The organism is Anaerolineales bacterium (assembly GCA_030583885.1).
GTDB lineage: Bacteria > Chloroflexota > Anaerolineae > Anaerolineales > Villigracilaceae > Villigracilis.
The window spans coordinates 1,032,009-1,147,351 of sequence record CP129480.1 but is presented as its reverse complement, the minus strand read 5'-3'; the positions used below and the strand labels follow the sequence as shown (position 1 = coordinate 1,147,351).

General features: G+C 53.9%; 106 protein-coding genes, 1 tRNA gene and 1 riboswitch (2 of these 108 cut by a window edge). Of the genes, 69 read left to right on the top strand and 38 right to left on the bottom strand.

The window, feature by feature from the left end; translation table 11 throughout:
- Both QY332_05745 and QY332_05740 read right to left on the bottom strand, forming a co-directional pair.
- Nucleotides 1-3,436: the 5' end (the start) of a glucoamylase family protein gene (locus QY332_05745; protein ID WKZ37432.1), read on the bottom strand. 5,108 nt of this gene lie to the left of the window's left edge; only the first 3,436 of its 8,544 coding nucleotides appear in the window; its start codon is at nt 3,434-3,436; its stop codon lies off the left edge, out of view.
- A 2-nt stretch (nt 3,437-3,438) separates the two neighbouring features.
- Nucleotides 3,439-4,410, bottom strand: coding sequence for a universal stress protein (locus QY332_05740; GenBank protein ID WKZ37431.1), 972 nt, complete (start codon nt 4,408-4,410; stop codon nt 3,439-3,441).
- Between the two features lie 310 nt (nt 4,411-4,720).
- Between QY332_05740 and QY332_05735 the strand changes: the two genes are divergently transcribed.
- The gene (locus QY332_05735; protein ID WKZ37430.1) at nt 4,721-5,251 is read left to right on the top strand and encodes a hypothetical protein; all 531 of its coding nucleotides are present in this window, start codon (nt 4,721-4,723) and stop codon (nt 5,249-5,251) included.
- A 156-nt stretch (nt 5,252-5,407) separates the two neighbouring features.
- On the opposite strand, the gene arsB is transcribed toward QY332_05735, so the two are convergent.
- From arsB to QY332_05690, 9 genes are all read right to left on the bottom strand, one after another.
- Nucleotides 5,408-6,532 (bottom strand): ACR3 family arsenite efflux transporter, encoded by a 1,125-nt coding sequence (gene arsB / locus QY332_05730; protein WKZ37429.1) that lies wholly within the window; start codon nt 6,530-6,532, stop codon nt 5,408-5,410.
- Between the two features lie 41 nt (nt 6,533-6,573).
- On the bottom strand, nt 6,574-6,978 hold the full coding sequence (locus QY332_05725) for an arsenate reductase ArsC (GenBank protein WKZ37428.1): 405 nt from the start codon (nt 6,976-6,978) through the stop codon (nt 6,574-6,576).
- Nucleotides 6,975-7,406, bottom strand: coding sequence for a metalloregulator ArsR/SmtB family transcription factor (locus tag QY332_05720; GenBank protein WKZ37427.1), 432 nt, complete (start codon nt 7,404-7,406; stop codon nt 6,975-6,977). Before QY332_05720 ends, QY332_05725 begins: the two co-directional genes overlap by 4 nt.
- A 171-nt stretch (nt 7,407-7,577) precedes the next feature.
- Nucleotides 7,578-7,724, bottom strand: a complete 147-nt coding sequence (locus QY332_05715) for a hypothetical protein (protein WKZ37426.1) — start codon at nt 7,722-7,724, stop codon at nt 7,578-7,580.
- Nucleotides 7,725-7,734: 10 nt separating this feature from the next.
- Nucleotides 7,735-8,271 (bottom strand): (Fe-S)-binding protein, encoded by a 537-nt coding sequence (locus QY332_05710; protein ID WKZ37425.1) that lies wholly within the window; start codon nt 8,269-8,271, stop codon nt 7,735-7,737.
- A 69-nt stretch (nt 8,272-8,340) separates the two neighbouring features.
- Nucleotides 8,341-9,597 carry an SPASM domain-containing protein gene (locus QY332_05705; GenBank protein ID WKZ37424.1) on the bottom strand — a complete coding sequence of 419 codons (1,257 nt, stop codon included), beginning with the start codon at nt 9,595-9,597 and terminating at the stop codon, nt 8,341-8,343.
- A gap of 71 nt (nt 9,598-9,668) precedes the next feature.
- Complete coding sequence (locus QY332_05700) at nt 9,669-9,920, bottom strand: thioredoxin family protein (protein ID WKZ37423.1); 252 nt, start codon at nt 9,918-9,920, stop codon at nt 9,669-9,671.
- A 12-nt stretch (nt 9,921-9,932) separates the two neighbouring features.
- Entirely contained in the window at nt 9,933-11,387 is a 1,455-nt protein-coding gene (locus QY332_05695; protein ID WKZ37422.1) for a permease, read from the bottom strand.
- Nucleotides 11,384-11,788: a metalloregulator ArsR/SmtB family transcription factor gene (locus QY332_05690; GenBank protein WKZ37421.1), complete on the bottom strand. Its 405-nt coding sequence runs from the start codon at nt 11,786-11,788 to the stop codon at nt 11,384-11,386. The genes QY332_05695 and QY332_05690 overlap by 4 nt, the downstream gene beginning before the upstream one ends.
- Nucleotides 11,789-12,006: 218 nt before the next feature.
- Between QY332_05690 and QY332_05685 the strand changes: the two genes are divergently transcribed.
- From QY332_05685 to QY332_05670, 4 genes are all read left to right on the top strand, one after another.
- On the top strand, nt 12,007-12,594 hold the full coding sequence (locus tag QY332_05685) for a 4Fe-4S dicluster domain-containing protein (GenBank protein ID WKZ37420.1): 588 nt from the start codon (nt 12,007-12,009) through the stop codon (nt 12,592-12,594).
- Entirely contained in the window at nt 12,591-12,752 is a 162-nt protein-coding gene (locus QY332_05680) for a histidine kinase (GenBank protein ID WKZ37419.1), read from the top strand. The genes QY332_05685 and QY332_05680 overlap by 4 nt, the downstream gene beginning before the upstream one ends.
- Nucleotides 12,749-13,072: a LuxR C-terminal-related transcriptional regulator gene (locus QY332_05675; GenBank protein ID WKZ37418.1), complete on the top strand. Its 324-nt coding sequence runs from the start codon at nt 12,749-12,751 to the stop codon at nt 13,070-13,072. Before QY332_05680 ends, QY332_05675 begins: the two co-directional genes overlap by 4 nt.
- A 63-nt stretch (nt 13,073-13,135) precedes the next feature.
- The gene (locus QY332_05670; GenBank protein WKZ37417.1) at nt 13,136-14,311 is read left to right on the top strand and encodes a transposase; all 1,176 of its coding nucleotides are present in this window, start codon (nt 13,136-13,138) and stop codon (nt 14,309-14,311) included.
- A gap of 131 nt (nt 14,312-14,442) precedes the next feature.
- Here QY332_05670 and QY332_05665 read toward each other — a convergent pair whose 3' ends face one another.
- Nucleotides 14,443-15,081: a response regulator transcription factor gene (locus QY332_05665; GenBank protein WKZ37416.1), complete on the bottom strand. Its 639-nt coding sequence runs from the start codon at nt 15,079-15,081 to the stop codon at nt 14,443-14,445.
- Nucleotides 15,082-15,093: 12 nt separating this feature from the next.
- The gene (locus QY332_05660; protein WKZ37415.1) at nt 15,094-16,323 is read right to left on the bottom strand and encodes a sensor histidine kinase; all 1,230 of its coding nucleotides are present in this window, start codon (nt 16,321-16,323) and stop codon (nt 15,094-15,096) included.
- 238 nt (nt 16,324-16,561) lie between these two features.
- On the opposite strand from QY332_05660, the gene QY332_05655 reads away from it, so the two are divergent.
- The 3 genes from QY332_05655 to QY332_05645 all read left to right on the top strand — a co-directional run bounded on the left by QY332_05655 (nt 16,562) and on the right by QY332_05645 (nt 20,118).
- Nucleotides 16,562-17,500, top strand: coding sequence for an ABC transporter ATP-binding protein (locus QY332_05655; GenBank protein WKZ37414.1), 939 nt, complete (start codon nt 16,562-16,564; stop codon nt 17,498-17,500).
- Between the two features lie 40 nt (nt 17,501-17,540).
- On the top strand, nt 17,541-18,809 hold the full coding sequence (locus tag QY332_05650) for an ABC transporter permease (protein ID WKZ37413.1): 1,269 nt from the start codon (nt 17,541-17,543) through the stop codon (nt 18,807-18,809).
- A 94-nt stretch (nt 18,810-18,903) separates the two neighbouring features.
- Complete coding sequence (locus QY332_05645) at nt 18,904-20,118, top strand: ABC transporter permease (protein ID WKZ37412.1); 1,215 nt, start codon at nt 18,904-18,906, stop codon at nt 20,116-20,118.
- 71 nt (nt 20,119-20,189) lie between these two features.
- On the opposite strand, the gene QY332_05640 is transcribed toward QY332_05645, so the two are convergent.
- The 6 genes from QY332_05640 to QY332_05615 all read right to left on the bottom strand — a co-directional run bounded on the left by QY332_05640 (nt 20,190) and on the right by QY332_05615 (nt 24,269).
- Complete coding sequence (locus tag QY332_05640; protein WKZ37411.1) at nt 20,190-21,008, bottom strand: hypothetical protein; 819 nt, start codon at nt 21,006-21,008, stop codon at nt 20,190-20,192.
- A gap of 13 nt (nt 21,009-21,021) precedes the next feature.
- Nucleotides 21,022-21,477, bottom strand: a complete 456-nt coding sequence (locus QY332_05635; GenBank protein ID WKZ37410.1) for a hypothetical protein — start codon at nt 21,475-21,477, stop codon at nt 21,022-21,024.
- 163 nt (nt 21,478-21,640) lie between these two features.
- On the bottom strand, nt 21,641-22,033 hold the full coding sequence (locus tag QY332_05630; GenBank protein ID WKZ37409.1) for a hypothetical protein: 393 nt from the start codon (nt 22,031-22,033) through the stop codon (nt 21,641-21,643).
- A gap of 97 nt (nt 22,034-22,130) precedes the next feature.
- Nucleotides 22,131-23,096 (bottom strand): DUF2807 domain-containing protein, encoded by a 966-nt coding sequence (locus tag QY332_05625; GenBank protein ID WKZ37408.1) that lies wholly within the window; start codon nt 23,094-23,096, stop codon nt 22,131-22,133.
- 14 nt (nt 23,097-23,110) lie between these two features.
- Nucleotides 23,111-23,674, bottom strand: coding sequence for a hypothetical protein (locus QY332_05620; protein ID WKZ37407.1), 564 nt, complete (start codon nt 23,672-23,674; stop codon nt 23,111-23,113).
- 19 nt (nt 23,675-23,693) lie between these two features.
- Nucleotides 23,694-24,269 (bottom strand): response regulator transcription factor, encoded by a 576-nt coding sequence (locus QY332_05615; protein WKZ37406.1) that lies wholly within the window; start codon nt 24,267-24,269, stop codon nt 23,694-23,696.
- A gap of 787 nt (nt 24,270-25,056) precedes the next feature.
- On the opposite strand from QY332_05615, the gene QY332_05610 reads away from it, so the two are divergent.
- The 12 genes from QY332_05610 (at nt 25,057) to QY332_05555 (ending at nt 42,466) form a co-directional block, all read left to right on the top strand.
- Nucleotides 25,057-26,079, top strand: a complete 1,023-nt coding sequence (locus tag QY332_05610) for a LacI family DNA-binding transcriptional regulator (GenBank protein WKZ37405.1) — start codon at nt 25,057-25,059, stop codon at nt 26,077-26,079.
- 211 nt (nt 26,080-26,290) lie between these two features.
- Entirely contained in the window at nt 26,291-27,733 is a 1,443-nt protein-coding gene (locus QY332_05605; protein ID WKZ37404.1) for an ABC transporter substrate-binding protein, read from the top strand.
- Nucleotides 27,734-27,833: 100 nt separating this feature from the next.
- Nucleotides 27,834-28,790, top strand: a complete 957-nt coding sequence (locus QY332_05600) for a sugar ABC transporter permease (protein WKZ37403.1) — start codon at nt 27,834-27,836, stop codon at nt 28,788-28,790.
- A gap of 4 nt (nt 28,791-28,794) precedes the next feature.
- Entirely contained in the window at nt 28,795-29,640 is an 846-nt protein-coding gene (locus QY332_05595; protein ID WKZ37402.1) for a carbohydrate ABC transporter permease, read from the top strand.
- A gap of 18 nt (nt 29,641-29,658) precedes the next feature.
- Entirely contained in the window at nt 29,659-32,142 is a 2,484-nt protein-coding gene (locus QY332_05590) for a glycosyl transferase (protein WKZ37401.1), read from the top strand.
- 10 nt (nt 32,143-32,152) lie between these two features.
- Nucleotides 32,153-33,505 carry a GH1 family beta-glucosidase gene (locus QY332_05585; GenBank protein WKZ37400.1) on the top strand — a complete coding sequence of 451 codons (1,353 nt, stop codon included), beginning with the start codon at nt 32,153-32,155 and terminating at the stop codon, nt 33,503-33,505.
- A gap of 124 nt (nt 33,506-33,629) precedes the next feature.
- Nucleotides 33,630-35,948, top strand: a complete 2,319-nt coding sequence (locus QY332_05580; GenBank protein WKZ37399.1) for a glycoside hydrolase family 3 N-terminal domain-containing protein — start codon at nt 33,630-33,632, stop codon at nt 35,946-35,948.
- Nucleotides 35,949-36,031: 83 nt separating this feature from the next.
- Nucleotides 36,032-37,198, top strand: a complete 1,167-nt coding sequence (gene xylA, locus QY332_05575; protein WKZ37398.1) for a xylose isomerase — start codon at nt 36,032-36,034, stop codon at nt 37,196-37,198.
- A gap of 84 nt (nt 37,199-37,282) precedes the next feature.
- Entirely contained in the window at nt 37,283-38,161 is an 879-nt protein-coding gene (locus QY332_05570) for a hypothetical protein (GenBank protein ID WKZ37397.1), read from the top strand.
- A gap of 3 nt (nt 38,162-38,164) precedes the next feature.
- Nucleotides 38,165-39,652, top strand: a complete 1,488-nt coding sequence (gene xylB / locus QY332_05565; protein ID WKZ37396.1) for a xylulokinase — start codon at nt 38,165-38,167, stop codon at nt 39,650-39,652.
- A gap of 251 nt (nt 39,653-39,903) precedes the next feature.
- Entirely contained in the window at nt 39,904-40,653 is a 750-nt protein-coding gene (locus QY332_05560; GenBank protein WKZ37395.1) for a response regulator transcription factor, read from the top strand.
- Between the two features lie 19 nt (nt 40,654-40,672).
- Entirely contained in the window at nt 40,673-42,466 is a 1,794-nt protein-coding gene (locus tag QY332_05555; protein ID WKZ37394.1) for a GAF domain-containing sensor histidine kinase, read from the top strand.
- Here the strand turns inward: QY332_05555 and QY332_05550 are convergent.
- The 13 genes from QY332_05550 to QY332_05490 form a co-directional block, all read right to left on the bottom strand.
- Nucleotides 42,441-42,761, bottom strand: coding sequence for an antibiotic biosynthesis monooxygenase (locus QY332_05550; GenBank protein ID WKZ37393.1), 321 nt, complete (start codon nt 42,759-42,761; stop codon nt 42,441-42,443). The two genes, QY332_05555 and QY332_05550, sit on opposite strands and share 26 nt — an antisense overlap.
- A gap of 33 nt (nt 42,762-42,794) precedes the next feature.
- Nucleotides 42,795-43,676 (bottom strand): alpha/beta hydrolase, encoded by an 882-nt coding sequence (locus QY332_05545; GenBank protein ID WKZ37392.1) that lies wholly within the window; start codon nt 43,674-43,676, stop codon nt 42,795-42,797.
- 193 nt (nt 43,677-43,869) lie between these two features.
- The gene (locus QY332_05540; protein WKZ37391.1) at nt 43,870-44,874 is read right to left on the bottom strand and encodes an NUDIX domain-containing protein; all 1,005 of its coding nucleotides are present in this window, start codon (nt 44,872-44,874) and stop codon (nt 43,870-43,872) included.
- On the bottom strand, nt 44,871-45,041 hold the full coding sequence (locus QY332_05535; GenBank protein ID WKZ37390.1) for a hypothetical protein: 171 nt from the start codon (nt 45,039-45,041) through the stop codon (nt 44,871-44,873). The genes QY332_05540 and QY332_05535 overlap by 4 nt, the downstream gene beginning before the upstream one ends.
- 145 nt (nt 45,042-45,186) lie before the next feature.
- Complete coding sequence (locus QY332_05530; GenBank protein WKZ37389.1) at nt 45,187-45,564, bottom strand: response regulator transcription factor; 378 nt, start codon at nt 45,562-45,564, stop codon at nt 45,187-45,189.
- Between the two features lie 76 nt (nt 45,565-45,640).
- Nucleotides 45,641-46,585: an acetamidase/formamidase family protein gene (locus tag QY332_05525; GenBank protein ID WKZ37388.1), complete on the bottom strand. Its 945-nt coding sequence runs from the start codon at nt 46,583-46,585 to the stop codon at nt 45,641-45,643.
- 57 nt (nt 46,586-46,642) lie between these two features.
- Entirely contained in the window at nt 46,643-46,870 is a 228-nt protein-coding gene (locus QY332_05520) for a hypothetical protein (protein ID WKZ37387.1), read from the bottom strand.
- Nucleotides 46,854-47,684 (bottom strand): M28 family metallopeptidase, encoded by an 831-nt coding sequence (locus tag QY332_05515; protein WKZ37386.1) that lies wholly within the window; start codon nt 47,682-47,684, stop codon nt 46,854-46,856. The genes QY332_05520 and QY332_05515 overlap by 17 nt, the downstream gene beginning before the upstream one ends.
- A gap of 21 nt (nt 47,685-47,705) precedes the next feature.
- On the bottom strand, nt 47,706-48,056 hold the full coding sequence (locus QY332_05510) for a hypothetical protein (protein WKZ37385.1): 351 nt from the start codon (nt 48,054-48,056) through the stop codon (nt 47,706-47,708).
- Nucleotides 48,053-48,988 (bottom strand): permease, encoded by a 936-nt coding sequence (locus QY332_05505; protein WKZ37384.1) that lies wholly within the window; start codon nt 48,986-48,988, stop codon nt 48,053-48,055. Before QY332_05505 ends, QY332_05510 begins: the two co-directional genes overlap by 4 nt.
- A 110-nt stretch (nt 48,989-49,098) precedes the next feature.
- Nucleotides 49,099-50,295 carry a serine hydrolase gene (locus tag QY332_05500; protein WKZ37383.1) on the bottom strand — a complete coding sequence of 399 codons (1,197 nt, stop codon included), beginning with the start codon at nt 50,293-50,295 and terminating at the stop codon, nt 49,099-49,101.
- Between the two features lie 16 nt (nt 50,296-50,311).
- Nucleotides 50,312-50,857: an RNA polymerase sigma factor SigZ gene (gene sigZ, locus QY332_05495; protein WKZ37382.1), complete on the bottom strand. Its 546-nt coding sequence runs from the start codon at nt 50,855-50,857 to the stop codon at nt 50,312-50,314.
- A gap of 366 nt (nt 50,858-51,223) precedes the next feature.
- On the bottom strand, nt 51,224-51,661 hold the full coding sequence (locus QY332_05490; GenBank protein WKZ37381.1) for a cytochrome c: 438 nt from the start codon (nt 51,659-51,661) through the stop codon (nt 51,224-51,226).
- Between the two features lie 343 nt (nt 51,662-52,004).
- On the opposite strand from QY332_05490, the gene QY332_05485 reads away from it, so the two are divergent.
- The 28 genes from QY332_05485 to QY332_05350 all read left to right on the top strand — a co-directional run bounded on the left by QY332_05485 (nt 52,005) and on the right by QY332_05350 (nt 82,925).
- A complete protein-coding gene (locus tag QY332_05485) occupies nt 52,005-54,062 on the top strand; it encodes a histidine kinase (GenBank protein WKZ37380.1) in 2,058 nt (685 codons plus the stop codon).
- A gap of 30 nt (nt 54,063-54,092) precedes the next feature.
- Nucleotides 54,093-55,013, top strand: coding sequence for a dimethyl sulfoxide reductase anchor subunit (locus QY332_05480; protein WKZ37379.1), 921 nt, complete (start codon nt 54,093-54,095; stop codon nt 55,011-55,013).
- 16 nt (nt 55,014-55,029) lie between these two features.
- On the top strand, nt 55,030-55,686 hold the full coding sequence (locus QY332_05475) for a response regulator transcription factor (GenBank protein ID WKZ37378.1): 657 nt from the start codon (nt 55,030-55,032) through the stop codon (nt 55,684-55,686).
- A 225-nt stretch (nt 55,687-55,911) separates the two neighbouring features.
- A complete protein-coding gene (locus tag QY332_05470) occupies nt 55,912-58,509 on the top strand; it encodes a molybdopterin-dependent oxidoreductase (GenBank protein WKZ37377.1) in 2,598 nt (865 codons plus the stop codon).
- 3 nt (nt 58,510-58,512) lie between these two features.
- Nucleotides 58,513-59,142 (top strand): dimethylsulfoxide reductase subunit B, encoded by a 630-nt coding sequence (dmsB, locus tag QY332_05465; GenBank protein ID WKZ37376.1) that lies wholly within the window; start codon nt 58,513-58,515, stop codon nt 59,140-59,142.
- A gap of 1 nt (nt 59,143) precedes the next feature.
- Nucleotides 59,144-60,055 (top strand): dimethyl sulfoxide reductase anchor subunit, encoded by a 912-nt coding sequence (locus tag QY332_05460; protein ID WKZ37375.1) that lies wholly within the window; start codon nt 59,144-59,146, stop codon nt 60,053-60,055.
- Between the two features lie 76 nt (nt 60,056-60,131).
- The gene (locus QY332_05455) at nt 60,132-63,128 is read left to right on the top strand and encodes a hypothetical protein (protein WKZ37374.1); all 2,997 of its coding nucleotides are present in this window, start codon (nt 60,132-60,134) and stop codon (nt 63,126-63,128) included.
- A complete protein-coding gene (locus tag QY332_05450; protein ID WKZ37373.1) occupies nt 63,125-63,829 on the top strand; it encodes a molecular chaperone TorD family protein in 705 nt (234 codons plus the stop codon). Before QY332_05455 ends, QY332_05450 begins: the two co-directional genes overlap by 4 nt.
- Nucleotides 63,826-64,998, top strand: a complete 1,173-nt coding sequence (locus QY332_05445; GenBank protein ID WKZ37372.1) for a 4Fe-4S dicluster domain-containing protein — start codon at nt 63,826-63,828, stop codon at nt 64,996-64,998. Before QY332_05450 ends, QY332_05445 begins: the two co-directional genes overlap by 4 nt.
- Nucleotides 64,995-66,320, top strand: a complete 1,326-nt coding sequence (locus tag QY332_05440; protein ID WKZ37371.1) for a radical SAM protein — start codon at nt 64,995-64,997, stop codon at nt 66,318-66,320. Before QY332_05445 ends, QY332_05440 begins: the two co-directional genes overlap by 4 nt.
- An 11-nt stretch (nt 66,321-66,331) precedes the next feature.
- The gene (locus QY332_05435; GenBank protein WKZ37370.1) at nt 66,332-66,505 is read left to right on the top strand and encodes a twin-arginine translocase TatA/TatE family subunit; all 174 of its coding nucleotides are present in this window, start codon (nt 66,332-66,334) and stop codon (nt 66,503-66,505) included.
- A 21-nt stretch (nt 66,506-66,526) separates the two neighbouring features.
- Nucleotides 66,527-67,309 (top strand): twin-arginine translocase subunit TatC, encoded by a 783-nt coding sequence (tatC, locus tag QY332_05430; protein WKZ37369.1) that lies wholly within the window; start codon nt 66,527-66,529, stop codon nt 67,307-67,309.
- Nucleotide 67,310: 1 nt separating this feature from the next.
- Entirely contained in the window at nt 67,311-67,526 is a 216-nt protein-coding gene (locus QY332_05425; protein ID WKZ37368.1) for a twin-arginine translocase TatA/TatE family subunit, read from the top strand.
- 106 nt (nt 67,527-67,632) lie between these two features.
- Nucleotides 67,633-67,791, top strand: a riboswitch (molybdenum cofactor riboswitch).
- Nucleotides 67,785-68,339, top strand: coding sequence for a nucleoside-triphosphatase (locus QY332_05420; GenBank protein WKZ37367.1), 555 nt, complete (start codon nt 67,785-67,787; stop codon nt 68,337-68,339). Its footprint overlaps the riboswitch before it by 7 nt.
- Complete coding sequence (locus QY332_05415) at nt 68,336-69,820, top strand: ATP-binding cassette domain-containing protein (protein ID WKZ37366.1); 1,485 nt, start codon at nt 68,336-68,338, stop codon at nt 69,818-69,820. Before QY332_05420 ends, QY332_05415 begins: the two co-directional genes overlap by 4 nt.
- Complete coding sequence (locus QY332_05410; GenBank protein ID WKZ37365.1) at nt 69,807-70,394, top strand: methyltransferase domain-containing protein; 588 nt, start codon at nt 69,807-69,809, stop codon at nt 70,392-70,394. Before QY332_05415 ends, QY332_05410 begins: the two co-directional genes overlap by 14 nt.
- 11 nt (nt 70,395-70,405) lie before the next feature.
- On the top strand, nt 70,406-71,032 hold the full coding sequence (locus QY332_05405; protein ID WKZ37364.1) for a hypothetical protein: 627 nt from the start codon (nt 70,406-70,408) through the stop codon (nt 71,030-71,032).
- Complete coding sequence (locus tag QY332_05400; protein WKZ37363.1) at nt 71,029-71,469, top strand: molybdopterin-dependent oxidoreductase; 441 nt, start codon at nt 71,029-71,031, stop codon at nt 71,467-71,469. Before QY332_05405 ends, QY332_05400 begins: the two co-directional genes overlap by 4 nt.
- A complete protein-coding gene (locus QY332_05395) occupies nt 71,469-72,206 on the top strand; it encodes an energy-coupling factor transporter transmembrane component T (protein WKZ37362.1) in 738 nt (245 codons plus the stop codon). Before QY332_05400 ends, QY332_05395 begins: the two co-directional genes overlap by 1 nt.
- Before the next feature lie 9 nt (nt 72,207-72,215).
- Entirely contained in the window at nt 72,216-72,836 is a 621-nt protein-coding gene (locus QY332_05390; protein WKZ37361.1) for an FmdE family protein, read from the top strand.
- A 249-nt stretch (nt 72,837-73,085) separates the two neighbouring features.
- A complete protein-coding gene (locus QY332_05385) occupies nt 73,086-73,709 on the top strand; it encodes a uracil-DNA glycosylase (protein WKZ37360.1) in 624 nt (207 codons plus the stop codon).
- A gap of 192 nt (nt 73,710-73,901) precedes the next feature.
- Nucleotides 73,902-74,912 carry a LacI family DNA-binding transcriptional regulator gene (locus QY332_05380; GenBank protein ID WKZ37359.1) on the top strand — a complete coding sequence of 337 codons (1,011 nt, stop codon included), beginning with the start codon at nt 73,902-73,904 and terminating at the stop codon, nt 74,910-74,912.
- A gap of 239 nt (nt 74,913-75,151) precedes the next feature.
- Complete coding sequence (locus QY332_05375; GenBank protein ID WKZ37358.1) at nt 75,152-76,441, top strand: ABC transporter substrate-binding protein; 1,290 nt, start codon at nt 75,152-75,154, stop codon at nt 76,439-76,441.
- A 74-nt stretch (nt 76,442-76,515) separates the two neighbouring features.
- Complete coding sequence (locus QY332_05370) at nt 76,516-77,478, top strand: sugar ABC transporter permease (GenBank protein ID WKZ37357.1); 963 nt, start codon at nt 76,516-76,518, stop codon at nt 77,476-77,478.
- The gene (locus QY332_05365; protein ID WKZ37356.1) at nt 77,475-78,659 is read left to right on the top strand and encodes an ABC transporter permease subunit; all 1,185 of its coding nucleotides are present in this window, start codon (nt 77,475-77,477) and stop codon (nt 78,657-78,659) included. The genes QY332_05370 and QY332_05365 overlap by 4 nt, the downstream gene beginning before the upstream one ends.
- Nucleotides 78,660-80,429, top strand: coding sequence for a trehalase family glycosidase (locus QY332_05360; protein WKZ37355.1), 1,770 nt, complete (start codon nt 78,660-78,662; stop codon nt 80,427-80,429).
- Nucleotides 80,416-82,017 carry a maltose alpha-D-glucosyltransferase gene (gene treS, locus QY332_05355; GenBank protein ID WKZ37354.1) on the top strand — a complete coding sequence of 534 codons (1,602 nt, stop codon included), beginning with the start codon at nt 80,416-80,418 and terminating at the stop codon, nt 82,015-82,017. Before QY332_05360 ends, treS begins: the two co-directional genes overlap by 14 nt.
- Entirely contained in the window at nt 82,014-82,925 is a 912-nt protein-coding gene (locus QY332_05350) for an ROK family protein (protein ID WKZ37353.1), read from the top strand. The genes treS and QY332_05350 overlap by 4 nt, the downstream gene beginning before the upstream one ends.
- 64 nt (nt 82,926-82,989) lie before the next feature.
- On the opposite strand, the gene QY332_05345 is transcribed toward QY332_05350, so the two are convergent.
- Nucleotides 82,990-86,211 (bottom strand): BTAD domain-containing putative transcriptional regulator, encoded by a 3,222-nt coding sequence (locus QY332_05345; protein ID WKZ37352.1) that lies wholly within the window; start codon nt 86,209-86,211, stop codon nt 82,990-82,992.
- A gap of 177 nt (nt 86,212-86,388) precedes the next feature.
- Between QY332_05345 and QY332_05340 the strand changes: the two genes are divergently transcribed.
- The 7 genes from QY332_05340 (at nt 86,389) to QY332_05310 (ending at nt 93,934) form a co-directional block, all read left to right on the top strand.
- Nucleotides 86,389-88,020: an ABC transporter substrate-binding protein gene (locus QY332_05340; protein ID WKZ37351.1), complete on the top strand. Its 1,632-nt coding sequence runs from the start codon at nt 86,389-86,391 to the stop codon at nt 88,018-88,020.
- Between the two features lie 85 nt (nt 88,021-88,105).
- Nucleotides 88,106-89,128, top strand: coding sequence for an ABC transporter permease (locus QY332_05335; protein ID WKZ37350.1), 1,023 nt, complete (start codon nt 88,106-88,108; stop codon nt 89,126-89,128).
- 74 nt (nt 89,129-89,202) lie between these two features.
- Nucleotides 89,203-90,093 (top strand): ABC transporter permease, encoded by an 891-nt coding sequence (locus tag QY332_05330; GenBank protein ID WKZ37349.1) that lies wholly within the window; start codon nt 89,203-89,205, stop codon nt 90,091-90,093.
- Nucleotides 90,090-91,085: an ABC transporter ATP-binding protein gene (locus tag QY332_05325; protein ID WKZ37348.1), complete on the top strand. Its 996-nt coding sequence runs from the start codon at nt 90,090-90,092 to the stop codon at nt 91,083-91,085. The genes QY332_05330 and QY332_05325 overlap by 4 nt, the downstream gene beginning before the upstream one ends.
- Nucleotides 91,086-91,176: 91 nt before the next feature.
- The gene (locus tag QY332_05320) at nt 91,177-92,166 is read left to right on the top strand and encodes an ABC transporter ATP-binding protein (GenBank protein WKZ37347.1); all 990 of its coding nucleotides are present in this window, start codon (nt 91,177-91,179) and stop codon (nt 92,164-92,166) included.
- 77 nt (nt 92,167-92,243) lie between these two features.
- A complete protein-coding gene (locus tag QY332_05315; GenBank protein WKZ37346.1) occupies nt 92,244-93,158 on the top strand; it encodes a carbon-nitrogen hydrolase family protein in 915 nt (304 codons plus the stop codon).
- 320 nt (nt 93,159-93,478) lie between these two features.
- A complete protein-coding gene (locus QY332_05310) occupies nt 93,479-93,934 on the top strand; it encodes a hypothetical protein (protein WKZ37345.1) in 456 nt (151 codons plus the stop codon).
- A 13-nt stretch (nt 93,935-93,947) separates the two neighbouring features.
- Here QY332_05310 and rfbA read toward each other — a convergent pair whose 3' ends face one another.
- Both rfbA and rfbB read right to left on the bottom strand, forming a co-directional pair.
- A complete protein-coding gene (rfbA, locus tag QY332_05305) occupies nt 93,948-94,823 on the bottom strand; it encodes a glucose-1-phosphate thymidylyltransferase RfbA (GenBank protein ID WKZ37344.1) in 876 nt (291 codons plus the stop codon).
- Nucleotides 94,824-94,838: 15 nt separating this feature from the next.
- Nucleotides 94,839-95,912 (bottom strand): dTDP-glucose 4,6-dehydratase, encoded by a 1,074-nt coding sequence (gene rfbB / locus QY332_05300; protein WKZ37343.1) that lies wholly within the window; start codon nt 95,910-95,912, stop codon nt 94,839-94,841.
- Nucleotides 95,913-96,077: 165 nt separating this feature from the next.
- Here rfbB and tpx point away from each other — a divergent pair, with 165 nt between their 5' ends.
- The 7 genes from tpx to QY332_05265 all read left to right on the top strand — a co-directional run bounded on the left by tpx (nt 96,078) and on the right by QY332_05265 (nt 104,715).
- Complete coding sequence (tpx, locus tag QY332_05295; protein ID WKZ37342.1) at nt 96,078-96,602, top strand: thiol peroxidase; 525 nt, start codon at nt 96,078-96,080, stop codon at nt 96,600-96,602.
- Nucleotides 96,603-96,898: 296 nt separating this feature from the next.
- Nucleotides 96,899-97,060 (top strand): hypothetical protein, encoded by a 162-nt coding sequence (locus QY332_05290; protein ID WKZ37341.1) that lies wholly within the window; start codon nt 96,899-96,901, stop codon nt 97,058-97,060.
- Nucleotides 97,061-97,075: 15 nt separating this feature from the next.
- Nucleotides 97,076-97,594: a hypothetical protein gene (locus tag QY332_05285; GenBank protein WKZ37340.1), complete on the top strand. Its 519-nt coding sequence runs from the start codon at nt 97,076-97,078 to the stop codon at nt 97,592-97,594.
- Between the two features lie 10 nt (nt 97,595-97,604).
- On the top strand, nt 97,605-99,332 hold the full coding sequence (locus QY332_05280) for a cbb3-type cytochrome c oxidase subunit I (protein WKZ37339.1): 1,728 nt from the start codon (nt 97,605-97,607) through the stop codon (nt 99,330-99,332).
- Nucleotides 99,333-99,395: 63 nt separating this feature from the next.
- Complete coding sequence (locus tag QY332_05275) at nt 99,396-100,061, top strand: sulfite exporter TauE/SafE family protein (protein WKZ37338.1); 666 nt, start codon at nt 99,396-99,398, stop codon at nt 100,059-100,061.
- A gap of 131 nt (nt 100,062-100,192) precedes the next feature.
- A complete protein-coding gene (locus QY332_05270; GenBank protein ID WKZ37337.1) occupies nt 100,193-102,589 on the top strand; it encodes a cation-translocating P-type ATPase in 2,397 nt (798 codons plus the stop codon).
- Nucleotides 102,590-102,660: 71 nt separating this feature from the next.
- Nucleotides 102,661-104,715: a 4Fe-4S binding protein gene (locus tag QY332_05265; protein ID WKZ37336.1), complete on the top strand. Its 2,055-nt coding sequence runs from the start codon at nt 102,661-102,663 to the stop codon at nt 104,713-104,715.
- 69 nt (nt 104,716-104,784) lie between these two features.
- Here the strand turns inward: QY332_05265 and QY332_05260 are convergent, their stop codons facing one another.
- Nucleotides 104,785-105,273, bottom strand: a complete 489-nt coding sequence (locus tag QY332_05260) for a hypothetical protein (GenBank protein WKZ37335.1) — start codon at nt 105,271-105,273, stop codon at nt 104,785-104,787.
- 90 nt (nt 105,274-105,363) lie between these two features.
- On the opposite strand from QY332_05260, the gene QY332_05255 reads away from it, so the two are divergent.
- Genes QY332_05255 through QY332_05240 form a run of 4 tightly spaced genes read left to right on the top strand, consistent with a single transcriptional unit; the run spans nt 105,364 to nt 108,845 of the window.
- Nucleotides 105,364-106,443: a hypothetical protein gene (locus tag QY332_05255; protein ID WKZ37334.1), complete on the top strand. Its 1,080-nt coding sequence runs from the start codon at nt 105,364-105,366 to the stop codon at nt 106,441-106,443.
- A gap of 12 nt (nt 106,444-106,455) precedes the next feature.
- A complete protein-coding gene (locus tag QY332_05250) occupies nt 106,456-107,802 on the top strand; it encodes an FAD-dependent oxidoreductase (GenBank protein ID WKZ37333.1) in 1,347 nt (448 codons plus the stop codon).
- Nucleotides 107,803-107,838: 36 nt separating this feature from the next.
- Nucleotides 107,839-108,531 carry an AzlC family ABC transporter permease gene (locus QY332_05245; protein WKZ37332.1) on the top strand — a complete coding sequence of 231 codons (693 nt, stop codon included), beginning with the start codon at nt 107,839-107,841 and terminating at the stop codon, nt 108,529-108,531.
- Complete coding sequence (locus QY332_05240; protein ID WKZ37331.1) at nt 108,528-108,845, top strand: AzlD domain-containing protein; 318 nt, start codon at nt 108,528-108,530, stop codon at nt 108,843-108,845. Before QY332_05245 ends, QY332_05240 begins: the two co-directional genes overlap by 4 nt.
- Here QY332_05240 and QY332_05235 read toward each other — a convergent pair.
- Nucleotides 108,842-109,747: a diguanylate cyclase gene (locus QY332_05235; protein WKZ37330.1), complete on the bottom strand. Its 906-nt coding sequence runs from the start codon at nt 109,745-109,747 to the stop codon at nt 108,842-108,844. The two genes, QY332_05240 and QY332_05235, sit on opposite strands and share 4 nt — an antisense overlap.
- A 147-nt stretch (nt 109,748-109,894) precedes the next feature.
- Between QY332_05235 and QY332_05230 the strand changes: the two genes are divergently transcribed.
- Nucleotides 109,895-109,966 (top strand) — tRNA-Met (locus tag QY332_05230).
- A 166-nt stretch (nt 109,967-110,132) separates the two neighbouring features.
- Here the strand turns inward: QY332_05230 and QY332_05225 are convergent.
- Nucleotides 110,133-111,023, bottom strand: a complete 891-nt coding sequence (locus QY332_05225) for a helix-turn-helix transcriptional regulator (protein WKZ37329.1) — start codon at nt 111,021-111,023, stop codon at nt 110,133-110,135.
- 304 nt (nt 111,024-111,327) lie between these two features.
- On the opposite strand from QY332_05225, the gene QY332_05220 reads away from it, so the two are divergent.
- Nucleotides 111,328-112,011: a SprT family zinc-dependent metalloprotease gene (locus tag QY332_05220; GenBank protein ID WKZ37328.1), complete on the top strand. Its 684-nt coding sequence runs from the start codon at nt 111,328-111,330 to the stop codon at nt 112,009-112,011.
- A 136-nt stretch (nt 112,012-112,147) separates the two neighbouring features.
- A protein-coding gene (locus QY332_05215; protein ID WKZ37327.1) for a PAS domain S-box protein crosses the window boundary here: on the top strand, nt 112,148-115,343 show its start. It continues 3,695 nt past the right edge of the window; 3,196 of the gene's 6,891 nt are visible here — the first part of the coding sequence; it begins with the start codon at nt 112,148-112,150; the stop codon falls past the right edge of the window.

Sequence of the window (115,343 nt, the reverse complement as noted above, 5' to 3'; positions counted from 1 at the left end):
TGAGATTCGGATGACTCTTGAGCAGTTCCATCAAGCGAAGCGAGACTCCTGACCAGCCTTCTCTGGAGAGCCAGGCGAGAGTCTTTGTCCACGCTGCAGGCTGGTTCTGAACGCCGCTGACACGGTCGTAGATGCTGGTCAGCTCAATTTCAAAAGATTCTATGGATGCATGTGGATTGTTCTTTTCCAGTGCCTGCAAAATTTCCGCCAGAATATCCATGATGGCCAGCAGCCCCTGCCATTGCTTATCACCCAACACCGGCTCATCTCTCAGCGCAAGACAACCCTGTTTAAGTGTCATCAAACAGGCAGCCAGATTGCCGCTATCGACTGTGGAAATATAGCGCGGCGGGAGGGCAGTCATTGTTTGTGTATCGTACCAGTTCAAGAGATGGCCGCGGTAATGTTCGAGCTTAGCCATGTTCTCAAAAGTCGAGCGTAAACGGACCTCCAATTCAAGCAGACCCATATAACCCAGATCATAGGCTGACAACGTGGATACTAAAAAGAGTCCAATATTGGTGGGTGTGGTGTAGTGTGCCACACTGCCGCGCGGCGACTCTTGAAAATGATCAGGAGGTAGCCAGTGGTCATTGGGGCCGGCGAACTGCTCAAAGAATGCCCAAGTGCGTCTCGCCAAACGGAGAACTTGTTTGCGTTGGGTCTCTGAAAGCGGCGTGGTGGTATGTTTCAGGGGCTGGCTGATCAGATAAGCGATCTGTGGTGCGATAAGCCATGCAACCAGCAAGGGCAGTGCCACCCATAACGCTGGCGGGTTAAGAATGAAAATAGCGATCCCCAACAGCATGGTGAAAACCAAGGATACTGCCATCTCGCTCAAGGTTTCGTAAAACGCGTTCGATCCAAACGCACGCGCAGCATTTGCGGCGGTTGTCCATTGCAACAGATTTTTGCGCGCGATCAGCAGGCGGGTCAATGTGGTGCGAATGGCACCCAGCATCAGCAGTGCCTCATACGGCAGAAAAAGAACGGCAAGGCCCCAGCGCGCGAGCGGGAGTTGAATGGACTTGAGGAGTTGTTTGAGCGGCAGCCGGCTGCTGATGGCATGCCGGCCATCCTGAATGGTTTGCGCAGCAATGGGCAAAGCGGAAGGCAACAGAACCAACACCGTCCAGATCAGCGACGAGCCTGCCAGGAAGAGCCAGCCTGCGGCAAAGAACGCAAGCAACGTAGGCGGCAGGAGGCTGCGCCGCAAATTGTCGAAAACTTTCCAGGCATTAATAGGGGATAGCCGGTTGAGGGCCATTCCTTTTTCGACATGCACAATGGGGGACAACCAGGGGAGTAACTGCCAGTCACCACGAATCCAGCGGCGCAAACGACGGGCAAATACCATATAGCGCCACGGGTATTCTTCATATAAGGTGATATCCGTGACCAGCGCTGCGCGTCCATAGATCCCTTCGAACAGATCATGGCTGAGCAGGGTATTCTGCCGCACCTGACCTGCCAAACTTCGCTCAAAAGCCGCAACGTCATAAATCCCTTTGCCAACATAACTGCCTTCCCCAAATAGATCCTGATAGACATCTGAAACAGCAAAGGAGTACAAGTCAAACCCGGAGTTCCCTGCAAAGATTTGTGAAAAAAGGGAGCGGTTCGCACTGGTCGGCTTGATGGCCACACGCGGCTGCAGTACGGTATAGCCTGCAACCACCGAGCGTCCGTCTGCGGAAAACTCGGCATGGTTAAGCGGATGCGCCAGCGTAGCAATCAGCCGATGGGCGCTGCCCTGCGGCAGGGACGTATCCGCATCGAGAGTAATCACATATTTGATGTCAGGCAGAATACTCGCATCTCCAACCCGAGTCGTATACGCTGTTCCACCCAGATTGAGGAGCAGGCGGTTGAAGTCCGCAAGTTTGCCGCGTTTGCGTTCCCATCCCATCCAAACCCCTTCAGACGGATTCCACTGGCGCTGACGATGAAACAAATAAAACGGCACAGCTTGTGCATATTTTTTATTCAGGTTTTCAATACCCAGACTCGCCTGAGCAAGCAGTTGCTCATCCTGCGGCATATTCTCCGCAGGAGCATCCCCGAAATCGGTCAGCAAGGCATAGGTCAGCAGCGGGTCAGGGTTGGAAAGACAATAAAGCTCCAACTCCTGCAATAGGTGATTGAGTTCGCCAACACTTTCCAATAAAGTTGGAACGACCACCATGGTACGGTTACCCGAAGCAATGCCTTCTGAAAAATCCATACGAGGCAGGCTTTGGGGTTTGATACGATGCGTCACAGTCCAATGCACGAGTGTGACTGCCGCTTCCAATGCCAATCCAAACCCAAGCAGGCCAACGACCATCAGCTGCACAGCTGAGCCGCCTGAAAGAAAGGCGTACAGTAGCAATCCTACAACGAAGAGCACAGAAAGGATGGCAATGCTCCCCAAATAAGTGACGGTGGGAAATGAGAGCAGCGTATTCCGTACACGCGCGCTTAAACCAGGCTGGTAATTGATTCTGTTTTCAAGCGTCACCCGCCCGGTCCCCAACAGATAAAAACCAACGTGCTTTTGGCGCAGCGCTGTTTTGTCCTCCGCGCCGCGAGCAAATTCAATTGCCGCACGCGCGGTCTGTTCTTCACTACAATGTGAGTGACGGGCCAGGTCTTCGATCACACTGCGATAATTGTTGCGGGTGTCAAAATCCATATTCGCATAAATCTTCGCAGGGTCATCTCGTAAAATTTGTTCCACCTGGCTGGTCTGTTCAAAGATGTCTTTCCAATCCGTGGCGGCAAGCATGCGCAGGCTGAGAAAACAGTTGGCTACGATGGTGTCGTTCGCCATTGTCGGCGAATTAAACTGGCCTGATATTTCCCCCGGCGTTGGGGGGGCTTCCATGCCGGTCAACTCGGAGGCAGCATAGACGAGTTGCTCCAGGATTCCAATCCGCAGCATGATCGGCAGCGCCCAAAGTTCACCAATGGTCAGGGGTGCGACTTGTTGATAGTCCAACACAAAAACGGCGACCTGGGTCAAGTCAAGCTGACTCTGGCTATATCCAATTAATGCGCGAGCGAGCGCGAAAACGCGTGAATGTCCTTGAAGCGCTGTCCCGTTTAACCTGGGCAATTGATCGAGGAAACTGGCAGGCAGAGCCTCTTCAATCAGCCGCAAGTTTTGTTTAATAATGTAAAAATTATCCAGCATCCATTCGCCTGCACGGGAAACCGGCAGATCCTTTGCTGGAACGGATTTGAAAAGGGTATTGGCATTGCGCAACGCCAGATCCCAACTTTTTAGATAGCCCAACAGGTCGGGTTTTTGGCGGGGGGTTGTTTCGACTATATCCCGTGCAGAAACTTGAATCACGCCGTACGTTTTTGCCAGCTGGTGCGCAAACTCCCTTCGTCGGATGTCGGTGTCTGAGTTGGTCGTTTCGGACAAAATAGCCTGCGGAGCAGTTTGCATGATTAACGCTCTGCGCGTTCGTTGGATGGCGGTTCAGGGGACGCTAGGTCCTGCCTGGCAGGCAGATCCTGTACGATCAGAAGCGGAGCTTTGCCATATAGAATGAAGTTATTCACCAGGCTGCCGTACGGCCATTGGTGATTCCCGGAATAGCCATGAGCACTCAGCACGACCATATCGATCTGTTCCTGTTCCACCAGTTGATGTAGTACAACTGCGGCATGATTGCTCGTAAGAAGATGGGTTTGAACGGAAATACCTTCCAGATATGAACGAGACTTCAACTGTTCGAGATAACGTCCGGCTTCCTTCAGGTTCCGCGCTACAATCTGGTTGGACAAATCGATGTCTTCACGTGCCGGAGGCATTTGGCGCGCCATTTCCGGTGTTTGTATCACTTGTACAAGATGGATCTGAGACGTATGAAAATTTGCCAATTGTGTGATGATGGGCAAAACATTTTCCGCCCGCTGGGAGCCATCCATTGGAACCAGAATGCGCTGGCACACTTGAGTTTCCAAAAATTCACCAGCATGGGCTCCAGATTGGTGTGCCCGAATAATGAGCAAGGATGTCTGGGCGCTCAGGATGATTTTTTGGGTAATGCTGCTAATACCCCACTGAGTCAAACCATGGCGCCCATGACTGCTCAGAATGATTAACTTCACCCCTTGATTTTTGGCGAATTCCGTAATTCCTTCCACAATCAACCCCTCCATGACGGTGGTCCGCGCTTGAATCTGTGCGCCTTGAAATCGCGTCCGAATTTTTTCGAGATAAACTGCTGCTCTTGTTTTATTGATCTGCCAGTTCACCAAATCAAACAATTGCGAGGAGGTGCCAGCCTGGTTTTTTTCCAACATGCGGAGCAGGGTCACCTCCGCACCAAAAGAACGGGCAACGGCAACCGTATGAGATAGAACACATTCTGCCAGTTGAGAACCGTCCAATGGGACGAGAATCGTATCGAACATGGGGCATCCTTTCGATGTAGTCATTCTGCCAAATCGAAGCGGCTTAAAGTTCGATACCCTTAAGCAACTTCATCATGGCCGGTATTAACAATGTAATTGGGTATGGGAGGATCATCTCGCGCATGCGAGTGGAAATAAGAAGCGCCGCGGAATGTTACTACACAAGGATTCGAAACGCACCTGGCAGAAATGAGACTTCCAACCGTAGGCGATATAGTCTACTAAAATCAGTATACTCCAGTTTGTTGTGATTAATCGAGCAGCCCCAATACTATTTGATTTAAATAACCCGAAAAACGTAGCGGATTTTTTGTTCACCTCTGCACAGGTGGTGACGAAACGATCCACAAAAAGCCTGTGGGTGTGCGGCGCTGTCGTTACCAACCATCAGAAACGCATCTCGGGACACATCCTGGATCCTATGGACATCCAGATCGAAGTTCCGAGAGTCGATTACGAAAAACTCGGTGAGGATCGGCTGGGGGAATCAAGCAAGTTCATTCGCAAGCGCGTTCAAGGAGCAAGGGATGTTCAAACACAACGATATTCGAGTATTCGAAACTCGAATATCGAGTCATCGAATATCGTATGCAACGCCGACATGCGCATCGGCGAGGTAAGGCAATTTTGCCAACTCCAGCCCGAAGGTCAGAGCCTGATGCGGGCGGTGATGAGTCAACTCAATTTGTCGGCACGAGCCTATCACCGCATCCTCAAACTGGCGCGTACGATCGCAGACTTGTCAGAGAGTGAAGAGATCCAGTCCGCGCATCTGGCGGAGGCGTTGCAGTACCGTCCGAAGTCAATGATGGGTGATAATAACTCCTCATACTCAGGATGATGGAGAAATTGATGAATGATTGTATATAGTAATAAGTTTCGCAAAAAATGTAGCGACAAAAAATATTCAAAATTCTGAGCCATCCTGCAATAAAACGGCTGGAACTAAGCAAAAATCAAAATCGGCAGAGAATGTCTCTGCCGATTTTGATTTGTCTTACTTCACCAACACCTCATCCGGCGGACACGCCTCTTGCGCCGCAGCAAGCATCTCTGGCGCGGATGAGACTTCACCCTTGAACCATTTCTTTTGCAGCCAGAACGCCACATTGACCAAGCCAATCATGACCGGCACCTCCACCAGCGGACCGATCACCGCCGCGAATGCCGCCCCCGAACGCAGCCCGAAGACTCCCACCGCCACGGCGATCGCCAGTTCGAAGTTGTTGCTGGCGGCAGTGAATGAGAGGGTAGTCGTCTTGGAATAATCCGCGCCGATGGCTTTGCCCATTGTAAAACTGACCAGGAACATGACCACAAAATAGATCAACAGCGGGATGGCGATGCGCACCACGTCCAGCGGCAGTTGCACGATCAGGTCACCCTTGAGCGAGAACATGACCACGATGGTGAACAGCAGCGCGATCAGGGTCAACGGGCTGATCTTGGGGATGAAGACCTTCGAGTACCACTCCTTGCTCTTGACTCGGATCAGGATGAAGCGCGTCAGGAAGCCAGCGATGAACGGTATCCCCAAATAAATGAACACGCTCTCCGCGATCTGCCCGATGGTGATCTGGACGACGGAGCCCGTCAGTCCAAACCAGGTCGGCAGGACGGTGATGAAGACATAGGCATACACACTGTAGAACAAGACCTGAAAGACACTGTTGAATGCCACCAGCCCGGCCGCATATTCATTATCGCCGTGTGCCAGCTCGTTCCACACAATGACCATCGCGATACAGCGTGCCAAACCGATCAGGATCAAGCCTGTAAAATATTCGGGATAATCACGCAGAAAGACAACTGCCAGCCCGAACATCAGCACGGGACCGATGATCCAGTTTTGCACCAGCGAGAGACCGAGAATTTTCCAGTTGCGGAAGACGTCGCCGAGTTCCTCGTAATGCACCTTCGCCAGCGGCGGGTACATCATCAGGATCAAGCCGATCGCAATCGGAATATTGGTCGTCCCAACAGAGACCGCCTCATTGAAATTCGCCACACCTGCGGGAAAGAGGAAACCGATTCCCACACCAATCCCCATCGCGACGAATATCCAAAGTGTCAGATAGCGGTCGAGAAAAGAAAGTTTTTTGATCGTGCTGGTTTGTGCCATGTTGCCTCCAGATACTTGTTGTGGTATTCAAACAGAGCAAGTCAATTAACAGCCTGCTCCAAAATATGCGGGATGACCTGCGCGATCTCGTCGCGAACACGTCGAAAATCTTCCATATCATCGGTCTGGGCGGGGTCAAAGAAACCATGCTGTACCCGTTTGCCAACTCCCAGCCAGACAGGGCATTCCTCCGCCGCTGAATCGCAGACGGTGACGACCAGATCGAAATCAGTTCCCTGAAATTCATCCGCCAGTTTCGAGCGACCTTCGTGTTGGATGCCGATTTCTGACAGAGTTTCCAACGCCTTGGGGTGAATGTAGCCCGCAGGCTTCGTGCCCGCGCTGACTGCCTGCCACTCGCCCCCCATCCGCGCATTGACAATCGCCTCCGCCATCTGCGAGCGGCAGGAATTTCCCGTACATAAAAATAAGACTTTACGCTTCATACGATTTCCTTTTTCGAAGTATTTTTCGATGAATTCACGCTTATGATTTGCGGACCGCAATTGGGTTGGCGCGGCTGGATGCGTTTGGGATCAAAGAACGCGCCAAAAGCGGTGTTCAATTCATCCAATGCGGCGCGGTTGACCGAGTAGTACACCCAGCGTGAATCCACCGCATCACGTTCCACATCCACCAGACTGACAGCGCGTAACTTACTTAAGTGATGCGAGATAAGGTTAGGCGGCATGTTCAGCGCGCTGCCAAGTTCACAATTGCACTGCATACCTTCCATTAACAGATTGAAGATGAGCAGGCGCTTCGGCTCGGCAAGTACCTTGAGGCGTTCTGCCAACAATTCAAGATTGACGGGGGCAGGTTTGGTTTTATTTGATAAATAGTTCAACATAAATTGAATTATATTGCCGCTCATGCCATCGGTCAATGAATGATGTCACATAACATGGATGACCTTTGTAATTGTCATAACATTGCTTCCAAGGTCGCCTTGATACAGCAGACAGGCAAACTGTTCCCATCACTTCCTGAACAAGCTTCCGCTTACTTTCAATGCGCCTGTACCAGGCGCTTCGGTCATCACCTTTCAACCGCCCTCGAGCAGGTCGTGCGCCTTGCCCTTGAAATGCTCGCGCAGGAATTCCAGAGCGCCTTTGGCGTCGCTATCCATCAGGATGCGCATCAACTCGATGATGTCCTTGTCTTCCAGAACAACAGTCAATGCTTTTTTCATATCAGCCTCCTTACCCAATCGCAGGAGCTTCGATGACGATCTCCTGCAACGCGGTCAGTTGCTCCGCGTATTGCGGTTCGGCGAGCGGCGGGCAGTCGGCAAGTTTTTTCTGCGAGACCGCCAGTTTCAACGCGAACGAGTAACAGGTCGGCTCACAGCATTGTTTGCAGTTGGTGTTCGGCAAGAGTTTATAAATCGCCATCGGCATGGGACGCTGGTGCGTGGTGGTGTCGGGAGTGATCTCGTCGCGGCGCTCCCAGGTACGGTTGACCAGTTCGATCAGCCCTTTTAGTTCATTCTCCGCACCCTCGCGGTCATCCACATTGGAGGTCGCCACTTCGTAGGCATGGAAGGCGATGTTGTGCCCACCCTTTTTCCAGGTCAGCGCCTGGGCGGCGGGATGATAGACCGCGCCGCGCAAAGTCGCGTTGAGGTACGGCAGGATTTCTGAAATGTCAACGGTCAATCGCGCCCGCGCCGCGTACCGTTCTGCTCCCGGCTCACAGGGTGGCGTGAAGACTTCGACATCATATTTTTCAATGAGCATGACTTCCTCTCATTTCTATTGCGCTCATGGACTGATTTTCCCCAACTCTCGGCTTATTCTGCAATCAAACTACGGGCAGCGGATCAACCCGCGCGCCCACAAGCATCCTCCACACGTCGGCTGGACGTTACCAAAGCAATCCTCCATATTTTCGTTTGCCATCTCGCAACTATTGCAAAACGCGCAGGGAGCAAAATCGAAATCCTGAAGTCGCTTCCTTAATGCCAGGTAATTCTCGTCTTTCCAAATCTCCAACAGATTCTTTTCGTGGATGTTTCCAGCAAAATACTCCCGTGATGTGCGTTCTCTATCGTCCAGAAACTGGGTATGTGTGTACAGCAATGGCAAACATGGACTGACCATGCCGTCCCATCGAATGGCAACGCTGCCGCGTTCCACAAACGGGCATTGATCCGTATTCTGGTTTAAGAGACTGCCTGTCAACTCCAGACGGTTCATATTCTTAAGCATATTTGCCAGCACATCCACAGTGTCAGGACGGATGTCCATAAGAGGCATATGCACCAACGGTCTGATCTCCTGTCCCACCACCATATCGAGGGAGTGCATGTATAAATTTTCATCAAGCAAGGTGTGGTCATGCGCCAGCACATTGCTGATCGAAAATTCCACCGCGCCCAGCCTGCTGCCCAGTCGAATTACTTCATTTAGATCGTGGATGTTGCGCTTCATCGCCACAAAAGCGATGCCGAGTTTTGGATGGCCCGCCCAGTTGGATGCGCCGAACGTCCGATATTTTTTCACCTGCAGGTATTTCAAATTGTCGATGATGCGCGGAAGGGCATCGCCAAGGCGTACGTCCATGTAACATTCAGGCGAAGCGCCATCCATTGAAACCCACAACATATCGAGTTTCAGTTCGATCAGCCTGTTTGCGACCCGTTCCGTCAGTGGAATGCCGTTGGTGATCAAGGAAACACGATGCCCAAGTTCCCTGGCACGCTGGATCATGTCAAGGATGTGCGGATGAGAAAGCGGCTCGCCATATCCGCAAAAAAACAACTCGGGTTTGTTCGGCAAGTCTTGAAGATTTGCCAGAATACGCCCGAAAGTTTCCCCTGCCATGTAGCCAAACTTCACATCCCACACATTGCGCATACAGGTACTGCAATTCAAATTGCATTTATTGGTCGCTTCCACATACACCCGCTTGAGCGCGTTGACAGGCGAGTGAACATAAATGCCATGTCCATTCGGCTCGACCCGCAGTTCATCGCCGGGAACAATCCCCAATTCTTCCGCCACACGGGCAGGAAGCACAACTTCATTGTTTTCGTTCACACGGGCATAGTGGAATTTCGTCATAACGGATTTGCTCCACAAAGGAAGAAGATTACGATTGCCGACACACGGAGACGAATATTTTTGTTGATTCGTTATGCAGTTTGTAATGCGTCAGCGACCCAGGTGGTCACTTCGGCGGGGGCGGGGATGCGGCCCGTGGAAACAAGTTTTTCGTTGATGACCAAGCCCGGGGTGGAGAGAACGTTGTAGGTCATGATGTCGTTGTAGTCGGTCACCTTGATGACATCCGCTTCGATGCCCAACTCCGCGACGACTTTCCGCGCGATCTGTTCGACGCGTTTGCAGTTGGCGCATCCCGAACCGAGAACTTTGATGGTAAGCATGTGAAACTCCTTTTAGTGTGCTGTTGCCAGATGATGAGCGTTGCGGCGGTTGACCAGCCATAACGCTCCTGAAAGCAGGCAGATAAAAATTAGCAAATACAGTGAGACCAGACTGATGCCCGCGCCGTCCACCCATGCGCCATAGATAAGCCCCGCCAGCGTGCTGAAGAGTGCCACCCAACCCACGTAGACCCAAGCCTTGAAGCGACCAATGATCGTGGCGGTAATGAGAATGCTTTGCAAACTAAGTTCGGGGTCGGAAATGAGATAGGCGAGCAGGGGTCCACGATGCATACCGAGTGAGAGGAACATCTGTGCAATCGGCACTTCGACCAGCGTTGGGAAGTACATGAACACGCCAAAGACCACACCGATGAAATTGCCAAGCAGGGTGTTTTGCCCCGCCAGTGATTGGATCCATTCGGGTTCGATCAACTCGCGGATGATGCCCACAGCAAAAACACCAAAGACTAAAAGCGGGAAGATCTGCTTGACGAACTTCCATGATTCCCAGAGGAATTCGCGCGTCTCGTCTTCGGTCAGTTTGGTTTTCAACAGCCAGCCTAACACAAGCGTGGAAAGCAGGACGCCGAAGAACTTGCCTGTAAAACCGAGGGTCAATCCGCTTGCGTGTGGAGTCAGGCTGAGTGCCGCGATGAGCAATGTCAAGCCGACCAGTGCTGTGGAAATCCACGTCCAGGCGTTGAAGCCGTCGAAGATGTTTTCGATGCCTCTCCACGAAGCCAGCCCGATCAGAACCAACATGCCGATGAGGAACGCTCCCTGCGCAGTAACGCCGTCTTCGCCTCTGCTGGCATCGAAGGGAATGAGACCGGCGAGATAATTCTGGAATGTGTCCATGCCGCGGATGGGCAGGGTAAGTTCGGCGTAGGTTTGCGTAAGGAAGCCAAATTGGAAGGTGCCAGCCACGAGTAAAAAGACCAACACCAGCAAAAAGATGATGCCCGCGCGGCGCATCGCGGCTTTACCCGCGAACATGGCGTCGGTTGCGGCGTCATGTTCGGCGTCTGCGCGTTGGAAGAGGAGTGCCATGATGATGCCGATCCCGATCCCGAACGCCAGCGAGAGGATGAGGCGTGCGATGGCAAGATCCATGCCGAGGATGCCGCCCGTGTACACCAGTGCCAGCACGTTGACAGCAGGTGCGACAAACAGGAAGGTGATGGCAGGTCCGAGCCCTGCGCCTTTTTTGTAGATCCCTGCAAAGAGCGGGATGACTGTGCAGGAGCAAACTGCAAGCAGGAAGCCCGCTACCGCCGAGGCGGGGTAGGAAATATATTTTGGCGTGTTGCGTCCCAAAAAGCGCGTGATCGTTTCTTTTGGAATCAATGCGGTCATTGCGCCCGCAATATAGAAAGCAGGCAGCAGGCAAAGCAGGACGTGGGCGGCGAGATAGGAAGCGAGGTTGCCAAGTCCGCTGGAGAGGAGGTCGAGCAGATTGTTCATGTGGTCTTCGGTTTCAGTGCTGTGACGGGAATTAGCACAGGTACACAATGCGGACACTCGCACGAGGGGTAGGTTTGCGTGTTGATGATCGCGTGAACGGTTTCGGAGGAGAGTCCGCTTAGAGCCGCAGAGTCAATGATCAGGTCCAGATAAGAGGCGTTTTTCAGTCGGTAGTAGACGTAGCGCCCTTCGCGGCGATCCTGCAAAATATCCGCCTTGCGTAATGCCATCAAATGCTGGGAAATATACGCCTGCCGCCAACCGAGCGCGGCTTCGAGGTGGCAGACGCAGGCTTCGCCTTTTCCAATGGCGAGCAGGATGGCAATGCGCTGCGGTGAAGCGATGGCAGTGAGCGGCATGGAGATTTTTTCGGAGATTTCGGGGATGGATGGCTTTTTCATATTCGTTATCCTGAATATATTGTAGCACTCATTCAAAATAACGAATATGACGGAAGTCATCAAATGACGGGCAGAACGTCGGTTTTTGTGTAGGGGTTTCCCCGACAATCCTGACAAAAGATGCGGAGTTTTCCCGCTGTCCCAAAAACGCCTTGAAGGGGAAAATATCAATGGCATTATCGGAAATCCATCCGAATCTTTTACGGGGAGGCTTCTCTATGGCTCTGCAACCGAAAGACGTTCTTATGCGAATGCAGGAAGATCTCCAGCGCGCCTTGCAAAAAGCGCCTGAAGACCGCCGCTGGGGCATGGTCATCGACCTGCGAACATGTGTGGGGTGTCATGCCTGCACCATCGCCTGCGTGGCGGAGAACAAACTTCCGCCGGGTGTGGTCTATCGCCCGGTCATCGAGCAGGAGCGCGGCACGTACCCGCATGTGACACGCACGTTCATCCCGCGCCCGTGCATGCAATGTGATGAACCGCCCTGTGTGCCGGTCTGTCCGGTGGATGCGACCTATGTCGACGCGGAGGGGGTGACCGTGATGGACTATGACCCCTGTATCGGCTGTCGTTACTGCCTGAACGCCTGCCCGTACAGCGCGCGTACCACCGATTTTGGCTATGCCTATGTCAACGACAAGGAAACGCCGGTCGCGGAGGGGTTGATCGTCAGGCGCGATGCGGCGGATGATTATGAACGCGCCGCCAATTACGAGTACGGCATCGCACGGGAGCATAGCGGTGGTTTTCAGTCACCCGTGGGGAACGCGAAATCCTGCGCCGCCAGCTGCTCGAAAAAGTGATCGCCACGCAGGAGGATGAACGCCGCCGCGTCGCGCGCGAACTGCATGACTCCACATCCCAGAATTTGACCTCTCTTATCGTTGGTCTGCGCGTCATGGAAACCAACTTTGCCAATTGCACGTCCATCTCCAAAGCCACGGGCTTACGCGATGCTTGAGCGAACGTGAGCAGGAAGTGCTAAAAATGGTTGCATTTGGTCACACCAGCGCAGAGATTGCAGCACAACTCAGTCTGAGCGCCAAGACTGTGGAAACCTATCGCGCTCGTGGTATGGAAAAGCTTGGATTGCGTACGCGTGCCGCACTGGTTAAGTTTGCTTTGCAGGAGGGGTTGATAAAAAGGGATTGCTCAAGCAATCAGGTCAGTGATAGGAGAGCGACACTGGTTATCATCTTTTTGGCACTTTGCACAAGAATGCCCTCAAAAATCACTCTTGAAGAAGCCCGGGTTCAACCTTCCGCCGATCTGAAACCATAATCAGTAGTTCACGAAAAGGCTTGAACGTGGTTAACTTGGCTCCGACCAAGGAAACCCATAACCATGTCCAAGCCCACAATCAAGATTACCCGAACAATTCATTCCGAGCAAGTGCTGAATGCTTTCATGACGGTGGTTCGCAAGAACCTGCCGCTGGAATTGCGAAACACCCGGATCACTGCCGAAGATATCCTGTATGTGTTGGCATACGCCAATGTGCATCGTTTGAGCATTGAATCGGCTTGTCTGGAGTTGCAGAATGCGCCTTCGGGTAATCGTCTGCGAGAAGTATTAGCCCAGTCGCTGCCAGACCGAGCCGGTTTGCAGAACCGATTGAACCGCATCTTTCATCGGCAACTCCATCCCAGTGTATGGAAGTGCAAACGCGATTTCAATGTGGCGATTGACCTGACCCTGATCCCATATCATGGTCAGCCGTATGAAGACAGAAAGGAGATCGTACGCAGTGCACCCAAGTCTGGGACAACCCATTTTCATGGTTACGCCACGGTTTCGATTGTGCGGGACCATCGGCGCTACGTTGTGGCGTTGCGCTTCATCGAACATGGCGAGGATATGGCCGACATCGTCCGCTGGCTGCTGAAACGCCTGAAAACACTCAAATTTCGCATTCGACGGGTGTTTTTGGACAAAGGTTTCTGCTCCAAGCCGGTTTTCAAGGTTCTGGACCAACACAAGGTCAGTTTCGTAACGCCCATTCCCGTGCGTGGCAAGTCGGGCGGTGTGCGGACTTTGTTTCAAGGTAAATCACGTGTCACCACCTACACCTTTAACAGCCCAAAATATGGCATATATACAGTGCAGGCGGTGGTCGTCCAGCGCTATTCCAAAGGACGCTATGGACGACACAAGAGCAAGTGGTTTGCGTACGCCGTCTCCGGATTGCCCTCTGGCATTTTGCCTGCCCAGGTGTTTGAACTTTATCGTCAACGCTTCGGCATTGAGTCGAGCTACCGACAAATGAACCAGGTGCGCGCTCGAACTTCCACCCGTAATCCTGTCATCCGCTTGCTGCTGGTTGGTTTGGCTTTTGTCTTGTTCAATCTGTACATTGCCTTGCGCCAGAATCTGGCCTCCGCGCTTAAAACACCGTTAGAATCTTTCAATCGCTTCTGGCTTTCTTTGCGCCGTGTCGCTTTCCTGCTCAGTCGTGCCATTGAACGCTTCTGGGGTGCGACTGAGGTCATTCAACATCAATCATGTTTTGTGCTTTCGTGATCTACTGATAATGTATTCCCATTCAAACCTAACCCGCCCCCAAAAAATAAATTCAGGGCGAGTTTCTTTTCGGTAAGGCTGGAGGGCTTCTGAACCTGGAACACATTGATCGCTGGTTGTAATATGCCTGCTTACCTCCCAAACAATCCTCTTTGCGCCGCAATGGCAATGGCGGCGGCGCGTGAATCAACCCCCAACTTTTCATAAATATTTGCCAGATGCGCCTTGACGGTTCGCTCGGAAATACCGAGTTGGACGGCGATCTCCTTGCTGCGTTCGCCGCGCGCGACCGCAGCAAGGACTTCCAATTCACGGTCGGTCAGGTTAACCGATTCGCTCGACACGGCTTTTGGCGCATTGGCGTGTGAAAGCACACGCGCCATGATCTCGGGCTTGAGCAATGTCTCGCCGCGCGCTGCGGCACGGATGGTATCGAACAAGGTCGAACGGTCTGTGTCTTTGAGGAGATAACCGCGTGCGCCCGCCTGCAGTCCGCGCAGCATGAGTTCGTCTTCATTAAAGGTGGTGAGAATGACGACGGCGACCTCAGGTTGTTCGAGGCGCAGTCGTTCGATGGCGGTCAAGCCGTCCATGTTGGGCATGCGCAGGTCCATCAGAACCACATCAGGCTTGAGTTTTTTGCAGAGACTCAATGCCTCATTACCGTCGGATGCTTCGCCAATTAACTCGAAATCATTTTCGGTTTCGATGATTAGGCGGAGTCCCTGGCGGATGATGAGGTGGTCGTCGGCGATGAGGAGTTTGATCATTTCGCCCTCACCCTAGCCATCTCCCACAGGGGTGCTTCGCGAAGGGGATCGTGGAACTGTAATTATCAAAAACGTGCCTTTGCCTTTTTCGCTCTGGATCTCGAAACTTCCATTCACCAAACGGATACGCTCCTTGATTCCCAGAATCCCATAGTGACCCGACGGGATGGCAGACGGGTCAAACCCTTGACCGTCATCCTGTATCGTGAGCGAGAAGCCTTTGTCTTTCATCTTGAGATTGACCTCCACGTTCCGCGCCTGAGCGTGATGCGCGATGTTGGTGAGGGATTCTGCCAGGGTGCGGATAAGAGTCTCTTTGACAGGATCAGGCAGCGGCGGGGTTTGATCCGAGTGAAAGCGGACGGGAATGCCTGTGGCATTCGTGAAACGGTCAATCTCGAGGCGCAGGGCGGCTTCCAGATCATCCAATGCGGGCTGGCGGAGATCGTCAATGGCGCAGCGTGCATCGGCGAGGGTGAGGCGGGCTTGTTCCATCGCGTTGCCGACAATGGAGCGAGCCTTGTCATTGCGGTTATGGGCAAGGTGCGCGTCGGCGGCTTCGAGTTGCAGGATGAGGCCTGCCAGCCCCTGCGACAAGGTATCGTGCAGTTCACGCGCCATGCGCTGACGTTCGTTGGCAATGCTAAGGTCTTCGACCTGCGCGGCATATTCGGCAAGCTGGCGGTTGGTGGATTCGAGTTCATCTGCAAGATTTTGCGCCTGTTCGCGCGCTTCGGCTTGACGTTTGTAGAGGATGGTGTAAACGAGGGTCAGGAACAGGATCGGAATAACACCAAGCAATGCCCAACCTGCTGTGGCAAGCCCGACCAACTGATTCAGGCTGAGCATGTTCAACGAAAGAAAGAACACGGAAGCCAGCAAGGCACGGCGGGTCAGCCCAAACATTCCGACCGATTCACCAATAAGTGCCATAAAGAGGGTGAACGGCATGGCTTCCATACCAACCAACCAGCAGATGGCAAATGCAAGCCCGCCTTGAATGAGACTGTATGCGGGGAATATCTTTGGAGTTGTGATGACCTTTTCGATCTGCCAGTGCAGGTAGATATGAATTAACACGAGTGTTGTGGTGAAAAGAAAGGGCAACGGTTGACGCAAAGATGAATTCGCCGTCAGTGCCAGAATGTACATGACGAAAACAACCAGTGTCAGGAACCAGGTAAAGAGGCGGTAATCCTGCTCGACTTTGGTGAGGGGATTGGTTCTTGCGTTAACGGGCATGCCTACATTGTAAATGAGGTTTCCCTGCCCTGCCATCGGGCGTACGGACATTGTACGAAGGTACAGTCTCCGCTTTCCCAAAGGCGCAATTGTGGAGGGGTGGGGCAGTTTGTATACTGGGTGAAAATCTGGTTACCCATCCATTTGGACGGGTAACTTCCCTGACCATTGGCAGGTGAAGCCGAACCCTAATAGTTGTAAAGTGATAAAGCGATCCATATTTGCGAGGAGAAAAAACATGTCATTTGCAATCGAAGTCAAAAATCTCAAAAAGTCATTCGGCGATCTGCAAGCCGTGCAGGATGCGTCTTTCAAAGCGGACTCGGGTGAAGTGCTGAGCCTGCTCGGACCGAACGGGGCGGGGAAGTCCACCACGATCTCGATGCTCTCAGGCTTGCTCGCGCCGACTGGCGGCGACGCGTCCATCATGGGACATTCGGTCACGCGAGAACCCGAAGCCGCGAAGAGAAGTCTCGGCGTGGTGCCACAGGATATTGCGCTTTATCCTGATCTCTCGGCACGCGAGAATCTGGTTTTTTGGGGCAAGATGTACGGCTTGCGCGGTGCGATGCTAAAACAACGCGTGGATGAAGTGCTGGAGATCATCGGGCTGGTAGACAGACAAAAAGATCACATCGACAAGTTTTCGGGCGGGATGAAGAGGCGTGTCAACATTGGCGCGGCGTTATTGCATAAGCCCGATGTCATCATCATGGATGAGCCGACGGTGGGTATTGATCCGCAGAGCCGCCGTCACATTCTCGATAACGTCAAAAAACTCAACCGGCAGGGCATGACCGTGCTGTACACCACGCACTACATGGAGGAGGCCGCTGAACTCTCAGATCACATCGCCATCATGGACAAAGGCAGGATCATTGCGTATGGCACGCATGATGAGCTGATCAAGTTGGTCGGCAGGGAAACGCGCATTGACATTACGATCAATGCCGAAGGCGCAAAGATCCTTGAGGCGTGGAGGGCAACCGAAGGCGTCTCACAAACCGACAACCTGGATGGCAAGATCACCGTGTTGGTGGATGACTCCAATCGCGTCCTGCCGCGTCTGTTCGATGCCGCGTCCAAAGCTGATGTGCGCATCACGTCCGTGGATATTCAGGAGCCGAACCTTGAGGCGGTGTTCCTGCATCTCACGGGCAGGGCGTTGAGGGATTAACGGTAGGGGTGGGAAAACCCCGCCCCTACGGAGATACGATATGAAAATTTTTGAGATTGCCCTAAAAGACCTCATCCGTTCCACGCGCAGTCTGTTCCTGATCGGGATGGCTTTTGCCGCACCATTGTTGATCACCGCGCTAATCTATTTTTCCTTTGGCAGCATCGCCAGCGGAGACTTGAGCATGCCGAATATCAGCGTCGGCGTGGTGGACATGGATGTATTGCCCGCGGATTCTCCACTGGACGCGCCGCTAGGTGAGAACATCCGCAGTATGTTCTTCGACAAGAGCGTCCAGTCGTGGATTCGTGCCAGCGATTATCCCAATGAAACGACTGCAAGGGCAGCCGTGAATGCACAGGAGATCGGCGTGGCGGTCATCATCCCTGCCACATTTACAGAAGAGTATCTCATAGGAAAAAAAGACACGGTCATCACGATCCTGCAAGACCCGACCTTGTCCATCGGCCCGACAGTGGCAAGGGATATGGTCACCTCGTTGTTGGATGGCGTAGCGGGTGGCGGGGTGGCGTTCAAGGTGCTGAACGAGCGCATCGAAGCCAACGGACAGGTGCTCGACCCTGCGACCATCCCAACCTTTTTTGAACAATATTCCAGTTGGTATGCCGATTTCCAACGTGCGATGTTCCACTCGCCTGAGACAGCCGTCCTGGTGGTCAGGTCTCCTGCGGAGAAGAACGATGCGGGGAACAACGTCCAAAGCATGATGGGGATGATCATGTCGGGGCAGTTGATCTTCTTCTCGTTCTTCACGGGTGCGTACGCGATGATGTCCATTTTGCAGGAATCCGAGGAAGGGACACTGGCACGTCTGTTCACCACGCCGACAAACCGCACGACGATATTGGCGGGGAAGTTTCTGGCGGTGTTATTTACGGTGATCGCCCAAGGCGCGGTGTTGCTGACTGCGGGGCGTTACCTCTTCAACATCCACTGGGGCGAAACGGGTTCGTTTCTACTCAGTTTCATGGGGCAGATGTTCGCCTCGGTGGGCTTGGCTGTTCTGCTTGTATCGTTCGTAAAATCCAGCAAACAGGCGGGGTTCGTCTTCGGCGGCGCATTGACCACGCTGGGCATGATCAGCGGTCTCTTCACGACCAATATCCAAATCGCCGCATTCGACCTCATGGGCAACTTCACGCCGCAGGGCTGGGTACTCAAGGCCTGGAAACTTTCGCTGGCAGGTCAGCCTGCGAGTGAGTTGGTCATACCGTTCCTCGTGTTGATGACGATGGGCATTGTGATGTTCGCCATCGGTGCCGCAATGTTCAGGAGACGCTTTACTTAGTCGGTTAGTTCGATAGTCAGTTAGTCGCATAGTCCATGAATGGATGTGGTCTTGACTAATAGACTATGAGACTATCTGACCAGGAGACTAATACATGAGAATTTTCGATCTTGCCCTCAAAGACCTTTCACAAGTGTTTCGCGACAAGCGGTCGTTGTTATTCCTCGTTGCGATGCCGATTGCCTTCACGTTCTTCATGGGCTTCGCGTATAAAAGCGGCATGGAAAATGATGCAACTCAGGACAACCGCATCCCGCTGGGATGGGTGAACAACGAATCCGATGGTTTCATATCGCAAAGACTGTTCGATATGCTCTCAAACTCCGATTCGGCCAGGCTGGTGGAACTCGCACCTGAAGAGGTGGACGAGTCGGTGCGCAAGGGCGAAGTGGCTGGAGTGTTGATCGTGCCAGTTGGGTACAGCAGGCAGGTAGCGGCGGGGGAAGACGCGCAATTGACTCTCGTCACCGACACCAATTCCACGAATGGACAATCCCTTTATCAAATCCTGCGGACCTCCGTTACGAAATTGATGAGCGCGGTGGAGATCGCACAGTTGAGCGCGGAGGCAGTCGGTAAACCGAACGACGCCTCGGAACTTAACGGGTCATTTGCTTCGGCATCCCAAGCCTGGTCTGAAGCGGACAGCGCGTCATTGGTCAAGGTGGAGGTAGCGATGGAAGGCGCGTTCCCCGGCAATTGGTACGGCGACAATCCATACAATCAGGCATCACCTGGGATTTTGGTGCAGTTTGCCATCATGGGGCTTGTGGCTTCGGGACAGATTCTGGTGCAGGAACGCAAGACGCGCACGCTTCAACGGCTAATGTCCACTACAATGCGCCCGTGGGAGATCGTCGCGGGACATACCCTGGCGATGTTCGGCATCGTGTTTGCCCAGATCACCTTGCTGGTGGTGTTCGGGCAGCTGGCCCTTGGCGTGGATTACATGCGCGCGCCGCTCGGCACGCTGCTCGTCTCCGTGGCGTTGAGTCTGTGGGTTGCGGCAATGGGATTGTTGATCGGCACGGTCGTGAAGGACGATTCGCAGGTGATTTTGTTTGCGCTCATGGCAATGTTCATCTTCTCCGCACTGGGCGGAACATGGTTCCCGCTGGAGGTCGCCAGCGGCACATTCGCCGCAATCGGCAAAGTCATGCCGTCTGCTTGGGCGATGACGGGCTATCAAAATATCCTGATGCGTGGTCTCGGCTCGGACTCGGCACGGATGCCGTCGTTGATCTTGCTGGCTTATGCGCTCGGGTTCTTTATACTGGCGGTCTGGCGGTTCAGGAAGATGAACGTGTAACTGTCCATTCGGACAGTGCCAAACTCCCCCAGCGACGGGGGAGTTTACGCTGTCCATCTGAACAGGATTTTCTACGGTCCCTTTTGCCGAATGTACTCCGACACATCCACGTTGTACTTCACTTCCTCGAGCGTGAACACCGCCCACGGAATACCCTGATCGAGCCATGTGACGGAACCGACGGCATCGAGTTGAGTCCCTTCGATCTTCTTTCCCTCAACGCTTCTCGCGATCCACAAGACCTTCTTCGCGGCGGGTCCGCTGTCACGGTAACGCATGGCTTCCATGCTGTCGAGCAGGTTCGTGTCGGGGTTGAAGCGCATGACGAAGTTCTCCTCGACCTCGCCGTACGGGACAAACATCAAGGCAGTATGGTCGTCCACCGCTTCCCATCTCACGCGCGGATCGGTCACCCAAATGGACGGGAACCACGTCGCCTCCGCCCAGACCGCGAGATTCGCGGCCTGACTGGTGGCTGGGTCATCCTCCAGCGTGCCAATGATCGGAAGCTCGAACAGGCTGTAACTGTCCACGTAACTTTCGTTGACCTTCATGAATGGGATTCCGAACCACATCGCTTCGATGTAGTGACGATAATCCTTCCCCGCGTTGTGAACGAAGATGAACCGCGCAGGGAACTTGACCCCGAACGGACTGATCACGGCCCTTCCCTTAATGACGGCTGTTTCCACGACTGGAACCTGACCGCCATAGACGGTTTTGTAGAACCGCTCCACGGGCGCGGGCAATCCCACTGGCAATGGGACGGTTTTCAACTCTGTCGCTTCCTGCGGATATGGCTCAAACGGTCTGGGCTTGACCTGTAATCCCAACCAGCCGAGCAACAGAAGGATGGCAAGAATGCAAAGGATGATGAGAATGGTTTTCATGTTTTTTCCTTTTCTAATCCACCTGCGCGAGCGCGGTGAGAAGCAATACCAGCACGCCGCAGACCGCCATCCGGTTGACGTATTTTCGGAAACGGGCAATCGCCTGCTCTGGCTCCTTCGAACTCATCATGAGACCGACGCGCAGGATGGCGTTGTACCAAAATCCCAGCGCGATCATCACAAGGATGAGGATGTGCTTGATCAACATCATGACAGCCCAAAAGTTGCCGAAGTTTCCGATACCCTGATAATTCGGGTCAACGAACGTCAGGTAAATACCAGTGACCATGAAAATGACCAATGATGCGTACATCCAGCAGCGGCTTCGCTTCGAGATTTCGCTGAGCGCGGGTCCGTTCTTCGAGAGGGCCGGCAGATAGATGACTGCCAGTAGAAGATAATGCCCGACGAAAACAATAGTCGCCAGCGCGTGAAGCCAGACAGAAAGGGCGATCAGAATCTGTGACATGTTTGCGTTCCTTTTTAGTTCCGTACTTATACCTGTTGAAGAGTTCTCAAGGCAGTGACGTTAATCACGCTCATTGTCAGGAATCTTTCATGCCCGAGTCTGGTGGCAGTGGCAAAGGCCTCCCCATGGAGGTTTTTGCTGTACGAATGGATGAGCTGGCGGGTTAACCGCGCGCCAGCAAATAATGCGCAACTGCATTTACCCCTTTGATACTTGCCAGAATTGCAATGGCAAGCAAAGCCTGCTGGTCATTTTCGATGAACGGAAGTTTCCAGCCGACGAAGACTGCCAGCGTGACGAGCAGGATGAGTCCGCCGAGGAGGTAGCCGAGGATCGAGAGCGGATGAGCCCACTCGCCCGTCGCGGCCACGCGTCCGATCCCGCCCTGCGAGCAGATCGTCATGCCAATGATGACGAGCAGGATAATGTCGGCGCGGACGTTGGAGAGCAGGGGAATTTTCTTGCCCGTCACGCCGATGAAGGTCACTGCGCCGAAGAGGATGGCAAGTCCGATAATGGTGGGTGTGATGACTGCAGGTTGTGCGATGGTTTTCATGGTTCATTCTCCTTTTTTGGACATGATAGTTTCAGCAAACCAAAAACTCCCCCGCCGACGGGGGAGTTTTCACTGTCCACTTGGATAGGATTTGGGTTCACTTGCTTCCGAGGTGTTTTACGTTGCCTGCGCCGCTGATATTTTTGGTCACATCCGCCGCACCGTAGTAATTGACCGAACCCGCACCGGAGATCAAGGCATCGAGTTTTTCGTCCACCCAGGTCGTCACGCTTCCCGCGCCGCTGAGCGTAACCGCGGCGGTCTTGCTGTGCAGGTCCCCGCCGTTGAAACTGCCGAAGCCGCTGATGATCAACCTGAGATTCTCGGCTGCACCGGAGGCGGTGGCGTTCCCCGCACCGCTCAACCCGACAGCGAGATTTTTCACGTCAATTTCGTTCAATCTCACGTTCCCGGCCCCGCTTATGGAAACATCCAAGTCGTTCGCTGTGATGCCTTCAAGGCTCAATTCGCCGGCACTGTTGAACTCTACATCCTTCAAATCCTTGACCACAATCGTAATCTTGACCATCTTCCTTGGGTTGACCCGCTTCCCACCCTCGACCTTATAGAAGATCTCAAGTGTATTGCTGCGGATTTGCGTTTTCAACCCGGGCAGGACATTGTCCTCCGCTTCGATCTTAACCGACGCCTGATCGCCCTGCGTGATAATTACCTGCGCCGGATAATCCACCTCGATGGCGGTGAACTCCCCAACGTTTCTCGTCTCGGTGATGACATTGCCGGAGCCCGGTTCGCCCGGACCGACATAAAAGCCGCCGTTGTCCATTATGGAGAGCATGGTCGGATTCGCCCATCCCAACTGCGGAGCGAAGACGATCGCCAATACTGCGCCTGTAATAATAAGCACATCCATCAGCATGGCCGCATATTTCCAGTAGACTTTCAGAATGAGTCCCAAGCCTGCCGCGATGAGCAGGTAGGGCCAGATGTGAGTCAACGCCCAGAGATTCTCGGATGGGATGTTTCCCGACCTGACAAGCAGCCAGATCACCCCTGCCGCAATGAGCAGCAACGGGCCGAATATCGAATACTTTTTTTCCATTTTTTCCACCTTTCTTAACTTGCCGGCGGAATTACATCGTCTGATGATGCATCGTTCTTCCTCCCGCCCAACAGACCGGAGCGTGTCACGATCAGGTATCCGCCCAGCAGGATGAGCAGGATTGGGAAGATCATGCCGCTAAATGAAGAGAGGATCATCTCGAAGAACGCGCCGAAGATGATGAACAGGATGATCCCGACCTTCATCACACCAGCACCCGATTTCTTTTGACCTTCATCGCCGCCATGCCAGCCCATTATATAAATGCCAACACCCACGAACATGATGATCAGCGCCCAGAAATAGGACATGGACTCCCAACGATGTGTGATGTTCTGGAACAGCAGGATCAACCCCACGCCGCTGATGATGCTGCCGGGAATGGCGAACGCCGCAGATCCCTTTCCACCTGCGAACATCGCCACGAAGAACAGCGCGCCGAAGGCGATCACAATGAAGGGCCAGAAGAATCCCCAGTCCAAACCGCGGAAGATCTGACCTGCCAGCGCCAGCAAGCCAAAGGCGATCAACAGCGCACCTCCAACCAGCGACCCGACGTTGGAACGATTCGTTTGCATTTTTATTCTCCTTTCAATATCAACTTGTTTTGAGTTTTGAGGGCTTGTTATCTTTACGCAAAAGCGGCACTAACGTTGCGAGCAATTCATCGGGCGACGCGCGCTTGTGGATGAAATCCGCGCCTGCTTCCCTTGCTGCGGCTTCATCATCCGCATCCACACTGAGCAGGATGATCTTCAAATGAGGATATGCCCGTTGGAGCAACCGGCAGGTTTCGGGTGCGGGAGAGCCGTAGAGCCGCCAATCCAGTAGAAGCAGGTCGGGCGGCACATCTGCCAATGTGCGGAGCAAAGTCTCCACATCCCCAACTTCCACGACACCGTTCGTGCCCAGTTTGCGTCTGAGAAAAAGTTTCAGCCCCTTGCGCGTTGCGGGGTCGGGGTCTGCAATGAAGATGCGAATCATATGAGCCTCACTTGTAGTGTACGACGGGCGAGGCTCATGCGTATCGGACTCTGGTGAAGTATTTACCCAGCCAAGTGGATAGTGCGCCGCCAGCCAGCCTCCCCCAACTGCGGCATATAAAGTTATACGCATGGTTGCAATAGTGATAAGTAATATTACAAAGGTGACGAGGTAATTGTTTGCGCGCATTCATCCCTCAATGGATGATACAGCCGAATTATTTTAGCACTCCATCCTTTTGGAATGCTACTATCAAGTTTCTTAAGTTTTAGGACGGATGTAATCCACTTTTAAACCACCTCTCTGCAAAGAGTGGGAATAAATTCCAAAACCATACCACAGCAGCTATCGGGATACGGGTCGAAGCGATAACATACAACGAAGCACGGAAAAATAGGTCTGATTGTGTACACCCCTGCCAGTGCGGTTGTGTTGGGAATTCGCATAAGCCCTGCACCTGCGTGCCTGCCGGTGTTACCAAATATCAAAAGCGCATTTCTGATCCCATTCTCGGCCGCATTGACATCCACATCGAAGTTTCCAGAGTCGACTACGAAAAACTCAGCGGCGATAGATTAGGAGAAACCTGCGAAACCGTTCGCGCAAGAGTGCAAGCTGCGAGCGATATTCAAAACAAACGGTTTACAAACGGACAGCAACAGATAGAATCTGCAACGCAGACAAGCGCATTGGGGAGGTCAGGCGATTTTGGCGGCTGCATCCCGAAGGTCAGAGTTTGATGCGGGCGGCGACATCGTGCTGTGCATGAGTCAACAAAGTTTGTCGGCACGCGCCTCACCGCATCCTGAAATTACCCCGCACCTGTGGGGAAATGACATGCTTGTATATATGAAATCCATGACCTTGAAAGTCCACAGACCACGACGTTATGGTATTGACAAAACTTTTTTAATATGCAATAATGTATTTATCGGTATCGTTACCGGCAACGTTTCCATTTTGTGCAGATTCTGATATGCCAGCCAAAAAACAAGCGGTTACCATCCAGGATGTTGCAAAAACAGCAAGGGTGTCTGTTTCTACGGTTTCACGCGTGTTGAACGGCAAGGTCGATGTCGCAGGGGATACCCAGAAGAAAATCCTTAAAGTCATTGACAAGCTTGGCTACACATCAAACCTGGCGGCTCGCAGCATGCGGAGCCGCCGAAATAACCTGCTTGGGTTGGTGGTGCCGGATATCGGTTTCCCTTATTCGCAGGAAGTCATGAAAGGCATCAACCGGGCGATCGCAGAATCAACCTTTGATTTGCTGGTCTACACAACGGGGGATATTCACAAAACAGGTACGATCCTACACGAACAGCATTATGTTTCTCTTCTGAACAATTCAATTACAGACGGCGTAATTATTGTGGCGTCCGCCGCCGCCGAATTCATCACGGATGCCCCCATCATTGCCGTTGACCCGCATATTGTTAATCCAAACTATCCATCAGTTCAGGGAACAAACTACCATGGCGCGGTCGAAGTGATGGAATATCTTCTGAGCCTGGGACACAGGCGCATCGGGTTTATTTGCGGACGCCCCGAGATTGGAAGTGCTGAACGACGCTTGAAGGGTTATAAAGATGCGCTGATAAACGCGGGGATTAAGATAGACGAGGAGCTGATCGCCCACGAGGGTGACTTCTCTACAAAGACCGGGCATCTGTGTGCTTTGCAATTGTTGAAGTTAAAGGACCCACCCACCGCCATATTTGCGGCGAATGACCAATCTGCAATTGGCGTATTCGAGGCGGCGGATGAGATAGGCCTTCATATTCCCGATGATCTATCTGTTGTTGGGTTCGATAATATTTCAGAAGCCAAATATTTCGATCTTACAACCGTGGATCAATTTCTTTCTGAGATGGGATACATTGCCACCCAAATGCTAATCAAGATGGTGAATAAGGAGGCGCTGGATGTACATGTGCACAAGGTCCCAACTCAACTGGTCAAGCGCGGCTCCTGCGAGGCTTTATCCAAAGCAAGATAATTTGCAAAGCTGGCGTGATAAATTATTTTTTTATCTTCGCCGGTATCGTTACCGGAACAAAGTGAAAGGAGGTGGTGTGACAGACGTAAAAACAAAATAGCAGGTCCTCCATAACCTTTGCGGGAGAAGGAAGACCTGCACCATCGTGCGGAGATGACTCCACACGCACGCAGTATAACTCATAAAAAATCAATCTTGAAGGAGAAGAACCATGCGTAAGTCAATCTATGTAGTCTTTAGCCTGTTGGTGCTGGCAAGCATGCTTTTAGCTGCCTGCGGCGGCGGGTCGGCTGAGGCTCCCGCTTCCAGTGGAGGTGATGCGCCTTCAACCACAGACGGAGGGGCAACCTCCGCTGACGGCAAGCGAGTTCTTAAGGTGTGGTCATTTACCAATGAGATCCGCACCATGGCGGTTGCCTTCGAAGGTTTGTACCCGGATGTGGAAGTGGACGTTGTCTACACCATGATCCCGATGACAGACGGTGAATACCAGACAAAACTTAAAGCAGCCATTGGCACTACAGACGCTCCCGACGTGGTCGCCTTGGAAGCCGCTTTTGTAAAAGAATGGGTTGAGGCTGATTTCCTCGCTGACCTGAACGATCTCCTGCCTTTGACTGAAGAACTGAAAACCTTCCCTGCCGTGGTGCAGGTGGGCACTCATGCAGGGATTACAAAAGCGTATTCATACCAGGCAACTCCGGGCGCCTTTTTCTATCGCCGCAGTATCGCCCAGGAATGCCTCGGCACGGACGATCCGGCTGAGGTCCAGGCAATGGTTGCCGATATAGATAAATTTGTCGACACGGCCGCCAAGATCAAGGAGTGCAATCCGGATTACTTCACCGTCGGCACATCTGCCGAGTTGTTCAATCCCTTCCTCGCCAACCGCTCCCAGCCGTGGATCGTTGATGGAGAACTGGTCATTGATCCCAACGTCGTTGAATACATCCACTTCGCCAAACTCATGCGCGAGAACGGCTACGAATCACAGGCACAGCAGTGGACCGAAGGCTGGTTTGCAGGCATGAGCGATACCTTGGCTGGCGCTGACGGCAAATCCAAGAAGGTCTTCAGTTACTTCCTGCCGACCTGGGGTCTCCCTTACGTCCTGATCCCCAACTCCGGCGACACCGGCGGTGACTGGGCGATGATCAATGGTCCTCTGGCGTATCAATGGGGCGGCACGTGGGTGGGCGCCATGAAGGACAGTCCCAATCTGGATCTGGCGAAGGAATTCATCAAGTTTGTTGCCCTCAACGAAGAGAACCTGACCAATTGGGCAACCGGCGTTTACACCAACGAATACTTGAAAGCCATTGACCCGAGTGTTCCTAATGACCAGGCACAGGCGCCCGGCGACTTTGTCTCCAGTCAGGTGGTGGTTGAAAAAATCACTTCGACGTTCGACGGTTCTGAACTGTACAACTGGCTGGGCGGTCAAAACAACTACGAAGCCTTTGGCGAAGCGGCTCCCAAAGTGAACGGCTCCCTGTTAACCGGTTCCGACGACGCCATCCAGCGCGCGCTCGAAAGCCAGCGCGACCAGTATCTGAATAATGAGATCGATGAAGCCACAATGTGGACGCAGTGGCTGGATCTGGTCCGCAGCGAGTTCCCGGATCTTGTCATCCCAGAACCGCCCGTGAAGTAACATCCAACGATGTTGTGGGGTGGTGCTGATTACAGCACCACCCCACTCTCCCTCACTTTTATTGTTTAGCTGCAAAATACCCCACTTTAAGGAGCTGACCATGAGGCTTACCAGGATAAACCGAAATTATTACGGTTATTTTTTCATCACCCCCTTTATTCTCGGCTTTCTTGCCTTTGGTTTGTATCCTGTTTACAACACTCTGGCGTTGAGCTTCACGGATTACACCTTAATGTCGAGAAGCGGCTCTTTTATTGGGCTGAGAAATTTTCAGGTCCTATTTGCCGATCAATTGTTTGTAAAGGCGATTAGGAACACCTGGCTGATATGGATGTTAAATTTCATTCCGCAAATGGGCGCGGCCTTGCTGTTATCCGCCTGGTTTACGAACATCCGTTTGAGGGTCAGGGCCGTTGGGGTGTGGAGGGCGGTCTTCTATCTGCCGAATCTCATCATCCCGGCAGTAGTGGCTGCGTTATTCAATAGTCTGTTTGCTTATTATGGGCCTGTCAATCAATTTATGGTCCGTGCCGGCTTTCTGGAGGAAGCCATGCATTTTTTGCAAAATGCAGACATCACCCGCGGAATCGTGGTCTTCATCCAATGGTGGATGTGGTTCGGACAGACCATCATTATCGTCATGGCCGGCATGACGTCCATCCCCGTACATTTATATGAAGCCGCCATGGTGGACGGCGCATCGTCGTCGCAGATGTTCAGGCGGATAACGCTTCCGCTGCTTAAGCCCATCCTGATCTACATCTTCGTCACGTCACTCGTCGGCGGCATGCAGATGTTCGATATCCCGTATCTCCTGACGGATGGCAGAGGCGCGCCAAGTAATTCCATCATGACCAACAATATCCTTATGTACATGAAATTCGCCAGCAGCAGAGGTCATATCGGCGCCGCATCGGCTGTGGGCGTGCTTACCTTCATCATGACCACAGTCTGTGCGCTGGGCATTTTCTATTTCCTGCGGGATAAGGACGAATCCGGCTTCGAAAAATCCATGCGAAAGTGGTTCTTGAGAAAAAATTGGAACGGGAAAGGATAGCCGCATGCTTAACAACTACAAACTCAGAACGAACCTGATGCGCGTACTTGTGTATGTCGTATTGACCATTCTGGTGATCATCACCATTGTCCCAATATGGCTTTTGATCGTGAACGCAACCCGTTCCACCACCGAGATCCAACAGGGGCTCAGCATTTTACCCAGTACGCACCTGATGGACAACTACCAAATATTGCTCAATCGAGGCATCAACATTCCCAGAGGCTTCTCAAACAGCCTGTACGTGGCGGTCGCATCAACTGTCATCACCGTGTACTTCTCCATGCTGACCGCCTATGGCATCGTCGTGTATGAATTCAAAGGCAAGAGGTTCTTCAGCAACTTTATCGTAGTGCTGGTCATGATCCCCATGCAGCTCACCATTATTGGCTTCTTCCAATACATGTCCAGACTCGGGCTGACGGACAACTATGCAGCCCTTATTTTGCCGCTGATCGCCAACGCGGGCGGTGTATTCTTTGGCAAACAATATCTCGAGTCAATGGTCATTCAGGACCTGATCGACGCGGCGCGCATCGACGGAGCAAGCGAACTGGGCATCTTCCACCGCATCATGATGCCGCTGGCAATGCCGGGCGCCGCCACCCTGGGCATCTTCGCGTTCGTGGCCTCATGGAACAACTTCTTTAACGCATTCATCCTGATCACCTCGCTGGACAAATACACGCTCCCGATGCTCGTCAAAACCCTGCGCGGCGATGTCTACCGCACGGAATACGGCGCCATTTATCTCGGTCTCGCCATTACCGTGGTGCCGGTCATTATTTTATATGTCCTTTTCTCGCGCTACATTATCAGCGGCATTGCCATGGGCGCTGTAAAAGAATAACGATTACATTGAGTCACCATGCATTATGGCTACTTCAACGACACCCAGCGCGAATACGTAATCACCCAGCCAGACACTCCCCTGCCCTGGATCAACTACCTTGGACCGGAAGGATATTTCGGGCTCATCTCCAACACGGCAGGCGGATATTCCTTCTATCAGGATGCCCGCCTGAGACGCCTGACTCGCTACCGATATAACAATGCGCCACTGGATTCGGGTGGGCGTTACATCTACCTGCGGGATGAAGACCCGCTTCTTTCCGGACCTGTGTACTGGTCGCCAACCTGGCAGCCGACCCGCACCCCGTTGGATTCCTACGAATGCCGCCACGGCATGGGATACACCGTCATCACATCCAAAAAGAACGGGATCGAAGCCTCCACCCGCTATTTCGTCCCATTGGGTGAGACGCTAGAGATATGGGAATTGACTCTTACCAACCAGCGCGACAAACCCGCGGAACTATCCGTCTTTTCCACAATCGAATTCAATCTCTGGGACGCGATGGATGATGCCACCAACTTCCAGCGCAATTATTCCATCGGGCAGGTCGAGATCGCGGACGATGTCATCTACCACAAGACCGAATACCGCGAACGGCGCAATCACTTTGCCTACTTCGCCTGCTCCGAACCGTTGACCGGCTTCGACACCCAGCGCGAAGCGTTCCTTGGGCCCTATCGCGGCTGGGATTCGCCCCGGGCTGTCGAAACAGGTCAAATGTCGGGGTCTGAGGCGCACGGCTGGCAGCCCATCGGGGCACAGCATGTCAAAGTCCAGTTGGAAGCGGGGGAACAGAAAAAGATCATCTTCATCCTGGGCTATCATGAAAATCCAGTAGAGGAAAAGTTCGACCCGCCGAATTCGCAGACCATCAACAAGCGCACGGTTCTGCCCGTGATACGAAAATGTCTCCAGCCCGCTGTTGTGGATGACGCGTATCAGGAATTGAAACAATACTGGGATGAACTGCTCGGCAAATTCGAAGTGGCCACGCCTGATGAACACACCAACCGCATGGTGAACATCTGGAATGCGTACCAGGTGATGATCACGTTCAACATGTCCCGTTCGGCATCGTATTTTGAATCGGGCATCGGGCGGGGAATGGGATTCCGTGATTCGAACCAGGACCTGCTTGGGTTCACGCACATGATGCCCCAGCGCGCCCGCCAGCGGATTTTGGACCTCGCCGCGACGCAACTGCCAAACGGCGGGGCGTATCATCAATACCAGCCGCTGACCAAGCGCGGCAACAACGATGTCGGCTCGAACTTCAACGATGACCCGCTATGGCTGGTACTGGCTGTAACTGCGTATCTCAAAGAGACTGGCGATTGGAGTATTCTGGATGAAGCCGTGCCGTACGACAACCAGCCCGGCTCGGAAGAACCGCTTCACGGACATTTGCAGCATTCGATTCAATATACGCTCGACAGGCTCGGTCCGCATGGACTGCCGCTCATCGGGCGCGCGGACTGGAACGACTGCCTGAACCTGAACTGCTTTTCCGATACGCCCGGTCAATCATTCCAGACGACAACCAACAAGGAAGGAAAAGTCGCTGAAAGCGTGTTCATTGCCGGCTTGTTCGTGCTGGCGGCGAAGGAAATGTCAGCATTGGCAGGAAAGTTGAAAGAGGAAAGAGGGGATTCTTTCGTATCTCATCTTTCATCCGAAGATTATGAGTGCCATGCAAAAAACATGGAAGCCGCCGTCTGGAATCACGGCTGGGATGGCGGATGGTTCCGCCGCGCGTATGATGATTTCGGGGATGTGCTCGGGTCGAAAGAAAACGAGGAAGGCAGGATCTTCATCGAGCCGCAGGGGATGTGTGTGATGGCGGGCCTGGGCGTGGAGGATGGGCGCGCGGTGCAGGCGTTGGATTCAGTTGACAAGCATCTCGCCACGCCGCATGGGATCATCCTGCAGCAGCCAGCCTTCAGCAAATATCAATTGCATTTGGGTGAGATCTCGTCCTACCCGCCCGGGTACAAGGAGAATGCGGGAATCTTCTGTCACACCAATCCGTGGGTGATGATCGCGGAGGCGATGATCGGGCGCGGGGACAGGGCGTATGAGCATTACATGCGCACCAACCCGTCGAAGCGCGAAGAGATCAGTGAATTACACAAGTGCGAGCCGTATGTCTATGCGCAAATGATCGCGGGCAGGGATGCGCCCACCCATGGTGAAGCGAAAAATTCATGGCTGACGGGAACTGCCGCATGGAACTACGTCGCCATTACGCAATGGATATTGGGAATCCGTCCGACATATGAAGGCTTGCAGGTTGCGCCGGTCATCCCGTCAACGTGGGAAGGCTTCAGTGCGGCGCGCAGTTTTCGGGGAGTCCGATACGAGATACAGGTCAAGCGAAAAGGCGCGGGGAATGATATCCAATTGGAAGTGGACGGAAAGCCCATCACGGGCAGTATCATCCCCTTCCCTGCTGAAAAAATCCAAACCGTCCAGGTGACCGCCTGGCTGGGACAATAGAGGAATCAACGTGGCAGAAAATAGATTATTTTCAAAGGATTTTATCTGGGGCGCGGCCACCGCATCCTATCAGATCGAAGGCGCGTGGAACGAAGACGGCAAGGGCGAAAGCATCTGGGACCGCTTCAGCCACACGCCCGGCAAGGTGCTGAACGGCGACACGGGCGACGTCGCCTGCGACCACTATCACCGCTGGCGCGACGACATCAAGTTAATGAAGGAACTGGGCTTGAAGGCCTATCGCTTCTCCAGCGCATGGGCACGCATTCTGCCCGATGGTCGCGGAAAAGTAAATCAGGCTGGCATTTATTTTTACAGTCAACTGGTGGACGTGCTGCTCGAAACAGGCATCACGCCTTTCGTCACGCTCTATCACTGGGACCTGCCGCAAGCCTTGCAGGATCAGGGCGGCTGGACGAAGCGCATGGTCGTGAATGCGTTCGTCGAATACACGGATGTGATGACCCGCGCCCTGGGCGACCGCGTGAAGAACTGGACGACCTTCAACGAGCCGTGGGTCAGCGCCTTCGTCGGCTACAAGGATGGGCGCCACGCCCCGGGGCATATGTCTCAGGACGAAGCCATAGCTGCCTCCCACCATCTGCTTCTCTCACACGGACAAGCCGTGCCCATCATCCGCGCCAACTGCAGGGATGCGCACGTCGGCATTACCCTCAATCTGACGCCGCAAGTGCCCGCCTCCCCCAGCGTTGCAGACAGGCAAGCCGCAATCTGGGTGGACGGCTACATCAACCGCTGGTTTCTCGATTCCTTGACGGGGCGCGGCTACCCACAGGATATGGTGAACAGTTACAACAACTCAATGGATTTCGTCGCCGAAGGCGACATGGACGTGATCTCCGTACCGATCGATTTTCTGGGCGTCAATTACTACACCCGCAACATCGCCCGCTCCGACAAGGTCAGCGAAGCGGACAACCACCCGCAGACCGTGTTCCGCGAAGGCGCGATCACCGAAATGGATTGGGAGGTCTACCCGCAAGGACTCTACAACCTGCTGGGCAGACTGCATTTCGAATATTCGTTCCCCGTCATTTACATCACCGAGAACGGCGCATCTTTCCCTGATGAGGTCGGCGCGGACGGCGAAGTCCATGATCCCTCGCGCCTGTCCTATATCAAGGAACATTTAAAGATGGTCAACGAAGCCATCCGCATTGGCGTGCCGGTGAAGGGTTATTTTGTCTGGTCGCTGTTGGATAACTTCGAATGGGGCTTCGGATATTCCAAGCGCTTCGGAGTCGTCCATGTGGATTTCGAGACGCAGAAACGCACGCTTAAATCCAGCGCGAAGTGGTATCGCAAGGCAGTCCAAGCCAATAGCGCAGATGTGGAAGTTTAATTATTTTTTTACCGCCAAGGAGCACACGCGTGCCTGCTGCATGATGCAGGCATAAGGGGCACAAGGAAGAAAAGACTTTGTGTACCTTCGTGACCCTTTGTGGTGAAGTATCCAAGAGGCATGAATGACATCGATAAAAAAACAAGTTGAGACCTTACTCTCATATATGACGCTGGACGAAAAACTCGCCCAGCTTGGTTCCTGGTGGATGTATGAATTGCAGACCGCAGGTCAATTGGATTCGTCCAAGCTGAAAAACAAACTCGGGAATGGTATCGGGCAGATCACCCGCGTGGCGGGCGCATCCACGCTCGACCCAGTTGCGGCGGCAAAGGCAGGGAACCGAATCCAGAAGTTCCTGCTCGAAGAGACGCGGCTCAAGATCCCCGCCATTTTGCACGAGGAAAGTTGTTCGGGCGCGATGATCCTGGGCGGCACTGCCTACCCACAGATGATCGGGCTTGCCAGCACCTTCCAGCCTGAACTGGCGGAAAAAATGACTGCCGAGATCCGCAGGCAATTGCTCGCCATCGGCGCGCGTCAATCGCTGGCTCCAGTGCTGGATGTCTCGCGTGACCCGCGCTGGGGGCGCACCGAAGAGACTTTTGGCGAAGACCCCACGCTGGTCAGTCACTTTGGCATGGCATACATCCGCGGATTGCAAAGCGATGACCTGGCGAACGGTGTCATGGCAACGGGTAAACATTTCATCGGTCACAGCCTTTCGCAGGGCGGGCAGAACTGCGCTCCCGTTCACATCGGCAGGCAGGAATTGTATGACACGTTCCTGGGTCCATTCCAAGCCGCCATTCGCGATGCAGGGCTGGCGTCCATTATGAATTCCTATCCCGAACTGGACGGCGAAGTGGTGGCAACCTCCCGCCACATCCTGACCGACCTGCTGCGAAATGAACTCGGCTTCGACGGTCTGGTCGTTTCAGATTACGAAGCCGTGGACATGATTCATTACTTCCACAACGCGGCAGCGGATAAATCCACTGCGGGACGACTTGCATTGACTGCGGGAATCGACGTCGAATTGCCGACCATAGTCTGCTACGGCGACCCGCTCAAGTCCGCGCTCGAAGCGGGTGACCTGGATCTCGAAACTGTGAACACCGCTGTCAGCCGCCACCTGCAAAAGAAGTTCGAACTTGGTCTGTTTGAAAATCCCTACGCCAACGAAGGCAATGTGCTGGAAGTCTTTGAAACACCCGAACAACGTGAACTAACAAAAGAGATTGCTCAACAAAGCATGGTTTTGTTAAAAAATAACGGATTACTGCCATTCAAAAAAGACATTGACTCATTGGCAGTGATTGGACCAAATGCACATCAAGTACGAAGTATGTTAGGTGATTATTCGTATGAAGCTACGAAGGAATTATTGATATATCAATCACCTGAAAATTCGGCTTTTGTAAATTTAGATCATGACGCGACTGCAAAACATGGTATTAAAGTAGTCACGGTGTTAGACGGCATTACAAAAATTGCAGCATCATCTGCTGAGATTGTTTATGCCAAAGGCTGCGACAATTTATCGTCAGATAAAAGCGGGTTTACGGAAGCAATTGAAATTGCAAAAGAAACCGATGCGATTGTTTTGGTGTTGGGAGATATTTCCGGTTTGGTGCCAACTTCTACCACTGGTGAAACACGCGATAGCGCTGACCTCAAATTACCTGGCGTGCAAGAAGATTTGGCAAAAGAAATTCTTGCAATAGGCAAGCCGGTGGCAGTTGTGTTAATAAACGGACGCCCGTATGCAATTCCATTTTTGGATGAAAAAGCAGACGCAATTCTCGAAGCGTGGATTCCCGGCGAAGAAGGCGGCACTGCAGTTGCCAAAACACTTTTTGGTGATGCCAACCCCGGCGGAAAACTGCCCGTCACCTTCCCGCGTCATGTCGGTCAACTGCCCATTTTTTACAACCACAAACCTTCGGGCATGAAGTCGCATTGGTACGGCGATTACGTCAACGAAAAAGCCGCGCCGCTGTACCCGTTCGGGCACGGGCTGAGCTACACAACTTTCGGGTATGAGAATCTGTCTGTCAAGCAAAAACAGGCGTCGGGCGGTGAGAGCGTGGAAATTTCGCTCAAGATCACCAACACAGGAAACGTCTTAGGCGACGAAGTCATCCAGCTTTACATTCGAGATGAAGTCGCCAGCAGCCCGCGCCCGGTGAAGGAACTCAAAGGCTATGCGCGTGTGACACTCGAACCATCCACCTCAAAAACCGTGGCCTTCAACCTGCCCGTTGACCAATTGGCTTTTTACAACTCCGAACTGGACCTCATCCTCGAGCCCGGGCGGATCCTTGTGATGGTCGGAAGTTCCAGCGACGACATCCGCCTGACGGGTGAATTTGAGATCATCGGCAAAGGAAGTATGCCTGTCAAGGAGCGCGTGTTCGTTTGCCCGGTGGACATCCGTTAGATTTGCTCATTCTCTCTCCCTCCAAAAGCCCTCATCCCCAAAAGGGATGAGGGCAAAAGGGAAACTTAACCAAGGAGTATCCCATGTCTGATTACATCCCCAAACCTGAACATAAATTCACCTTCGGCTTATGGACCGTCGGCAACATTGGGCGCGACCCGTTCGGCGGACCCGTACGCGAGCAGAAATCCCCTGCTGAACTTGTTTACCTGTTGGGAGAAGTCGGCGCGTATGGTGTCAACTTCCACGACAACGACCTGATCCCCATCGACGCGACGCCCGTCGAAGCGGATGTCATCAAAAAGGAATTCCGCATAGCGCTGGATGAAACGGGCATCGTCGTGCCGATGGCGACGACAAATCTGTTCAGCGACCCGATCTTCAAGGACGGTGCGTTCACCAGCAACGACCCCAAAGTGCGCGCGTATGCCCTGAAAAAGACGATGAACGCCATTGATCTTGGCGTGGAGTTCGGCGCAAAGATCTACGTCTTCTGGGGCGGGCGCGAAGGGACGGAAACAGACTCCAGCAAGAATCCAATGGATGCGATCAAACGTTCGCGCGACGCGATGAACTTCCTGTGTGAATACGTCCGCGACCAGAAATATGACCTGAAGTTCGCGCTCGAAGCCAAGCCCAACGAACCGCGCGCAGACATCTTCAACCCGACGACAGGTCACATGCTGGCGTTCATCGAAACGCTCGACCATCCCGATATGGTCGGTGTGAATCCCGAAGTGGCGCACGAACACATGGCGGGCATCAACTTCATGCACGGTGTGGCGCAGGCATGGGACGCGGGCAAACTCTTCCACATCGACCTGAACGACCAGTACCCCGGACGTTACGATCAGGACTTCCGCTTTGGCGCGCGGGATATCAAAGCCGCATTCTACCTCGTTAAATTCCTCGAAGATGTGGGTTACGACAGCCCGCGTCATTTCGACGCGCACGCCTATCGCACCGAGGATTACGATGGCGTGAAGGACTTCGCCCGCGGCTGTATGCGTACCTATCTCATCCTGAAGGAAAAAGCCGCCCGCTTCAATGCCGACAAGGAGATCCAATCCCTGCTGGCCGAGATCAACGCGGACGATGGCTCGATGAGCGGCTACTTCGGCAAATACAACACAGGGAAAGCAAAAGCTCTCAAAGCACATGTCTTTGACCGTCCCGCCATCGGCGCGCACGGACTGCAATACGAACGGCTCGACCAATTGACCGTGGAACTCCTGTTCGGCATTCGATAAGACATCTCCACGGGAATCACAGAGAAACCATTTGGATTTTCTCCGTACCCTCTGGTAAAACATTTTCGCAGTTCATCAGACACCATGCATAAACTAATCGATTACGGTTGCGTCATACTTGAGAATGAACATATCAGCCTGCTGGTCACCCAGTCAGTGGGACCGCGCATCATTTCCCTGCGTTTGAACGGCGGGGACAATCTCTTCGCCGAACTGCCCGATTTCGTGACTGTCCGCCCCGACGGGAAGAACTTCCACTTCCGCGGCGGACATCGCCTGTGGCACGCGCCGGAGTCCATGCCGCGCACCTACTGGCTGGACAACGACCCCGTGGAGATTCTCCGCACAGAAAACAGCCTCTCGGTCATGCAACAGGTTGAGGCGGAGACGGGAATCGAAAAATCCATGCGCATTTCAACGGACAAGAACAGCCCGCGGGTTGTCATCCATCACACCCTCACCAACCGCGGACTGTGGTCGGTCGAATGCGCGCCATGGGCGATCACGCAGTTCAAGATGGGCGGGGCGGCGATCCTGCCGCAGTCGTGCAAACAAACTGACCTTCTCCCAAACCGTTCGCTTGTGTTTTGGCCATACACGAATCTCGCAAATCCGCATGTGATATGGGGCAACGAGTACATCCTTATCCGCGCAGAGATACAGCCGCCGTTCAAGATCGGTTTTCCAAATCCGCGCGGCTGGCTGGGGTACTGGCTGAACGGTACGCTGTTCGTCAAGCGCGCAGAGTATGACCCGCAGGCGGCGTATTACGATTGTGGAAGTTCCAGCGAGTGCTATTGCAACCATCAGTTTCTTGAATTGGAAACGCTTGCGCCCGTCGGCAGGCTGGAGCCCGGCGCATCTATCACACACATCGAAACCTGGGAGCTTTACGGGGATGTTAAATTTCCAGCGGATGAAACGACCGTGCAACAGATAGTGAACGAATTAGGATTGGAGTAACCCATGTCAATTTTCATCGGCATTGACTCTTCGACCACCGCCACCAAAGCCCTGCTTATGAATGATCAAGGCAGCCTGTTGGGCGTGGCTTCGAGCGAATATACCTACGATACACCGCACCCTTTGTGGAGCGAGCAGGACCCGTCCCTGTGGTGGCATGGCACGCTGCAAAGCATTCGCAATGTCCTGCAAAAAACAGGCGTGAATGTAACTCAAGTAAAAGGCATCGGAATGACAGGTCAGATGCATGGACTTGTTTTGTTGGATGAAAATGGGGATGTGCTTCGCCCCGCAATTTTATGGAACGATCAGCGTACCGCTGCGCAATGCGACGCCATGCGCCTCAAACTCGGACGGGAAAAGTTGATCCGGATCACCGGCAATGACGCGCTGACAGGTTTTACTGCTCCAAAAATTCTTTGGGTGCAGGAACACGAACCTGAAATATGGAAGCGCGTACGTCACATCCTTTTGCCCAAGGATTACGTCCGTTATAAAATGACAGGCGCCTTTGGCATGGATAAAGCCGATGGCGCGGGCACGATCCTCTTCGATCTGGCGAAGCGCGATTGGTCTGCGGAGGTGCTGTCTGCGCTGAATATTCCGGCCGACTACCTGCCCCCCACCTTCGAAGGCACGGATGCCACGGGTGAACTCGCCGCGTCCATTGCGCAGGAACTCGGTCTGCCCGCAGGCATTCCTGTGTTTGGCGGCGGTGGGGATCAGGCAGCGAGCGCGGTCGGCACGGGGGCAGTCCGCGCGGGCGTGGTGTCGGTCAGTCTCGGCACGTCTGGAGTGGTCTTTGCCGCCACCGATTCGCCCGTCATCGAACCCGATGGTCGCCTGCACTCCTTCTGTCATTCCGTGCCGAATAAATGGCACCTGATGGGCGTCATGCTCTCCGCGGCGGGAAGCCTGCGCTGGCATCGCGACACCTTTGCCCCGAACACTGATTTTGATTCCCTGCTCGAACCTGCCGAAAAGATTCCTGCGGGAAGTGATGGGCTCTTCTTCCTGCCCTACCTGACCGGCGAACGCACGCCTCACCCCGACCCGTTGGCACGCGGCGCCTTCATCGGCTTGACCGTCCGCCACGGCCTGCCCCACCTCACGCGCTCCGTGCTGGAAGGTGTCTCCTTTGGTCTGCGAGACAGTTTCGAATTGATGAAAAACGCAGGGCTGGAAAACATCACACAAGTGCGCGTCACAGGCGGCGGAGCGCGCAGTCCGTTGTGGCGGCAGATTTTGACGGATGTACTACAGGCCGAAGTCGTCACCGTCAACACGACGGAAGGCGCGGCGTACGGCGCGGCTCTTTTGGCAGCGACAGGCACGGGTGTGTTCCGAAGCGTGGAGTCCGCATGTGATGCGTCTGTAAAGATAACAGGGAGCACTTCGCCTAATCCTGTGCAAGCGGAAAAATATCAAAAGTCATATGTACTGTATCGGGAGTTATATCCAGCGCTGAAAAACATTTTTGCGAAGATCTAAACAATGGGCAGATGCATGGCACCTTCGGCAGACTGAAGTTGCCAATGGAGTAATCGAATCATTTTCAGCCTCGCTGGTTGGGGATTTTTCCCAAACCCTTGGGAACTCAATCCACGCCTCCAGAAGTTCAATTGAAGAATGAAGGCATCCTCGGGTCTACGCACCAACCGCGCGGCGTTGATCACGGTGCGGTTGGCCTAGTTGTTGATCGTCGGTGTTTCAATATATTATTCCCTCACATTCCCAGCCTCATGAGAAAGCACACACAAGTCGACTGGGAAATTTTCCCGAAGAAAACATCGCGTATCGAGCAAGTCAGTGATGCACCCGAAAAGATTGACGTCTCAACCCTGCCCCCATATAATCCGCCCATGACCATCCGCATTTTGTTGGTTGACGATCACAGCGTAGTCCGTCAGGGGTTGCGCATGTTCCTTTCACTCGACCCAGATTTGGAGGTGGTGGGCGAAGCGTCGAACGGGGTGGAAGGAATCGAACAAGTCGGCAAACTCAAACCCAATGTCGTGTTGATGGACCTGCTGATGCCCGTCATGGATGGGATCACAGCCATCCAGCAATTGCGAAAAGAATTTCCCGATATCGAAGTCATCGCGCTGACGAGTATTCTCGAGGACGATAAGATAGTGGGCGCGGTGCGGGCAGGGGCGATCGGGTATCTGCTCAAGGACACGCAAGCCGACGAACTCTGCCGCGCCATCAAAGCCGCCGCAAACGGACAGGTGCAACTCGCACCGCAAGCCGCGGTGCGTCTGGTGCGCGAGATCAAAGCACCCGACCGACCTGAGAAACTGACCGGGCGCGAAACGGATGTGTTGCGTCTGCTGGCTCTGGGACGCTCGAATAAAGAGATTGCCGACGAACTTGTGATCGGGGAAAAGACAGTTAAAACACATGTCAGCAACATTCTGATGAAGTTGGGATTATCCAGCCGCACACAAGCCGCACTCCATGCGGTGCGGATTGGATTGGTATCCAGTTAAGCTCCTTGGAAATAATATCGTGAGCATCCCCGCCAACCCGCACGAAGAACCGGGCATGTCACCGGTGGAGTTCATCCGCTTGCAGGATGAACTCCGAAAACGGAATGAGGAACTCGCCGCGGTCAACGCCGCCCTGCGGGAAAGTGAAGGACGACTCGAACAACGGGTGGAGGAACGCACACGCGAACTCTCCATCCTGCTCCGTTTATCGCACAACATCACCACCACACTAAAACTGGAGCCTTTGCTCGGTTTAATTCTCGCTGAATTGAAGGAAGTGGTCGGCTATCGGCTTGCGAGCATCAGCATTTTGGAAAAAGAGAATGAACTCTTGTTACTTGCCGCGCGTGGCAAGGGGATGCCCCAGCCTGGCACACGCTCCCCGTTGAACGAACACAGTAACACTATGGAAGTCCTTCGAAAGCGCGAATCCGCCTCCGTGCCCGATCTGAAGGCTGATACTCCGCTGGCGGGGCGAATGCGGAATAATCTTGCCGCGCAAAATCTGACAGGGCTTGGTTCGTGGATGAGCGCACCGCTGGTGATCCGCGACCAAAGCATCGGCTTGCTGGCATTGGCTCACCCTGATGTCAATTATTACAATCCTGCCCGCGTAGAATTGGCGATGGCGTTCGCTGATCAGGCAGCGGTTGCCATAGAGAATGCGCGTTTGTTTGCCACCGAACAGCGCCGTGCCGAACAATTCCGCGTCATTACCGAGGTGGGCAAGCGTGTCACATCCATCCTTTCGTTGAATCAACTGCTCGTTGAAACGGCACGCACGATTCGGGAATCCTTTGGCTATCATCACGTCCACATCGGGATGGTGGAGGGCGAACGAGTTGTCTTCAAAACACGGAACGCTGCACAACCAGAGGATGAAATGTTCCAATGCTGTGAAGATGCGACACCAATCGTCGGCAGGCAGGGCATATCCGGCTGGGTGGCTGGGACGGGCGAATCGCTGATCGTCCCCGATGTGATGAAGGATGTACGTTTCATCCCCTCGAAAAATGACCAGACCCGCTCGGAAACGGCGATCCCCATCAAGATCAAGGGACGGGTGATCGGCGTGATCGACGTGGAGAGCAACCGCCTGAACGGCTTCGATGAAAGCGATCTCGTCGTCCTGCAATCGCTGGCGGATCAGGTGGCGGTCGCCATCGAGAACGCGCGGCTGTACGAACAGGCGCAACATCTCGCTGCGTTGGAGGAACGCCAGAAACTGGCACGTGAATTACACGACTCGGTCTCACAGGCGTTATACGGGATCGTGCTGGGCGCCCGCACTGCGCGCACTCTGCTGGACCGCGACGCGCCCAAAGCCGCCGAGCCGATGGATTACATCCTTTCGCTCGCCGAGGTGGGACTCGCTGAAATGCGCGCGCTCATCTTCGAGTTGCGCCCCGAATCGCTGCAGACCGAAGGGCTGGTCGCGGCGCTCGGGAAGTTGGTCACCGCTTTGGGCGCGCGGTTTCAGCTCAAGGTCCAGTTGGAGGCGGGGCCTGAGCCCGATGTACCCATCGAAATGAAAGAGTCCATCTATCGCATCACGCAGGAGGCGCTGAACAATATCGCCAAGCACGCGCAAGCTCAACATGTGAACGTATCGTTGAAAACAGAAATTGATGGGTTAGCATTGAATGTTTCCGACGACGGCGCAGGGTTCGATACGAGCCAGCAATTCCCTGGTCATCTGGGTCTGCACACGATGAGGGAACGCGCCGAGAAAGCGGGCGGGGCGTTCGCGCTAGACAGCACACCGAACGCGGGGACACGCATTCAAGTCAGGATACCAATGGCGGCGCGCTGAACATCACTTCGTAGTGCGCGACCTTCTCTTCGAATTCCAAAAGGAAATCCTTGTCTTCGGGATAATAGCGGGCTTTCTCGTACTCTTCGCCCGCAAACTTCTTGATCGCTTCGAGCGAATCCCAGAACGTGAGGGTGAGGAAATGCGCCTGCCCACCTTCGATACGCCGCAGGACATGCACGCCGAGGTTGCCTTCGACGGCCCGGTAATCGCGCACGCCTGTCTCGTTCAGGTATTCGATGTATTCGTCGGCTTTTGCAGGGGGAGTGATACCGTGCCAGATTCTCGCGATCATAAAAATCTCCTTTCCTACGCTTCATTTTTTGGGCTAATTCACCAACGCACCGATGATCTCTTTGGCATTCTTCTTGAACAACGAGAGATGGCCCTCGTTCGGATAAAACCTCGCTTCGCACTTCGGGACGGCCGACTCCAGAGAACGAGCCATTTCCACAGGGATGTTTTGATCTTGCTCCCCGTGCCAGAGCAGGATCGGCATTTGAACATCCTGCAAGCTGAATCCCCGCTCCGTGACCGTCAATAGCGATTCATGGAACGCGCCGCGCGTTCCCTGCCGCGTGGCTTCCCGTACCATGCGGATGAATCTCCGTTGGAATTCAGGGTCGAAGTCGACCATCACACGGTCAGCTTCGGGCAGTACAGACGCGGCTCCAGCCACAAACAGCTTGGGTAAAAGGCGGGGCATCACTCCCAGCATAATCCCCGAAAACAGGCGGGAGGCGAAAGGAGATTCGCGCGGCATGGTTAAGAATTTACGTGTCCCTTCGTTGATGTTCTTCATCAACTCTGGCTCGGTGAACATTGCCGCACCGCTTACAATGCCTACCTTGGTCAGCCGCCCAGGGACGGCATATGCACAGGCCAGACCATAGGGTCCGCCGAGAGAATAGGCAAGTATGGCAAAGCGTTCGATGTTCAAATGGTCTGCCAACGCGAGAGTATCTTTAGGAAAATCCAGAACTCGGCGGTTGGGCTGAAAATCGGAAAGTCCCATCCCTGGGCGATCTGCCACGATCAAACGAACTCCAAGGGACTGTAACAACTCCTCACCCACATATAGCATGGATTCCACGCGCGAACTCGGCGAACCGTGAAAATAGAAAAGCGGCTTTCCATTCGATGGACCGTGTTCGTCGTAGCCGAGCTTGCGCCCATCAGGCAGTTGAAATTTCTGGTTGAGTTTCGACATTATTACATCCTATATCAATCGTGGTTATGAAATAGCAAATCAATCGAACCGTTTGATCAGATCCATCCGAATCACGTCGTCCCAGATTACTCTCCGGCGGACCTACTGGGTAGCGGGCCAAGGGCTGACTCTTCATTCCCGAACAGCAGTGCATCTGAACGTGTCGGCAGGTGATGCGTCAATGAAGGATCTGTCATTGGGCGGGATCAGTTCCACGTCCGGGCGAGACGGGGGTTCCTTCGCATCCGTATCCCAATTCAGTGCGTAATCTTTCCAGCCAGGAGAACGTGATAATGCCCAGTTCGTCCTTGGATCGCCAGGTGTTTGGATCGCGCAGATCGAACCAGTCAAGGTCTTGAAGGAGCAGGACCGGCATGAACTCGGCCTCCGGCTCGATGCCAGCCCGGACGGTGCCGGAGAGTGGATGACACAAATAAGTGTGCAGGAAGTCATATGCGCCGCCGGGCATATCTGGAGTTGTGAAGAGCAGGCACTCGACCGACACAGTCAATCCTGTTTCCTCTTGTACCTCGCGCAGGATACATTCTTCAGGCGTTTCATCGCCCTCGCGTCCGCCGCCAGGCGGCAACCAGAAAATCCTGCCATCAGGTGTGCTCATTTGCGCGAGCAAGACGTGATGATCCTGAACGATGGCGGCTTGATAGCGGATGTCCCGATGAAGCACGATACCATTCTTCTTGATCCACTCTTTGATGGACGGGATGTGTTCCTCGTAATGGTCGCTGGAGAGGTTGATCACCGCTTCAGGGATTGTCCGCATTTTGTTCCAGTATGGTTTCATGAACCATTCAGCGCTTTGCGGATCGTCGAAATATGCATCCGGCAGGGCTTCGATGACCACAAGCAACGCGTCGAATTTCTGCCGCGCATCCGTAAGGACGTGTTCCACGGAGAGCGAATGGGTCAACTCGTATATGCGTGAATTGCGTCTCTCAATATCTGCATCATCTAACGGAGACGGCGCAGGGAAGGTGTTCTGCAAAGCCGCCGTCAGCCATTCCACCAGCCAGTGCTCGTATGCCGTGATGTGTGCAACGATGTCCTTCGCTGACCAATATCCCGCCGCGCCAGGTTCATCCATGCGGGCCTTGTCAATTGCGTTGAGCATCATGTCCCAGTGATAACGTTTGGCTTTTAGGGTTTCGAGCAGTTGGGATTTGGAGGTGATGCTGTTCAAGAAAGTAATCCGATCAGAGCAAAAAGGATGCCGCCGAGAACTGCAATACCAATCAGCGCACGGAAGAGCCAGACAAGTCCGCCAAGGAAGCCGACGACCCTGAAGAAGCGGATCACTTTCATTCCATAAGAATTTCCAGATGATACGGATAAAGATTGAACGGACATGATACTGCTCCTTTCCCCTGGTACGGGCGGATATGCGTTCATTATAGAGAATACATGTATGCTTCACATCTCTCTATAGATGGATTCTCCTCTCAGACGAAAGTCGGATATTCCACAAGAATAAAAAAAGTCGCGTTATTCTGTTTCATGAAGCGGGATGAACAACAGCACGGATGACATTCAATAGAGCCTCATCACCGGCACATTTGCACACAAACCCCGCCGCGCCCGATTCATATGCCCGTCTGCGGGATGTTTCGTCATCATGGATGGTCAGGACAACCACCTTGCTTTCAGGCGCGATTGAACGGAGCGTTTGTATTGCCGCCAATCCATCCATTTCGGGCATTTCCATATCCATCAGGACGACGATGGGCTTCAGGTGCGGAATCGCCGACAGCGCATCCCTGCCGTTCTGCGCTTCGCCAACGACCTGCATATCTTCTTCGAGCGCCAGCCGCATTTGCAGCCCCTGACGGACGGCGGGCCGGTCATCGACTATCACGAGAGTAATCATAGTCATAGTATCATACTCCTGACGCAAGTTTGACATCGGACTATGGTTGAAAAGAAACCCCCAACTTTCGTCGGAGGTTTCCCTACTTCAAACCAGCCAGCGCATCGTGTGGCAGGATGGCATGTGCGCCTTTGACTTCGTTCACGATCTGTGTTGCTCGAAGGTTAACCACCAGTGAACTCCACGCCACCGCCTGATTTTTCTGCATGCCATATTGCTCCTTGAGCAGGTCAATCATGCCATCCATGGCAATCATCACGGCTTCATCCAAGTCTTCGTGGAAGCCAAAGGTGATCCAGCCAGCATTGGTATAGGCGCGCGGGAAGTCGATATGCAAATCAGGGAGCAGGTGAAACGCCAGTTCAACCTGCTCCATCGGACATTCCAGTGCGGGACCAGAGACTTCGCCATCCCCCTGCACCGCGTGACCATCACCAAGAGAGAACAAGCCGCCATCCACAGGGATTGGCAGGAACACGCGCGCACTTTCGGTCAATTCCTTGCAGTCAATATTGCCGCCACAGAAGCGCGGCGGATACGTGGAGTGATCCCCTGTTTCAGCGGGCGGCATGCCCAAGATGCCCATAAAAGGACTCATCTGGAGGGTCTGCCCATATTGATTGGTCGCAAGCCCGGCATCGGGGTTAAGCCGCCAGCGCATGAGCCACTCGTCGCCTTCCACCACACCCAGCCTTCGGTTCCAATAACTATCCCAACCGCCGCCCGTGGACCACCCCCACGCACCCGTGCGGATCTTGTTAAGGCGTATTTCAAGCGTCATACCCGCCTTGGCGCCGCGAATGGCAATCGGTCCGCACAGGGCGTGCCCCCAGTCCAATTCGCGGTTGCGCCCCGCCAGTTTTGTCGGGCGTTCAAATGGGCTTGCCTGTTCAAAGTTGCACCAGCCTGCATCGAGTGTTTGATACTGCACTATATCCCCCGAATCAATAGTGAGGATGGGCGAAATCTCGCGTGAGAAACGTCCGTGCAGGGTTTGCAGGTTGGGTTTTATCGTGTGAACTGTCATTACTCTGTACTATACATAAAATACTGATTGCGGGTTCGCCCGCATTCAGTATACACGTTAACCACAGCAGGTCTGCGCCTGTGCAGTTTCAACCTCACAGCACCCAGCGCTTTCACCATCGCCACAGCCGCATGCACAGCCAGCGGAATCGTTCTGCGAAGCGGGTGTTCCACAGCAGTCGCTTTGGGACACGCTGGTCCCGCAACAGGCAGACGAACTCGCCGTGGGCAATCCCACCGACTTCTTGATCAACGTGACAAGCAGGTTTTTATTTTGAGTAGACATGGTTTTTCTCCTTTTGGATGAGTGAAATGGATTGGACAACGTCAAGAAGGACTTCGATGCCTTCCTGGATTGTTTCGGGATAAAGCGCTTCGAGCGTGTCGAACGGAGTATGCATCACGCTTCGCGCCTGACCTGTGGGCTGCTGCCCCAACCCAAGCGTTGGGACTCCCTTCGAGATAAACACGGACGAGTCGTCACTGCCGCTGACCCATTGCGCCTGAATGCCGCGCTCCGACAGGGCAGTTTCAGCAAGTTCGGCAAGCCAGTCGCCCCGTTGTTTATGTCCGAGGCGCAGGGCGTTGAGTTTGGGCTCACCGCCGAGACTGTCCAGGTTGATGACCGCTGAAAGCGGCACAGGCGGATTCGCCGTCAACTGCTTTGCGCCCCACAAACCCGATTCTTCGCCCGTCAGGAAAGCCACCAGCATATTGAAGGGGCGTTTTTCTTTTGCCAGTTGGCGCGCCGCTTCCAAAACCGCTGCCACTCCCGAAGCGTTATCGAACGCGCCAGGGAAGCGCGTTCCGCCAGGGTCGTCGCCGATGTGGTCGTAGTGGGCGATCAGGGCGAGCGTGAAATCGTCCGCCGCGCCGCGCAGGAAACCTAGGACATTGTTGCAGGGAAGTATCGAGCGCCGAAGCGGGAGAGCCAACTCCACGTCTGTGTTGTTCAGGCTGGCGATTTCTTCGGCGATGGATTTCCTGACCCGCAAGACAGGGATTTTTCCGTTGCCTGTGTATACGGTTTTGTGAAACCAGTCGGGTTCGCCGTGTTCCACCAGCAGGGCGGAGGCGCCCAACTCGACGGCGGTATTCACAGTTTCGCCCAGGTTGAATCCCTACGGGCGTTTTGGGATGAGAATGACTCGGTTGTGGAATGAGGCAGGTGAAAGCAGGTCACCATCGCGCACAACGAGTAATGTACTGTTGACCGTTCCGCCTGCGGAGAACGCCGTCAGTTCGGCGAAGTCGCGGCGGGGAGAAAATGCCCGGGGTCCAACCACCAGTTTCGGGGTCGAAGTGAGGCGGGCGGCAGGGACATCCACAGGTTGAAGCGCGGAGTCAAAGCCTGCGGCGGTCAGTTCCGCCTGCAAATAATCCGCTGTGCGGCGCGCGCCTTCCGTACCGGAGAGTCGCCCCGCAGTGATGGGACTGGTGAGGAATTTTAGAGTGTGCATGAAGCGGTTCATGAGAGAACTCCCATAAGGAGGTTGTAGCCATAGCCAAACAGGACTGCGCCGATGAACAATGTTCCAACCACCAAGCCGACGATGCGCCAGCGGGCGATGGTCAGCGCGCCTGCAATAGCGCCGATGGAGGTGCCTGCGCCTGTGATGAGGAATGCCAGCACCGCTCCCTGACTCATGCCCGCGTCCATCAGGGCGCGCGCCAGCGGCAGGGAGGCTTCGGTGTTGAAGTAGAACGGGATGCCGAGGGCGGCGGCAAGCGGCACGCCATAGACCTGTCCTTCGCCGAAGAGGGTGGAGATCCATTGCGCGGGGATGAGGTTGTTGAGCAGGTAGCCGATGAAGGCAAAGCCGAGGAAGAACAGCGCGAGGCGTTTGCCCGCCAGCCAGGTCTCGTTGAGGAATTGACCCAACGTGACGCGCGGTCGTGCCTGAACGGAGGCAACGACGGGGAGGGACAGACCCGACCCACCCGAAATGGATTTGAAGCGAGCCTGACCCGCCAGCCAGCCGCGCGACTCGGAGAGATAGGCAACTGAACCGCCCGCCAAACCCAGCAGAATGGATGCCAGAAAGAACGCCAGTGCAAAGTTCCAGCCGAAAAGCCCTGCACTGAAGACGAGTTCCTGCGGCGAGGTCAGCGGCGAAGAGACCATGAACGCCACGATCGGCGCCCAGGGCATGCTTCCCGCCATCATGCCGAGGATGATGGCGGTTGTGCCGCATGAGCACAGAGGCGTCGTGACCGCTGCGCCGGTGGCGATCAGCACGCCTGCCTTGCGGTTGCGCTGAAGGAACGCGGCGACGCGGTCCTGATTGACGTATAACTTCAGGGCGGCGGCGATGACTGCGCTGAGAAGCAGGTAGATCCAGTTTACGGAGAGGGTGTGCCAGACTTGTAAAGTTGTTTTGGAGAGCAGGTCGATAAGAAACATAAGCAATTTCCTTTCAGGAGTTTGCTTATGTAGACGCAGGGACTTTGAAAAGGACGCAAAAAAACTGCGCCGAAACAGGCGCAGTTTTGAAGTTCAGAATTGGCTCTTGCTTATTCCATCTCGTTCACCAGGCTTTGCATGAACAACAGCCACGAGAAAGGATAATCCGTCTCGTCTCCAAGACGGACAATGACCATGTTCTTTCGCGGTGCGACGTATACGAACTGTCCATATCTGCCGGCGGCGGTAAAGTCATAGGTTCCATCGGGGTTGTTCAGTCCCCACCAGTGGTACTTGTAATACATGGACATTTCCGGTCCCGGTGAAACATCCCATGCGCCATCGGGGCTTGTGGATTCGAGTACAAAATCCTCGGGAAGGATCTGCGATCCGTTCCAGTACCCGTTGTGGAGAAAGATCGAGCCGAAGCGGGCAAAATCCACGGCGCGGGCATTGATACCGCTTTCCATTTTTTCAAAGCCCGAGACATCGCTGTCCAGACTCCATGAGGCGGGATATTCCGCGCCCATCGGCTTCCAGAACCGTTCCTGCAAATATTCCGCCACGCTCACGCCGGTCACTCGTTCGAGGACGAGCCCCTCCAGGAGCGGATAGTAATTGTTGTAGTGCCAGGCTTCGCCGACAGGCGCAACGCTTGCGCGGACGCGCACGGCAGTACGACGCAGGTCGGGGGAGTAATACGTCAGTGCGTCATCGCCAAAAGGACCGAGATATGGATTCTCGACATACCGGATGCCGGTGCTCATCAGCAGCAGGTCGCGGATGGTCATGTTGTCAAATCCGCGCCCCGTAATTTCGGGGACGTATTGGATCACGGGATCATTTACTGATCCGATCAATCCGTCTGCGACAGCCGCCATGATCAAAGCCGAATTGAACGATTTGGCGGATGAAAAAGATGTATGGATCGAGTCGGGTCCCATCCCATTGAAATATCCTTCATAAATGATTTTGTCATCGCGCAAGACAATAAAGGCATTCGTAGCTGTCAATTCGAAGAGTTCGTCCAACTTCTCGGTTCGTTCTTTTTGCACCATCGGGTCATACCATGTGATCGTTTTTGGCAATCCACCGAGGTTCCTTTCCAGTTCGGAAATTTCGCTGCCGTTGTCGATGGGCCGTCTCGAAAAGATGTAATAGTCATTGATGTCCGACTGCCCATACATCAAGATTCGCCGCGCATATTCGGGCGAGTCGTACAGGCTGACCGAGACAAGCACCGCGATAAAAAAAACGAAAAAAAACAGAAGCATCAATACCAGGATTCGTTTCAGTTTTGTTATCATTTTTTACCCTACAATATTATTTGGCACACTGTTCGCATTTGGGATGGTATTCCATGATTTTTCCCTGGCGGTCGAACTCGAAGTGACAGCAATCCAGGAACGCCTCTTTGAGTTTTTCCCGCGCCCGCTGCACCCGTGACTTTGCGCCTGATACCGTTATATTGAGTCTGGCTGCCAGTTCGACCTGGGAAAGCCCCTGCAGTTCGGTAAGTTCCAATGTTTCGCGGTATTTGTCGGGGAGACAGTCGAGCACCCCTTTGAGCGAAGCCGCAAGCTGGGACGCGGCATCAGGCTCCTCGTTGGGGGGAGAAGCGAGCGACTCGGAGAGTTCATCCTGCGGGCGGGAGCGGCGGTAATGGTCAACGATGGCGTTGCGGGCGATCTGATAGATCCAACTTTCAACGCGATCCGTCTCACGCAGACCGCCGATATGGGCATGGATCTTCAGGAAGACATCCTGCAGGATATCTTCCGCAGTGTCGGGATCGGAGACACGCCCTGCGATGAAGTTGTGAAGTTTGGAATGAAAATCGGTGTATATGGTCTCAAGACTGGGCAGCATGCCGTACTCCTATTGGGACTTGTCAGGAGTAGTATCCGTCAAATCAAACATCTCCATATCGGAAAGGGGGTGGAAATACGCCTCCGACTTTTGACGGATAGCGCGGGCTGGCGGCAGCAACCCGGTGCACCACCTTGGATCCCGCCTGAAAATGGCCCCATAAATGCGACACCTTGCTGCGTTCCGGGGAATATCCTCTTAATCGCGTACACCCCCATATTTCTAGAGACAATCCCGAACATCCTTATGCGCCAACATCAGAAAACCAATAAGGGAATATTGACCGGTGAAACAATCCGCCGGTCAATATTCCCTTATCCTAATTTCAATGGTTTCTACATTTTTATCTTGTGCTGGCTTGAAATATTACTTTAAGGTCAACACATAAGCCACAAGATCCTCTAGTTGTTGAGGGGTTAAAAGACCAGCGAAGTCTGTTGGCATATCCACATCAACGGCGGAGAGTTCAGCCTCCAGATAGGCATCGTGAGCCTGCGGGTAAATTATGGATTCCTTGACATAATCGGGCTCCATGCGGGTGCCAGCCAGATGCAAAGCAGGGCCCGGTGCAACCCCATCTTCCACAATGTCATGGCAGGCAATGCAATGGATATCAAACAAGGCCTTTCCATTCTCCGGCTGTCCAACGATTGGACCTGAGGCCTCATTGCCCTCTTGAACAGTCTGGGGGGTATATGGTCGTGCGGTTGGGGCCGCGACATTCCCTTCGGCCGAACCGCACGCTGTGACCAGCAAAGCAAACAGGACGATGAGGAAAACGGAAAGCTGTTTCATTTTTATCATGATGAATTCTCCTATCCATTCATACAAGCTACAATTGAATTTTCCATAAAGGGTTAAAAACGGACAAGCTGAAAAAGCACCCCAAAGCAGTGCATTCTTTCCATTTTTGAGTATTTAACCGCTTGGGTGCAGTATATTGGATAATGATTAAACATAAATCCCCCCAACAGATAGTTCGTCACTACCCAGGCGGGTGATTTTTCACACGGGGTCATTTCAATAATTGTATTAAAGATAGGCATCAATTTGGTGATTTAAGTCATTTGTTGTTCCAAGAGGAAGCTGATAGGATTGATCGTGAAGGGTCTTGGAAGACCCGCTTCACTGTAATCAATATCAAAATATGTCTCTCCTCCATTTTTTCTACGGCTTGTCTTTTGAGGGGTTGGGTCTGGCTGCCTATTTACAATTTAGAAGGGATGGAGATTTTCCACTTAAGCGTGAACTCCCCTGGCTGGCCGCTTTTGGCTTTGTCGGCGGCGCAGCCGGATGGGTGGATATGTTCCTTACAGACGGGTCTATTGGAGGATTGGAGAGCATCCTGGGTATTTTGCGCCTTGTACTTCATCTTTTAACGGGGATGCTAATTTTGCGTTTTGGCTGGGGCATTCTAAATAATCTGGAGCCACTGCCCGCCTGGAGTATCTTCATCCCCGGCATCCTCATTGTTCCAATTGCATTTGTCATCACCTTCGCTTCAACAACCTTTATCACCCCCTCCCCGATTGAAATCCCGATCGAAATCTGGACCCGTTATCTGCTCTACCTGCCCGGCAGTTTCATGGCTGGAATTGGATTCCTGCGGCAGTGGTATAGACATCGAAAATTGCAGCTGTATGATGTTTCCAAACTCATGCTCGGCGCGGGGTTTGCATTTTTATTTGAAGCAATTGTAATGGGATTGATTGTTCCAGCGGCGCCGTACGGCCCGGCCTCCTATTACAACTATGACCGCGTGGTTTTTAACGCATTCGCGGGGGAAAATTTCAGGGGAGACCAGACGTACGAACTGGGCCGATGGCTGGATGATCAAAGCGTCCTTAATTTTACCGGCCTGCCGATTGAAATATGGCGCATGTTATCCGCTCTGATCGTTACTTTTTTCGTGGTCAAGGCATTGGATGTGTTCGAGGCGATTCGCAAGCGTCAGTTACGGGCCTTGCAGGAGGAACGGGATCATGCGCAACAGGCTGCAATTGAATCCCAGATCGTTGCCCGCCAAACTGCAGAGACCTGGACGGGTATGCTGGTCAATATCAGTCGCCGCATCGCTGAACTTGATAATGTGGACGATATTTTGCTCTATATCACCCAGAATGTGCGCCAAGTATTGAAGACGGATTTTGCCGGGGTCGCGATTTTGAATCAGGAACATTCCATCCTGGAACTGAAGTGCTACTCTGATGATGTCAAAACCGAACTGGTGGTAAATGCATCCGTCGTAGTAACCAACCCGCAGATCCTGAACGTCATGCGCAGTTGCCAGTCATATCGGTCACAGGGTGGTGAACCTGTCGAAATGTTTGAGGATGTCCGTTTCCTCGAGAGTCAAAAAGCCAACGCCCTTGCGATTGTGCCGCTCAAAATGGAAAGTACGATTATCGGCGCACTATGGATCGCGCGTTTTAAAACACAGCAATTTTCCGAAACGGATCTGATCTGGCTGGAAAGTATCGCCGACCAGGTTGTGATCGCCATTCAGCACGGGCTGATGACCTCCCAGTTGCAGTCTTTTTCGATCACCGAAGAGCGTGCCCGCATTGCCCGCGAGATGCATGATGGCCTGGCACAAGTATTGGGCTATTTGAATTTGCAGGTCCAGACACTCGAGTCATTTTTGAGACAGGGTAAATCTGCAAATCTTCAAGCTGAACTTTCACAAATGCGTCAGGCAATCCAGACCGCCCATGCAGATGTGCGCGAGAACATCCTAAGCCTGCGCACCACCCTCGCCCAGGAGAAGAGCCTGGATACGGCTGTGGAGGAGTATTTGACGGAGTTCGGCATTCAGACCGGTGTTGAGACGAATTTTTCATATCGGGTCGAGGGAAACCTGAATCTTGCATCCGTTGCCGAGGTGCAGTTGATCTGCATCCTGCAGGAGGCGCTGACCAATATCCGTAAACATGCAAAGGCCCGTCATGTATCGGTGGTGATTACAAATCAAGGGAATGAACACCGGGGGCATATCCACATGCAGGTCATCGACGATGGCGTTGGTTTTTTTCATGTGAATTCGAAGCGTAATTTTGGTTTACAAACAATGCGCGAACGTGCCGAGAGTTTGGGCGGCACCTTGATGGTCAAGTCCAGGAAAAGGGGGGGCACACAGGTCGAGTGCGTCCTTCCATGCCTGCCCCACGAAAGAATAAGGAAGCCTAGTCTGGTGATTCATGGATGAGTGTACAATGTATGGAGCAAATGAAACCATATGAATGTCCGTGAATGGGCCTTGCCTGTTTTTACGATCCTGATGCAAGTTGCGATTGGGGCCATGTTTGTTTTGTGGTTGATCCGCGAGATAATGGGGCCGCGGATAAACCCCGGCCAATTGGATCGAATTATCCGTAACCCTATTCTGGTCATCTCCCTGACAACGGTGGCGGCGATGATCAGTTCTCATTTTCACCTGAGCAGACCGCTGCATTCTTTTTTGGCTGTCCTTAACTTCAAATCGTCCTGGCTGAGCAGGGAAATCGTCTTTACACTTTTATTCTTTTTGACAACCCTGCTCCTGTGGTATCTGCTCAACTTTGAGAATGATCGCCGCAAACTGGCTTGGGGTCTTGGCTGGCTGGCCAACCTGTTCGGCGGGATTGTTGTTTATTGCATGGCGCGTATCTACCTGTTGCCCACCCAGGTTGCCTGGAATTCGGCCGCCATGACGATTTCGTTTTATGTGACCACTTTACTGCTGGGCATCATGACCATCGCCTGTCTGATGATGCTGGATTTGAAATTCGCAGAAATCAAAAATACATGGGATGTCGACCTGCGTGCCCAGGTCATCAAATACTCCTTGGGCTGGTTCGCGGTATTTTCCTTCGGGCTGGTGATTGCCAGCGTGATAGTCACCTATTTTCAAATTGAGTATTTACGGCAGGGGGATATCGCAGCCAGAACCAGCCTGCGCCTGCTATTTGATCTGTATCTGCCGATTTTTTTTATGCGCCTCATATTGCTTGTGACAGCGGCATCCTGGCTGGGCCACACTGCCTTCCAACTGTATCGCCGCGGGGCCGCTCCGCAGGGATTGATCGTGCCCGTTTATATGTCATGCCTGTTGATCCTGGTAGCGGAGATCATCGGGCGGTTTTTATTCTACGCCACCCACGTCCGTGTTGGGATTTAGTCTGAAAGGTAATATCATGACAATCAAGGTTTTAATTGCAGATGACCATAAACTCTTTCGCCAGGGGTTGATCGGCTTGATGAAAACCCGCGATGATCTTGTGGAAGTGGTGGGCGAGGCGGAAACAGGGGAAGACGCAATTCTCCTGGCGGAGCAACTACGCCCGGATGTGATCCTCATGGATATTTACATGCCGCAGATGGACGGTCTGCAAGCCGCGAAGGAGATCCATGAACGTTTTCCCCAGATCGCGATCGTCATGTTGACCTCCTCTGAAAAGGACGGCCATCTTTATGAGGCTGTGCAGATAGGGGCTGCAGGCTATTTGTTAAAAAGCCTGGATGCAAATGAATTATTCGATCTTCTGAATGGCTTAGCCAGCGGTGAACCAGCCATGACACGCGCCATGGCTGGCAAGCTTCTAAAAGCTGTCGCCAACCGTCTGGCGGACGATGAAAAAGGGGAGCAGGTACTCACAGAAAGGGAGTTATTCGTTCTGCGGCTGGTTGCAAGCGGAGCAACCAACTCCGAAATTGCAGACAAGCTTTCGATTTCGATCAATACGGTTAAAAGCCACTTGAAGAATATTCTCGAAAAACTGCAGTTGGAAAACCGCACCCAGGCTGCTATGTATGCCCTCAAACATGGGCTGGTCTCTCCTCGCGAAAACTAATCACCCACTAGGGTGAGGGGGAATTGTCCATTGGGGCGATGTTTGGATATTGGTTTGAAGGTATCCTGATAGTGAAAATAGGCGCAAATGTGGCTTGAACTGGCCTTTTAATCCCTATCAGGAGAGTGCGAATGAAGATTGAAGGAAAAGGGTTCCAACCTGCAATACGAGGGGCAGCTCTTTGGAGCAAATTGAACCAACCGGAAGATTCCCTATGGAGGAATAATGACTGAAAAGAATTTCCTCACCAAAACCCTAAATGATACGGTACTCACCCGTCGCAGTTTCCTGAAATGGAGCGCGGCGCTTGGAGGTACCGCAGTATTGGCGGGTGGTGTGAACACTGGCCTGAAAATGGCTGAAGCGGCTGCGCAAACCTCTGCAGGAAAGTGGGTTTCTGCCGCCTGTTGGCATAACTGTGGCGGACGCTGTCTGCTTAAAGCACACGTCGTGGACGGCATTGTTACAAGTGTAAAATCAGACGATACGCATGAAGACAGCCCTGATTACCCTCAGCAAAGGGCATGCGTGCGCGGTCGTGCACAGCGAAAGGTCGTTTTTGGCGATGACCGCTTGAAATACCCCATGATCCGCAAGAATTGGGCACCCGGTGGCGGCGACAAGGAATTGCGCGGCAAGGATGAATGGGTGCGCATTTCATGGGAGGAAGCCTTTGATATTTATGCCAGCGAGATCAAGCGCGTCAAAGAGGAGTTTGGCAACGAATCCATCTTTACGGTACATTCAGGCGACATGGGCCGGGTGCTGGGCCTGTATGGCGGCTATGTAAACCGCTGGGGCAGTGTTTCCTGGGGAACCTGGCGTGAAGATTACCCTCATCTCACAGGCATTCCAGGAACCGGTGACACGTCTGGAAATGACCGCTTCAGAATGCGGAAAGCCAAGTTGATCGTGCTGTGGGGCGTGAATTCCGCCGTCTCCAGCAATGGCAACCCCACCTACTACTATCTGCAGGCAAAGAAAGCCGGCACCAAATTCATTTCAATCGACCCGTTATACAACGACACAGCCATGGCGCTGGCGGACGAGTGGATTCCCATTCGCCCGGGCACAGACACAACCATGTTGCTGGCCATGGCGTACCACATGCTCGAGAACAACCTGCACGATCAGGAGTTTCTCGATAAATACACGATTGGTTTCGATGCCGGGCACATGCCGGAAGGTGCTGACCCGAAAAATAATTTCAAGGATTATGTCCTTGGAAAATACGACAAACAGCCCAAGACCCCGGAATGGGCATCCGAAATCTGCGGTGTCCCGCCGGAGAAGATCCGCTGGCTGGCCCAGGAAATTGCTACCACCAAGCCAACCATGATCCAGACCGCTGGTGCGCCCGCGCGTATCAACAACGGCGAGTGCCTCCCGCAGGCCATGGCCACGGTAGGCTGGATGACCGGCAATGTCGGTTTTGTTGGCTCAGGCGTTGGCCCAAACATGCACAACCGCGCCGCCAATGCTGGCGGAGCACTTGTTAGAGCCGGCTCAGATGGCGTGAAGGGCATTGCCAATCCGCTGAACGAGGCTGGTACGCGCCAGAGCGCTCCCAACATCCTGAACAACTGTGAGATGTGGGAAGCCATCCTTTCCGGCAAATATCACGCCGGCTACAACGACATTCGCGATATTGATGTTCGCATGATCATCTCAGCAGACTTCGGAGATTCGCTGAACCAGAGAACTGGTACCATGAAAGGGATCCAGGCTTTCCGCAAAGTCGAATTCGTCGCGGTCCAGACGCTCTTCCTCAATACCTCGGCCAAGTATGCCGACCTTGTCCTGCCGGTCACCAGCCAGTGGGAGCAATTCGGCAACTTCCAAACCGGTGATCGCGATATGCTGATCTTCAACGGCCAGGTCACCGAACCGCTCTTCGAGGCCAAGGACGACCTGGAGATCGCCGTGGAAGTCGGCAAACGCCTCGGCTTGAATCCGGAAGAGATCCAGCCGCTCTCGGGTATGCAGATGGTCTACAACCGGCTTGCCGGTGCCGAGGTCAAGCTGCCGGACAACTCGGGGTTTGAACCGCTTCTGACCATCACGAAAGAGGATATCGCCGAGATGGGTGTGGAAGGCGAGCCGCAAAATGGCCGCATCACGTATCAGGAATTCAAGGAAGCCGGCATCTATCGCGTACAGCGCACTGCCAACGACAAGTTGGGCCACACCGAGTTATCAGGTTTCATTTCCGACCCGGAAGGCAAACCGCTCAATACAAGAACAGGCAAACTGCAAATCTATTGCGATGCGCTCTCAGAATGGGTCAAAGCAAATGGTTTCAATCTGAAAGACCCGCTGCCCAAGTACGATCCCCCCATTGAGGGGTATGAAGAAACCTATGCAGACTGGGACAACAAGGTCAAGGGCGACTATCCGCTACAGCTCTATACCATCCACTACCAGCGGCGCAGCCACTCTAGTTTCGACAGTGTTCCCTGGTTGCGCGAGGCTTTCCCTCAAGAGACTTTCATGAACCCCAAAGACGCAGCCGAACGCGGGATCAAGAACGGGGATGTGATCATGATCACAAGCAAACACGGGAAGGTTATTCGTCCGGTGCTCTTGACAAACAGAATCATGCCCGGTGTTGTCACGCTGGGACAGGGTGCCTGGGCTCAAGTCGACGAATCATCCGGCATTGATCTGGCGGGAGCGACCAATACCCTGAACGGCGATTACGCAACTGGTCAGGGACACACCGGCCACAACACCTGTATCGTTCAGGTGGAAAAATACAACGGTCCAATCGTATTGCAACCCGACTCCCAGTGGCCTCAGCGGATTGTCTTCAAGGAGGCATAAAAAATGGAAAAACAACTAGCTTTTTACTTTGATGCGAGTGCGTGCACCGGCTGCAAGGCATGTGCAATTGCCTGCAAAGATCGAAGCGACCTGCCAGTGGGCATCAACTGGCGCAAGGTCTATCAGTATGAAGGCGGCGGATGGGTTTCCCATCCGGAAAACAAGGATTTGCTGATCCCTAGCAATCTCTTTGTCTACTCCGTATCCACCGCCTGTATGCACTGCGAAAAACCCATTTGCATGGAGGTGTGTCCGGCGACTGCGATCACCAAGCGGGAGGATGGTGTTGTCCTGATCGACAATACCAAGTGCATCGGTTGTCGCTATTGTGAATGGGCCTGCCCGTATGGCGCTGTTCAGTTCAACGAGGAAAAGGGCTATATGACCAAGTGCGATTTCTGCCAGGATCTGCAGGCCAAAGGACAAAAACCGGTCTGTGTGGATGCCTGTGTCATGCGCGTCCTGGATGTCGGCGAACTGGATGAATTACGAGCTAAATACGGCAACGTGTCCGCCATTGAGCCGCTTCCAACGTCTGACCTGACTGAACCTGCTGTGGTAATCACACCGCACAAACACGCTCAAACAAGCGGCAGTGGAACAGGCCACATTCTGTCTGTAGAGGAGAGCTAAAATGGATATTCGTGAATGGGCTCTACTGATCTTTACGATCCTTGGTCAGTTGGCAGCCGGTGCGTTGCTGGTATTAATGATTGTGCGCGCATACGCTGCGGCAAAGGCTGGGGTTAAGGAAGCCGACCGGATGACAGATGGTCCGCTCTTCATGGTCGTTCCGATCATGGGCCTGGCATTGTTGTCCTCGCTATTACACCTAAACAACCTGGGCAATGTTGTCAAGGCAGTTCCGAATTTGGGAACGTCCTGGCTGAGCCGTGAAGTCGTGATCGCCGTGACGTTTGTGGTGATCGCGGGTGTATATACCCTGATGCAATGGCGCAAGATTGGCCCCACCATCCTGCGCGATATCATTGGCTGGATCGCGACGTTGATTGGTCTCGTGCAAACCTACGCTATGGCCATGGTGTACATGATTCGCACCCAGCCGTCATGGAACACGATTACCACCCCAATCACCTTCTTCGCAACTACCCTGCTCTTGGGAGCGCTGGCCGTTGCACTTGCATTAGTGATCAACTACAACAGCATCCAGAAAAAAGACGCCAAGGCTGGCGAAAAACAATTGGACTTGTTGCGCGGCGCCCTGCAGGGTATTGCGATCACTGCGATCATTCTGCTGGGGATCGAGTTCCTGGTACTGCCATTCTATATGGCACATCTGGGATCTGCCGCCCTGCAAAGCCTCAAGATAATGACGGAAACCTATGGACTCACACTCGTCATCCGCCTGCTGCTGGTCTTCCTAGGAGCTGGTGTACTGGCAACCTATCTTTACCGCAACGCGTCAGAAAGTGGCAAGGAAAAGACACTGACCATCCTGTCATCCAGTGCTTTTGTGCTGGTACTGGTTGCGGAAGTGATGGGACGTTTCCTGTTCTATGCCACGCATGTACGGATCGGCCTGTAGACAGGAGTAAGTTAACACGATGATGTGGGGCGGGTGAACCTTTTCACCCGCCCCACATCTTTTGGAGGATAACCTGATGATGGTCAAAAAATCCGCGTCCCTTTTATTTGCACTGATAGGGTTGTTATTAATGACCATTCCAGCGGGCAAAGCAAGTGCGCAACTGCAATCAAATGATGCGGTCCGTGTGATTTCCCTTTCAGACCTGGGACACGATCGGGCGAACGCGGTGATATTCACACCAAATGGGCATCAATTGATAGTGGCGGCCTCAGCGGGGATTTATTTGTTTGATTCACAGACTTTGTTCCAGGATCATTTTATACCGACGGGAACCTGGGTTCGCAGCCTGGCCATCTCGCCGGATGGCCACACCCTTGCAGCCGGTCTCTTTGACAATACGGCCCGGCTGTGGAGACTCTCTGACCTGCTGCCTGTGCATACATATGTTCACAATGACGGCTGGGTGCGAAATATTGCATTTACACCAAATGGGAGATGGCTGGCGACAGTTTCGGATGATGATATGATCCGATTGTGGGACAGAGAGAATACAACGTTGCAGCTTGTAATCAAGGAATTGAAAGGAGCGCGCACACTGGCCATCTCGCCAGATGGGGCAATGCTGGCAGTTGGACTTCAAAATGGCGCCATTCAGCTTTATAGCCTGCCTGATGGAGAATTTCTTCTAACACTAACAGGGCACAAAGATTGGGTACGTTGTCTGACTTTCTCTCCAGATGGGCAAAAACTGGCATCAGGGGCTTTTGATGCCACCGCGCGTCTATGGAATATCGCGAGTGGAGAATTGGAACATATTTTTTCAGGGCACCAATCGAGTGTCCTGGGACTGGCGTTTTCACCGGACGGAACCACACTGGCAACAGGATCTGTTGACAAGACCGTACGGCTATGGACCATTAACGATGGCAGTATGGATCGAGTCCTGGCTGGTCATGATGGTTTTGTGTACAGTGTGGCATTCTCTCCAGACGGTCAAACGCTTGCATCAGGTTCAGAGGATAACACCATACGTCTCTGGGATTTAAATATTCTTGACAACCATATGGCCGATCCGCCAGCCACTCCAGGTGATTGTCGGGTTTGTCATCATCCCATGAACAGCGCGAGTCCCCCGGCTGTGGTTGAGGTGAGGTGCGATGCCTGTCATCCCAGCGGAATTGGGCTAAATTGGTGCCCTTATTTTCCTCCCTCGCCCGGCGATTCACTTTTACTGCCGGTCTCCATGCAAATGGCCGGTCTGCCTGTACCGGCCCAGTTGTTGGATGTCTCCATTTTCTCCCCCTCAAATGGAGAAACCCTTTATTCCCATTATGACTATGTTGCTCCGGTGACTGTCAGTGGAAGGGTGCTGGGGATCAACGATCCACTGGCCGAGCTGGATGTCAGGTTGGAAATTTGGTCAGGATCAACAATGCTGTCCTCTTTGCATAATAATCCAGATTCGAATGGCTTTTTTGACTTTCTGCTGGGCGTTAACCCGGAAGGCCATATGCTTTTCATCAACGATCCTGCCGCCCCATTAACTTGTTCGGCCTGTCATGATGACTTTAATGTTCAAGCTTATCTTCCTTCAGGGGATTTGCGACTGCTTGTTGTAGCAACAACAAAAGACGGTACTGAGGCCAGCGATGAACGCTGGATAAGGGTAGACATCAGCCGGACAAGGAGGCTGAATATTGAAATCGAGGAGGGCGCCTCGAGAAAACCCCTGCATGGTTTAACGATCCAGGCCTTTACAAGGTTATATGAATGGCGTGGTCGTATTGCAAGTACTGCCAGCAATGAAGCTGGCGGGGCGGTGCTTGAACTGGAGATTTTATCCCAGGCCATTACCAATTATGAAATCATGGTTCCAGATCAGGTTGTTGACGGAATATTCTATTCCAGTCCAGAAACCAAGACCGTACTCCTTGACCCGGATGCAACCACCATACCGCAGGTCACCTTTAACGTTTTCGGACAAAAGGGACAAATCAACGGCCGGTTGACAAGCGACGACGATCATCTCCCGCAATCTGTGAAAATATGGGCGTTCGGTTTGCCTGCCGGACCTGATTTCTACACAGAAACGGCCAGGGACGGCACGTTCTCATTCACGAATCTCCCGGTTTCCGTGTACAGTGTTGTTCCAGATCCGGGAATTATGCGGTCAGACCATTTGATGGGAAGTCAACAAATCATTGACCTGACACAATCACCCATCAGCGATGTTGCGTTGGAATTACATTCGGTTGACGGACTTGTATGGAATGGTGAGGTCAGCGGGCAGGATGGCGAGTGGCTGCCATTTGCCTGGTTGACCACCCCAGACGGGCTCACCCACCAGGTGGAGCCAGAGTCGGGGAAATGGATCATCAATACCATGCCAGTGATTGAACAGGCCTGGGTAACGAACGCACCAGGATACTTTAGTCAGGAAATCGAACTGCCAAGTGAGGGTTTGGCACCCGCTCCATCAATTATGCTTGAACGCCGTCCGGATGTTGCTCTTGTGGCCTGGGGAGATGGCGAAATAGTAATTCCCAGCGAAACGCAAGCAAATGCCGCCAAAGATAGGATCAAATTTGAATCCGGATGGATTTGGGGATACAACCATGCTGCTCAGCCTTTTGTCCTTGAAACACTGGATGCAGAGATCAGATTATCCGATGGTTATTTTGCATTGGAGCGGCCTCCTGGAGGGATTGCAAGATTCTATCTGTTTGAGGATGGCAAGGCTGAGGTGCGCTCAAAAAAAACCGGGGAAATACTGGTGCTGCAATCCGGCAATATGGTGGTTTTTATGAAGGATGGCCATTTGTCAGAATTGCCTTATGTGCCGGCAAAAATATTGGCACTGGGGACGGAGGATGAATTGCCGCTTTCACCTGTTTGGAAGCCTGGTGTTTCGAAACAGATCCTGATCACATTATCCAAAATAAGCATCAGTACCGCCCAAATGGTTACTTTTATCACCTATATTATCGCTGTTTCATCACTGGGGATTGTGCCATGGTTCCTATTAAAATGGTGGTTAAAACGCGGTAAAGCCAACGGAGAAGAAAAATGACAGAAACTGCACCTAATCATGTTGAATGGAAACCAACGCTTATGGGCGAGTTGCTCTTGTTTGGATTGCTAAGCAGGGTAACACGATCGAACCCGGAGCGGGAATGGTTTCAAGCGCTAATCACTGAGGAGGTCTTTTCTGAATCGCCCCTGGAAAGGGATCACGCGGATATTGACACGGGTCTACATCTTCTGCAAAAATGGAGTCGGGAAAACAAGAATGGCATTTCGGATGAACAGCTCATTGCTTTGAAAGCGGATTACACTCGATTATTTGTTGGTATAGGCAAACCTGTTTCGCCTCCATGGGAGTCGGTCTATTTTAATGAGGATCGCATGATCTTTCAGGATCAAACACTTCAAGTCCGTGAGTGGTATCGCCGTTTTGGACTTGAGTCAGAGAAGTTATATAAAGAACCGGATGACCATATAGGTTTGGAACTTTCGTTCCTCGCCCATCTTGCCAAACAGGGTTTGCTGGCTTTGGATGAGAAGGATATGCCCGAACTCGAGAGGATTTTGCAGGCACAACGTCAATTTCTTTCTGAACACCCGTTGAAATGGATTTCACGCTGGTATGAGCTGATCAAAAAACACGCTACCACCGATTTCTATCGCGGCATCGCCCATTTGACCCATGGGTCTCTGCTGACAATTGCCGAAGAATTACAGATCGAAATGCCGAAAGAGGTCAGGTTGTGAGTCTGCTTAACGCCGCGGAACGGTTCGCCTCGATCGACCGTTCACAAGTTATCCTGGATTCCGCACGCTGCCTGCATTCGCAGGACCAGTATTCGGAATGCGCGGCGTGTTTCGATCTTTGTCCCGTTCAGGCAATCGCCGCCGGCCAGCCTCCAACGTTCGACATGGAACGCTGCCAATCGTGCCTCGCCTGCCTGCCTGCCTGTCCCGTCGGCGCGTATCGCGCAGATGACGACGTTTCAAACCTGCTTAACTGTGTCAGTCACGTCGAAGGCCAGCCCGTTGAATTACTTTGCGGGCTTCATCCAGACCCTGAAACGGGGGAAGCGGAATCCATCGGGATTCAAATTCAAGGATGCCTTGCAGGGTTGGGGAGCGGTGCGTACCTGACCCTTTCTGCGCTTGGACTGGAACGCATCACCGTCCGCGCTGACGCCTGCCCGGCCTGCACATGGCATTCCCTCCACCATGTAATTCACTCCCAAACCGAACGTGCAAACCGGTTCCTGGCCGCATGGGTAAGGATGGATCCAGTCCTTTGCCTGGATGAAGTCGAAGCGCCCGTTGCGCGCACCACTTGGAAGGCAGCCAATCCCCCGCTTTCGCGCCGCGACCTGTTCCGCTTGGTCGCGCGTCAGGGTCAGGTTGCTCTCGCCCGCGCCATGGAAAATGGCGTGGCGGGAAGCAAACGCCAACCCGGACGGGACAGATTGCGTTTGCTCTCCGCCGTATCCCATCTGCCTGATCCAGTGTCAACCGCCAATCTCGATGGACTTGGTTTCGCCACCCTCGTCATCTCCGAAACATGTACCGCCTGCGCTGCATGCGGACGAGCCTGCCCTACTGAAGCGCTGAGATTTAAAAAGAATGAGAATGAAATGACCTTCTCCATCTCATTCTCGGCGCAGAACTGCATCGGCTGTGATTTGTGCGGTCACGTCTGCCTGCCTGATGCGATCACCCTCGACCACACAGCATCCTTTGAAAAAGTTTTCAGCGTGAAGGAACCTGTCGTTGTGGAATCAGGCCCGATGGCCCGTTGTGAGCGCTGCAAAACATGGATGGCGGCACGTGACGGCATGAAATTATGTCAACTTTGTGAGTATCGCCGCACGCATCCATTCGGCTCCATGCTGCCGAGGAAAACCCAAAAGGAGCCGCATTCATGATTTTGGATGTTACAAAATCCACACTGCCTGAGATAAAAAATCCCGCCCTGCGCACCTATGCCAATATTTATGTGCAGATCTATCAGGATTTCATGGAGCAGGTGCGGCAGATGGGGCTTGAGATCGAGGAGCAGGATACAACTGCCGCGGCGACGCAAAAGATCATGGACCTGCGTAAAAAAGGCGCGGTCATACGCAACAGCGATAAGAGCATTTATATCAATCGGATTTCACCCTCCTGTGTGGCCTGCCAGACCGGGGCGGGCAGCTCGACCTTCTTCATTTCATTGAAGTGTCACCGTGACTGTTTTTATTGTTTCAACCCGAACCAGGAAAACTACGAGTATTTCCGCGAACATACCCGTGACGTGGTTGCAGAGCTGGATGAAACGCGCGCTGCGGGGCAGCGTCTTCAACACATTGCATTGACGGGCGGCGAACCCCTTTTGCACAAGGATGAAACGTATCGTTTCTTCGAGCGCGCGCGGGAGCTGTATCCGAATTCCCACACGCGCCTTTACACCAGCGGCGACCATATTGACCGGCCCGCGCTTGAGTCGTTGCAGAAATCCGGTTTGCAGGAGATCCGTTTCAGCATTCGCATGCACGATCTCGCCGGGGGACACAGGCATACATACGACAATATCGCCCTCGCCCGCGGGTACATCCAGAATGTGATGGTGGAAATGCCGGTATTGCCCAACACACTGGAGGAAATGAAGGATGTGTTGATCGAGCTCGACCGGCTGGGCGTCTTTGGGATCAACCTGCTGGAGTTCTGTTTCCCGTTCAACAATGTGGAAACCTATCGAGGGAATGATTACAAGGTCAGGGCCCGCCCCTTCCGCGTGTTGTACGATTACTGGTATGCAGGCGGACTGCCCATCGCGGGCAGCGAAACCGTCTGCCTGGGCTTGATCGATTTCGCGCTGGATGCCGGCTTGCAACTCGGTGTGCATTACTGCTCCCTTGAAAACAAACACACGGGACAGGTCCATCGGCAGAACAGCGGGCATAACCTGCCGAAGCACATGGCCTTTTCGCAAAGGGATTATTTCCTGAAAAGCGCCAAGGTGTTTGGAGATGACATTCCCGCGGTCAGACAAGCCTTTGATACATCAGGGTATGGCGATTACGTCATGAGTGAGGAACACAACAGCCTGGAATTCCACGTCAACAGGATCAGCAGTCTCAAAAAAATGGAGGTTGACATCGGCATTTCCAGCAGTGTGCTTGAAATGCGCGAAGCCGGTCCGGTGCTGCGCGAATTAAAAGTGGATGTCACAACTCCACAGACATTCCGTCTTTCAAAAGACATTTAAGGAGAAATATCATGTTTCATCTCGGAACCACAGAATTGGTCATCATCCTCGTCATCGTCATCCTGTTATTTGGCGTGGGACGCATCGGCAAGATCGCCGGCGAATTGGGCAAGGGCATCAGCAGTTTTCGCAGCGGATTAAAAGGCGAGGACGAATCGACGAAAGCCGAAGAGAAAAAGGAATAGTCTTTCATCGTGGGCGCAAACGTGACCGTCGCGAAAAAAAACAGGCGCAACTGGCGGGATGTCTTTCATGCATTTGGCCGCGCACACCGCAAAGCCAGCGTGCAGCTGGAAGATTCCGCGCCGCTGCTGAAGCATCTTGACGAATTACGGAAAAGAATCTTCAAGGCCTTCCTTGCCCTGGTCCTTGCGACCGGCATCAGCTTCGCTTTTTCGCAGCAGATCATCGAATACCTTGCCTCGCCGATCGGCGGGACGGAAAATCTCGTCTCCATTGAGCTGACTGAGAACATCGCCATCTTTATGAAGGTCTCACTGCTGGGCGGCTTTGTCCTTGCCATGCCGGTCATTGTGCACCAGATCCTGGCGTTCATCCTGCCGGGCCTGCACCGTAATGAGCGTATCTGGCTTCTCGTCATGGTCCCGTTCGCAACCCTGCTGTTTGCAGGCGGGGTCGCATTCACCTGGTTTGTGATGCTGCCGGTGGCTATCCCCTTCCTGATCAGTTTCATGGGGATCGCCACGCAGGTGCGCCCCGAAAACTACTTCGGGTTTGTCACCCGCATCATGTTCTGGATCGGCATCTGTTTCGAGATGCCGCTGATCATCATGTTCATGGCAAAGTTAAAGTTTGTGACCGCAAAACAGCTGATAAGCGGATGGCGCCATGCCATTGTTGTCATCGCGATCGTCGCCGCGGCAGTCACCCCCACAGTGGATCCTGTCAACATGGGACTGGTCATGGCCCCCCTGATGGGACTGTACGTCATCAGCATTGTTCTGGCCGCAATTGTCGGCAGAGGTTGAAATGGATATTTTTGGCATCGGCGGCAATGAACTGATCGTCATCCTGCTGCTTGCCGCCATCGTTCTCGGACCCGAACGCCTGGCACGCTCCGCACGTGAGATCGGAAAATTCATCAAGAATGTGAAGGCCTATTTCACATCGCTTTCCAGCGAACTCAAGGCGGAACTTGATGTTCTGGACGAATTGGAAAAGGTCAAAAAAGACCTGACTAAGTAGATTTCCATCACCCGGCCGGGTGATGAATAAAAGTACCCGTAATGATGATGTAAACAAACGACAAATCCGGTATCATAAAAACGGATGGAAGCCCCGCGCTCCATCCCATAACAAACCACTCCGATCCGTTCCGCCTAAAAGCAAACATCACGGCGGAACGGACGGTCCCTGCAAAGGGACAAGGGTTTTTCCGGAAACGGAAAAGCCTCCCGACATCCCGTCCGCAAACGGGATGGAATTGAAAAGGAGCGAAAGGCTGTGCAATCTGCGAAAAACTCGCCCGACGCTTTGCTGGCGAGTTTGATCTCCCAAAACAAGAATCAACCAAGACTGACCCTGGTCACAGGTCCAAGAGGGTCGGGCAAGACCCTCTGGTGTATGGATTTAATCGGACGCGCCCGCGCTCGGGGCTTGCAACCCGGCGGCCTGATCTCCCCATCCATTTTCATAGATAACATAAAAATCGGTATCGGGCTCAAGGATTTGCAGACGGGCGAACAGCGCCGTCTGGCCCACCGCAAAGGCGCTGAGGACGGGGATATTCAGACACAGGACTGGCAATTGGTGGCAGAGACCTTGGAATGGGGGAACTCCGTTCTTGAGAGGCTTGAGGCTTGCGATCTTTTTATCCTCGATGAAATGGGTCCCTTCGAATTCGAACATGGCGTGGGTCTTGTGGAGGGACTCCGCATCATTGACACTGCGCAGGATTTTCCCTGTGTCGTGGTCATCCGCCCCTCGCTCATGGAACAGGCACGTCAGCGCTGGCAGTGGGCGGAAGTGCTGGATATCTCTGCGGAGGCGGTTTCATGATCCGTATCCGCAATTTGAACGTCTGCCACGGGACAGCCCGCATCCTGCAAAATATTTCGTTTGATGTGAAGGCCGGGGAATGCCTTGTGATCACAGGTTCATCCGGTTGTGGCAAATCCACACTGGCGCATGTCCTGGCCGGCCTCATCCCAAAATCGATTCCCGCCAGGGTGGCAGGGAAGGCAACCATCGCGGATATGGATGTCCTTCATTCCCCTGTGGATGAGATCGCCTGCCAAGTCGGCATCGTTTTTCAAAACCCGCGCACACACCTCTTCCACCTGCGCGTGGATGATGAAATTGCCTTTGGTCCCCGCAACCTCGGCATGACCGAAGAGGAAGTCGCTGCCCGCGTGGACTGGGCATTGGAGTCGGTTGGGCTTGCCGATCTGCGCGAACAAAAACCCGCCAACCTCTCCGGCGGACAAATTCAACGGCTTGCCATCGCCGCCGCGCTTGCCATGAATCCGAAAGTGCTTGTGCTGGATGAACCCACCGCCTCGCTGGATGTGCCCGGCACGCAAAACGTCATCAAAACGCTTGAAAAATTGAAAAGGCAGTTCGGCCTGACCATTGTCCTGATCGAACATCGGCTTGCGGAGGTCCGCAGGCTGGCAGACCGTGTGCTCATTTTGGAGGATGGCCGCATTGCGGCACAAGGTCAATTCGAAGAGATGCTTGGTGATTACAAAACATTGCGCGAGTTTGGATTACGCCGCCCCACTGCCGCTTCCCTCACCGATTGGCAGGGACTGCTCATGCCGAACGGACATCACCCGGAAGGTCAATCTCCCCTGCTTGATCTGCAAAATATCACGGCCGGCTACGATGGTCATGCGATCATCCATGACATTAACCTGAAACTCTTTCATGGTGAATTCGTTGCACTGGTTGGCGATAACGGCACGGGTAAATCCACGCTGGCGCTGGCGGCGGCAGGGTTGCTCAAGCCCATGTCAGGGAATGTCACGGTCAATGGCACCTCCCGTCCGCGCCCCGGGCTGGATATTGCCCTGCTCTTTCAAAATCCCGCCGACCAGCTCTTCACCGATTCGGTGGATGAGGAAATTGAATTTGGTCCGCGCAACTATCGCAGGTTCGACGAGCATATCCACGAACAAACCCTTGCCAGTGCAGACCTGCTTCATCTTCGTACGCGCCGTCCTTTCACGCTTTCCATCGGGCAGCAGCAGCGTACAGCGCTTGCCTCGTGTATCGCGCTTCGCCCCGCCCTCGTCATCCTCGACGAACCCACCCTCGGTCAGGATTGGCGTCACCTGCAGCAGTTGATGGACTGCCTCGCCCGCCTGAATGAACAGGGGACAGCCATCCTGCTCATCACGCATGACTACAAACTCGTCCACCATTATGCCCGCCGCGTCATCCTGATGGAAGAAGGACGCATCACCCTCGACGGGAAAATTGCCCCCGTTTCGAAAGACAGAATCCATGCGGAGGAATTTATCCATGCCGCATGCTGACGCGCAGATCTGGGATGAGCGTTACACCAACGAGGAGCGGCGGCGGAACCATCATCCACCGCGCCCGTTGGTGATCTCGCACCTGGACTTGTTACCCCCCAACAGGCTTGTCCTCGATGCAGCCTGCGGCACAACCGCCACAGGGTTGCATCTCGCCGAGCACGGATGGCAGGTGATTGCCCTGGATGTATCGATTGCCGCTTTACGGCTCGCCCGGTCAAGGGTCCGGAACGAAGCGTTGCCCATCTCCTTCGCGCTGATGGACCTGACAGATCCCTGGCTGCCGGAGGATCACTTCGATATTGTCCTGAATTTTTATTATCTCTCACGCCCGCTTTTATCCACATATCGCAAGTCTCTAAAGCCCGGCGGATTTCTATTCTTTGAAACGTTTTTACGTGATGAAAATTTTTCTCATGAAACAGATGGAAGCCCGCATCATTATCTGGAGCCGTTCGAGTTGAAACACGCATTCAACGGCTGGGACATCATCCACTATGCAGAGACAAAACGAGACGATCGCCCGGGAAGAGCGCGGCGCATCGCCCAGATGGTGGCACGCAAACCGCTCTGAAAGGAAGATAAATGAAATTTACAACCCGCGAACTTGTGACGATGGCCGTCTTCGGTGCCTTGTGGGGCCTGGTGGAGATCACGCTCGGTTCGGTCTTCCACGCCATCGACCTGCCCCTGACAGGTATGACGCTGGCGATCCTCGGCATAATGGTCGCTTCGATCGGCAGATTGTTCGTACCGCGCCGTGGCTCGACGATCTTCATCGGCATCATCGCGATGGTCTTGAAATTGTTCAGCATCGGCAGTGCCGTCGTCGGACCAATGGTCGGCATCCTTGCCGAAGCGCTGATCGCGGAACTGGTTTTCAGCAGTTTTAGAAAGCCATCCATGCCCGCCTTCATGCTCGCCAGCGCGGGCGCGGCGTTGTGGACACTGGTTCAGCCGTTCGTGACAGGTGTGCTGTTATTCGGGCGCAACCTGCTCGTCATCTGGCTGGATTTGCTGGATGTGGGCGCACGTCTCTTCGGAATCCCATACCAGGCTGTATTCTGGATCGTCCTGACACTGGTCAGCATCCACTTGGTCTTTGGCGGCATCGGCGGCTGGCTGGCATGGCGGCTTGGTCATATTTTGAAAACACGGCTGGGCGGGGATTCGCCCGAGTCAGCCTACTATCAATCAGGAGAAATACAATGAAACGCATTTTGCTCGTCGCACTCGCTTTTGCACTGGCGCTTTCCGCCTGCGCGACAAAGCCGCAGGAATCAGCTGGAGCGGTGTTGAAGGTTTCGAGCGGTACCATCGAAAAAATCTACACCGCCAGCGACCTGAAATCGCTTGGGGAGGCACAGGCTGTCTTCAGGAATGTCACCTATGTCGGCATTCCGATGACCCTCCTGCTTCAAGACGCAGGCATTGACCCCGCATTGCTTACCGTCGTCAAAGCCGTTGCCGTGGATGGCTTCACTGCAAACTACGAAGCATCCCTGTTCATGCGTGACGATACGCTCGTCGCCTATGCCCGCGCGGATGGTCCGCTCGATGAAGAGGACGGCACGTTCCGCATGGTGCTCCCCGACCAGGAAGGCAAGTTGAATCCGCGCGAACTGGTTGAGATCATCGCGATCCCATAATGTTAAAGCAAGCCCAACCCGCTGTCATTGCCTGCTCCCATCCCAAGCCGCTCATTGGGAGTCTCGGTCATCTGAGCATCTTCCTCTGGGCGCTGGGGATGGTTCTTCTGCCGCCCGCCTCCCGCGGGATCATGGCCGCGCTCTTTACATTGGGCGCATTGGCCTTGATGTATCCAGCCGCCATTCAACGACTCGCGCGTCCGCGCTGGCTGGTGATCTTCGGCAGTCTGCTTCTGATCAACGTATTCTTCGGCGCAACTGATGACACCCCCGATTTGAGGATAGTGGGCTTGCCGCTTTCCTCCCTCGCCATCTCCAACGGCATCCAAATGACCCTGCGTGCCGCCGTCATCCTCCTTGCGGCGGACGGCCTCTCCAGCTCGGTCAACATCGTGGAGGTGGCCGGCTTGCTCGAGCGCAGCGGCTTGCGCGGACTTGGCTTCTCCATCGGAGTCGCAACTAATCTATTACCAGATCTGCGTCAATCCGGCATGAACGCATGGCACAGCCTGCGGATGCGCGGCGGTTTGCGCTCGCAATGGTGGCGCGGGATTCAATTACTGGTGCTGACCGTTTTCTCCAACGCGCTCCGCCATGCTGAGCAGATCGTCCTCGCAGCGGAAGTCCGCGCCTTTCGTCCCGAACTCAGCAGAACCATGTCCATTCGGATCGGCTCCCTGGATCGGTGGATGGTCGCCGGTTTCGCCATCCTCGGAGTGATCTTGATCCTTGGTTAGGAGCATAACATGAAGGCTTTATCCGCCCTGCTGGAAATTTCAGCCCGTGACCATGGTCACTTGTGCCCGCGCCAGATTCTCGGCGTGCGCATCGGACTCAGGGGCATCTGCTCATTGCAGCTCGAACCGAATCATGGCTGCAAGCGTCTCCTGGTCATCACCGAAACCGACGGCTGTTTCGCCGACGGTCTCTCCGCCGCCACGAACTGCACCGTCGGTCATCGCACCCTGCGCGTGGAGGATTATGGCAAGACCGCTGCCACCTTTGTGGATACGCACACTGGGAGCGCCATCCGCGTTGCGCCTGCGACGGATCTCCGCGATAAAGCAATTTTGTTTGCTCTTGATGAGCCGCGCCATTACTTCGCCCAAATGACTGCCTATCAAACCATGCCAGACGAAGAAATGATGGTCATCCAGGAAGTAGCCATGAACACGCCCATTGAGCAAATCATTTCACAGCCTGGCCTGCGCGTCAATTGTGGAGTTTGCGGCGAAGAGATTATGAACGGGAGAGAAGGGCAAGTTGGTGTTGTTACCGTATGCCGGAGCTGCGCTGGAGCGGGTTATTACCGATCTACCGTGGGAGTTGCAGGCGCCCTGTATCAATGTACCGCCCAAGATCAATAAACAGGCTTGAGACATCTCTGGCAGGGACTTTCGCTGCGGTGTCAAAACAACAGCAACCTCATAGTGGAAAAACAACCGGTTGAATGCTAGGCACACTTGCCAGTCGCAGTTCGAAGGCGGGGTTTGATGCAGGTTGTGATGGAATAATCCCATTGTCAACGCGCCAATTGTCCATTGGGTAATCATGATAACACCGCCCAAAACCAATAACGGGGTAAAATTATTTAACGCCATTTCAGAGAAACATCCATGTTTCAATCCGATTTATTCAGTTCATCAAATCAATACCCATCCCTTGACGCAATCCTGAACGCGATCATGCAGATGAAGGATGATCCTCTTGCAAACGCGGGCACAAACGTTGTCATCAGCCGCGGAAACCCGCAGGCCAAACTGCTGATTATTGGCGAAGCGCCGGGGCCGCAGGAAAATATTCAGGGGAAACCGTTTGTCGGGCGTGCAGGTCAATTGCTGGACAAGATTTTACAGGCGGGGAATTTTGACCCTGAAAAGGATGTGTACATCACCAACTCGGTCTTCCGCATGCCGCCGGGAGACGATGGCAAGGCGTTCCGCAAGCCCAGCGATTCCGAGATCGAATATTACCGGCCGTACGTCTTTGAGATCATCCGCTGGATGGATCCGCGTGTCATCCTGTTGACTGGAAATGTGGCCTGTCAATCCATCCTCAACAAGACCGGAATCACTTCGCTGCGCGGACAATGGACACAGATTGAAGGGCGCTGGATCATGCCGATCTTCCATCCGTCCTATCTGCTGAGAAATCCATCGCGGGGACCAGGCTCTCCAAAAGCGTTGATGTGGGATGATATTCGTGAAGTCCGCAGGAGGTACGATGCGTGGGGCGCTTGAAACATGAGAAGGACGCCCATGAGTCCATTAAAAATTCTTTTATATCCTTGATATTTATGGTGGACCATTAACCCGACTCTGCGGCATGGATGCAAACCTGCCATTTGTGAATGTGTATAAAGCTTCTTCAGATTTCACATATTGACGCTTCGCAAGCTGGTATGCTAAACTGAAAGTGCTTTCAGAGACAATATGGCATCCGCAAAGAAATCCCCCACGATCTATGATGTGGCAAAAAAATCCGGCGTGAGCATTTCAACCATTTCGCGTGTATTGAACGCGCCGGACAAAGTAAATCCTGAAACACATAAACGGGTGATGGAAGCCATAGACGGGCTTGGGTTCGTGCCGCGTGCAGACGCGCGCGCGCGCGCCTTACAGAATACAGACCGAATCGGCGTTCTGACACCGTTCTTTACCGCCCCTTCATTTGTCCAGCGTCTCCGAGGAGTCGCGTCCGCTTTATCGAAAGCCAACTATGAACTGGTCATCTATCCCGTAGACTCGATGGATCACCTGCAAGGGTATATCTCATCCATCCCATTGATGAGGAACATTGACGGGCTGATCATTATGTCCCTGTCCATCGGAGACCAGGACGCGCAGCGTCTCTCCAACAGCGGGATGGAGACCGTTCTGATCGAGTATTCGCATCCGCAGCTGAACAGCATCTTAATTGATGATACAAACGGCGGGCGGCTGGCCGCGCAACATCTTATCAAAAAGGGATACAAAACATTTGCGTTTCTGGGGGATATCGAACCGCCTGAACGATTTGCGATACATCCCATTAAATCGCGTTTGACGGGATTTAAACATGCCTTACAAGAGGCAGGCTTTTCACTCGCAAAAACATATATCCGCTCGGCTCCCTACACCCCATTGGAAACGCGGCAGGCAGCCCTTGAATTGCTCAGTCTGCCCAAACCACCCGCTTCAATCTTTGCCGCATCAGATTTTCAGGCAATCAGCATCATGAAAGTGGCAAGACAACTGGGCAGGAGAATTCCGGACGATCTGGCCCTTGTCGGTTTTGACGATATTGACGTGGCTGAACATGTGGACTTGACGACCATCCGCCAGCATCTCGACGAATCGGGCAGACTGGCGGCTGAGATTTTGCTTTCCCGCATCGGCGAATTCGACCGTCCGTTGCAGCACATCAACCTTCCCTTAAAAATAATCGAACGCTTAACCACTTAAAATCCCGCGACAGCCTCCACTGTTAATTCAAAGAAACTGGTTTTAATATTTTTATTGACTTTCGAGAAAGATATGCTATACTTTTCATGAAAGTGCTTTCATGAAAAGTGTCTTTCATTCCCGTTGTCCCGTCCGTCAAACTACATTCGTATCACATGTAAGGAGGTGCGCGACAAATTGATTCACCCCAGCCCCCATCCTGTAACCAACTGTATAAACCTTTTCTTAAGGAGAGAAGAATGAAAAAAGTTATTTGGCAAACTCTTGCCTTGTTCGTCGTGACAGCCATGCTGCTGGCTGCATGCGGAGGCGGCGCTGCCCCTGAAGGACCCGCGGCGGTTTCCGCTGAAATGTGCATGGATGCACAGCCCGGCGACGAGGTCAGCATGCTTTATCAATGGTCTGGACAGGAAGAGGAACGCCTCAACCAGATCCTTCAGCCGCTTGTGGATACCTGCGGTATCGTGCTTGCCCCCGAATCCACACGTGACCAGGCACTGCTCGATACACGCGTCCAGGCTGGGACCCCGCCGGATATCGCCTTCTGGCAGGTCACCCAGCTGGTGCAATACCAAAATCAATTGAAGACGATGGACAGTCTCGGAGCGAATCGCGATAACTATAGTGATTTCTTCATCGAGCCGATGACGATTGACGGAAAGTGGCTTGGCCTGCCGGTCAAAGCTGACATCAAGTCCATCATCTGGTACAGCCCGGCAAACTTTGAAGCCCTGGGTTACTCGGTACCCTCGACTTGGGATGAACTGGATGCCCTCGTTGAGCAAATGGTTGCCGATGGAAATGTCCCGTGGTCCATGGGACTCGAATCCGGCGATGCCACTGGCTGGACCGGCTCGGACTTCCTGCAGGATATCATGCTTGTTCAACAAGGTCCTGATTATGTGAATGGGATCATTGATGGCAGCATCCCCTACGATGATGCAGGCGTCGCGCAGGCGTACGAAACATACGGCAAGTGGGCAATGGATCCCGCCTATACCGTTGGCGGCGCTCAGGGAACGCTCTCCACCGCATTCCTGGCAGCCATTTACAAGCCGTTCTCCGATCCGCCGGAAGCCATGATGGTGAAACAGTCCGGTTTTGCAGGCGGCGAGGTCCAGAAGCAATTCCCGGATCTTGTCTATGGCACAGACTATGACTTCTTCCCTGTGCCGGGCGCGCAGGGCCTGCAGGGCGCTGTAGAACCGATGATGGCTTTCTCTGATAAGCCGGCTGTCAAAGCAATCGTTGCCTATCTATCGTCCGATGTGGGCGGGGCAAATTGGGCAATAGCCGGATTTGACCTGTCGCCGAACAAAGGCGCAACTGGCAATTACACCGACGCGGCACTGATAAAGAAAGGTGAAGCACTTGCCAATACGCAGGGATTCACACCCGATATTGGCGATACGATCCCCGGCGGTTTTGGCAGCGCTGAATGGACGGCGATCGTGGACTTCCTCAACGGAGGCGACCTCGCGAGCGCATTGGCAGCAGCTGCCGCGGTCCAGGCAGAAGCGTTGAAGTAACCAGCAACATTCCCATTTCTGGGGACGCCTCCATGGAGGCGTCCCCAGTCTTGATTTCACCAAAGGAGGCTCGCATGGCTCCACGTTCTGTCCCCAACATCATGAGGCAGGGCAGGTTTGCGCCCTGGTTATATCTCCTGCCTGCGTTGTTGATCATGACCTTTTTTATCGTCTACCCGATGATCAACACGATCTCATTGAGTTTGAAAAATAAGGATGGTACGGCCTCAGCCGCCACGACCTGCGTGGCTGGCAATCCATGTTGGGGCATCTTCGAAAACTATCGCTATGCCTTGACGTCAGAGTTCGATACCCGCTCGGTTTCCACATTTTGGTCATCCTTTTGGCTGTCGTCCTACGGAAACACGCTCAAGTGGATCGTCCTGATGGTGAGCGGAACCGTCGGCCTGGGTCTGGCTTTTGCGGTGATGGCAGACCGGGTCAAGTATGAGGCGCTTGCAAAATCCATCATCTTTATGCCGATGGCAGTCTCCTTTGTCGGCGCCGGCATCATCTGGAAATTCGTATATGACTATGGAACCCAGCAGGTGCAGATCGGTCTGCTCAACGCCCTTGTCACCTCGCTGGGCGGGCAACCCATCGCATATATGTCCACACTGCAAGTCAATACCGTTGCATTGATCGTCGTAGGCGTTTGGATCTGGACGGGTTTCTGCATGACCATCCTTTCCGCATCCCTTAAGTCAGTGCCCGATGAGATCATCGAAGCCGCACGCATGGATGGCGCCAATGAATGGTCAATATTCTGGAAGATCATGGTTCCAATTATCATGCCGACCATTGTCGTTGTCATTACCACAATGGTCATCAACGTGCTCAAGTTGTTCGATATCGTGTACGTGATGACCGGCGGCAACTTCAGCACCGATGTGATCGCCAATCGCATGTACACGGAAATGTACAAAAACTTCAACGTCGGGCGCGGTACGGCGATCGCAGTTATCCTTGTCATCGCGATCATCCCATTCATCTACTTAAATGTCAGGCGCTTCATCGCGCAGGAGGAAACACGATGAACCGCGACCGCATCAACAAGATCATCAACCAGATTCCCACCCACTTCATCATCATTTTCATGATCCTGGTCTGGGTCGTCCCTACGTTCGGTCTGCTCATCACCTCCCTGCGCCCGGCACAGGCAATCAACACCTCCGGCTGGTGGACAGTGCTTTCTCCTCCGCGCGGTTCTACGGAATATGGCCAGTACTGCGCCTCCTGCCACGGGGCGGATGGGACCGCCCTGCCAAACGCAAATCTCACCGATCCAAACCTGGTCCAGCACTTCCCGCGTTCCGTTCAACTCCTGGTGTCACTGCGCGCGGAGATCAACGGTCAACCGCACATGCAGGCAGTTCCCATCCCCGAATCGCAAGCCGCTGCAAATATCAGTTCCTATATGAGAATCATCTCCGGGCTCCAGTCTTCGGCACGCTTTACATTCAGCAATTACATTGACGCGCTCGTAGGATATCGCGGCACAAGCACCTATCAGCAGGACTGCGCGGCAGGCGCCGCCCCTCCGGATATTGCCTGTAATTCCAGCGACCTCCTCAATCCGCGCGGCATGGGTCGTGCCTTCCTCAACAGCCTGATCGTGACCATCCCGGCAACTTTCCTGCCCATTTTGTTTGCCGCCTTTGCAGGGTATGCATTTGCCTGGCTGGACTTTAAAGGACGCTTCCTGCTCTTCTCGATCCTGGTCGGGTTGCAGGTGGTTCCGCTTCAGATGACGCTGGTCCCGATCTCACGGCTTTATGCTCAACTGGGATTGAACGGGACATTCCTCGGTGTCTGGCTCTTCCATACGGGATTCGGAATGCCGTATGCCATCTACCTGATGAGAAATTTCCTCGGGTCGCTCCCGCGTGACCTGTTTGAAGCCGCCTACATTGACGGCGCATCCCATTGGACCGTGTTTTTCCGATTGGTCATTCCGCTGGCGATGCCTGCCATTGCCTCGCTTGGCATCTTTCAATTCCTATGGGTCTGGAACGACCTGCTCGTTGCCTTGGTCTTTCTCGGCGGCACAACCCCGGTCATGACGTATCAGATCAGCAACATGGTCACATCGCTCGGCGCAGGCTGGCAGTTGTTGACCGCCTCGGCATTCCTCTCCATGCTGCTGCCCATGATCGTGTTCTTCTCACTTCAACGTTACTTCGTGCGCGGCATGCTGGCTGGCGCGGTCAAAGGATAATTGGATACGTCACTGCTGAAATTCCTGCGGGACAAAATCGAGATCACGCACGTCCCATTCAGTGACCGAGGCTCACGCCTGCTGGTTTATCAACATCCTGATAAGTCCGCTCTGTACATAAAATTGGCAGAGCGGCTTATCCAAGTGGAGCCGGGCATCGAAAGTTATCTCCATCGCCCGCCATTTATTGAAGACCTGCGCTTCATGGATGAGCAGGGAAATCCGCTGGAATTCAAGACCTCCACATCGCCTGAAATGCTCACGTTTCAATCCCGCGTCGGGGATTTTCGCCTCGTCTTTCTGGATGAAGCCACCCTGACGTTCGGTCTGCCAAATCAAAAAGCCACAGGGATGCGCTTTCGAGTACGGCCTGTCCACTGGCACAAAACAGATTCGCGCGGCGAATGGAGGCATGTCCGCGATGCGGTGTACAGCGTGAGCAATGGCAGGGCGATCACCAACCAGCTGCGGGCTGATGAGCAAAGTCACATCCTGGAATTCATTGTACAGGCGCAGGAAGATTGCTCGGTCACGCTCCGCATTGGAGATGACAACGCTCCGTCCTCAATCCCTTTTTCGGTTGCGCACAAGAGCGCACTCACCCGCTGGCAAAAATGGTTCGAACATGTGCCAGAAGTGAACGAAGAACGCCGCGAGAAATATGCGTATGCGTGGTGGGTCATGGCGAACAATCTGGTCAGTCCGTCGGGATTTGTCAAGTACGAAGCCATGATGCCGACCAAGGCGTTTTATGTCGGCGCGTGGCTGTGGGACAGCGCCCTGCACGCCATCGCCTTCCGCCACGTGGACCCCGAACTTGCGCGGGACCAAATTCGAGTCATGCTGGCGAATCAACTGCCCGACGGGATGCTCCCCGACGCGATCTTCGATGAAGGCGTGGTCTCCGAGATCGGTCATCCCATCCACGCGAAGGTAACAAAGCCTCCCATCATGGCGTGGGCGGCGTTGAAAATCAACGAGATTGATCCCAACGTGGAATTTTTGAAAGAAATCTACGAACCGCTGAAACGCGAAAACGCCTGGTGGTTCGCGCACAACGACGATGACAACGACGGCATTGTGCAATACACCCATCCGTATTCATCGGGACTGGATAACAGTCCGCTATGGGATCATGGACTGCCCGTCGAATCACCGGACATCAACACGTATTTGGTAATTCAAATGAATGCGCTGGCGAAAATCGCGGAGATCATCGGCCAAGTTGATGAAGCAAAAGATTGGAAAAGAAAAGCGGATAGGTTAACGGAACGCATCATCGAACACCTTTGGGATGAAGAAAAGGGTATCTTCAATGCACTGCACAACGAAAAATCGATTCCCGTGCTGACCCCTTTCAATCTCTATCCGATGTGGACGGGTCAACTGCCGAAAAAAATCAATGCTCGCCTGCTTGCCCACCTGCAAGACCCGTCCGAGTTTTGGGACAGGTACCCACTGCCAACCGTCGCCTACAACGACCCGGCCTACAGCGCCGAAAAAATGTGGCGAGGACCCGTCTGGGCGAATATTAATTACTTCTTCATCGAAGCGTTGCAAACCATTGGAGAGCATCAACTTGCGAAGGAACTGCGCGAGAAAACACTGGGCATCATCGCAGGGCAAGCGGGTATCCACGAGTACTACAACTCACAGAGTGGCGAAGCGCCCGGGTCCGCCGCACCAATTTTCGGGTGGAGCGCGGCGGTCTTCATCGAACTTGCAATTCAGGAATATATGGAAACGTCAAACAAAAATGATGGACAATAATCTCTGGTACAAAAACGCAGTCTTTTATGAAATCTCCGTGCGCTCCTTCAAGGACAGCAACGGCGACGGGCGCGGCGACCTGCACGGTGTCGCGGAAAAACTCGATTACCTGCAAACCCTCGGCATCGATTGCATCTGGCTCATGCCGATCTATCCCTCGCCGCTCAACGACGACGGTTATGACATCGCGGATTATTATAACGTGGATGAATCCTACGGCTCGCTGGATGACCTGAAGGAGTTGATCGCCAAGGCGCACCAGCGGAACATACGCATCATCATGGACCTGGTGCTGAATCACACCTCCGATCAGCATCCCTGGTTCCAGGCTTCCCGCTCCGACCCCGACTCGCCGTACCGCGATTACTATGTCTGGAGTGACACCGACCAAAAATACAAGGATGCGCGCATCATCTTTCTGGATACCGAAACCTCCAACTGGACATGGGACGAAAAAGCGGGCAAATATTTCTGGCATCGTTTTTATTCCAGCCAGCCGGACTTGAATTTTGATAATCCCAAAGTGCAGGAGGAGATGTTTAACGTGGCGCGTTTTTGGCTGGATCTGGGAATTCACGGCTTCCGCGCTGATGCGGTTCCTTATCTCTTTGAGCGCGAAGGCACCAACTGCGAGAACCTGCCCGAAACCCACGCCTACCTTAAAAAACTGCGCGCCTTCATGGACAAGCATTATCCAGACCGCATCCTGCTTTGCGAAGCGAACCAGGGACCCGAAGATGTGCGCCCGTATTTCGGCGACGGCGACGAATTCCACATGGGATTCCACTTCCCCATCATGCCTCGCATTTACATGGCGCTTAAAAAGGAACGCTACGAAGACATGGCGGACATCATGCAACGTACGCCGCCCATTCCTGAAAATTGTCAGTGGTGTACCTTCCTGCGCAATCATGATGAACTCACGCTGGAGATGGTCACACCCGAAGAACGCCGGTGGATGTGGGAACAGTACGCGCCCGAACTGCGCATGAAACTCAACCTTGGCATCCGCCGCCGCCTCACACCGTTGCTGGATAACGACCGCCGCAAGATCGAACTTGCCAATTCCCTGCTGTTCACTTTGCCCGGTTCGCCCATCCTTTACTATGGCGATGAGATCGGCATGGGCGACAATCTCGACCTGCCCGACCGAAACGGCGTTCGTACGCCGATGCAATGGGATGATTCGCCGAATGCCGGGTTTTCTGAAGTCAAGCCGTATTCAGAACTCGTCAAAGGCAAACTTGGACATCAGAACATCAATGTCGCCAGCCAGATCAACGATCCAAATTCGTTATTCAACTCCATCAAGCGTATGATCGCCATTCGCAAGAAGCATGATGCGTTCGGGAGCAGCGGCATGGAGTGGATCGAAACCGGTAATCCCCATGTCGCCGCCTATATACGCCAGCACGGGGAGGATATCATGCTGATCCTGAACAATCTAAGTCGATCCACCCAAATCGTGAAACTCCCGCTACAATATCAGAATACCTACCTGGACCTTTTCGCAGGCCACATGCATATCATCTCCAATGAACTTATGCTCGAACCCTATTCCCATCTCTGGCTGCAAATGAAGAAATGAAAAACAATCATCATCTATATGGCGGCATCGAAGGCGGCGGCACAAAATTTGTCTGCGCTGTCAGCATGGGGCCCAACAATATCTGCGCAGAAGCCCGCTTTCAAACCACGCTACCCGAAGAGACAATGGCCCAGGCTGTGGATTTCTTCAAACAGCAGGAGGAGAGCCTCGGTAAACTTTCCGCCATTGGATTTGCATGCTTCGGTCCGCTCGACCCGAATCCTGCCTCGCCGACCTATGGGCATATCCTTCCGACGCCAAAACCCGGCTGGACAGGTGCGAACGTGGTGCGAATTTTGTCTTCAGCATTCGATGTTCCCATCGCTTTTGACACGGATGTCAATGGTGCGGCATTGGGTGAATGGCGCTGGGGCAAGGGCCAGGGACTGCAAACGTTCATTTATCTCACGATTGGCACAGGCATCGGAGGCGGTGCATATGTCGGCGGAAACCTCCTGCACGGATTGATACACCCCGAAATGGGGCATATTGCCGTCAAGCATGATTTTGATAAAGATCCATTCAGTGGGACCTGTCCATTTCACGACGACTGCTTTGAAGGCCTCGCCTCGGGTGTTGCCATCAAAAAACGATGGGGACAACCAAGCCACACTCTTCCAAAGGATCATCCCGCCTGGGAACTTGAATCGGATTACATTGCACAGGCACTGGCAAGCTATTCGTTCACCCTTTCTCCACAACGGATCATCATCGGCGGCGGCGTAGGCACATTGCCGCATCTCCTGCCCGGGATCCAGGTCAGGACGCGGGAACTCATCAACGGCTATATCCAGTCGCCCGTCATCCTTGAAAACATCGAATCCTACATCGTCTCACCGGGGTTGGGGAATCGCTCGGGCATGCTGGGCGCCATTGCGCTGGCGGAGCAGGTTTTACAGGAATCATGATGCGGGAACATGTTCTTAAATGCGGAGTGATGGCTCAAATCATTTAATACACCGCCCTGAACGTTTATTTACTTTTTTTTAGCAAGTCCTTGTACAGGTGCGCGGTTTCCAGCAGCGGTTCTTCACCCAACTCACTAAAGAGTACATTTTGCAATTCAGTATAAATACGCGCCATGCTGGAACGGTCGCCCACTTCTGCATATGCACGCATGGCCTGGCAGTACAGGCCTTCGTTCAATTGATCGAGCAGAATGGCTTTCTCAATATATCCAATTGCCTGCCTTGGAGATCGTGTGGATAAATGGTAGAGGGCGAGTTCCTGCAACGCAACGAGATAGGACTGGGCTAATCTTCGCCGCTCGGGGAACACCCACTCGTAATACATATTCTGTAAATACTCGCCATGATACATGGATACGGCATGCGCATGCCATTCCGCGCGGCTATGCACATTGGATGCTACACGCGCCTTGGCAATTACCGCATTGAACTCATCCACATCAATCGCAAAACGCGCAGAATCCAGCCAGTATTCGCCCACTTCAACGAGGATCAAGCGTGGGCTGTCGTCACCAATTTTCAGCGCGTTGCGGAGGCGGGACAGGGCGGTATGGAATGCAGTACGGCTCGTCCGTTCTTTTTCACCCCAGATCGCATCGAAGACTCTATCCGCTGGCATCTTCTCGCCGCGCATGGTGACGAAATATGCGAGCAGGTCACGCGCCTTGGCAGAAACCCAACGCTCCTGTGAAACTTCCTCTCCATTTAACAGAACGCGGAAATTCCCGAAACACTGCACTTGTATCGAGTAACGATCCTGAATCGATACTTCGATGGGTTTCTCTGGCAGGTTCTCCAGCACGCGCTCAAGAAACGGACTCTTCTCCCCCGCGCGGAGCAACGCCTCACTGACAACCTGCGAGCGGATGCCTTGATCGAGAAAAAGTTGGAATGTGCGGGAGGCTTCAATTAAACGGAGCGCCTTGCGGGCGTAGTCCAAACCGCTTTCGGCACGTTTGGTTTCGAGATGAATATACGCCAGTCCGAAATACACCATCGCCAGTGGAATGCGAAATTGCTTGCGCTCGCCCACTTCGATTAGTTCTTCGAACAATCGTTCCGCCTTATCAAGTTGACGGTTTTCCAGCGCCACATCCGCCAGCACACTGCGGCAGACATACGCTTCGTAGGTGTCAGAACTGCCTGTGTATGACCACAAGGCGCCTTCCGCTAATTGACGGGCTTCCTCCACGCGCCCCTGCCCGCACAGGTTGTAGGCGAGATAACCCGTTGCCATCAATTGTTCATAGGAAGCCAGCCCCAACTGCTGGCCGATCTCCATGCCCTGCCGCAGGCTTGCTTCGGCTCGCGCGGTTTCGCCCAAGCGGGTCAACACATTTCCCAAAGCAGTATATGCGCTGGGAAGCAATTCTTTCAAATGAAGAGTTTGCGCAATTTGAAGTCCACGCTCAGCATATTGCAGGGATTTATCCAATTCGCGCCAATATAAAAATGGCGTGACTAATGAAATATATGCCTGCGCACCGATCGGGGAAAATTCCTCGGGAGCGATCTGCAGGGCCTCCTGACAATAGCGCACCGTCGCCTGCGGGTCGCCGTGCCACCAACAAATTTGACCCAGCGATTGTAGAAAGTTTGCGCGTGCCAGCGCGCTGATTTTATCCTCTGCAAGACGCGCTTCTTCCACGGCTTCCTCTGCAAGTTGACGCCCTTTGTCCATGCCTGTCAAAAAACCAACACTCTTTGCCAGCGACATCAAGGCTTCGGCGCGGGCGACATGATTTTCATCCGCAAAAGATAATGCTTCGGTGGACAATGTCTCCGCCTGGCGGTAGTTGCCCTGCGCGCGGTTGACTTCCGCAAGGCGGGTGAGAGCACGGCACATGCCGCTGGAATTGTTCTGCAACCCAAACGAGGAGCGCGCATCTTCAAACGCTGCAACCGCCGCACCTGTCTGTCCCAGCCGCCAGTGGGCGTTGCCGTGCTGCAAAAGCAACTCGGGATTGGCTTTCAGCACGTCGGCGGGCAGTGCGCTGAGATAACGATGCAGAACTTCCACGCGCCCACGCTCGACGTAATCCGCCGCGAAGATGGATACAACATGCGCTGCAGACCCATAATCCTGCGCGTTTAGATAATGCGACAGCGCCGCTTCCAACTCGCCCTGCGACTCGTAATGCATTCCTGCGCTTCTTTCCAAACCCGTAACCGATTCTGTTTCGGCACGCCGGAGGCGGCTGAGCAGGAACTCGCGGAAGAGATAATGATAGCGGTACCAGCGTCGTTGCAGATCCAGGCTTGAGACGAAAAGATTCTGTTTCTCCAATTCCTCCAAAATGGATTGTGCATTTTGCACGCCCGCAACTGCATTGCAAGCGGACGCGTCCATTTGCTGGAGAATGGAGGTACGCAACAAAAACTCCTGCGTGTCTTCAGGCAGACGTTTAAAGACCTCCTCCGCCAGATAATCGAAGACGAATTGCTGGGAACCGCTTAAGCCTGCGAGCATGGCGCCCACATCCTGCGCGTCGCGTCCACTGAGGGACGAACGGACAATTTGCAACGCCGCCACCCAGCCTTCGGTCTTTTCGCTCAACAGGCTTCGGCTTTCATTGGAGATTTCAGGCAGGTTGGTTTGCATCCAGTGTGAAACTTCATCATCGTGGAAGCGCAGGGAGGAGGTACGCAACTCCGCCAATTGACCACGCGCCCGCAAACGTGCCAGCGCAAGCGGAGGATCTACACGCGTGGAAATCACTAACCGCAAGTCGTTGGGGGCGTTCTCGAGAAGAAAATCCACTAGTTGATGGACAACCGGGCTGGTGACGTAATGATAATCCTCCAGCACGATCAGCCAGGGGGTTTCGATTTGCTCCGCTAGCTCGTTGATTAGTACGGTCAGCACCCGGTGGGGAGAAATATTCGCTTCCGCGCTATCGAGCAGGGACTGGGCAGTCTGACCGACGGCGCGCGTCAGGGATGCGGGCACGCGTTTCATGCTCCGCAGGGATTCGATCAGGTAGGTCAGGAAAACGGTCGGGTCAGAATCCTGTGCATCCAGGGTGTACCATGCAAAGGGTAGGGATGAAGCGGTTATGAAATCCACGAGCAGGGTCGTTTTTCCGTATCCTGCTGGGGCGGAGAGCAAAGTCAGGCGTTTGTCCAAATTCGATTCAAGCCAATTCAAAAGTTTCGGGCGGGGAAGGAAATCGGGGCGGGCGCGGGGGACGAGAAATTTTGTGCGCAATAAAATGGACGGCTTCATTGCGTGTATTATATCCTTCCCCCTGCCCTTCGTACATTTCCCATGGCTGCTGGAAAATATTTAAAAAGTTCTAAATCCTGGCGACGATAGGTGAAAGAAGAGGGTGTTTGCAAACTTTTTGCAAATTGGACATGATAGTATCATGTCATTACCCCCATGCCTTTGAGAGGAGAAACTATGAAACGCTTTACCTTGTTCGTGTCCTTGCTCGTTGCGCTTTCGATGATCGTGAGCGCGTGTGCACCCAAAGCGCCTGCTGCATCAGAGGTGCCCCCTGCGGATGCCGCGCCTGCGACGGAAGCCCCCCCTGCACCAGAGCTCCCACAGGTGCTGAAGGTCGCCAATACCGCCAACATCACCACCTGGGATCCCATCGAATCCTTCTCGACCGAAGCGGCATACATGGCAAATGTGTATGAGCAATTGCTCAGTGTCAACCCGCCTGGCTCCGCCGAGCAATTCACCCCTCTGCTCGCCGAGAGTTGGGAATCGAATGAAGACGGAACGGTGTGGACCTTCAACCTGCGCTCTGGTGTCACCTTCCATGACGGCGAACCGATGAATGCCGACGCCGTAGTCAAATCACTGGATGCCGCACGCACCTCCGGCGGCGCATCCTTTATCTGGTGGATGGTGGACTCTATTGAAGTCGTGGACGACCTGACCGTCCAATTCAACCTGAGCGCATCCGCCCCGATCGACCTGATCGCCTCTTCCCTCTACGGAGCCTGGATCATCAGCCCCAAAGCACTAGACGCCGCTGCCGCAGACGAAAACTACTGGGCAAATGGCGTGGAAGCAGGCACAGGTCCGTATGTGATCGAGTCCTACGTCCCCGACCAGGAGATCGTCTTCCAGAAATACGAAAACTACTGGGGCGGCTGGGAGGATGACCAGTTCGACACCGTCCTCGTGCAGATCATCCCGGAAGCATTGACCCAGCAGCAGTTGCTCGAATCGGGCAGTGTTGACCTCGTCACCAGCATCCCGCGCGACAACTACGGCAGTTTCAAGGACAATCCCGATTACACCTACCTTGAAGAACCCTCCTTCTTCAATTATGTGGGCTTCTTCAACACCCTGCGCCCGCCGTTGAATGACCCGAAGGTTCGTCAGGCGCTCTCCTATGCCATCCCCTACGAAGACATCATCCAGATCGGTGTCAAGGGACTCGGCACGCAAAGCCACGGACCCGTGCCTGCGGGAGTGTGGCCCTGGTCACCTGATGTCAATCAGTACACCTACGACATCGATAAAGCCAAGGAACTGCTCGCCGAAGCAGGCTACGAAGGCGGTGGATTCAGCCTGCGCCTGACCTATGCCGCAGAGAACGCCACCCACGAAGCCTACGCCCCGCTCATCAAGGATGCCTATGCCGAACTCGGCGTGGATGTGACCATCGAAGCCATCGCCTTCGGAACGCAGTGGGCGGAAGCGAAGAACGATCCCGCCAACGCACAGGACATGTTCCTCCTGCTCTACTGGCCCACCTACTCCGACGCGGGCTCCGACAACCTTTGGTCCATGTTCTACTACACCGAAAAGCCCTTCTTCAACCTGTCCTATTGGAACAACCCAGAATTCAACACACTGGTTGATGAAGCCATCGGTCTGACCGTCACCGACCCCGCCGCGTCTCAGGCGAAGTACGTGGAAGCCATGAACCTGCTCGTGGACGAAGCTGCTGGTCTGTTCTTCTTCGACACCAAGGCTGTCTTTATCATCCCAAACAGCATCGAGGGTTTCCAGTACAATCTGAACTATCCGTTCGTGCAGTACTTCTTCTACGACCTGCGCCCTGCGAAATAAAGCAACCTACCTTGAATAAATCGTCCCGAAGGTTTCTCGAAAAGCATTGTTGAATCGTTCAAACCTTCGGGACGATTCCTAAATCATGCGCCATCTCGAATTCATCCTCCGCCGCCTGCTGACATCCCTCTTCGTTTTACTGGGTGTCTCCATCATCACCTTCTTCATCGCAAGGGTGGTGCCGACTGATGCCGCATCGTTGTATGCAGGTCCCAAAGCGCGCCCGGAGGAACTGGCACGCATCCGCGAGAAATTGGGGTTGGATAAACCGCTCCCCACACAATATTTCATCTACATGGGCGAACTCCTGCAAGGCGACTTGGGCAACTCAATTTCTACCAAGCGCCCGATCACTCAGGAAATTTCAGACCGCCTGCCCGCCACGCTGGAACTGCTTCTTGCGGGCATGTTCCTTGCCCTGCTTATCGGCGTTCCGCTTGGGGTTCTCAGCGCACGCTGGCAGGGAAAACTCCCCGATCTGGTTGTTCGATTGATCTCCATCATCGGCGTTTCTATGCCCGCCTTTTTTCTTGGACTTCTTTTGCAAATTATTTTCTTCCGCAACCTGGAATGGCTTCCGCTCATCGGCAGATTGGATGCCGACATACGCTTCATCAGCCCTGTGACGGAGATCACGCGCTTTATCGTCCTCGATTCTCTCTTAACTCGAAACTGGGTCGCCCTTAAGGACTCTCTCCTGCACCTGATCCTTCCCGCATTTACGCTTGCCGCCTACCCCATCGGGCTCATCGCCCGCATGACCCGCGCCACCATGCTCGAAGTGCTGGAGCAGGATTACATCCGCACCGCGCGCGCCTATGGGGTTCGAGACAGTGTCATCACCTACATCTACGCGTTGAAAAATGCCATCAGCCCCACCCTGACAGTCATCGGCTTGACCTTCGCTTTTGCATTGACTGGCACCTTCTTCGTTGAAATTATTTTCACCTGGCCCGGTTTAGGTCTTTTTACCACACGCTCGTTATTAAATCTCGATTATCCCGCCATCATGGGTATGACCCTGCTCGGTGCATCTGGATACGTCCTCATCAATTTGATCGTGGATGTGGTCCAATCCTGGGTTGACCCACGCGTGAGTTTGAATTGAGTTAAACACGAAGGACACCAAGTACACAAAGGTTTTCCTTCGAGTCCTTCGTGCCCTTTGTGTTTAAGAAAACAATGACCACCATTCCTCTCATCCCCGCCCCTGAAAACGAACGCACACGCACATTCCGTCACGTGCTGTCTGTCATCATGCGGGACCCGCTGGCGTTGATGAGCACAATCATTATCATTCTTTTCATTTTGGTCGCTGTCTTTGCAAAACAGATCGCACCGTATCCGCTCGAAGGTGCCGGGAAGACAAACGCTCCCAACGCCCTGCTGGCTCCCTCTCCTGAATATCCGCTCGGCACCGACAAGCTCGGGCGTGACATGCTCAGCCGCATCATCGTCGGCGCGCGCGCGGCATTGATGGTACCAATGGGCGTGGTCTTCTTCGCGGTGCTGATAGGCACTCCGCTCGGCGCGCTGGCTGGCTACAAAGGCGGCTGGGTGGACGAAATCATCATGCGCATCACGGACTTGTTCCTGGCATTTCCCTCATTACTTTTGGCAATGGCGATCACCTCTGCTTTGGGGCGCGGACTGGACAAAGCTGCCATCGCATTGGTCATCTCGTGGTGGCCCTGGTACACGCGCATCGCGCGCGGGGTGGCGGTCAGTTTGAGGGAAAGATATTTCATAGAGGCTGCCCAAGCCATCGGCGTGAGGGATGCGGTCATCATCTTCAGGCATATCCTGCCGAATACGATTTCCCCCATCCTCGTACAGGCAACTGTCGATCTCGGCACGGTCATCCTTGCGATGGGCGGGCTGGCATTTCTGGGGCTTGGCACACAGCCGCCTTCGCCCGATTGGGGCTTGATGGTTAGCGAGGGGCGTGAGTTGATTTTAAACCAATGGTGGGTTGCGACGTATCCTGGCATTGCGATCTTCGTGGTGGTACTGGCGTTCAATTTGCTGGGCGACACATTGCGTGACATCTTTGACCCGAGGCAATATAAATGACCATGTCATTGCAAGCGGAGCAAAGCAATCTTCTCACTGTCTCTAATTTGAACCTTGAGTTCAAAACCTCGCGCGGTATTCTCAAGGCGTTGAATGGAATTTCCTTCAACGTAAAACGCGGCGAAGTATTTGGACTTGTCGGCGAGACGGGCTGCGGAAAAACGGTCACGGGGCTCTCGGTGTTGCGTCTGCTTCCGCGCTCGGCGCGCATCACAAACGGGATCATCAACTTTGATTCCAAAAATCTGCTCGATGCGTCCGCTTCTGAAATGGAACAGCTGCGCGGCGGAAGAATCGCGATGATCTTTCAAGACCCGTCATCGTCGCTTAATCCTGTGTTCACCATCGGCTCACAGATGGTGCGGGTGATCCGTCAACACACGGACTTGAACGCAAAACAAGCCGGCGAACGCGCAGGTGAAACGCTCGAAGCGGTGGGACTCCCCGATGTGACGCGCGTGATGAATTCATACCCCCATCAACTCTCGGGCGGACAACAGCAGCGCGTGATGATCGCGATGGCGCTTTCGTGCGATCCGCAATTACTGATCGCAGATGAACCCACCACCGCGCTGGATGTCACCATTCAAGCCCAGATCCTCAAACTTCTGCGCGACCTGCAAAAGCAGTTCGATATTTCGGTCATCCTGATCACGCACAATCTTGGCGTCGTCGCACAGACTTGTGACCGTCTCGCTGTTCTCTACGCAGGCCGTGTGGCAGAGATCGGTTCCACAAAGGATATCTTCACCAATCCCCGGCATCCCTACACGCGCGGGCTGATGAATGCCATTCCAAAACCCGGCTCGCGCGGAAAAAAGATGGCGGCTATTTCCGGCACGGTTCCGTCGAATCCTGGCGCGATGCAAGGCTGTCCATTTGCGCCGCGTTGCGAGTTTGCTTTTGACCGCTGCAACACTGAATCGCCCGCGTTGTTGAATGTCAGCGATGAACATCTGGCTTCATGTTTTTTAGTTGAACATGCTGGTTGAGTACGAAGGTATCGAAACCAGCAATGAAACATATCCATAAAATTGGTGGTTTCGATACGGGCTTCGCCCTACTCAACCACCGAGCAAAATTATGACCCATCTTATTGAAGTTCACTCCCTCAAGAAACATTTCCGATTGCCGGGCGGCTGGCTTTCGGGCGACATCAAACATGTCTGCGCGGTGGACGGGGTGGATCTCTCCATCGCCTCTGGCGAGACCTTCGGGCTGGTCGGCGAATCGGGATGCGGGAAGACTACGCTCGGGCGGATGATCCTGCGGCTGATCGAACCGACTTCAGGCAGTGTGCTGTTCGACGGAAAAGATATCACTGCAATCGACAAACGCAATATGAAACCCATCCGCCGTGAAATGCAGATCGTGTTTCAAAACCCGCTTTCGTCGTTGAGTCCGCGCTTGAAGGTGGAGCAGATCATTGCCGAGCCGCTGGTCACGCACAATGTATTGGAAAAGGACGAAATTCGTCCGCGGGTAATCGAACTGCTGGAACAGGTCGGCTTGGGCGGTCAGCATCTCGACCGCTTCCCGCACGAGATGTCTGGTGGGCAGTGTCAGCGTGTGGCGGTGGCACGGGCGCTGGCGTTGAATCCGAAACTGATCGTGCTGGACGAGCCGACGTCGGCGCTGGATGTTTCAGTGCAGGCGCAAATCATCAATCTGCTGGATGACCTCAAACGATCATTTGGATTGACCTATCTGTTCATCTCGCATGATTTGAATGTAATCCAACATATCAGTGACCGCATCGGCGTGATGTATTTGGGCAAGTTGGTGGAAGTCGGCTCGGCGGAAGATGTGTACAACGAGCCGCGACATCCGTACACGCAGGCGTTGTTCGGCGCGATCCCCATGCCTGTGGTCGAAGACAAACGCGAGTTAAAGGTGCTGGAGGGCAATGTGCCGAGCCCTGTCAACCCGCCTCCGGGATGCCGCTTCCATACGAGATGCCCCATCGCGCAGAAAATTTGTCAGGAAACAGAACCAGCTTTACGTCAGGTAGGCGATGCGTTGAGCCTGTCGAAACGAGGCGGAAGACAAGTCGCCTGTCATTTTGTGGAATAAATCAATATGGAGTCAGACAGCTCACTGTCGCATTAACCATCAGCAAGCTGATGGAATCCATACCTTCGGAGAATTTTATGAGTCGTTTATTTGGAATCGCTGCTGTGCAAATGTCCGTTGAAGCGTGGGACGTGGATCGGACATTTGAGAAGATGGCTGATGTGGCGTTGAATATCCACAAGCAACTTCCGTGGATCAACATGGTGGTGTACCACGAATTGGTGGTGCCAGGTCTGGTGCAATTCAAAACACCCGTGGATGTGGACTGGTTCAAGAAGAACAGCGGACCTGTGCCCGGACCGCAGACGGATCGTTTTTGCGACCTGGCGCGCAAGACCCGACAGTGGCTGATCCCTGGCTCAATGTGGGAGGCCGAAGGCGACAAAATGTACAACACATCGGTGGTCATCTCACCCGACGGCGATATAGTGGCGAAGTATCGCAAGATGTTTCCGTGGCTTCCGTATGAAGCGGGGACAGCGGCGGGCGACCAGTTCTGCGTGTTCGACATCCCCGGCGTGGGGCGTTTCGGTCTATGTATTTGTTATGACATGTGGTTCCCCGAAGTCTCGCGTACGCTGGCATGGATGGGGGCGGAGGTGATCATCCAGCCAACACTCACTCCCACCTCCGACCGCCCGCTGGAGTTGGTGATGGCGCAGGCGAATGCGTTGTTCAACCAGTGTTACTTCGTGAGCGTGAACGGCGTCGGCACATGGGGGGGCGGGCGTTCCACGATCATTGACCCCGACGGGCGCATCCTGCAGCAGGCTGGTACAAACCAGACTTTTATGACTGAGATGATTGACCTCGACCACACCACACGCACGCGTGAATACGGTACGCTAGGGCTTGCACAGACATTGAAACAGTTGCGCGATTCGGGACAGAAATTCCCGATCTATGGGAATCAGGGCGTGGAAGGCGGAAGTTTTGACCAATTGGGAAAACTCTCCTTCCATCGTATTCAAGGCGAAAACGTCAATGAATAGTAAAAAAACCAGCAAAGGACCGAATCATTTCTTATTCTCTCAATTCCAATGTCTTGCCGAAGGAGATAAGAAATGAAGAATAGACCTCTTGCAAAAGTCATGTAGAGTTGAGTTCGAGGTAGTAAATCGCAGCGATCAAATTGAAGCGCAAGGCAAATCTCTTTCTACGGTTGCGATACCGCTCACACAGGATACGAAACACTTTCAACGTGCGGATGCTCAATCACGATCCGTTTTCGAGCCAAAGCCCGGTTACTCTGTTTCTCGCGTTTCGTCAGCGCATGGTACTTGGATTTCTTGAAAGGAGTTTGGCTGTTTTCATGAAGTTGGCTCAATCCTTGATAGCCAGCATCTGCCGGAATGCAAAGGTGTTCGGCAAACTCACAGTCATCTTCGTTGAACAATTGAAAATCGTGCTTGCTGCCATAACTAAATGCCGTGGTCACGATTTGGGCGCTTTTTCGATCCGCAATGACCTGCGCTTTTTGGGTATGACGCTTCTTTTTTGCTGCTGTAATGCCGTTTTTGGTTTTTTGGGGCGCTCGATTGGCTGTTCGCAGACATCCACCAGCACCACTTCAAACACGCTGTCGCTGGCGCGGTCTGCCGAAGATGCCCAAGCCTTTTTTGACCAATTTCAGCATCAGATCGAAGGTTGTGCGCTGTACTCCGGTGAGCCGTTTGAAGTCCGTATCTTTCAGGTGTTGGATCGTTTCGTAGCGCATGTGCCTATTATGGCACACTTATGCAAGAGGTCTATTATCTTTATAAGATAAATCACCCTGCATCTTATGTCTCATTCTCTTCTGCCAGTCGAAGTAGATAATTTCTATAATTACTACTTCCAATCCGCTGCGCCAATTCCCGTAATTGATCTCGATTAATAAACCCCCGCCGATAGGCAATTTCCTCGGGTGAGGAGATCATCAATCCCTGGCGGTCCTCCACCACCTGTACAAAGTTTGCCGCTTGAAGCAGGGACTCGTGCGTGCCGGCATCCAGCCAGGCCACGCCGCGCCCGAACGGGATGACCTGCAATTCGCCCATGTCCAGATAGATACGGTTCAAATCCGTGATCTCGATCTCGCCGCGCGCGGATGGTTTTAAGGTTTCGGAAAATTCCACCACGCGCTCGTCATAGAAATACAACCCGGGAACTGCGTAATTGGAGCGGGGCTTCTGAGGCTTCTCCTCGAGGCTGATTGCCTTCCCTTCAGTGTCAAACTCCACCACACCGTAGCGCTGCGGATCCTGTACCGGATAGGCGAAGATCAATGCGCCCCGCTCCAGCACGGCGGCAGTTTGCAGTTGAGCGGGTAGTCCCTGCCCAAAAAAGATATTATCACCCAAAATAAGGCAAACACGATCCCCGTCAATAAATTCCCTGCCGATTAAAAATGCATCTGCCAGACCGCGCGGCTCTGCCTGCTCGGCATAGGAGAATTGCACCCCCCAGGATTTTCCATCTCCCAAAAGCCTGCGAATAACAGGCAGATCTTCAGGAGTGCTGATGATCAGGATTTCGCGTATCCCAGCCAGCATCAGCATGGACAGGGGGTAGTAGATCATCGGTTTGTCATACACGGGCAGCATTTGTTTGCTGGTTGCCAGTGTGAGCGGATACAAGCGCGTCCCACGTCCGCCTGCAAGAATGATGCCTTTCATTGAACTTACTCCTGATTACCGTGATTTGTAGTTCGCATCCAGCCAGCCCTGATACTTGTGCTGCCCGCGGATGGCGGTCACCCATTCCGGATGGGAGAGATACCAGTTGACCGTATCGAGCAGGCCTTCGGCGAGGGTGTGACGCGGGCGCCAGCCCAGTTCCGTGCTGATCTTGTATGTGTCCATATCGTAGCGGCGGTCATGTCCGGGACGGTCCTTCACGAACTGGATCAATTTTTTGTGGGGTTTATGCGGTGAACTGGGAAGCACTTCATCCAGGATCTCGCAGATGGTTTCGACAATGGTCAGATTGGCAGGTTGATTCTCACCGCCGATATTATACGTTGAACCAACCACGCCCTTCTTCAGGACAAGATGGATCGCTTCGCAGTGGTCCTGCACATGCAGCCAGTCACGGATCTGCTGTCCATCCCCATAGACAGGCAGGGGTTTGCCCTCAACGGCATTCAGGATCATAAGCGGGATGAGCTTTTCGGGGAATTGCCAGGGGCCGTAATTATTGGAGCAATTGGTGATCGTGAACGGCAATCCATAGGTATGCCCGTATGAGCGGACGAGATGATCGCTGGATGCCTTGGAGGCCGCGTAGGGCGAGCTGGGTGCATAAGGTGTTTCCTCGGTCCATGCGGGTTCAGCGGGCGCCAATGAACCAAAAACCTCATCCGTGGACACATGATGGAAGCGGACAGTTTCGAGCGGAAGGTTCCTATGTTGCAGCCAAATCCTGCGCGCCGCCTCGAGCATCGAGAAGGTTCCCATGACATTGGTTTCGATGAATTGCCTGGGACCCAGGATGGAACGATCGACATGAGACTCGGCGGCAAAATGTACGATCGTATCAATGGCATGTTCGTCCAATAACTTCTCAACGAAGTCGGTATCACAAATATCCCCCCGAACAAACGTGTAGCGAGGTTCTTCCGAAACATCTTTTAAGTTTTCGAGGCTGCCCGCGTAGGTCAGTACGTCAAAATTGATGATCCTGACATCAGGTTCGACGCGCAATACATGGTGAATAAAATTCGAGCCGATAAACCCGGCTCCGCCTGTAACCAGCACAATGTTCATGGAATTAAGGTTTCCTTAGCCTTGCCTGGCAAAATAGAGCCAAGATGAAGCGGTTTCGTACCGATTGCCATCCGAATTTCTCTCTCCGGCAAATTGCTATGCAATTATACTGCGGTCATTCACAAATCAAGTAAAATATGTAAAATTTACCAACGGAGACAAACCATGTCAACTGTTCGTACTGATGCATTCAAAATTGGGGATAATTTCGTCACCCTGCTGGGCGATGAAGTGAAGGTGGGCGATGCCGCCCCCGAATTCACTTCTGTGATCATGGGCTGGGCGAAGCTCAACCCGCTTCAGGAATCCAAGGGAAAGGTCATCATCCTTTCCGCTGTGCCTTCGCTGGATACTGATACATGCGACCGCGAGACCCGCCGCTTCAATGAGGAGGCCGCCAAACTAAGCGATGAGATCGTCATCTACACCGTCAGCACGGATTTCCCCATGGCTCAGAAGCGCTGGTGCGGCGCGACAGGCGTGGACAAGGTGAAGGTTGTTTCAGATGTGGTGGAGGCGGAGTTCGGCGTCAAATACGGCATCCTGATCAAGGAACGCCGTTACCTGCGCCGTTCGGTCTTTATCGTGGGGCGTGACGGCAAGTTGGCCTATGTCAACTATCTGCCGGCGCTTGGCGAGGAGCCAAATTACGAGGAAGTGATCCAGGCCGCGAAGAAGGCATTGGGATAAACCTTGTGCTCAGCCGCCGTACCCATCCATCTGGGCATACATCCTCGGCGGCGAGGAAAGTGCCCAATATGGGTACGCCGCCTTGAGCATGTGGGGGGGAGGAAAATGCCCGGGGAAACAGAATCAGGCATCCCCGAAGAATGAAGCGAGCACCGTCTCCGTGTGGAGGCGGTTTTTTGATTCCCAGATCATATGAAATGTAACTAAAGTCACTGCCTGTTTTCATCCCTCTTGCTAAGATGGATGTAATTCAGACAATATTTGTGAAATAAGACACATTACAAAAGGAGAGTGCCATGTCCAAGAAGGAAAAGCAGGAGAACGAAAGTGCCACCAAATGGCAAAAATGGTTCGATAACATCTGGTTGTTGTTCCTGTTGTCGCTGTTGATCAGTACTTTGATCTATAACGTTTGGGGGATCATCGACCTGTTGAACGTGCCGCCCGCCCCATACTAAAAAGAGGAGAGAAGAATGTTAGCGCCTGAAAAAATCTGGTGGAAGCCGCTGGGCCGCATGGAAAAGACCTGGCTCACAGTGGCTTTTGTGTGGTGCGTGTTCCTGACCGTGATGATGCCGCTCTGGTATTTCCTTGGGAAGCAGAACGTGCCGACGGAAACGTACCGCGTGACCCGCGAACAGTTCGCTGCGCAGGTCAATGCCTTTGTGGAGGAATACAAGATCGGGGAAGAGAACGGGATCCCCGTCGTTGCCCCGCCTCCCGGCGGCGACGCCTACCTGCGCGCCAGCACATGGCAGTGGTATCCCATTTTGCAGCTGGAGAAGGGGCAGACCTACCGCCTGCACATCTCTTCGATGGATCTGCAGCACGGGTTTTCGCTCCAGCCGGTAAACATCAACTTGCAGATCATTCCCGGCTATGACTATGTGGCGACCATCGTGCCGACCAGCACGGGCGAATTCACCATCGTCTGCAATGAGTTCTGCAATCTCGGCCACCACACCATGGTCGGCAAAGTGATCGTCAAGTAGGAGAATGGAAATGACAGCTCTCGCACCCACAACCCCCTGGACTGCCGGCGCGAAGGACGATTATCGCGTCTGCGGCGTGACCACCCTCAAAGTGGACATGCATGCCGAACGCCTGATCATCGCCAATGCGGTCATGGCGGTGGTCTGCCTTTTACTGGGCGGGATCGCGGCTTTGTTGATCGCGCTCACCCGCTGGCAGGCGATCCACCTTTTGGATGCCAAATGGTTCTACAGCCTGCTGACCATCCACGGCATCGACATGCTCGTGGCATGGATCGTATTCTTCGAGATGGCCGGCCTGCACTTCGGTTCGACCGCCCTGTTGAACGCACGCCATGCCGCGCCAAAACTTGCATGGTTTGGTTTCATTCTGATGGTCATCGGCGGCTTGATGGTCAACTTTGTTGTCCTGTTCGACACCAACAGCATTGTGACCTTCACCGCCTATGTACCGCTCAAGGCACACCCCTTGTTCTACCTGAGCTACATCCTGTTCGCGGTTGGCGCGTTGATCACGGTCATTACGTTCTTCATCAACATCGTGGTCGCCAAACGCGAAAAACGTTTTGAAGGTTCGCTTCCACTGGCAGTCTTTGGCTTGATGACTGCCGCCATCCTGGCCGTCTACACCCTGCTGCAGGGCGCCATTGCCATCGTGCCGGCCTTCTTCTGGTCGCTGGGGTGGATAGCAAATTACGACCCCGGCATCTACCGCAACTTCTTCTGGGGGTTTGGCCATCCCGCCCAGCAGGTCAACCTTGCCGCGATGGTCGCCATCTGGTATATGCTCGCGCAGATGACCACCGGGATCCGCCCGGTCAATGAGAAGTTCTCGCGCCTCGCCTTCATCCTGTACCTGTTCTTCATCAATCTTGGCTCTGCCCACCACCTGCTGGTTGACCCCGGTCTCACCTTCGCATGGAAAGCCGTCAACACCTCCTATGCCATGTACCTAGCTGTGCTCGGCTCGATGATGCATGCCTTCTCCATCCCGGCCGCCATCGAAATTGCCCTGCGTGTGAAAGGCTACAACAAGGGACTCTTTGGCTGGCTGCGCAACGCGCCCTGGGGTGAACCCGGCTTCGGCGGGTTGTTCATGTCCATGATGATCTTCGGCTGGATCGGCGGCGTGACCGGCGTCACCATCGGCACCGAGCAGATCAACATGCTGGCACATAACACCCTGCGCCTGCCCGGTCACTTCCACGCCACCGTTGTCGGCGGCACGACCACCGCCTTCATGGCCTTCACCTACTATGTCATCCCGCTCATCTTCCGCAAAGAACTCAAACTCAAGAGCTGGGCAAAATGGCAGCCATATGTCTTCGGCGGCGGCACCGTACTGGTTTCGCTGGGCATGATCACCAGCGGGCTTCAGGGCGTCTCCCGCCGCAACTGGGATATCACCTTCGCAGGCGTCGTGCCCGGCACCGTGGACCTCACCCTTGCCATCTTCGGTATCGGCGCGTTGATCGCGGTGACAGGCGGCATCATGTACCTGACTGTCGTCCTGGTCTCCGTGTTCACCGGTCCGCGCTTGGAAGCGGGGCAACTGCTCCTCGTTGGCGGAAAAGAGAATCCCCTGCTCGAATCCACCAAACTGACCGATGAGCAGATGGAACATCCCAAGAACCAACCCAAAGGCACGCTCGTTCTGGTCTTCGCCTTCCTCGCCTGGTTTGCGATCTACTACCTCAGCAATTGGTGGTTGTTGGGTCGTACCTGGTACATTCGGTAACGCCTCCTTTGAAAAGTCCTCGGAGGTTATCAAGACCTCCGAGGACAATTTATCCATAACAACATGCTCGCATCATTCCTTCTCGGTCTGCTCGGAAGCCTTGCTCATTGTGCGGGGATGTGCAGTGCCGTCATCATCCTTTTTGGCCGCCAGTCCATCTTTCAAAACAAATTCGCCTGGCTTCTCGCACACGCCGGACGCATCACCACCTATTCATTCCTCGGCCTTATTTTTGGTATGTTCGGTCAAACCATCTTCGCGCTCGACACATTGCAAGCGTCCCTCTCCATTATCTTTGGCATCGTCGCCTTTTACATGGCATCCGCTTTCATTGGATTAGCTCCCTCGCCCGAACTTATGTTTTCTGGATTATCCCAACGCTGGGGTAAGGCCATTCGCAGCTTCAAAACCGCTTCGCTCCCGGCCGCCTACCTGCTCGGTCTCCTGTGGGGGCTGCTACCCTGCGGCCTGGTCCTGACCGCGCTCGTCGCGGCGATGGCTTCGGGAAACGCGCTCTTGGGCGCATTGACCATGTTCATCTTCGGCGTTGCCACCATCCCCAGCCTGTTTGCCGTCAAATGGCTGGCAGGGAAATCCATCTCCCGCATCTGGTCGCGCGGACTGGCATCCCTCGTAATGATGTTCTTCGGCTTCCAATTCGCCATGCGCGGATTTGCCTCCCTCGGCTGGGTCGAACATTTCGCGCTTGGCCCAGTGATGTTTTGGTAATAGAAGAACTCGCTGGTTGAGCGCAAGCAGTCAAAACCAGTAATAAAAAGAAAACAGAAAATTTCAGGTGTGGTCTCGATACGCCTCGACAAGCACGAGGCTACTCGACCACCGTCAGAAACAAAAATTCTATGACACTAGCAACCACCTCCTCCCCCGCCAAATCCCTCGTCACCTGCTCCCTGTGCGGATTGACGACTCTGCACCCGCTCATGGACAAAGCCGGTGACGTGTTCTGCTGCCCATCGTGCAGGGAGGTGGCAGCCCTTCTGGCGGAGACTCCAGCCTGGGAGCAGGAGCAGATCCAAGTCGAAGGAAGAAGCGAAAACGTCACCATGACACTGAGCGGGATGTGGTGTTCGTCCTGCGCATGGCTGGTGGGCGAACAACTCAAACGCACCAGGGGTGTGGTGGACGCACAGGTGAGTTTCATCCAGCATCAGGCGAATATCACCTACGATACATCGATCACCAATCACAAGTCCCTCAAGAAGCGCGTGCGCTCGCTTGGGTATCAAGCCACGCTGCCAAACGAAAAACCGCACGATGAAGAGGAATCATTTTTCACGCGCCTGCTGATCGGCGGTGTGATGGTGCTGCATGACATGGTCATCGGCGCGGGGATTTACGGACGCGAACTATTCGGGCTGGCATCGCCTGAAACGCAATGGCTGGTGGATTTTTTCCAGATCATGATGCTGGCGACGAGCATCCCTGTCTTGCTGCTGCTGGGTTTGCCCATTTTGCGCGCGGGGTTTGCAAGCCTTCTGCGCGGACAGCCGAATATCCACACGCTCATCACAATTGGAACATTCTCGGCATTCGGGTTATCCGTCCGAAATTTGATCGCAGGACATGGCGGCTTGTATTTTGATACAGCCACGATGCTCATCTTTTTGGTCTCGGTCGGACGCTGGCTCGAATTGCAGGCGCACGCGTCCAGCAACAAGGCGGTGGCGCGGCTCTTGGAACAAATCCCCGACAAGGCTACCGTGGTGACAAACGCTGCCGATAAAACCGTGAACATCTCCGAACTTCAGCCTGGGATGCGTGTGCGTGTAAGACCCGGCGAACGCTTCCCCGTGGATGGTCTGGTTGCCATCGGTGAGGGCGATGTGGACGAATCCATTTTGACAGGCGAACCCAAACCGATCACCCATCATGAAGGCGATGGGGTCAAGGCAGGTACGCTCAATCTGGATGGCAGTTTTGAAGTCATCACAACAGCGGTGGGAGATTCCACCACGGCAGGGCAGATCGGGCGGTTGCTGCATGAAGCGTTATGGGCACGCTCTCCGCTCGAACGCCTCGTGGATAAACTCTCCGCATGGATGACCGTGATCGCGATTTTACTCGCGGCGACCGCATTTTTGATCTGGAACTATCTCTCCGGCGTGGAGACGGGCTTGCTGGTCGCATTGTCGGTGTTGCTGATCGCGTGTCCGTGCGCACTGGGGCTGGCAACCCCGCTGACATTGTGGTTATCGCTCGGGCGCGCAGCGGAGTCTGGCGCGATCCTGCGAAGCACATCCGCTTTGGAACGGCTGGCAAAAGTGGACAAGATCTTCTTCGATAAGACAGGTACGTTGAGTCAACTGCCGATGAGGGTGCAGGAAATTTATATGGAATCAGCCAGCTTGCTGGCGGCGGGAGCAAGCTCCCTGAATCCAAAATATGAATTCCTGCAAATCGTTGCTTCCATCGAACATCAATCCGAGCATCCGCTGGCGAAGGCGATCGTGGAATATGCCAAAGAGAACGGAGTTGAATTTACAACACCCAAACCCTTCAAAGCCTTGCCTGCGCTTGGCGTAAAGGCGAAGTTAAATGGAAAACAAATCTCCATTGGCTCGGCGCGGTTGATGTCTGCTGAAGGATTGGAAATATCTGAAGAAATCAGTAAACAAGTTGATGTATGGAAAGTGGCGGGGCTCGCGGTCGTCCATGCAGGTTGGGATGGGCAGGTCAGGGGCATCCTGGGGCTGGGGGAGACAGTCCGCGCGGAGGCAAAGGATGTGGTCAGCGAATTACAGTCGCGCGGATTGAAACTTGGCGTATTGACGGGTGACGACTCGAGCGCAGGCAAGAGATGGCAGAAGTCTCTGGGGATTCCCGTCAACGCCGCGCTCAGCCCTGATGAAAAGATGGCGCATCTCGCGGAAAACGCCGCGATGGTCGGCGACGGCATCAACGATGGACCTGCGCTCGCCGCCGCGACAGTCGGCTTGGCGATGAATAACGGCACGGATGTGGCGCGCACCGCCGCAGACATCGTTCTGATGCGCGACGATCTGAAGGTCATCCCCTGGCTGGTTGACCTTTCACGCGAATCCATGAAGCGTGTCAAACAGAATTTGGGCTGGGCGGTGATCTACAACGTGATCGGGGTCGGGCTGGCGATGGCTGGTTTACTGCAGCCCATCTTTTCCGCCTTTGCGATGATCGCCAGCAGCATCTTCGTCACGACCAATGCGATGAGGATGAATAAATTCCCATTACTGTACGAAGAAGACACGGTGGTTGAGTAGTCACGAACGATGGTGAGTGACGTATCGGAACCACCACATACACCTGAAACCTGACACTTGGAACCTGATACATGACACTGAATCCCTACGCTCAACGCAAAATCCTGCGCACCTTCGAAAAAATTTGGGTAAAGCTCGAAGGCAGCGTCAATCGCTTCACCAAATCGGATTTCAATCCGTTCTATCATCTCGGCACGTTGACCATCTTTATGCTGCTTGTGCTGATCGGCACGGGAATTTATCTCACTGCCATCTACCGCCCTGGTCTGGATGTCGCCTATGCCACCGTTGAAAAAATAGACTCAAACTGGTTCGGCTCGCTCATGCGCAGTGTCCATCGCTACGCATCCGATGCGATGATCCTGCTCATTATTTTGCATCTGCTTAAAATGCTGCTCAGCGACCGGTACTGGGGTTCGCGCTGGCTGGCATGGACGAGCGGCTGGATCATGCTGGCTGTCACCTGGCTGGTGGGCACCATGGGCTACTGGCTGATCTGGGACGAGCGCGCGCAGTGGATGACCGAGTACATGATGAACACCATCGCGGGCACATCGGGTCTCACCTATGTTGCCACCGACATTGCCTCGCGCACGTTCTCCAATTTCGTCATCATCCTCTTCCTGCATGTCTTCCTGCCGCTGATCGGTTTCCTCGGAATTTACATCCACGGCTTGCGGCTTTCCCGCGCGCGCTGGTGGTCGCCGCGCTGGGTCAGTGTGCAGGCGATCATTGGGCTGGTTATCCTCTCGCTCATCAAGCCTGTCCGATCCGCCGCGCCCGCTGATCTTTCGCGGCTGGTCGAATCCACTCCGATGGACGCCTACTATCTCGGTTTTCTTCCGCTGATCGACGCGTGGGGCAACGTCATCTTCTGGGGACTGGCGATTCTCGCCGGCGGGACTCTGTTCCTGCTCCCCTGGCTCGCCTCGGGTCGGGACCTCGGACCTGCTTCTGTTACCGATCCGAAGTGTACGGGCTGTACCATCTGCTACGCCGAATGTCCGTTCGACGCCATCCGCATGGTGGACCGGGACGACGATTCGGGTTATCACAAACTCGCCATCATCAACGCCACGCAATGTACGGGATGCGGCATTTGCGTGGGATCATGTCCCACCGACGCAATTGACATGGCCGGCGGCTACAACAACGAGAAAATTTTCAATGCAGTTAAAGGCGCGCTGCATCGTGAAAGAAACGAAGGCAACCCTGTCACGGTTTTGTTTGCAAGTCATCGCGATGAAGCGCTGGGCGGTCTGCCTGCGGGATTAAGCGTCAGCGGAGCGAATGCTCCAGTAACCGTATCAAGTTGGGGCGAGAACGAGGCGGCGCGCGTCATCACGGCGGTGCTTCCGTCCACAAGCACGGTCAATATCGAATGGATCAAAGCGCTTGAAAACGAAGGCACGCGCGATATTATCATCCTTTCGCATCCCTACGATGACGGCATCTATCGCGAAGATGCGCATTGGCTCTTGAACCGTTTGCAGTTGCGTCCCGCACTCGTCAAGGAAGGGTTGCACTGGCTTGAGGCCACGCCCGGCGATGCGAAGGCAGTGGAAGATTTTTTGAACGACCTGCATGAAAATCAAAATGAAAAACGCCCGCCCGTTTTGCCAACCGTGAAGGAACGCAGCAAGATGATACCGTCACTTGTGAGTGGGTTGGTTGGGACTGTTTTATTGCTCGCGATCTTCGCGCTTGCTTTGCCGCTGGATATTCCCGCAAGCATGCAAGCCGCGCAGGAAAGTGTATTGCGCATTGCAGTGGATGCGCGAGGCAAGATTTCGTCTGCAAATATTCCAGAGGGCGTCACCCTGCCCGAAGGCGCGGATGCGGAAAAGATCTTCGGCGGCACGCACTTTCCCATCTCGGTGCGCGTACTTGCGGACGATGAGATCATCCTCGATGAAACCTACATACCGTCGGGCATCAGCGGCAACGGGCGTATCTCAGCGCTGGAATTTTTAGAGATCATGCCAGGCAGGCATCATATCGAAATTCTGATAAAGGACGATTCGGATGTATATCGTTCCGTTTATGCGGGGGAGGTCAATTTCGAAAAGGGACGGATACTCATCCTTGCATATGACGAAAGCAGGGATGTGTTTGTGTTGAGGTGAACGAAAAGGGAGCGGCGGGGATGAAACGGCGGCCGTCACATTTTGAAATGACATCCGCCGTTTTTGATTCTACTTTTTGAAATACGCGTACGCTACCGCCACCATGATCACCAGCAACGCCGCAAGCGGAATCCAGTTCAGGCGCGCGCGTTCCGCCAGCACGGCGCGGAAGGGGGCAGCCGCGGCGGGGTTGGCAGTGTACCATTTGCCGTCATATTCGGAATTTCCCTCCACCAAACCATCGTAATAGACATATCCGCTGTAGGGATAATAATGTAACTGGTCGAATAGACGGTCTGTAGGTTTATCATCCACGATTTCAAGATGGATACGAATCACCTGATACCCCTGCCCGGGGTCGGCGGGCGGCGGAACATCCCCCTGTGTAAAATCGGCAAAAGCAAAGAAATCACCGGTCAGTGTGTGGTTGGTGATGTTGATCTCACCCGTGATGCCCGGTCCCTTTACCGTGATGTAATCGAAATTCCCCCTGGCAAAGACAATCGTTGCGGGGAGTAGGAATCCAAACGTAATCAATAAAACGAACTTTCTGAGCATGTTCAATCTCCTGTGTTGGATGTTCTGATTCTACATGATAGTTTGGAGAAATACTGTGACAGAAGTCCGCTTTGGTGGTTTAATCAACACATGCCCAATCGATTCGCGCTCCCATTTCTTTTTCTCGCCATCCTCGCCCTGCTCGCCGGGTTGTGGGCGGGCTTGATGCGCCTCGGCTGGGGACTGCCCGCGCTGACACCGTCCCTTGCCATGCTCCACGGTCCGCTGATGATCTCCGGATTTTTGGGGACGTTGATCACGCTCGAACGCGCCGTTGCAATGAAGCAAAAATGGATGTACCTGCCTCCGCTTCTGGCCGGACTGGGCTGGCTGGTCACCCTCCTCATTCGGACTCTGCCGCTCGGACCGATCCTGCTCACGCTCGCCAGCCTTGGAGGGGTTGCGATCCTGATCGAGATCACGCGCCGCGAGTTTGCCCTGCACACGGTCACCATGCTGTTCGGCGCGTTGACGTGGTTCACAGGCAACCTGCTGTGGCTGTTCGGATGGCAGATCTTTCAGGTGGTTTTGTTCTGGCAGGCGTTCCTCGTGCTGACCATCGCAGGCGAACGGCTGGAACTCAGCCGCGTTTTGCGTACCACACGGATACAGCATTTTTTATTCGGCGGCATCGTCCTCATTTTGATCTCTGGCATGGTAATCGCCATGCCAGAGATGCAGGTCGGCACGCGCATCAGCGGATTGGGTTTATTGCTGCTGGCGATCTGGTCCATCCCCAACGACATCGCATGGCGGAATTTGAATCACAGACTTCCGCTCACACGCTACATCGCATGGTGTCTCGCGCCCGGGTTGATCTGGCTCGGCATCGGCGGAGGATTAAGCCTGGGGTTTGGCGCGCAGGCTGCGGGTCCAAGGTATGACGCGGTGCTTCATGCCGTCTTCGTGGGATTCGTCTTCTCGATGATCTTCGGTCACGCACCGATCATCTTTCCCGCCATCCTCGGCGTGCCGATCAATTTCCAATCATCGTTCTACATCCACTTGATCCTGTTGCACGCATCGCTTTCGTTGCGTTTGATCGCAAATTATGCCAACTGGCAAGCCGGGCGCATGTGGGGCGGACTTTTGAATGAGATTGCCATCCTGCTGTTTCTGGGGATGACGCTGGTTTCCATCCGCAAGGGTCTGGAACAAAACTTGAAGTAAAATCCAGCGATCATGAGCGATAAAACTGTCACCATCATCGGCGCAGGCATGGCGGGGCTTTCCGCCGCACATGAATTGCACAAGGCGGGTTGGAAGGTCACCGTGCTGGAGGCGCGGGACCGCGTGGGCGGGCGCGTGCATTCGATCCGCGAGTTCTCGGACGGACTGGTCGCCGAGGGCGGCGGCGAGTATATTGACGAAGACCATGCGCGCATGATCGCACTGGCAAAGGAGTTCAACCTGCCGCTTGGGCAGGTGGGCAGCTGGCAGGGTCAAAGCGGTGATTGGGGCGCGTTTGATGGCAGGGCTGGCGAAACTGATGACGTGGGGTTGTGGGGAACGAACCTTCAGGCGGAATATCAAAAGATGTGGGTTGCATTGGCGGAATTGGGCAGGGAGGTCAGCGACCCAGCCAATCCTGTAACCGCGCTGAATGCAAGGGAACTGGATGCGAAATCCACAGCGCAGTGGATTCGGGCGCAGGATGTCCATCCGCTGGCGCGCGCGATGTTCGTGAACCACATCCGTTCGGAATACACCTGCGAGCCCGAAGATTTTTCGCTGCTCGATCTGGCGCGCAATGCATCCCTGTATTACAGCGACCCGAACGCGTGGCATTCCTCCTATCGCGTCATCGGCGGCAACGACCAGATCCCGCGGGCGATTGCGGATCACCTGCCCGACCTGCGCTTGAACGCGGTAGTCACTTCGGTGAAAGTCCAAGCGGAAGGCGTGACCGTCAAATACAAGCAGCTGGATTCATTCCACACGATCCGTTCATCCTTTGCGATCCTTGCCGTCCCGCTCACCGTGGCGCGGATGATCGATTTCCATTCGTCATTGCCCGCCGCGCATCAAAAACTTGTGGATGAACTTTCCTACGGCGCGGTGACCAAGGTGATGATCGAATACCGCAAACGCTTCTGGCACGAACACGGCTGGAACGGACGCCTCTACACCGACCATCCAATCGGGATGACCTGGGACGCCACCAGCCACCTCGAGCATGAGCACGGCATCCTGACCGCCTACACCGGCGGCGGGCCCGGCGCAGAACTCTCGAAGCTATCCGATGAAGAGCGCATCAAAACCGCAGTCGCCGCCATCAAAACATTCTTCCCCGCTTCCTCCGACCTGATCGAACAGGCGCATACGGTTGCATGGGTCAATGAGCCGTTCACGCGCTGCTCCTACTTGGCGCTTGCACCCGGTCAGATAATGACACACTGGCAGACGCTATTCACCCCTGCGGGACGTTTGTATTTCGCAGGCGAGCACGCCACGGTCATTCAGGGATTCATGGAAGGCGCAGTGGAGAGCGGGCAGCGCGCGGCGAGGAAAATTATTGAAAACGGGTAGGGGCGCAGCGACGCTGCGCCCCTGCAGGATGAATCGATGAACGAATCCCAAAAAGCCTTCCTTGACGGAGTCCGTGCCGAAATCCCATTGTTGATCGGGGTGTTTCCTTTTGGCATGATCTACGGTGCGCTGGCGCTCAATGCGGGCTTGTCCGTGTTTGCCTCGCAGATGATGTCGTCCATCGTATTTGCGGGGTCGGCGCAATTCGTCACCGCGCAACTGGTGCAGGACGCCGCGCCGGGTTTTGTCATCATTCTTACGATTGCCGTGGTCAATTTGCGTCACATGCTCTACAGCGCATCCCTTGCGCCATACTTGCGCGACCTTTCCATGAAGTGGAAGGTGCTGCTCTCCTATCTGCTCACCGATGAAGCCTACGCGCCGAGTATTCTCAAATATGAAAAAGAGGGTGAGCAGCCATTTAGTCATTGGTTCGTGCTTGGCGCAGGATTTTCGCTGTGGTTCACCTGGCAGGTCAGCACTGCGCTCGGCATCTTCCTCGGCGCGCGCATCCCCGAAGAACTGCCGCTTGACTTCGCCCTCCCGCTCACATTCATCGCCATGGTCGTTCCCATCCTGAAAAAACGCCCGATGATCGCCGCTGCCGTCAGTGCGGGAACGACTGCCTTGCTCGCCTACAGCCTGCCGTTCAGAGTAGGGTTGATTCTTGCTGCGCTGGTCGGAATCGTCGTTGGCACGGTGCTTGAAGACAAAAAGGGGCTGTTGTGAATATCTGGCTGGTCATGCTCATCGGCGGGTTGATCACCTTCGGGCTGAGATTCTCGCTCATTTATCTGTTTGGCAGGTTCGAGGTCCCGCAAACGATGCGGCGCGCATTGCACTACGTCCCGCCTGCGGTGCTGTCCGCCATCATCGTCCCCGAATTGCTCATCCGCGAAGGAAGCTTGAATTTTTCCCTTGAGAATATCCGTCTGTTCGCGGGCATCATTGCGATCATGACCGCATGGGTTTCGCGGAATACCCTGCTCACCATCCTGGTCGGGATGGCGGCTTTATTGATTTTAGGGTGGATGCAGGGTTAGATGTACACCAGAAAAACCTGATTGCCCCCCGCCTCTTTTGCGCGAGCCATGGCCTGCCGTCCCTGCTCGATCAACGGCTCGACCTCGGTGGAGGAGCCGATGCGCGCAAGGGAGGCAATGCCTGCGCTGATCTTCACATTGAGAGACGCCTCATTCGGGATCTCGATCCTGGTCCCGCGCACCCCGCCAATCACCCTCTCTGCAATTTTTTCCGCGTCCGCGCCAATGACGCCGGCCAACACAATCACGAACTCATCCCCCATCCAGCGTCCAATGCAGTCGTAGGGTCTGCTCTTCTCGCGGATCGTTTGAGAGACAATCCTTAATACATCGTCACCAAGATCCATGCCGAATTTTTCGTTGATGACCTTGAAGTTATCAATATCCAGCGCGATCAAACTCAAGGGCATCGAAGCGCGGCGGGCGCGCTCCAGTTCCCCGGCAGACTGGCGCAGGAAAGCGGGTCGGTTCATGAAGCCTGTCAGGCTGTCAAAAACAGCCTGGTTCTCCAGTTGATCACGGGCAATCGCAAGACTGCCCGCCAATGAAATGATGCGTTCCGCCATGGCCACGCGGTTTTTCAGATCAGCCGCTTTTATGGGACGCTGGATGATATCGTCCATGCCTTGCGGGGCGGATACATCCTCCAGGTTTTTCGATGTAGTCAGAAGGATAAAAACAGATTGGGCAAGGGTCGAAGCGCGCACACGCTGGAGGAAGCGGGTCGTTTGCAGGTCGCTTGTCTCCCAGTTTGCGATCAGGAAATGAGCCTCGTTCGATTGAAAGTATTCCCAGGCCTCTTCGCTCGATGCAACGGGAACCACGGTGGTCCTTTTCCCATCCAAAACCTGCCGAATGAGCGCGGATTCCCTGGGGTCATTTTCATACAACAGAATTTTCATGGGCACACCTATGGCGGTATTATAGCAGGGTGTTTGCGGGAATATTCAACGAATTTTAGCGTTCCAATGGTTTTAATATCAACGGAACCGCATGAAGTTGACAAATGCCCCCTCCCATAGTACCATTTGCCCCGCTCTATCCACAACGCCGAGGTAGCTCAGTGGCAGAGCAGGGGACTCATAAGCCCTTGGTCGGGAGTTCAAATCTCCCCCTCGGCACTACAGACCACCACAAGGTGGTCTTTTGCTTTGCCCGGGATTTCGCAGGCTCAACATATCTCCCCCTCGGCACTACAGACCACCACAAGGTGGTCTTTTGCTTTGCCCGGGATTTCGCAGGCTCAACATATCTCCCCCTCGGCACTAGTGTCGACAAACAAATTCATCAACGTTTTTGTTTATCGGGAAAAGGCGCCAATTGCACATACCCCTGCCCTGTTTTATCCAGGATCTTTTCTATCCGCCCGGCTGTCCTTCTGTTCAAGGGCAGGATCTGTTGCAGGTACAGGTCGCCATATGGCGTCAGGGCAAGCAGGGACTCGACCGCGACAATACTATGATCACTTTCCACGTCCGGTTCGTCAAAAGTGGTGTGGAAATCATCACGGCTTTCAAACACCATCCTGCGCCAGCAGCGTTCAAAGGACGGGTATTTTTTATCGTCAAGCAGTTCCTTCAGCAAACTCGAGAAATAGGGCTTCGAACGGACGCGCAGGCTGCGTCTTCGAAAATAGCGCGCATTGATCAATGCGTATTGATCCCACCTGTCCTCCCCGATCAGTTCACGGAAGTTCGAATCAGCGTGGAACACATAGCGCATCTGGTTGAACCCCCCCGGACCGTTCCCCGCGGTTTCCATCAGGACCGCGGGCACATTATAGAATTCAAGCAGGCAGTGATTGACCAGCAACACATCACAAAACGAATCCGTGACGAGCACCGGCAATGTGATCCGTCCAACTTGATCCCCCATTTCATTGATAAAAGCCTGTGCGTCGAAACCGGACCAGGCGTCATCGTGTTCCTTGCGGAGCGCGTCGTGCTCCGCAACGCCGCTGGCAGCGAACATGAATTCCTGGCGTTCCAGGGTGGTCAATCGAAACCCATCCGCCAGTTTCAGGAGGATATTATCCTTTAGCAGCGACCTCCTTTCCCCGCGTTCAATATTGCTGATGATCGCAACATCCACGCCGGATTTCTCAGCCAGTTCCAACTGCGTCCAGCGCATATCATCACGCAGGGATGCAACCAGCGCGCCGAATTCAAATCGATCCATGAGGTCTCCCGGACATAAAGGTTCTAAAAAATATCTTCGAGTCTACTATTGATTATTTTACAACAGAATATTGATTTTTTATTTTGATGTTTGCCCAACTGGGGGGATAATGGGTATAGACCATGAAGTTGGCGGAGCGAATCAGGGGCTGAGTGACCTTGCTGCCGAGAGCGCCATACTCATAAAGGGGAAACGCCTCGGAATTTGTTACATGGGACAGTCACTTGACTGTCCCAAGGGGTCTTTTCCGCCGCAGAAGCGGTTTTTTGTTTTCATTTACCCGCCGCATAAGTATAATTCCAGCATGACATCGGAATCCGGCCAAATCAAAATCGATCAGCTGATCCGCAGCAAACGACGCACGCTGGCGCTCATCATCGAGAGGGATGGCAGTCTCACGGTCCGTGCACCGAAGCGGGTGACGGCGGCGGATATCAAGTCGTTTGTTCAGGAAAAAGCTGCATGGATCATCCGCACACGGGAGAGGATCAAATCCATTGCACAGACTCCCAAAAGGCAGTATCTGGGCGGCGAGAAGTTTCTATTTCTGGGGAAGGAATATGAGCTGGAGCTTGTCGGGCCGCAGCGCCCGGCTTTGAAATTCAACGGCGGCTTCCGGCTGGCGAGCAGCGCGCAAAAACGAGGCGAGCGGGTTTTCGCACAGTGGTACAGGGAGCAGGCACTTGCGGTGATCGCGGAACGCGTACATATATATTCAAAGCAGCACGGGTTCGCGCCAAAGCAGGTGAGGATTTCGTCCGCCAGAACGCGCTGGGGATCATGCAGTGTACATGGGACATTGAATTTCACCTGGCGGCTGGTGATGGCTCCGCTGGATGTGATCGATTATGTGGTTGTGCATGAACTGGCACACCTGCGGGTGAAAAACCACTCCGGCAGGTTTTGGAGGGAGGTGGAAAGGATAATGCCCGAATACAGGGAACACAGAAATTGGCTGAGGGTGCATGCTGAAAAACTGAGCTTGTAAGTTTCCGGTCTGGAAAGAGCGGCGGCATGGGGGTATCCGGTTCCAGGTAGGGGAATCCCTTATTCTTTTTTTGTTCCTATCATGTGAGAATCCACCCCAGGAGCGCATTTATATTGCGCGGAGAAAGGAATCCTTTATGCCTCCCAAAAAAGGAAAAACGGCTTCGAGCGCCCCGTCCAGTATGCAAGGGGACAGCTTCGAAATGCTCTTCAAAAACCATCCCATCCCCATGTGGGTCTATGACCTGGAAACGCTGGCATTTCTGGACGTTAACGATGCAGCCGTAAAAAAATACGGGTACACGCACAGGCAATTTTTAAAGATGACTCTCAAGGACATTCGCCCGGCGGAGGATGTCCCCCACCTGATGGAGGATATAGGGAAAAAGCGGCAGCCGTTTCAGTCTTCAGGACCATGGCGGCATCAACTAAAGAATGGAAAGATAATCGATGTGGAGATCACATCACACACCCTTGAAGTTGAGGGATGCAGGTGCGTGCTTGTGATGGCACAGGATGTGACGGAACGCAGGCGGATGGAGACGGCATTGCAGGAGAGCGAAGCCCGCTACCGCGACCTGGTGGAGAACAGTCACGATCTGATCTGCACGCATGACCTGGAGGGAAACCTGCTCTCGGTGAACGAGGCCGCCGTAAAATTGACAGGCTACCCCCGCAAAACGCTGCTCAGGATGAACTTGAAAGATGCACTTGCGCCGGGTGGCGGAAGAGATTTTGAAGCCTATCTCGGAAAGATACAGGCACAGGGCCGGGCGCGCGGCGAAATGCGCGTCCGGATTGCGGACGGACAAATCCGCATTTGGGAATATGACAATTCCCTGCGCACGGAAGGGGTGGAAAAACCTATCGTGCGTGGAATGGCACGCGATATCACAGAACGTAAACAAGCGGAAGAGGCTCAGAGAAAGGCTGAAATTTATCACCGCTCCTTATTTGAACAAACCCAGGATGCCGTATTTATCCTGGATTTGGAGGGACACCACCTGGAGACAAACCAGCGCGCCGCTGACATGCTGGGATATCAGATCGACGAGATAAAGGGGCTTAGCGTATCGGACACATCCGCGGAGCAGGGGAAAAGCAGGGAAGTGGTCAGGCGGTTATTAAACAACGAGCTCGTTGCACCGTACGAACGCATCTTTCGCAGGAAGGATGGAAGCAAGATCCCGGTTGAGGTCAATGTGGAATTGGTGAAGGGGGAAGACGGAACCCCCCTTTATATTCAAAGTGTGGCGCGTGACATTACCGAACGCAGGCAGGCGCAGGAGGCGTTGCATGAAAGCCAAATGCTCTTCCAACAGGTGTGGGAGTCGACCTCTGATGCAATGGCAATCTCCGACCCGCAGGGGATCGTTCTGGCTGCCAACCCCGCCTATTACGACCTGTACGGCTATGAGCCCAAACTGGTGATTGGGGGAAGTTTTGCGAATATTTTCGGGGAGGAGGACCGCGCCTGGGCTGTAGAACAATATAAACTGGCTTTTTCCGCAAAAACAGCGCCTGCAAGTTTTAAATCCATTGTCCGCAGGGCGGATGGAAGCACGCGCAGCATCGAATCACGGGTCACCTTCCTGACCTCCGGCGGGAAGCGCACAGCCATGCTCTCGACCATCCGCGACATCACCGAGCAAAAGCAGGCGCAGGATGCCCTGCAACAGAGTGAGCAGCTCTTCAAGAACGCCTTTCAACATTCCGCCATTGGCATGGCGCTGGTCTCCCCGCAGGGGCAATGGTTAAAGGTAAATTCAAGGATATGCTCGATCCTCGGCTATTCTGAAGGGGAGCTTCTCGCATTGACCTTCCAGGACATCACCCATCCCGATGACCTGGATGTCGATCTGAAATATGTCAGGCAATTGCTGGCCGGAGAGATCGAAACCTATACAATGGAGAAAAGATATATCCGCAAAAATGGCGGGGTGGTCTGGGCGCTGCTGGCAGTGGCGCTGGTAAAGGACAACAGCGGAACCCCCCTGTACTTTATCTCGCAGGTTAAAGACATCACCGAACGCAAACAGATGGTAAATGAATTGCTCAAGAGCGAGCAGCGCTATCGGACATTATTCGATAATACGCCGGCAGCAATTTTCGAGGAGGATTTTTCCGAGGTCAAAAAACACCTCGATTCCCTGAAACAACAGGGCGTCACGGATTTCCGCGCTTATTTCAACTCTCATCCCGAGGCCGTCCGCGAATGTGCGGGGATGATCCGCGTCCTGGACGTAAACCAGACCGCATTAAAAATGTACCATGCGGAAAGCAGGGAGGCTTTGCTCGAAAGCATGCTCGTTCAATCCAGGGGAGAGCAGGAGCATAACCACGAGGATTTCATCGCCATTGCGGAGGGCAGGACCAGCAACAGCTGGGAAGGGGCGGATGAAACGCTGACAGGCCAACCCCTCGAGGTCAACCTGAGCTGGTCGGTCACCGCGGGACATGAGCATGATTTTTCAAAAGCCATAGTCACAAGCGTGGACATCACCGAACGCAAACGGGCGGAGCAGGCGCTGTACGAAAGCGAGGAAAAACTTCAGAATATCATCCGCCACAGCAGCAGCCTGTTCTATACGCATACCGCGGATAATGTGCTGGTATACGTCAGCCAGCAGGCGCGGGAGATCCTGGACTGCGAACCGGAAGAAGCCATGGTGCACTGGCAGGAATTTCTTTCCGACAACCCATTGAACCAACGAGGCATCGAATCCACCGAATACGCCATCCGGACGGGAGAGCGCCAGCCCTCGTACCAATTGGAACTCGTCACCCGCAAGGGACGCAGGATCTGGGTGCAGGTGGACGAAAGCCCGATGGTCAGGGATGGAAAGACCGTCGCCATTGTAGGCTCGCTCACCGACATCACCGAGCGCAAACAGGCGGTGGATGCATTGCGGAGGACCGAGGCGCACCTGGAGGAAGCGCAACGCATCGCCCATGTGGGCAGTTGGGACTGGATCGCCGCGACCGATACCCCCCGCTGGTCGAAGGAACTGTGCAGAATCCTGGAGATTGACCCCGATAAACCTGTGCCCTCCATGACTGAGCAGGACAAACTCTATACGCCTGACAGCATGGTGCGCATGAGAGCAGCGGTGGAAAAAACCCTGCAAAACGGCGAACCCTATGAGATCGAACTGGAACGGGTGCGCGTAGACGGTTCAAGAAGATGGCTGCTGGCGCGCGGCGAGCGCTGGCTCGATGAACGGGGAGAGCTGGTCGGGCTGCACGGCACGGCTCTCGACATCACCGAACGCAGGCAGGCGGAGGAAAAACTGCGCGAAAGCGAGGAACGCTACAAAAGCATTTCGGAGGACA

What these genes read in the sequence shown, in the direction of transcription:
- QY332_05220 (WKZ37328.1), top strand. Translation starts at nt 111,328, where the DNA reads ATGACATCGGAATCCGGCCAAATCAAAATCGATCAGCTGATCCGCAGC.
- QY332_05570 (WKZ37397.1), top strand. Translation starts at nt 37,283, where the DNA reads ATGCATAAACTAATCGATTACGGTTGCGTCATACTTGAGAATGAACAT.
- QY332_05740 (WKZ37431.1), bottom strand. Translation starts at nt 4,410, where the DNA reads ATGTTCGATACGATTCTCGTCCCATTGGACGGTTCTCAACTGGCAGAA.
- QY332_05375 (WKZ37358.1), top strand. Translation starts at nt 75,152, where the DNA reads ATGAAAAAAGTTATTTGGCAAACTCTTGCCTTGTTCGTCGTGACAGCC.
- QY332_05260 (WKZ37335.1), bottom strand. Translation starts at nt 105,273, where the DNA reads ATGCTCAGAAAGTTCGTTTTATTGATTACGTTTGGATTCCTACTCCCC.
- rfbA (WKZ37344.1), bottom strand. Translation starts at nt 94,823, where the DNA reads ATGAAAGGCATCATTCTTGCAGGCGGACGTGGGACGCGCTTGTATCCG.
- QY332_05640 (WKZ37411.1), bottom strand. Translation starts at nt 21,008, where the DNA reads ATGAAAACCATTCTCATCATCCTTTGCATTCTTGCCATCCTTCTGTTG.
- QY332_05725 (WKZ37428.1), bottom strand. Translation starts at nt 6,978, where the DNA reads ATGAAGCGTAAAGTCTTATTTTTATGTACGGGAAATTCCTGCCGCTCG.
- QY332_05665 (WKZ37416.1), bottom strand. Translation starts at nt 15,081, where the DNA reads ATGATCAAACTCCTCATCGCCGACGACCACCTCATCATCCGCCAGGGA.
- QY332_05590 (WKZ37401.1), top strand. Translation starts at nt 29,659, where the DNA reads ATGCATTATGGCTACTTCAACGACACCCAGCGCGAATACGTAATCACC.
- xylB (WKZ37396.1), top strand. Translation starts at nt 38,165, where the DNA reads ATGTCAATTTTCATCGGCATTGACTCTTCGACCACCGCCACCAAAGCC.
- QY332_05645 (WKZ37412.1), top strand. Translation starts at nt 18,904, where the DNA reads ATGAGAATTTTCGATCTTGCCCTCAAAGACCTTTCACAAGTGTTTCGC.
- QY332_05600 (WKZ37403.1), top strand. Translation starts at nt 27,834, where the DNA reads ATGAGGCTTACCAGGATAAACCGAAATTATTACGGTTATTTTTTCATC.
- QY332_05520 (WKZ37387.1), bottom strand. Translation starts at nt 46,870, where the DNA reads ATGTCTACTCAAAATAAAAACCTGCTTGTCACGTTGATCAAGAAGTCG.
- QY332_05280 (WKZ37339.1), top strand. Translation starts at nt 97,605, where the DNA reads ATGACAGCTCTCGCACCCACAACCCCCTGGACTGCCGGCGCGAAGGAC.
- QY332_05710 (WKZ37425.1), bottom strand. Translation starts at nt 8,271, where the DNA reads ATGCTCATTGAAAAATATGATGTCGAAGTCTTCACGCCACCCTGTGAG.
- QY332_05530 (WKZ37389.1), bottom strand. Translation starts at nt 45,564, where the DNA reads ATGACTATGATTACTCTCGTGATAGTCGATGACCGGCCCGCCGTCCGT.
- QY332_05475 (WKZ37378.1), top strand. Translation starts at nt 55,030, where the DNA reads ATGACAATCAAGGTTTTAATTGCAGATGACCATAAACTCTTTCGCCAG.
- QY332_05580 (WKZ37399.1), top strand. Translation starts at nt 33,630, where the DNA reads ATGACATCGATAAAAAAACAAGTTGAGACCTTACTCTCATATATGACG.
- QY332_05425 (WKZ37368.1), top strand. Translation starts at nt 67,311, where the DNA reads ATGGATATTTTTGGCATCGGCGGCAATGAACTGATCGTCATCCTGCTG.
- QY332_05285 (WKZ37340.1), top strand. Translation starts at nt 97,076, where the DNA reads ATGTTAGCGCCTGAAAAAATCTGGTGGAAGCCGCTGGGCCGCATGGAA.
- QY332_05685 (WKZ37420.1), top strand. Translation starts at nt 12,007, where the DNA reads ATGGCTCTGCAACCGAAAGACGTTCTTATGCGAATGCAGGAAGATCTC.
- QY332_05695 (WKZ37422.1), bottom strand. Translation starts at nt 11,387, where the DNA reads ATGAACAATCTGCTCGACCTCCTCTCCAGCGGACTTGGCAACCTCGCT.
- QY332_05365 (WKZ37356.1), top strand. Translation starts at nt 77,475, where the DNA reads ATGAACCGCGACCGCATCAACAAGATCATCAACCAGATTCCCACCCAC.
- QY332_05470 (WKZ37377.1), top strand. Translation starts at nt 55,912, where the DNA reads ATGACTGAAAAGAATTTCCTCACCAAAACCCTAAATGATACGGTACTC.
- QY332_05350 (WKZ37353.1), top strand. Translation starts at nt 82,014, where the DNA reads ATGAAAAACAATCATCATCTATATGGCGGCATCGAAGGCGGCGGCACA.
- QY332_05335 (WKZ37350.1), top strand. Translation starts at nt 88,106, where the DNA reads ATGCGCCATCTCGAATTCATCCTCCGCCGCCTGCTGACATCCCTCTTC.
- QY332_05550 (WKZ37393.1), bottom strand. Translation starts at nt 42,761, where the DNA reads ATGATCGCGAGAATCTGGCACGGTATCACTCCCCCTGCAAAAGCCGAC.
- QY332_05400 (WKZ37363.1), top strand. Translation starts at nt 71,029, where the DNA reads ATGAAACGCATTTTGCTCGTCGCACTCGCTTTTGCACTGGCGCTTTCC.
- QY332_05410 (WKZ37365.1), top strand. Translation starts at nt 69,807, where the DNA reads ATGCCGCATGCTGACGCGCAGATCTGGGATGAGCGTTACACCAACGAG.
- QY332_05500 (WKZ37383.1), bottom strand. Translation starts at nt 50,295, where the DNA reads ATGATAACAAAACTGAAACGAATCCTGGTATTGATGCTTCTGTTTTTT.
- QY332_05455 (WKZ37374.1), top strand. Translation starts at nt 60,132, where the DNA reads ATGATGGTCAAAAAATCCGCGTCCCTTTTATTTGCACTGATAGGGTTG.
- QY332_05635 (WKZ37410.1), bottom strand. Translation starts at nt 21,477, where the DNA reads ATGTCACAGATTCTGATCGCCCTTTCTGTCTGGCTTCACGCGCTGGCG.
- QY332_05340 (WKZ37351.1), top strand. Translation starts at nt 86,389, where the DNA reads ATGAAACGCTTTACCTTGTTCGTGTCCTTGCTCGTTGCGCTTTCGATG.
- xylA (WKZ37398.1), top strand. Translation starts at nt 36,032, where the DNA reads ATGTCTGATTACATCCCCAAACCTGAACATAAATTCACCTTCGGCTTA.
- tpx (WKZ37342.1), top strand. Translation starts at nt 96,078, where the DNA reads ATGTCAACTGTTCGTACTGATGCATTCAAAATTGGGGATAATTTCGTC.
- QY332_05395 (WKZ37362.1), top strand. Translation starts at nt 71,469, where the DNA reads ATGTTAAAGCAAGCCCAACCCGCTGTCATTGCCTGCTCCCATCCCAAG.
- QY332_05390 (WKZ37361.1), top strand. Translation starts at nt 72,216, where the DNA reads ATGAAGGCTTTATCCGCCCTGCTGGAAATTTCAGCCCGTGACCATGGT.
- arsB (WKZ37429.1), bottom strand. Translation starts at nt 6,532, where the DNA reads ATGGCACAAACCAGCACGATCAAAAAACTTTCTTTTCTCGACCGCTAT.
- QY332_05255 (WKZ37334.1), top strand. Translation starts at nt 105,364, where the DNA reads ATGCCCAATCGATTCGCGCTCCCATTTCTTTTTCTCGCCATCCTCGCC.
- QY332_05440 (WKZ37371.1), top strand. Translation starts at nt 64,995, where the DNA reads ATGATTTTGGATGTTACAAAATCCACACTGCCTGAGATAAAAAATCCC.
- QY332_05700 (WKZ37423.1), bottom strand. Translation starts at nt 9,920, where the DNA reads ATGCTTACCATCAAAGTTCTCGGTTCGGGATGCGCCAACTGCAAACGC.
- QY332_05435 (WKZ37370.1), top strand. Translation starts at nt 66,332, where the DNA reads ATGTTTCATCTCGGAACCACAGAATTGGTCATCATCCTCGTCATCGTC.
- QY332_05720 (WKZ37427.1), bottom strand. Translation starts at nt 7,406, where the DNA reads ATGAGCGGCAATATAATTCAATTTATGTTGAACTATTTATCAAATAAA.
- QY332_05245 (WKZ37332.1), top strand. Translation starts at nt 107,839, where the DNA reads ATGAACGAATCCCAAAAAGCCTTCCTTGACGGAGTCCGTGCCGAAATC.
- rfbB (WKZ37343.1), bottom strand. Translation starts at nt 95,912, where the DNA reads ATGAACATTGTGCTGGTTACAGGCGGAGCCGGGTTTATCGGCTCGAAT.
- QY332_05405 (WKZ37364.1), top strand. Translation starts at nt 70,406, where the DNA reads ATGAAATTTACAACCCGCGAACTTGTGACGATGGCCGTCTTCGGTGCC.
- QY332_05460 (WKZ37375.1), top strand. Translation starts at nt 59,144, where the DNA reads ATGGATATTCGTGAATGGGCTCTACTGATCTTTACGATCCTTGGTCAG.
- QY332_05225 (WKZ37329.1), bottom strand. Translation starts at nt 111,023, where the DNA reads ATGGATCGATTTGAATTCGGCGCGCTGGTTGCATCCCTGCGTGATGAT.
- QY332_05705 (WKZ37424.1), bottom strand. Translation starts at nt 9,597, where the DNA reads ATGACGAAATTCCACTATGCCCGTGTGAACGAAAACAATGAAGTTGTG.
- QY332_05545 (WKZ37392.1), bottom strand. Translation starts at nt 43,676, where the DNA reads ATGTCGAAACTCAACCAGAAATTTCAACTGCCTGATGGGCGCAAGCTC.
- QY332_05315 (WKZ37346.1), top strand. Translation starts at nt 92,244, where the DNA reads ATGAGTCGTTTATTTGGAATCGCTGCTGTGCAAATGTCCGTTGAAGCG.
- QY332_05290 (WKZ37341.1), top strand. Translation starts at nt 96,899, where the DNA reads ATGTCCAAGAAGGAAAAGCAGGAGAACGAAAGTGCCACCAAATGGCAA.
- QY332_05535 (WKZ37390.1), bottom strand. Translation starts at nt 45,041, where the DNA reads ATGTCCGTTCAATCTTTATCCGTATCATCTGGAAATTCTTATGGAATG.
- QY332_05330 (WKZ37349.1), top strand. Translation starts at nt 89,203, where the DNA reads ATGACCACCATTCCTCTCATCCCCGCCCCTGAAAACGAACGCACACGC.
- QY332_05655 (WKZ37414.1), top strand. Translation starts at nt 16,562, where the DNA reads ATGTCATTTGCAATCGAAGTCAAAAATCTCAAAAAGTCATTCGGCGAT.
- QY332_05250 (WKZ37333.1), top strand. Translation starts at nt 106,456, where the DNA reads ATGAGCGATAAAACTGTCACCATCATCGGCGCAGGCATGGCGGGGCTT.
- QY332_05480 (WKZ37379.1), top strand. Translation starts at nt 54,093, where the DNA reads ATGAATGTCCGTGAATGGGCCTTGCCTGTTTTTACGATCCTGATGCAA.
- sigZ (WKZ37382.1), bottom strand. Translation starts at nt 50,857, where the DNA reads ATGCTGCCCAGTCTTGAGACCATATACACCGATTTTCATTCCAAACTT.
- QY332_05615 (WKZ37406.1), bottom strand. Translation starts at nt 24,269, where the DNA reads ATGCGCGCAAACAATTACCTCGTCACCTTTGTAATATTACTTATCACT.
- QY332_05525 (WKZ37388.1), bottom strand. Translation starts at nt 46,585, where the DNA reads ATGACAGTTCACACGATAAAACCCAACCTGCAAACCCTGCACGGACGT.
- QY332_05505 (WKZ37384.1), bottom strand. Translation starts at nt 48,988, where the DNA reads ATGTTTCTTATCGACCTGCTCTCCAAAACAACTTTACAAGTCTGGCAC.
- QY332_05560 (WKZ37395.1), top strand. Translation starts at nt 39,904, where the DNA reads ATGAGAAAGCACACACAAGTCGACTGGGAAATTTTCCCGAAGAAAACA.
- QY332_05270 (WKZ37337.1), top strand. Translation starts at nt 100,193, where the DNA reads ATGACACTAGCAACCACCTCCTCCCCCGCCAAATCCCTCGTCACCTGC.
- QY332_05605 (WKZ37404.1), top strand. Translation starts at nt 26,291, where the DNA reads ATGCGTAAGTCAATCTATGTAGTCTTTAGCCTGTTGGTGCTGGCAAGC.
- QY332_05450 (WKZ37373.1), top strand. Translation starts at nt 63,125, where the DNA reads ATGACAGAAACTGCACCTAATCATGTTGAATGGAAACCAACGCTTATG.
- QY332_05385 (WKZ37360.1), top strand. Translation starts at nt 73,086, where the DNA reads ATGTTTCAATCCGATTTATTCAGTTCATCAAATCAATACCCATCCCTT.
- QY332_05660 (WKZ37415.1), bottom strand. Translation starts at nt 16,323, where the DNA reads ATGCCCGTTAACGCAAGAACCAATCCCCTCACCAAAGTCGAGCAGGAT.
- QY332_05510 (WKZ37385.1), bottom strand. Translation starts at nt 48,056, where the DNA reads ATGAACCGCTTCATGCACACTCTAAAATTCCTCACCAGTCCCATCACT.
- QY332_05625 (WKZ37408.1), bottom strand. Translation starts at nt 23,096, where the DNA reads ATGGAAAAAAAGTATTCGATATTCGGCCCGTTGCTGCTCATTGCGGCA.
- QY332_05650 (WKZ37413.1), top strand. Translation starts at nt 17,541, where the DNA reads ATGAAAATTTTTGAGATTGCCCTAAAAGACCTCATCCGTTCCACGCGC.
- QY332_05485 (WKZ37380.1), top strand. Translation starts at nt 52,005, where the DNA reads ATGTCTCTCCTCCATTTTTTCTACGGCTTGTCTTTTGAGGGGTTGGGT.
- QY332_05715 (WKZ37426.1), bottom strand. Translation starts at nt 7,724, where the DNA reads ATGAAAAAAGCATTGACTGTTGTTCTGGAAGACAAGGACATCATCGAG.
- QY332_05380 (WKZ37359.1), top strand. Translation starts at nt 73,902, where the DNA reads ATGGCATCCGCAAAGAAATCCCCCACGATCTATGATGTGGCAAAAAAA.
- QY332_05275 (WKZ37338.1), top strand. Translation starts at nt 99,396, where the DNA reads ATGCTCGCATCATTCCTTCTCGGTCTGCTCGGAAGCCTTGCTCATTGT.
- dmsB (WKZ37376.1), top strand. Translation starts at nt 58,513, where the DNA reads ATGGAAAAACAACTAGCTTTTTACTTTGATGCGAGTGCGTGCACCGGC.
- QY332_05325 (WKZ37348.1), top strand. Translation starts at nt 90,090, where the DNA reads ATGACCATGTCATTGCAAGCGGAGCAAAGCAATCTTCTCACTGTCTCT.
- QY332_05265 (WKZ37336.1), top strand. Translation starts at nt 102,661, where the DNA reads ATGACACTGAATCCCTACGCTCAACGCAAAATCCTGCGCACCTTCGAA.
- QY332_05320 (WKZ37347.1), top strand. Translation starts at nt 91,177, where the DNA reads ATGACCCATCTTATTGAAGTTCACTCCCTCAAGAAACATTTCCGATTG.
- QY332_05610 (WKZ37405.1), top strand. Translation starts at nt 25,057, where the DNA reads ATGCCAGCCAAAAAACAAGCGGTTACCATCCAGGATGTTGCAAAAACA.
- QY332_05345 (WKZ37352.1), bottom strand. Translation starts at nt 86,211, where the DNA reads ATGAAGCCGTCCATTTTATTGCGCACAAAATTTCTCGTCCCCCGCGCC.
- QY332_05415 (WKZ37366.1), top strand. Translation starts at nt 68,336, where the DNA reads ATGATCCGTATCCGCAATTTGAACGTCTGCCACGGGACAGCCCGCATC.
- QY332_05370 (WKZ37357.1), top strand. Translation starts at nt 76,516, where the DNA reads ATGGCTCCACGTTCTGTCCCCAACATCATGAGGCAGGGCAGGTTTGCG.
- QY332_05630 (WKZ37409.1), bottom strand. Translation starts at nt 22,033, where the DNA reads ATGAAAACCATCGCACAACCTGCAGTCATCACACCCACCATTATCGGA.
- QY332_05670 (WKZ37417.1), top strand. Translation starts at nt 13,136, where the DNA reads ATGTCCAAGCCCACAATCAAGATTACCCGAACAATTCATTCCGAGCAA.
- QY332_05690 (WKZ37421.1), bottom strand. Translation starts at nt 11,788, where the DNA reads ATGAAAAAGCCATCCATCCCCGAAATCTCCGAAAAAATCTCCATGCCG.
- QY332_05310 (WKZ37345.1), top strand. Translation starts at nt 93,479, where the DNA reads ATGAAGTTGGCTCAATCCTTGATAGCCAGCATCTGCCGGAATGCAAAG.
- QY332_05595 (WKZ37402.1), top strand. Translation starts at nt 28,795, where the DNA reads ATGCTTAACAACTACAAACTCAGAACGAACCTGATGCGCGTACTTGTG.
- QY332_05620 (WKZ37407.1), bottom strand. Translation starts at nt 23,674, where the DNA reads ATGCAAACGAATCGTTCCAACGTCGGGTCGCTGGTTGGAGGTGCGCTG.
- QY332_05490 (WKZ37381.1), bottom strand. Translation starts at nt 51,661, where the DNA reads ATGATAAAAATGAAACAGCTTTCCGTTTTCCTCATCGTCCTGTTTGCT.
- QY332_05235 (WKZ37330.1), bottom strand. Translation starts at nt 109,747, where the DNA reads ATGAAAATTCTGTTGTATGAAAATGACCCCAGGGAATCCGCGCTCATT.
- treS (WKZ37354.1), top strand. Translation starts at nt 80,416, where the DNA reads ATGATGGACAATAATCTCTGGTACAAAAACGCAGTCTTTTATGAAATC.